The sequence below is a fragment of the Roseovarius sp. genome (assembly GCF_965228755.1).
Classification (GTDB): Bacteria; Pseudomonadota; Alphaproteobacteria; order Rhodobacterales; family Rhodobacteraceae; genus Roseovarius.
The window spans coordinates 170,872-283,811 of record NZ_CBDDIG010000009.1; the positions used below are offsets into that span (position 1 = coordinate 170,872).

A 112,940-nucleotide genomic window follows, 5' to 3' on the forward strand; every position below is an offset into this window, starting at 1 on the left:
AGGATCGGCGTGCTTTCGATCAGCGACGCGCGGCCCGACGCGCGAAGCGTCAGGCGCAGGCCCTCCTGGCCGTGCCGTTCGAGCGGGGCGTCGGGCAGCCCTTCGAACCGGCCCACGTAACCGCCCGGCTGGTCATCCCACAGGCCTTCGATGTAGACGCCCGAAAGCACGGTGTTCAGCCCGGTCACCCCTTGCGTCGTAACCTGCGGCCGCACCACCCAGAAGCGCGCCTCGTCATCAATGAAAGGCGCCACGTCCTTGTCGATACGGACCGATACCAGCACCCGGTCCAGTCCTTGGGTAAAGCCCACCTCCTCGACCAGGCCGATGGCGACGTCGCGATATCGCAGCTCGGTCGACCCTTCCTTCACCCCGGCGGCGTCCTCGAAACTGATCTGAATGACCGGCCCCCGGTCGGCATAGCCACGCCATGCGATGAAAAGCACCACCAGTAGCGCGGCCAGTGGCACGATCCAGACGATCGAGATCCGGTCCATCAACCCGCGGCGCGCCGATGTGACAGGGGCCTCCGGGGGGGTGTCGGCGTCAGTTGCCACGTGCGAGTATCCTCCTTCGGCGGGGGATGCGCCCCGGCCGCCTTCGGGCCATTCCGTCCGAGTTTGTATCCCATATCAAGCGGCTATCGAAACTTTGCGCGGATAGCATCGTAAAAATCACAGACAGGGCGAAGAACAGGCTGGCGCGGCCCGGCGTGATGGAGGCAATCGTCTGAAGCTGGACGAGCGATGACAGGATGGCCACGACGAAGACGTCGATCATCGACCATCGTCCGATGTATTCCACGATCTCGTACAGAATATGGCGCCGGCCCTGCGTGGCACGCGGCCCATACCACACCCCGACGGCGAGACCGGCCAGCACGACGAACTTGGCGACGGGAATCAGAACGCTGGCAATCAGGATGATGGTCGCAACGCCCCAGTTTCCGTCATGGGCCAGCTCGACGGCACCACCGACGATCGTGTCGCTTTGCGAGCTGACCAGCGTCTTGGTCTCGAGCATGGGATACAGATTCGCCGGGATGTAACAGCCCAGCCCCATCAGCCACCAGGCCCAGACCTTCTGAAGCGAATAGGGATCACGCGACCTGAGCGTATGGCCGCACCTGGGACATCTCGCCGTGCCACGGGGCGAGACGCGCATGCACTCGGTGCATGTGACAAGGCCCATCTCGCGGGCGGTCTTCAGCTCTCCAATGATTTCCATATCGAATACCTGCACATAAGCCGGTCGGTTGCCACGACAAGGACGACGAGAATGGCGAACAGCCACGCCGCCGGTCCGTAGACCACGTCCGCCATGTCGCTCAGCTTGACCAGCGCCACGGCACAGCCGATCGCGAATATCTCGGCCATCGACCAGGGCACCAGCGCCTCGGAGATCGCGAAGGCCTTACGCGCCAGCGGCGCCGGCGGTTTGTCGCGGATGATGGGGAATAGAACATAGATCAACAGGCACAGCCGTATGGCGGGAACGACGACGATGAAGAAAAGCACCGCCAGCGACAGAAGCGTCAGGTTGCCCGAGAACGTGAGCGCCGTCTGAAGAATCGAGGCATCGTGGTGCAGACCGGCGGCCCCGATCGACAGGAACGGGAATGTGCAGGCCGCGACAATCAGGATCAGCACGGTGAGGGCGAGCGCGATCAACTGCTTGCCCGCCTTGCGCCTCGGCGAGATCAGCACGGTATGACACCGGGCACAGACCGCGCGCTCATGCGAAGCCACCCGCGGCACGCGATAGACGAGATCGCAGTTCGGACAGCCGATCAGTTCCGCGCCATGCGGGCCATGCGGATCGAGGGAACCGGTGCTGTGCAAGTCGTTTCCTTCCGCCCCTGCTGCGGGGTCGTTATGCCGTTCCCGCAATCGAACCTCCATATCCCGATGACAAACAATCCTGCCGGCCATTTACCTAGTGCTGGCGCGACAAGAATCACATTGGCCCGGTTACTTATAAGTGATGTTCCGCGGTCGGGGGGTGTTTGCGGTGCAGATTTCCGAGGCGGCTGGCTTGGGCCGGTCAATCATGACAAGATGAATCCCCATGATACCGTTCGTTCGTCTTGTCCTTTTTTGCCTGTTGTGCGGGCTCGGCATCGCAGCCGGCGCGCAGGAAGGCGATCAGCCGTGGTACGAGATGGACGGCCTCAACGAGGGCCTCGGAGCGGCGCCGCAACGGCTCGACCGTTCGACCCCCCGGGCCGCAATGCGCAGCTTCATCGACCTCACGAGGTCCGAGCGGTTCGACTGGGCGGCCCATACGCTCAACCTGTCGAACATTTCCGCGGGGCAGCAGGCCGACGAGGGGCCGAGACTTGCGGCGATGCTCGCCTCGGTCATCGAGCGGCGGATCTGGATCGACTGGAGCGGGCTTTCGGCCCGGCCGGACGCCATGATCGAAAGCGAAACCGGCAACAACCCCCGGGCCGGCGAAACCCGCAGGAACATTCGTATCGAGATGGTCGAGGTCGACGGCCGGGCCTACGAGGTGCGCCTCGCCCGCTACAAGGATGGCGATGAAGAACCGGTCTGGCTTTTCACTCCCCAAACCATCGACGACATCCCGGGGCTCTATGCGGAATTCGGGCCACGGCGGTTCGAGCAGTACCTGCCCGACAGCCTCAAGTCCCGTGCCGGCCCCCTCCGCGCCTGGGAATGGATCGCCCTGCCGCTTTACCTCGGGCTTCTCGGCCTGTTGCTCTGGGGCACGAACCGCTTTGTCGTGATGCTGTCGCGAAAGACGCCCCGCGCTTCCCTGCGGCAGGCCGTCGACCGGGCCGCAATGCCGCTGGCGCTCATGATCACGGCCTTCGTTGCCCAGCTTTTCCTTAATCTCGCTGTGTCCTTCTCGGGGCCTGTCACCAACGTGGTGCGGCCGGCCCTGGTCATCATCATGGTCTCGGGTTTGGGGATCGCCGCGCTGCGCGCGGTCGATGCCATCCTCGACCGGATCACGCTGCGGGTGGTGGGCGATATCGACGACACGAGAAGCCTCGACAAGCGAGAACTCTACACGTCGATCTTCGCCCTGCGGCGGATCATCGTGCTGTTCATGGTCGGCTTTGCCATCGTCTACGTCCTGCTGCGCCTGAACCTTTTCGAATCCATCGGCATGACCCTTCTGGCCTCGGCCGGCGTGCTTACCGTACTTCTGGGGATCGCGGGGCAGGCCGTTCTCGGCAACATCCTCGCCTCGCTCCAGATCGCGCTGGCCAAGCCGGTGCGCATCGGCGACAGCATTCTGTTCGAGGGCAACTGGGCCTATGTCGAAAGCATCTACTACACGTTCATCCGGCTGCGCACCTGGGACGAGCGGCGCATCGTGGTGCCGGTCCGTTACTTCGTCTCGAAACCGTTCGAGAACTGGTCGGTCCGGGATGCGCGGATCTACAGCACCATCCGGCTGGTTCTCGATCATTCGGCGGATATCGAAGAGCTGCGCGACAAGTTCATCGAGTTCGCCAAGGCACGGGACGGCGTGATCGACCACGACAAGCTCTGTGCCTATGTCTCGGGCCAGAGCTCGGAAGGGCAGGAAATGAGCTTCTACGTGATGTCGCCCGATCCGACGGCGGGCTGGGAGACCGAGATGCAGCTGCGCGAAGACATGCTGGCCTATATCCGCGAGCATCATCCCGACTGGTGGCCGCGCGAGCGGGTGGCCGGCGAAGGCGGCGCGGCGCGCCTGTCGTTCGACGCATCCTGACAAGGCAGCCGTCGCGGCACGGAGGTTTTTCCATCGCAGCCTGCCCGGCCGGGAACATTCCCGCCAAACCTGCGTTGCAACCTTCATGGCTGGTCTAAAATCCCCGGCTGATCCGGTTCTTCGGCTCGCCGTCATCGTCATCGCAGTGCTCATGTGCTTCGGCGTTCTCAAGCTCGCCGGGGACATATTCGCGCCCATGGTCCTGGGCATCGTGGCCGGCGTCATTCTCGCCCCGGTCACCGACTTTCTCGAACGCTGGAAGATACCGCCGGGCGTGGCCTCGGCCATCGTGCTGGCGATGGGCATCTCGGCGGTCGCCGTGATCGTCGTCCTGCTCGAACCGCTGGTCTGGCGGGTCGTGGACGAACTGCCGAGCATCAAGTGGGAGATCCGCTCGATCATCGAACAGTTCCGCGGTGTCATCCGCGGCCTCGACGCGATGAACGAAGAGGTGGGCCAGGCCCTCGGAACCGAGACGAACCAGGATGGCGAGGGAAAAGGCAAGGGCCCGATCCCCGATCCAACGGCCACGCTACTGCTGGCGCCCCTGGTCCTTGCACAGGTGCTGATCTTCGCCGGGACGCTGTTCTTCTTCCTGCTCACGCGCCGCGGCATCTACGTGTGGGTTTCGACCTGGATCGGCGACCGCCGCGACACGGTGATCATCAAGAAACGCTTCACGACGGCCGAGCGGCTGGTGGCACGCTACTTCCTTACCATTTCCATCATTAATGCCGGGCTCGGGGCGAGCCTTGCCGCGCTGATGATGGTGATCGGCCTGCCCGGTCCGCTGATCTGGGGCGTGGTTGCGGCGATGCTCAACTTCATCCTTTATCTCGGGCCGATCATGGTCATCGGCGGTCTTCTGTTGGCGGGCCTGATCGCCTTCGAAGGGCTGATGGTCTTTGCCCCCGCGGCGATCTTCCTGTGCCTCAACATGATCGAGTCGCAGTTCGTGACCCCGGCGATGGTCGGCAAGCACATCTCGGTCAACCCGCTGCTGATCTTTGCCTCGCTCGTGGTGTGGCTCTGGATGTGGGGGCCGATCGGCGGGATCGTGGCCATTCCGGTGCTGGTCATCGTGCTGGTGATGCTCGACATCTTCGACAGCGAAGGCCGTGCCCGCAAACGTCCGCCCCCGTCGGAACCGGAGCCCCCGGTCGCCTGAGCGTTCAGACGATTTCCTCGGGCATGCCGGGGACAGGCAGGGCGATCTCTCGCGCCGCGTCGGAATCGTAATGCACGAGGAACCCGCGCCGCTTTTCCGGTGGCAGGTCGGTATTCTCGTCGACCAGGCGTTTCCAGTGATCGAAGGCCGTCGAGGGGTCGAGAAACTCATCCCCCGCACCGGAGGACGGAAGCCAGTTTCCCATCACCCGCCTGCGCACCAGCTCGATGTGATCCGGCCGGTCGAACCACAGCCCGGTCTCGGTATCCCACCTCAGGCTGCGCCCGTTGAGGTTGGCCGACGACACGATCGCGCCGAATTCGTCAAAGATCGACACCTTGGAATGCACGTAGATCAGCGGCGCGTCTTCCAGCACGTCGCGCTCGTCGCTTTCCTGGCGGCGCGGCTGAACCGGCGCGGTGACAAGCAGCCGGTCCTCCCCGAAGGCCTGGCGGAGCCGGGTCAGGCACTTGATCTGCTGGTCCTCTCCGAACCGGGCGTCGAGGCCCCTGTTGCTGTCGAAGGCGATGTCTTCGGGCGCGGCGGGCAGGACTAGGAACAGCTTGAGCTCGGGGCACTGACGCGCCCGCCTGGCCAGTGCCCGCGCCAGCGGCTGGTGACGCAGAAACTGCGTTTCAAGGTAGATGAACTGGTTGGACCGGCCGACCGCCTCGAGGTGACGTTCTTCGATCTCGCGCAGCACGGTCTTGGGCGATACCCGGAAGGAGGCACGGTGACGCCGGCGCGACAGCGTGCGCAGAAAGCCGGGTGCGGCGGGCGGTGGCGACGCCTTCGCGGCAACGGTGTCGAGGAACGTGTCGAGATGCTTCTGCGCCGCTTCGACGACCGAGCCGGTCGCCATGACCTGAACGTCGTGCCAGGTCCGTTCAGGCGCGCGGCGGTGGCGCTTGTTGTCGTACCGGCGGTCGTTCAGATCGAGCCCGCCGATATAGAGCAGGCGGCGATCGAACACGGCCATTTTCTGATGATGGGTCGCCGGATAAAGATCGACGAGTTGAACGGGGAAACATAGGCTGCCATTGTCGTCTTCATAACAGATGCGGCGCAGTCGCGGCGTTTCCGACCGAAACCGGGCGCGTTCGTCCCCGTTCATGCCAAGCCAGGTCGTGTTCAGCTCCCGCAATTTCTGCCGCACGAAGGGAAAAAACACCATCTTCGGGACCAGCCCGGCCTTGGCATCATGCAACGCAATGACGAATTCGAGCTTCGCGCCATCATTCGCAAGTTCCTGTACGGCGACCATCTGGCGCTTGGTCTGCCATGCGAGCTGATGCAGTTCAGGGGCGGCGACCGGATCGAAATCCGTTACCACGATACGGATGGCGACACCCCGGTTCAGCGTCGCGATCATCAGGTCGAACCAGGTATCCCCCAGTTCGCGGGCCTCGTCTGAATGCAGCTTGGTCGTGAGGTCGAAAAGCCGGAAGCTGCCGGATATTTCGCGTTCGGCGTTCAAGAAGGCGCGTTCGAAGGCCGGATAGGCCTCCGCGGCCGTCACCATCACCTCGAGATCGCCGATCGTCCCGTCGCTTTCGCGCACATGAGCCACGGCCTCGTTCACCTCGCCTGATGCGTCCATCTCGATGCCAATCTTCGCTGCGCCAGCCTCAACTGTCGAGCCGCAAGCCATGCCCCTGGCCCGAAAAATCGCCCCCGCCATGTTTCAGGCGGGGGCTGTCACCCGCGGGACAACGGGTTGGCCAGGTCCATCGGCTTGGGGACGGGAGAGACCTGGTCAGAGGGGCGCGGTAGCGCCATGACTGGATTGAGAACGTCTCATCGAGGCGAAGGTTCCATGGAAACGAAGATTTTTTGCACTGACAGGATGTTCAACTTCAGGTTGCTCCGCTTGCCAACTGGCATCGGACCGACGCCGGTGAAACCCGTGCCCGGTGCCTGGGTCAGACCTTGGCCGACCGTGGCCCGAACAGAAGCCAGATGATGAAGCCGAGCAGTGGCAGGATCACGACAAGCAGCACCCACAAGACCTTGCGCCCAGTCGTGGCCGATGATCCGACGATCGACACAATGGCCCAAATGTCCAGGACCAATAGGATAAAGCCGCCAATTCCGGAAATTTCCAACATCATGCCTCCTGAGGATGTCTGCGGGCGCGACGCGTCTGTACCCGGTCAACGCTGGAATCCTGCGCGTACGCACTCCGTTATCAACTTTCCCGCCGGCCGAAATGTTCCATAAATTTTTCGGGTAAATTTTGCGCCCGAATGGAAACTAAAACGGCGCAAAGGGTGTTGGGTGGTTGCAAGCCGGGAATTCGCCCGGCCAAGCCATACTCAACTGGAAGGAGCGAAGATAATGAAACGTATTCTCATGACCACCGCGATTGCGGCCCTTGCTGCATCGCCGGTACTTGCAGCTTCGGAAACAGCCGACGACACCAGCGCCCAGGTGTCGGAATCGACGGACATGTCGCAAGAGGCGTCCAGCAGCAACGCCGAGAACGACGTGGTCGCCGATATGGAAGGAATGCAGGTTCGCGCTTCCGAGCTGATCGGCAAATCGGTTTACATTCTCGGCGAGGACGCCGAAGCCGAGGTTGCCGAAGAAGCGAGCGAACCGTCGGATGACTGGGAACGCATTGGCGAGATCGGTGATGTGATCATCTCCGGCGACGGCAAGATCGAGTCCGTCACGCTGGACGCAGGCGGCTTCCTTGGCATCAACGAGAAGCATGTCAGCGCTTCCCTGGACGAGCTGAAATTCGTAAGCGATTCGAGCGACGAAGCCGAAGCCGACGAGGAACGCGACTACTTCGTGGTCTTCACCGGCGACAAGACCGCTCTCGAGGATCGCGACCAGCTTGATCAGGCCGCTGTGCGTGATTCCGGCAGCAGCTTCTTCCGCGGTGAAGAGGCGCAAGACACCGCCAGCGCCGATATGGAAGAACCCGCCAGCGAAGAGACGGCCGACGCCGGCAACACCGACCTGAGCGAGCAGGCAGCCAACAACGAAGCGGCCGAAACCGAAGAAACCGACATGGCCGAAAGCGACAGCACGGACATGACCGCCGAGCAGGACAGCGAGCAGATGGCTGAGAATGACGCGGCCGAAAGCGAAGAGACTGACCTGACCTCGGAACAGATGGCCGAGAACGACGCCAATGCCGACATGGGTGACGAAACCGCCCAGCTCGACACCGAAGAGCGTGGCCAGTTGACGGCCGAAGAGCTTGAAGGCGTCTCCGTCTACGGCACCGAAGACGACCGTCTCGGCGAAATCTCCGATCTCGTCCTGAGCGACGACGGCAAGATTTCCCAAGTCATCGTCGATGTCGGTGGCTTCCTCGGGATTGGCGAAAAGCCGGTCGCACTTCCGTTCGAAGATCTGGAACTGCGCCGTTCCGATGACGAAGGCATGACCGGCGGCCTGCGCGCCACCACCGGTTACACCAGCGAAGAGCTGGAAGGCATGGAAAGCTGGGAAGGCTGAACCTGCCTTGACCGACTGACAATGAAGGCCGGGTCCGCATGGGCCCGGCCTTTTTCACATGTTCAGCGCGGTCTCAGGCCTGGATCATCTCCAGATACGTCTTGTAGAAGCCACGAATCCCCCATTCCATCTCGGCCAGCGGGCCGGGGCGGAAGTGGTAGGAGTTCACCCCTTCCTGATTGTGGCGGATGATGCGCTCGTCATCGAGCGAGGTCACATGCCAGAGCCACGTCAGATCCTGCGTGGCATAGTCTTTCGGCTCCTCCGCATCCCCACGCACGAACCAGATCACCTCGATATCCGTTTCCTGCAGGCCACGCGGCAGGAAGCGGTAGCCGACCACGTGATCGGCATAGACGAGGAGGTTGTTGAGCGGTCCGAGCTGAATGTCCGTCGCCCCGCCATCGAACCCGGTCAGGCTGCCCAACAGGGGCGCCAGCGGCGTGCCATCGCGGCTTCCGGTCTGGTAGCCTTCGTAAAGCGGATACCGGCGGTAATAGACATCCGCCCCCAGCCCCGCCGCATTGGCCCCGGTTTCGTTCAGGATGGCCGTCGGCAGGCCGATCCCCTCGGACCGCTTCTTGAGCGGCTCGACCAGTTTTTCCATGTCCTGCGGCGCCTTGAGCGTGTGAGACTTGGCATATTCCTGGTGCGAGGGGGCGCAGTGATAGCACTCCATGTAATTCTCCAGCGCCAGCTTCCAGTTGGCCGGCACGGGATAGACCGCCTTGTGCGCGATCTTCATGTTCTCCAACCCGAACGGTTCGCTCAGCGGCGCCAGCCGGTCGAGCCCGTCCTGAATGGGCGGCGGATCGTCGGCCGTGCAGACGAGGATCAGGCCCTGGAACACGATGACATGCGCCGGGAAGAGGCCATAGTCGGCCGGGTCGAACTCCTGCCCCATCGCCCGGCCCGAGCGCAACTTGCCGGACAGCTCGAACGTCCAGGCGTGGTAGGGACAGACGAACAGCCGCGCCTTCCCCTCCCGCTCGACACAGACGCGGGAGCCGCGATGCCGGCAGACGTTGAGATGTGCGCGCACCTCTCCATCGCGGTCGCGGACAACGATGATCGATTCCGGGCCATAGTCGAACAGGAAATAGTCGCCCGGCTCGGGAATCTGGCTGACATGGCCGACCCAGAGCCAGCTTCGATTCCAATAGGCTTCGATGTCGCGTTCGTAGATCTCGCGCGAGGTGTAGAATTCGCGCGGCAGCGCGAAGCCTTCCACGGGTGACTGGATCAGGCGGGCGAATTCGTCGGTATGCTGCAACATGGTGCTGACCTCATCCTTCTATGGCGGTGATTTCACGACGGAAGTATTCCTGCTCGACCTCCTCGGCCGGTCGTTCGAAATTGCGGGCCGCGCGGTGGCCGGAATAGACGGCATCGGCGATCAGACCCGGCGCGGCGGCGTCGCCGATCAATTCGACATGGGACAGGTCCGGATGCCCGCGCAGCTCGTCGTAGAGGCTCGTCACCCTGTCCCGGCGCGTCACCAGAAGGGCCGTGCCACAGTCGATCTCCGACGTCTGCCCGGTATAGACACAAGCCAGACGGCAAACGGAAGTTTCGACACCGGCAACGGCCTGCGCCGTCAGGATCGTTACCCCCCGTTCCAGCAGGCTTTTCTGCACCCGCCCCTGTTCAAGCGTCAGCTCGGTGAAGGGCGAAACCATATTGGCGGTCGTGACGAACGTCACCTCGCACCCCTGGTCCGCCAGTTGCGTGGCCAGCACACCGGCAAGATACCCATGGTCGTCGTCGTAGATCACCAGCGGCCCAGGCCCGGGCCTGATGCCGTCCATCACGTCATCCGGCGTCATCACCATGGTCTCGTCGGCGATCTCTATCCCGAACCGTGCCGTGCGCCCCTGCCCGTCCCGCCGCCAGCGCGCACCGGTGGCGAGAAACACGTTCGGCACGCCCAGTTCGAGCACCTCGTCGCGGCCCAGCGGGCTGTCGGTGAAGATATCGACATTGCCACGCTGCTGCAGGTCGCCGAGACGGTAATCCATCACCCGCCCCCATGCGGCCAGCCCGTTCAGCCCGGCCTCGCGCCGCACCCGGCCGCCTAGCTCCTTGCCGGCCTCGGCCAGCGTCACGTGATAGCCGCGTCGCGCAAGCTGCATGGCGCATTCCAGCCCGGCCGGGCCCGACCCCACCACCAGCGCCGCCTCTTCCCTGCCCTTCGCGCCGATTGTCTCGGGATGCCAGCCGCGGCGCCACTCCTCGCCCATCGTCGGGTTCTGGGTGCAGCGGATCGGCACACCCTGCGAATCCGCCGAGACGCAGATATTGCAGCCGATGCATTCCCTGATCTGGTCGATCCGCCCCTCCTCGATCTTCTTCGGCAGGAACGGGTCGGAAATCGACGGGCGCGCCGCACCGATCATGTCTAGCACGCCCTTGCGCACCAGCGACGCCATCATGTCGGGCGAGGTGAAGCGGCCGACCCCCACAACCGGCTTGCTGGTGATCTGCTTCACGGCCTCGAGGTATTTCGTCTGATAGCCATCTTCCGGCTGGAACCGCGTGGTCTGCGAATCGTTGGGCCAGTCGGCGACGTTGACGTCCCACAGGTCCGGCAGTTCGGCCAGCAGTTCGACCACGCCACGCCCCTCTTCCTCGGCCTGCATCCCGTCGGTGCCCTGCATCTCGTCGATGGCAAACCGGAACGCCACGCCGCACTTGCCCTCTGCAATCTCCAGCGTGTCCTCGAGCAATTCCCGCGTCAGGCGCACGCGGTTCTCGAGGCTGCCGCCATATTCATCCATCCGGTCGTTATGCTGGGGCAGCAGGAAGTGATGCGGGATGGTCATGTGGTGGCCGGCATAGACATAGATGATGTCGAACCCCGCCTTCATCGCTCGGCGCGCCGCATCGCGGTGCCAGCGGCGCAGGTTGCGGATATCCTCCTTGTCCATCGCCCGCGCCTGTGGCGCGAAGCCCGCGTCGACGATGGAATCGCTCGGCGCCAGCGCCGGCGCCCGGCTCAGCAGGTTGGGCGCATGGCTGCCGTTATGGGCCAGTTCGATTCCGGCCAGCGATCCGTGCGCGTGGATCGCATCGGTCATCAGCCGCAGGCCAGGAATATCGCGGTCATCCCACAGCCGCCCCTCGGCAAAGGGCGACAGATCCGAGGTCGGATGGATTTCCGTTTCCTGGTTGCACACCACGGCCCAGCCACCCTCGGCCTTCATGCCGCGCATCGCCGCCTCGGCCCGGGGCCGCTGATAGCCCATGCCGTTGCAATGCGGCACCTGGTAGAACCGGTTGCGCGCGGTCACCGGCCCGATGCGGACCGGCTCGAACAGGATGTCATAAGGGGTCGCGCGGGTGGTCATGGGCGCCGTCATTCCTTGCCAGGGGTGTCTATAGGGGGCGACCTCGCCGCCCCCGTCTTTCTACGCGATCAGAAGCCCGATTTGATACGCTCGAATTCCTGAAGCATCTTGGCTTCAAGCTCGGGCTCCACCGCGTCGAAGAACAGGCTGTTGTCGAACAGCGCCTGCGGATCGTCGAAGCCGTAGGTCTTGATCAGCTCCTGGTCCGAGATCTCGAAGGCTTCCGAGTTGGAATGCGGATAGCCCCAGCTTTCGATGATGTACTTGCCGCTGTCCGGCTGGGTCAGCGCGTTGAGCATGTCATAGACCTGCTCTTCCGGCGCGTCGGCATTCGACAGATGCACGTATCCGCAGACCCACGTGGCGATGCCCTTCCCCTCGCCGCGCATCATCTGGGCCGGCACCTCGTTCCAGATCAGGTTCAGCTCGGTCTGGTTCCACGCCCAGCCCGCCACCACCTCGCCCGAGGCCAGCGCCTGGTCAAGCTGGCCGGCATCGGACCAGTAGAACCGCACGTTGGGATGCACGGCGCGCAGGAAGTCCGAGGCCTTCTTGAACTCCTCGTCGCTCATGTTGGTGTAGTTGTCGGCCACTCCGGCGCCCAGCGCGGCCATCGCATAGGCCGAGGAGGCCGCATCGGGGATCGCCACCTTGCCCTGGAACTCGGGCTTGGTCAGCGCCTGCAACGAAATCTCGTCCTCCGGCACCTCGTCGGTACGATAGATCAGGCCGGTATTGCCCCATTCGAACGGCACCATCCACGTCTCGCCGTCGAAGGTGATCCCGTCGACCTCCTTGATCGTGGGCAGCATGGCGTCCCAGTTGTCCAGCTTCGAAGTGTCGATCGGCTGGATCAGGCCGGCCGCCGCCCACTTGCGCGTGGCGTCGGTGCAGGGGTGGGCGAGATCGGCCTCGAACCCCGATTGCAGCTTGGTGAACGCCTCTTCTTGGCTGCCGAAATAGGAATAGGTCGGCGCGCTGCCATGCTTCTCGACATAGGCGCCGAAGAAGCCGGGGTCTTCGTAGCCCGACCAGTCAAACACCGTCAGGTCCGAGCCTTCGGCGTTCGCGATACCTGCCACGAGGCAGGCGGCGGCAGTTAGGGTAAGTGCCTTGTAGGTCATTTTGAATTCTCCCTGGATCATTATCTTTCTGGGGTCTTGTCACTGCCAAGGTCGATGACCGAGGCGTTTTGCACACCGATGAAAACCGCGTCCCCGCGGGCGAAATCGACGGTGTGGAAATGGTTGGGCACGGCCACGGCGAGCGTCTTCTCCACGCCCGGCGCACGCACGTGGTAATGCACGCTTTCGCCGTAAAAGGCGACGTTCTCGACCTCGGCCCTGAGCGTGGCGTCATAGCCCGACGGCACCTCGCGGGCGATCTCGAGCTGCTCGGGCCGGATGCCCAGCATCAGGTCGCGCCCCCGGGCGGTGACGTTGGGGTTGCGCTCGACCGTCAGCTTGCCGAAGCCCGGCACATCGGCGCGGATCGCATCGCCGGATTGATCCGCACTCTTCGCGGGCAGGAAGTTCATCCCCCCGATGAAGGCCGCCACCTCACGGTTGGCGGGCCTTGCATACAGCGTCGCCGGCGCGTCCACCTGTTCCAGCCGGCCGTTGAACATCACCCCAATCCGGTCGGACATGGTCATCGCCTCGTACTGGTCATGGGTGACCATGACGAAGGTGATGCCGATGGATTGCTGCAGGCGCCGCAGCTCCAGTTGCATCGCCTCGCGCAGGTTCTTGTCGAGCGCCGACAGCGGCTCGTCCAGCAGCAGCACCTTGGGCCGCATCACCAGCGCCCTTGCCAGTGCCACCCGCTGCCGCTGGCCGCCCGACAGCTCGTCGGCCTTGCGGCCCTGCAGCCCGCCCAGTTCGACCATCTCCAGCGCCTCGGCGATCCGTGCCTTGCGGTCGGCGCGCGAAAGGCCCTGCTTGACCAGCCCGAACCCCACGTTGTCGCCCACGTTGAGGTGCGGGAAGATGGCGTAGCTCTGGAACACCATGTTGGTCGGGCGCTTGTTGGCGGGAATATCCGCCATGTCCTGCCCGTCGATGCGCACGGTGCCCGCCGTCGGCTCCTGAAACCCCGCGATCATCCGCAAGGCGGTGGTCTTGCCACAACCCGACGGCCCCAGCAGCGAAAAGAACTCCCCCTGCTTCAGGCTGAGGTCGAGGTCGGTCACCGCCTTGAAGCTGCCAAAGGTCTTTTCGACACCGGAAAGTTCGATAATCGGTTGGTCGGTCATGAATGATCTCCCCTCATGTCCGCTTGGCCGACCGGCGGCGGAAATATTCGGCGGTAACGAGCAGCAGGACGGAAAAGGCCAGCAGGCAGGAGCCCAGCGCCAGCGTGTTGGGCAGCTTCGCCGGGAAGCGGATCTGGCTCCAGATATAGACGGGCAGCGTGGGCTGATCCCCGGCCAGGAAGAAGGCAAGGATGAACTCGTCGAAGGAAACCGTGAAGGTCACCAGCAGGCTCGACACAATCCCCGGCGCCACGATCGGCAGGGTCACCCGGCGGAACGTGCCGATCACGGTCTCGCCCAGGTCATAGGCCGCTTCTTCCAGCGAGGGGTCGAACTCGTCGAAGGCCGACTTCATGATCGCCACGGCGAAGGGCACGGTCAGGAAGGTATGACCGAGGATCACCGCGGTCAGCGACGGCTTCAGCCCGACGGACAGGAACAGCACGAGGAAGGACGACGCCACGATGATCCCCGGCACCACCAGCGGTAACATCACCAGCGCCTCGGACATCTCTCTCCCGGTGAACCGATACCGCACGTAGGCCCGCGCCGCGAACAGCCCCAGCGAGGTGGCCAGAACCGCGCTGACCCCGCCCACGATCACGCTGTTCAGCAGTGAGCGCAGAAGCGCCTCCTGCCCCGCCAGCTCGGCATACCATTTGAGCGTGAACCCCTTGATCGGGAAGGCGACGATGGTGCCCTCGTTGAACGAGAAGAGCGGCAGAAGCAGCACCGGCGTGTAGAGGAACACGAGGTACAAGACCGCATAGGCCGACAGCCCGGGAAAGGATCGCAGCAAACGGCTCATCTGATCCTCCGAGCCATCAGGTTCGACAGCAGCACGAACCCGCCCGCCACCAGCCCCACCGCCAGCATCGCCATCAGCGACAGGGTGGCGCCCAGCGGCCAGTTGTTCGCCGCCCCGAACTGTACCTGGATCAGGTTGGCGATCATTTTGCCGTCCGACCCGCCGACCAGCGCGGGCGTCACGTAATCGCCTACGGTCGGGATGAAGATGATCAGGCAGGACGCAATGATGCCCGGCACCGTCAGCGGCAGGGTCACCCGCACGAACCGCTCCAGCTTGGAACAGCCGAGGTCGGTCGCCGCTTCCAGCAGGCTCCGGTCGATCTTCTGCAGCGAGACATAGATCGGCATGATGGCAAACGGCGCCCAGGCATGGGCCAGCGTCAGCACCACGGCGACCTCGTTATAAAGCAGGAAGGTCAGCGGCTCGTCGATCAGACCGACGGTCATCAGCGCGCTGTTCAGCACCCCGTTGAAGCCAAGGATCAGCTTCCACGAAAACACCCGCAGCAGGTAGCTCGTCCAGAACGGGATGGTGATCAGAAGCAGCCACAGCGTCTTGTGCCGGGTGCGGAAGGCGATGAAATACGCGATCGGATAAGCCAGCGCCACGGTCGCCGCCGTCACCAGCCCGGCAATCCAGACCGAGCGGACCAACAGGTGCCGCACCAACGGGTCTTCCAGCGCGAGGCGATAATTCTCCCACGTGAAGGTGCGGTCGATGCTGACATAGGTCTGCGTCCAGAAGCTGTAGACAACGAGGATACCCAGAGGCGCAGCCACCAGCAGGCCGACATACAGCGTCGCCGGCGCGCTGAGCGCCATTCCCTGCGAAGCCTCTGACCTGAGCCTGATCATGTGTTCCCCGAATACCGGCTTGTAAAATGGACGATCGTCCATTTAAATTGCTGGTATTATGTCATCCTGTCAATAGACTCGGTTGAAGGCGCTTGACCCAGGCGCGCGTTGACCGGAAAAAGGTAAAGAGAAACGGGGGTTTGGTTTGCCCGACAGTTCGGACAGCACCACAGATGACTCAACCGGCCGGCGGGCGCAGCTGCGTGAAAGGAATCGGTTCGCGCTGATCGAGGCGACGCTGGATTGCGTGGCCGAGATCGGCTACGCACGCACCTCGGTCAGCACCATCATCGACAAGGCCGGCTTGTCGCGCGGGATGATCCACCTGCATTTCAACGGCAAGGACGGGCTGATGGACGCGGCCGTTCAGCATGCCAGCGACCTCTACTACCAGAACCTCTACAAGCTGCTCGACAAGGTCCGCCCCTCGGCCTGGCCGCAGGAGCGCATCGAGGCGGTGATCCGCTCGGACCTGAGCGAGACGATCCTGAACCAGTACAACGTCCGTATCTGGTACGGCTTCCGCGGCGAGGCGCGCGAGCGCAAGTCGATCCGGACCTTCAGCGACACCCGCGACGTCCGCCTGCGCGGGCTGATGTTCGAGGCCTTCACGACAATTGCCGAGGCCTCCGGCGTGGATGACCCGGAACAGACGGCGCGCGACGCCACCCATGGCACGCTGGCCTTTCTCGAGGGAATGTGGGCCGACTACCTCATTCACCCGGATGCCTTCGACCGGGGCGAGGCCTGCCGCATCATCTTCCGCTTCCTGTCGGCCCTCTTCCCCGACCATTTCGACCTGACCGGCGCCAGGCCGAACGGGGCCTGAGCGTCAGAAACGCGAGCCTTCGGTGTTGCCGAACCATGCGTCGGGATAGGGATACCACCAGTCCTGCACCTTCGGCTTCCAGTCGATCACGCCCATCTTGGTCTGCCGGAACGCATCCAGCCCCAGCCGCGACAGCTCCCGCCCCAGCCCGGAGTTCTTCCACCCGCCGAAGGGCAGCGCGTCGTTGTCGATAAGCGGGTTGTTGACCCAGACCATCCCGGCCTCGAGCCGTTCATAGGCCTCCATCGCCTCCTCGAGGCTGGTGGTAAAGAGGCTCGCGCCAAGGCCGAACTCGCTGTCATTGGCGTGGCTCAACGCCTCCTCGAAGCTCTTCACCCGGCAGATGGCGGCCACCGGGCCGAACAGCTCTTCCCGCATGATATCCATGTCCGGCGTGACCTCCGTCAGCACCGTGGGCTCATAGAACCAGCCGGTATTGCGCCCCGGCGGCACCCGACCGCCGCAGACCAGCGTCGCCCCGTCGGCCACCGCCCCGTCGACCAGCCGCACGACCTTGTCGCGCGCCGCCTCTGTCACCAGCGGGCCGATCTCCGACACCTCCATGCCATTGCCAACCCGCAGCTTGCGCGCCATGTCGGCCAAACCCTCGACGAATTGGTCATGAACCGCATCATGGACATAGAACCGCTCGGTCGAAGTGCAGATCTGCCCCGACAGGTGGAACGCCGCCGTCGTCGCCCCCGACACTGCCACGTCAAGCGGCGCGTGGGACGACACGATCATCGGGTCGCTGCCGCCCGCCTCGATGATGCAGGGCTTGAGCTGTTCGGCACAGGCCACGTTGACCTTCTTCGCCGTCGCCACGCTGCCCGTAAATGCCACCACGTCGCTCTGCTTCGAGCGGATCAGCGCCTGCGCCGTCTCGCCCCCGCCGGTGATGCAGGACACGAGGCCGGCGGGCAGGTGGCGAAAATTCTCCATGAATTTCATCGTGGAAAGCGAGGTCAGCTCCGACGGCTTGACCACGCAGGCATTGCCCGAGGCGAGCGAGGCCGCCACCGTCCAGCACATCAGCAGGATGGGGAAGTTGTAAGGCACAATGTGGACGCTGACGCCATACGGAAAATACCGCGCGAACTGGAACGAGCCCGCCTGCGTGGTGCCGGGCAGCATGCCTCCCGAATCCCGCGCCATCTCGGCGAAGTAGCGGAAACAGCCGCCTACATTGGCAATCTCGCCCGTGGCTTCCGGGTAGGGCTTGCCCTGCTCCAGCACCATCAGCCGCGCCGCCTCTTCATGGTTGGCGGCGATGCTGTCGGCGACCTTGTGCAGGTAGCCTGCGCGGGTCAACTCGTCCATCGCGCCCCACGCCTTCTGCGCCTCACGCGCCCGGCGCAGGATATCCTCGGCTTCCTCCGGCGTGCCCATGGCAATGGCGCCTTCGCGGGCCAGCGTGGCGGGGTTGATCACGTCATGCGTGCCGCCCCCCTGCCCTGCCGGATGATAGGCGTTGCCATGAAAGAACTGGCGCCCGAACGGGTCGAAATCGGTCATCGTCATCCTTTCGGAATGTCGGGTCAGCGGATCATGTAGACCTTGCGCACCGTCTCGTGCACGCGGCAGGTGCCCTTCCAGTCCTGCTCGAAGAAGGCCACCGTGCCGGGGGTGATCTCGATCACCTCGCCATCGTCGCGGGTATAGGTCGCGCGGCCCTGCAGGAAGTGGCAGAACTCGTCACGCGTCACGTGGCAATCCCAGTAGCCCGGCGTACAGATCCAGATGCCGCATTCGCTTTGCCCCTCGGGGCCCTTGTGCAGCAGTACGCCCGAGGTGTGGGAATGCCCCTCGATCATCGTCGGGATCTCGCCCCAGTCGACGGTATCGGTGATCTTTTCGGGGTTCTGAAGTGTCGGTGTGGTCAAACTCGTCGCTCCTTGATGGGCGCCGGGCGCGACATGGCGCGCCCGGTCCAGCCCGTTTCAGCCGTAGGTTTTCTCAAGCAGATCGTTGAGGTACTTGGCCGCCACTTTCGGCCCGCCATTGCCCTGCATGTGCTTGCTGGTCGCCGCGCACCGCGCCTTCACCTCGGCATCGTTGAGGCACTTCTCGATGTTCGCGGCGAACTCCTCGTCGGTCCAGTTCATCCGGTGCATCTTGAAGCCGTGGCCGGTCTCCTGCACCCGCGTCGCGTTGTCGTGCCCGTCCCAGACATAGGGCATGATGATCGCCGGCTTGCCGAAATAGAGGCACTCGGTGAAGCTGTTGTTGCCGCCGTGATGGACAACCGCATCGACCAGCGGGATGACCGAGGGCTGGGGATACCAGCTTGCCACATGCACGTTCTTCGGCATCGTGGCCTTGTCGTACTCGGCCTCGTAGTCACCCACGTTGACCAGCGCGCGATAGGGCTGCTTGCCGAGGAAATCGATGATCTTCTTGATCTGGTCGGTATCCCCCGCGCCAAGGCTGCCGAACGAGACGTAGAGCAGCGGCTTGTCGTTGTAGTCGCCGAAATCCGGCACGTCATAGGGCTTTTCGGTCCGCACGCAGCCTTCGAGATACTTGAAACGGTCGGGGTCGAGCGGCTTTTCGCGGTTGAACTTCACCGGCGCGGGATAAAGCAGCAGGTTGAGGTAAGGGCTTTCCTCGAAGAACTCGCCGGTCGGGTACGGGTCTTCGCCGCATGTCTTGAGGAATGCGTTGAAGTCGTCATGCACCGGCTTGATGACCTCGTTGAACTTCTTGTTGAACGCCTCGTGACAGGCGGTGTCGTTCTCGCCGCAGCCGGAAAGGTGCGGCGGGATCGCCGGATCCGGGATCTCGTTCTCCGAGCAGGAGATGATGCGCACCCACGGCACGCCGTATTGCTTGGTGGCGGGGTAGAGCACCACGTTGTCGATGCAGATCAGGTCGGGCTTGATCTCCTTCAGGATGCCCGGAAGCTCTTTCTCGGCCCATTTCGAGGTGTCGACGATCGCCTCCCAGCATTCCTTCACGTAGTTATCGATCTGCTCATAGGGCGTGAGGTTGAAGTTGGGGATGTGGCCGTTGATGAAATCCGACCAGTATTTCGCCATCTGCTCGGGTGGCATGGGTTCGGACATGTTCACGTGGTGCTCTTCGAAGCCATAGTCGGCAAAGACGCCGGTAAAGCCCGGATCGGTGATGAAGACGCAGCGATGGCCCATGTCGCGGCAGGCCTGCGCGATGCCCACCGAGTTGAGCGCCGGGCCGAAGGCGGCCTCGGGGAAGAAGGCGATGGTTTTCTGGTCTGTCATGGAATGACCTCCTCTGTCGTGTTGGTTTTATGTCTTTTTGTCGTCGGGCAGGATCAGGGCGTTCTGCGCCTGCCAGCCGACCTGGACGGTGTCGCCCACCTTGAAATCCGCGGCGCCCTCGGCCGCCGCCGAAAGCCGGGCGATGAGAACCTGGCCATTATCGCCCACCGCGATATGCAGGCCGATATCCTGCCCGTGATAGGCGATGTCGGTGAGGGTGCCGTCGAGCACGTTGTCGTAAGTCAGCCGTTCCGCCGATGCCGGTGCCACGGTCAGGCGCTCGGGGCGCACCGCAAGGCAGGCGCGGTCACCCGTGCGCGTGTCGCCCTTCGATCGGCCAGTCAGCACGCCCAGCCCCTGCACGGCCACGCCCTCGACGCTCACTTCGCCGTCGAGGAAGTTCATCACGCCGATGAAATCCGCCACGAACCGGCTGTTGGGGTGCTCGTACAACTCGGCGGGGCTCGCGCATTGCTTCACCTCCCCGTCACGCATCAGGGCGATGCGATCGGCCATCACCAGCGCCTCTTCCTGGTCGTGAGTGACGACGACGAAGGTGATGCCCACCTCGTGCTGAAGCCGCTTCAGCTCCAGCTGCATGTGCTCGCGCAGCTTCTTGTCGAGCGCCGCCAGCGGTTCATCGAGCAACAGGACGCGCGGCTCTTTCACCAGCGCCCGGGCCAGTGCCACGCGCTGCCTTTGCCCGCCCGACAGCTGGTCCGGCTTGCGGCTGGCATACTCGGTCAGTTGAGTCGTCTCGAGAATACGGTCGACGCGCGACTTCAGCTCGCTGCCACGCACCCCTTCCATCTCCAGCCCGTAGGACACGTTCGCCCGCACGCTCATATGAGGAAACAGCGCGAAGGACTGGAACATCAGGTTGATCGGCCGCCGGTTGGGGCGCAGCGGGGCGATATCCTTGCCGTCGAGCAGGATACGCCCCTCGTTCAGCGACTCGAACCCGGCGATCATCCGCAGAAGCGTAGTCTTTCCACAGCCCGAAGGACCGAGAAGCGCGAAGAACTCGTTCTCCTTCAGGTCCAGCGAGATATCGTTCACGGCGGTGATCGCGCCGAAACGCTTGGTGATGTTCTCCAGCCGGATCACCGTCGCGGCCGCTTCGCCGGTCTCGGTCAGCATGGTGGCGCCATCCGTGCTCATTGACTGATCGCCTTCCTGTCGATGCGCTGCGAGATGAAGACAAGCGTGAAGCTGACCAGCATCACGATGGTCGCCATCGCGTTGATTTCGGGGGTCACGCCGAAGCGGATCATCGAATAGATCTGCATCGGCAAGGTGGTCGAGCCCTGCCCGGCCCCGGCGGTGAAATAGGCGATGATGAACTCGTCCACCGACAGGGTGAAGGCCAGCAGCCCGCCGGCCAGCACGCCCGGGAAGATCGCCGGCAGGGTCACACGGCGGAAGGTTGTCACCTCGCCCGCGCCGAGGTCGATGCTGGCCTCGACGATCGAGAAGTCGAAATTCCGCAGCCTTGTCCGCACCACGGCGCAGACGAAGGCGATGTTGAAGACCACGTGGCTCATGATGATCGAATGCAGGCCGAGGGTGAAGTTGAGCGCCGTGAAGAAGGACAAAAGCGCGATGGCCAGCACGATGTCGGGGATGATCATCGGCGCGAACAGCAGCGCCTCCATCGTGTTGTTGCGCCGTTGCCGCCGTTCGACACCGAAGGCCAGCAGCGTGCCCAGAAGCGTGGCAAGGATCGTCGAGACCACCGCCACGATCACCGTGTTGAGCGCCGCCCGCAACACCGCGTCGTTCTGCGCCAGCTCGCCGTACCACTTGAGCGAGAAGCCGCCCCAGGCCGTCGGCAGGCCGAGATCGTTGAACGACAGCGCCATCAGCACGAGGATCGGCACGTAGAGGAAGGTGTAGACCAGCCACAGGTGCCCGCCGAGAAACAGCTTGGCCGGGTCACGGCGGCGGGGGATGCGCGCGCTCATCGCGTGCCCTCCGCCGAGCGGTTGACCGCGACGGCCTGTGCGAACAGCAGGCACATCATCACGCCGATCAGGATCAGCGAAAGGGCCGAGCCGAAGGGCCAGTCGCGCGCCTCGAGGAACTGGTCATAGATCAGGTTGCCCACCATCTGCACCCGGCCGCCGCCCAGCAGGTCGGGCGTGATGAAATTGCCGATGGAGAGGACGAAGACGAACACCGCCCCCGCCGCGATGCCCGGCAGGGTCAGCGGCAGGATCACCCGCAGGAAAGTCTTGTAGGACGGCGCGCCAAGGTCTTCCGACGCCTCGGCAATCTCGGGGTTCAGGCGGCTGATCGAGGAATAGATCGCCAGGATCACGAAGGGCACGTAATTGTAGACCAGCCCGGTCACCACCGACGCCTCGTTGTAAAGGAGCGGCAGCGCCTCGCCCACCAGCCCGAAATCCAGAAGCGCCCGGTTGATCAGCCCCTCGCGGTTCAGCATCACGATCCACGCGTAGGTGCGGATCAGGTAGTTGCTCCAGAACGGCAGCATCACGAGGAACAGGTAGACCGGCTGCCGCTGCGCCGGGGCGCGGGCGATGGCATAGGCGGCCGGATAGGCAATCAGCAGCGCGATCAGCGTGGCCACGCCCGCGATCTTGGCCGATTTCAAAAGGATGGCAAGGTAGAGCGGGTCGAAGGCCCGGTCGAAATTCTCGAAGGTGAAGTCATAGACGATCCCGCCATACACGCCCCGCTCGAAGAACGAGTAGAGAAAGACCAGCAGGCAGGGCACGACCATGAAGAAGGTCAGCCATGCCAGCCCCGGCCCCACGAACAGGAAGGTTCGCAATCTCTGGTACACGTGCGCTTGGCCTTTCTCGGGCGGTCGGCTTCGATGACGCCGCCCCGACAGGCGGGGCGGCGCGGCAGGCGACCCCTTGGAGATGCACGGGTCGCCTCGCGTTACACCGGCTTACTGGGCCGACATAACCTCGGTTTTCAGCCGGCTGTAATCCTTCTGGGCATTGCCCACGTCACGCAGCATCTCGTATTCGAGCATGTCGGCAGGCGCCATGTCGAGGTTCGGAAAGCTCTCGATCAGCGAGGGATCGAGCGCGTCCATCGAAGCCTTGTTCGGCACCTTGTAGAGGATATTCTCGACCACCCATTTATGGGTGTCCGCCTCGAGGATGTAGTTGATGAACTGGTGCGCCGCTTCCTTGTTCTCGGAACTGGCCATCACCACCATCGTGTCGACCCACAGGTCGGTGCCCTCCGAGGGGATGGAATACATGATGTCGGGATTCTCGGCGATGCCGTAGTTGCACCAGCCATCCCACGCATGCACGAGGCTCGCCTCGCCCGAAACCAGCTTGGAATAGAAGGTGGTGTCGTCATAGGCCAGCAGGTCCTGCTTGGCCGAGATCAGAAGGTCCTTCACCTCGGCCAGCTTGTCCTCCTCGGTGACGTTGACGGAATAGCCCTTGGCCAGCGCCGCCGCGCCGATCATCCAGCGGTCGGTCGACAGCATCGTCACCTTGCCCGCCAGGTCGTCGGAGGGATCGAGCAGGTCCATCCAGCTGTCCGGCTCGTCCGAAAGAAGATCGGAGCGGTAGCAGAGGCCCGTCGTGCCCCAGGCGTAAGGCATCGAGAAGGTGAGCCCCTCGTCATAGGAAAGCTCGCGCGCCTCGGGGTAGAGGTTCTCCATGTTGGGCAGCATCGAATGGTCGAGCTTGGCCGCGATGCCCAGCTTGTCGAGCGCTTCGGCGAAGGGCGAGGAAACGAAGATCACGTCATAGCCCTTCCCGCCCGAGGCGGTGACCTTGCCCATGATCTCCTCGTTGGTGGCATGGTTGGCCACGTCGATCGAGATGCCGGTCTCGGCCTCGAACTTTTCCGCCATGTCGGCGGGCATGTAGCCGTCCCAGTTGGAAATCACGAGCGATTGCGCCGCCGCCGGGCCAAGGCCCAGCGCCAGCACCGCGGCGGGCGCGCCGGCCAGCAGTTTCTTGGCGATTGCCGTCTTTTTCATTGGTCCAATTCTCCCTGTGGTCGTTTCTTGTCGTCCCGGACCCGGCCCGCGCAGATGGCGCGAAACGGCCCTTCCCGCCTGTTGTTTCGTTCCGGAGATGGGCTCCGAATCCGCGGGTATAGACAAAATTGTATTTTTTTCTAAATTAGTACGTCAACGAAAATCGACTCGGCAGGCCCGTGGCGGGGCCGATCCGGGGCGAAACATGGTGAAAATCTCGGCGGACTGAGGATGGAACGGCGACGCAAAAGCCATACCGAGCTGGCCCGGCGCATCGTCGAGCTGCTGCGCGTCGAAGGCGCGGAGCCCGGCACCAAGGTGGCCGAACAGCGCCTCGCCGACAGTTTCGGCGTCTCGCGCACGCCGATCCGGGCAGCTTTGCGATTGCTGACCGGGACGGGGATTCTGAGCTATGCACCGCGACAGGGCTATTCGCTGGCCCGCCCGCTCGATACTGCCAGCGCCGACGCACCCGGGCTGCCCGCCTCGGAAGAGGATCGGCTGTTCCAGGCCATCCTGCGCGACCGTTTCTCCAACCGGCTGGGCGATACGCTGTCGGTCAATGACCTGATGCAGCGTTACGGCACCGCGCGCACCACTGCGATGCACGTGGTGGCCCGGATGAGCGAGGACGGGCTGCTCGAACGCGGACACGGGCAGCACTGGCGCTTCGGCCCCGCGCCGGATTCGCTGTCGGCAATGGAGGAAAGCGCGCGGTTCCGCGAGTTGATCGAGCCCGCCGCCCTGCGCGAGCCGGGGTTCGTGCCCGACGCCGCGCTTTTCTCCGATATCCGCCGCCGCCACCAGGCCTTGCTGACCGATGACATCCTGCAGACCGAGATGCGCGCCTGGATCGACACCGGGGCGGATTTCCACGATGCGCTTGCCGCCTGCTGCGCCAACCGCTTCCTCGCCCGCGCCATCCGCCAGCAGACGCGACTGCGGCGGCTTTCCAGCTACCACACCGGCGCCAACCGCCGCCGGATGCGCGATGCGTTCCACGAACACCTCGCCATTCTCGACGCGGTGGAGGCGGGCGATACCGACCGCGCCGCCGACCTCATGCTGGCCCATGTCCGCGCCGCCCAGAACCAGCGGCCGCGCGTGTCGAACCGGGGCGTGCCGCCCATTGCCCGGCCGATCCGGCGCTAATGCAATTGACCTCGCCTTCGCGGGTCTGACAGATGGGGCCGGTGACCAACCCCGCCGATAACAGGACCGCCCGCCCGTGACGCGCAAGACCATCGCCTTCTTTCCCGAAGCCTCGTTCGGGGCCGCGCTCAACTGCGTGGGCATCGCGCAGGCGCTGCGGGAACGCGGGCACGAGGCGGTGTTCCTGTGCGATCCGGGCTTTGCCGGCGTGTTCGAGAATTACGGCTTCGCCGAACACCCGGTGCCGATGGCGCCCGACATGTCGGACGAGGAGCTGGAAAAGTTCTGGTCGGGATTCATCACCCGCCACCTGCCGCATTTCCGGCTGAGCCCCGAGGACCAGCTGCCCACCTACGTGCGCGATTGCTGGGAGGCGATCGTCGACAGCGCCGAGATTGCCGAGGCGCCGTTACAGGCCGCACTGGGGCGGATCGACCCGGATGCCATCGTGGTCGACAACGTGATCGGCTTCCCGGCGCTGATGCAGGCCGGGGTGCCCTGGGTGCGCATGGTGTCCTGCGCCGAGACCGAGATCGGCGATGCGCAGGTGCCGCCTGTCATGTCCGGGCTGGCAGCAGAGGATGCCGAGGCGTTCCCCGCCTTCCGGGCGCGGTACGAAGAGGCGCTCGGGCCGGTGCACGACCGCTACAATGCCTTCCGCGAGACCCGTGGCTTGCCCGCCCTGCCGCCGGGCGAGTTCATGGAAAACTCGCCCGATCTCAACCTGCTGCTCTATGCCGCGCCACTCCGCTTCGACCGCGCCGAGCCCCTCACCCCGCCGCGCTTCCACTACCTCGAAGGCTGCGTGCGCGAGGAGGACCCGTTCGAGATGCCCGACATCCCGGCGGCCTCGACCACACCCGTCGTTTATGTCTCCTTCGGCAGCCTCGGCGCCGCCGACGTGGCCCTCTTCGAACGGATGATCCGCCTCTTCGCCGGGCTGCCCTATCGCTTCCTGATCAACGTGGGCGGCTACAAGGATTCCTTCCGCGACGTGCCCGACAACGTGCATCTCGATTACTGGTATCCCCAGCCCAGCGTGATCGAGAAGGCCGACCTCGTCATCCACCACGGCGGCAACAACTCGGTCCACGAGGCGCTTTATTTCGGCAAGCCGTCGATCGTCATGCCCTACTGCTGGGACGGACACGACAACGCGCGGCGGCTGCATGATACCGGGCTGGGCGTGCATCTCGACCGCTATACGTGGCGCGATCAGGAGATGATCGACGCTCTGGCCGGGCTGACCTCGGACAAGGGCATGAAGAAACGGCTAAGCGGCATTTCCGCCGACATGATCGCGGCCGACGGGCGGCGGCAGGCGGCAGATTTGATCCTGAACGTGGCCCGCTAGCGGATCAGAGACCCAGCACCAGCTTTCCGCCCTTCGCCCGCGAACAGCAGGTCATGATCCGTTCGCCCTTCGCCCGCTCCGCCTTGGACAGCACCCGGTCGCGGTGGTCGATCTCGCCCTCGATAACCCTTGCCTCGCAGGTGCCGCAGAGCCCCTCGCCGCATTCCATCGGGATGTCGATGCCGGTGGATTTGAGGACATCGTAAAGGGTTCGGTCTGCCGGCACCTCGACGGTCAGGTCGGAGTCGCGCAGCTCCACCGTGAAGGCATGTTCCTTCGTGGGATCGAGGCCGGAGGCGCCGGTGCTGAAATACTCGAAATGGAGCGCGCCCTCGGGCCAGCCCTCGGCCATATCCTGCAACGCATCCAGCATCCGCTCCGGCCCGCAACAATAGACCTGCGTGTCGGGGCCGACATCCGCCACGGCCGCGCCAAGGTCGAGCCTCGTGCCCTCGTCGGCCACGTGCAACTGCACCGCCGCGCCGTGATCACGCAGTACACGACTCACCAATGCCATCGCCCCCCGCGACCGCCCGCAGTAGTGCAGCACGTAAGGCAACCCCAGCGCCTTCAGCCGGTCGGCCATGGCAAGGATCGGGGTGATGCCGATGCCCCCGGCGATCAGCACATAGCGCTCCGCCGTCTCGTCGAGGCGGAAGTGGTTCTTGGGCCCGGCGATGGAGAGCGTGTCACCGGGTTTCAGCGTGTCGTGCAGGTGTTTGGAGCCGCCCTGCCCGCCCTCCTCGCGCAGGATAGACACCTCCAGCGTGCCGGGCGTCTCCGCCGGGCCGCACAGCGAGTACTTCCGCCGCACGTCGCCCGCCACCACGTCGATATGCGCCCCCGGCGACCAGCGCGGCAGGTCGCGGCCCGACAGGTCGGCCAGCACGAAGCGCTTCACGCCCTCCGCCTCCTCGACGATCTCCTGCACCCGGACCCGCCGCAGGATATCGTCGCGCACCGGGGCGCCGATGGGAAAGACCACCCCGCCCTCGCGCACCGCCGGATCCCGCCGTTCCGGATTCCGCTCCGGATCCCATTCCACGTGGATATGGCGCGGCCCGCGGAAGGAAATGTTCGGCAGGTTCTCGAACCGCTGCCCCCCGGCCATCCGCATATGCGGCAGACGCCGGGTGAACTCCTCCAGGAAAACCCGCATCTCCATCCGCGCAATATTCTTGCCCATGCACTGATGCGCGCCATAGCCGAAAGACATATGCTCGGCCGCATTGTCGCGGTAGATGTCGACCTCGTCGGGGTTCTCCCAATGGGCCGCATCCTGGTTGGCACTGGCCTGCACGATGAAAAGCTTGCCGCCCTTGGGGATGGTCACACCGCCCACCTGCGCCTCCCCCGTCGCCACCCGCCGCCACGCCACGATCGAGCCGCCCATGCGCAAACATTCCTCGACCGCGCTGGGGATGAGCGCCGGGTTCTCGCAGATCTCGTCCCACGCCGCGCGGTTGTGAAGCAGGATCCAGAAGGCATTCGCCGTGGCGTTCGAGGTGGTCTCGTGCGCCGCCGCCAGAATCGCCATCATCATCGACCGCATGTAGCTTTCGGTGACGATATCGGGGTGCTTCATATGCTCGCGCACCGTGTCGTACATCCAGCCCTCGCCGGTCGGGTCGGCGATCATCCTGTCGAGTATCTCGTTCGCGGTCTGCCAGAACTGGCCCACGTTCTCGACGATCTGAAGCTGCTCCTCGGGCGTGGGCCGGCCCCAGGTGTTGAGCGTATGCGCCACGGCGAAGCGGCGCAGCTTCTCCACGCCCTCTTCCGGCACGCCGAGGAAATGCAACGCCACGATCAGGGGGATTTCGTAGAAGACGTCCCGTACCAGGTCGGACTGCCCCCGGTCGACGATCCGGTCGACATACTCCCGCGTCAACGCCCGCACCATCGGCTCGTGCTTTTCCAATGCCTCGGGGATGAACGCATCCATCAGCAGGCGCCGCCGCTCCATGTGCTGGGGCTCGTCCTCGTTCACCATGGTGCGCTCGAGCTTGTAGTTGTAACGCTTTAGCACCTTCGCGGCCTCGGGCGTCAGCGGCGTGACCTTCTCCAACGCATTGGCGGGGGAAAACAGGATGTTGTCGCGGAAGACGGCCTTCACGTCCTCGTAACGCGTCACCACCCAGTAGCCCAGTTGCGGGCTGTAGAAGACCGGCTCCTGCGCCCGGGCCCAACGCAGCGCCTCGGCGGGGTCGAGCTGAAAGTCGCCCTCGAACGGGGTGAAGGCGGCCGCGCGTTCCGAGACCGGGCAGCCGGTGGGCGAGACCATGCCGCTCGGCGCACCGGACATGGCCGGGCAACCTGTTTCGGGGGCGGGGCGCGTCTTCGCGGTCGTCATCGGGGGCCAACCTTTCAGATGCGCTCGGGCCATGTGCCCTCGCGCGTCCGAATTGGTACTGCGCCCGAAATGTAACCGTCAAGAACGGCAGGCGCTCACCTGCCCCCTGTGCATCCGCATTGCGGCGCCCGCCGCTTTGCCCGAGTATGCGCGGGCCAGCCGCGGTCACGTGGCCAAGATCGATACAGGTGGACGATGTGGGAACCTGAACGCGAGCCGAACCCCGACCTGACGGTCGGCGCGGACAACAAGCAGCGGTGGAACCAGCCGGCGCATCGCCGGCACGGGTTCCACAATGCGCACCGGCTGTTCCGCCGGGCCATGATGGCGCGGGCGCGGCAACCCGTGGTGCTGCACCCGGCCGAGGATGCCCGGATCGCCGCGATGCCGGAAGTGGCCACGCTGACCGGGCGGCCGGCGTTCTCCGGGCTGGTCTGTGCCCGGCACGGCGAGGTGCTGCTCAGCCGTCACGCGGCCGATTTCCCCGAGGATCAGCCGCATTCGATCCAGTCGCTGACCAAGCTGATGATGCACCTTGTGGCGGGCCGAATGGTGGCCGAGGGGCTGCTCGACCCCGCCCGGCCGGTCGAGCATTACCTGCCCGAAATCGGCAGCGGCTATCGCGGCGCGACGGTGCAGGACGTGCTCGACATGAATGTCATGAACGACTTCTCCGAGGATTACGACGACCCACAGGCCGAGTGCTACACCGAGGAGATCGCCTTTGGCTGGCGCCTGCCCGATGGCGACGCGCCGGAGGTGTCCATGCGCGACGTGGTCCTCGGCATCACCAGTGCCGACGTGCGCAACCACGCGGAAACGGTGAACTACTGTTCGGCCAATACCGACCTGCTGACCCTGATCTGTGACGGCTGCCGGCCCGGGATGTTGCCCAGGCTGGTGGAAGAGATCGCCGACGATGCGGGCGTGGCGGGGGCGCTGCACATGAGCCTCAGCCCCGAGGGGCTGCCCGCCTTTGCCGGGGGCGGCTGCCTGAGCGCGGCCGACCTGGCGCGGTTCGGGCTGCTGCTGGCGCGGGTCACGGCGGGGGCGCCGGGGATGGCGTGGAACGCCGCGTTCACCCAGGCGGTGATCGGCGGGGCGGGCAAGCCGCTGCCGGCGCCGCGGGGCTTCGTGCGCTACGCCCACCAGATGATGAGCAACGGCCGGTGGATCGGTCACGCCGGCTATGGCGGGCAGTTCCTGCTGGTCGACCCGGAAAGCGGCCTCTCCTGCGCCTACCTGAGCGTGCTGGAGAACGAGTCGGGCTATGACGAGGATTACATGGCCGAGACGATCCTGTGCCTCCAGGCCATCGCCGAGGCCGTGGCGAAACCGTAAGCGGCGAAGCCCGGTGCGTCAGCGCCGCCAGTCGGCGAAGGTCACACCCCCGGCCGCGCAGGCCTCGATCAGCGCGCCGGGCCGCCACGCCACCGGATCTTCGGCCGAGAGTTCCCGCAACCCGTCCAGCACCTTCGTCGGCCCCAGCGTCTCGGCGTAATGCATCAGCCCGCCGCGCCAGCGCGGAAAGCCAAGGCCGAACACGCTGACCAGGTCGATATCCGTGGCCGAGGCGGCAAGGCCCTCGTGCAGGATCTCCGCCGCCTCGTTGATCAGCGCCAGCAACAGGCGGTGGCGGATCTCCACCGCCGTGTAGTCACAGCGCTCGACCCCGGCATAGCGCGCCTCTTCCAGCGCGAGGTCTGCAACGATCGGATCGTCGACCTTGCCACCGCCGCCGGGGTAGCGGTACCACCCTGCCCCGGTCTTGCGGCCCAGCTTGCCAAGGTCGACCATGCGGTCGGCGATGGGGATGTAGCGGCGGTTCGGGTCGCGGGTGGCATCCTGCCGCCGGCGCTCGGCATGGGCGAGGTCGAGGCCCGTGATGTCCTCCGCCTCGAACGGGCCCATGGCAAAGCCGAACGCGACCATGGCCTCGTCCACCTCCCACGGGGTCGAGCCGTCCATCAGCACGGTCTCGGCGGCCTCGGCATAGCGTGCCAGCAGTCGCTGGCCGATGGACCCGCGCGACGCACCGGCCAGAACCGGAACCCGGCCCACTTTCTGCGCAAGATCGAAGGCCCGGGCGATGGCCGCGTCGGACGTGGCAGCGCCAGGAAGAAGCTCCGCCAACCCCCTCTCCCCCGCCACGTCGGGAAGGTGCAGGCCGATCAGGCAGGACGGCTCCGGCAGGGCAAGCGCGAGACGGTCGATCTCGGAGAGGGCAGTGGTGGTCGCAAGCACCGCGTCGGCGGACAGCCCGCCCTGCAGCGCGGCGAGCGCGCTCGCCTTTTCCTCGGTCGACCCGTGACTGGTATCGAGGACAAGCCCGGCGGGCGCGACCCCCGCCACGTCCTCGGCGAAGGTCAGCGCCGCGCGCCGGGCATCGGCAGTGTCGGGGGTCAGCAGGCCGCGTTCCAGGGCATGGCCGAAATGTCGGTCAAGCCCCGTCCGGCCACTGCACGGCATGTCGGCCCCGGTGCTGACCAGCGTCACCGGCAGGCCCGCCATCAGCAGCGCGAAGGCCATCCCCGTGCCGACCGGTCCGGTGCCGATGACGGTAACCCGTTCCAGCGCCGGGCGCGGCGTTTCGGCCAGCCGTTCCGGCATCCTGGCGGCGCGCTCGGCGAAGAAGACGTGGCGCAGGGCCCTGGACTGGGCCGACTGGCTGAGGTCGAGAAAGGCCGCACGTTCCTGGATCAGCCCGTCGTCGAACGGCATGTGCTGGGAAGCCTCGATCAGGTCGATGGCGCGCTGCGGGGCGGTCTGGCCCGGCATGGCCTGGCCCGTCGCGCGGCGGGCGGCCTCGAACACCTCGGGCGACAGCTCGCCGGAATTCAGCTCGCTCACCGGCACCTTCATGCCCAGCCACTCGGCATTGGTCAGTTCGGCAAAGGCCACCGGATCGCCGTCGACCTCATCGATCAGCCCGATCGCCTGCGCCGCCTCGGCGGTGACGGACCGGCCCGCCGGGATCAGGTCGAGCGCCTTGTTCAGCCCGATCAGCCGTGGCAGCCGCTGCGTGCCCCCGGCGCCGGAAATCACCCCGATGGCCACCTCTGGCAGGCCCAGCCGGGTGCCGGGTGCGGCGATACGGTAACGGCAGGCCAGCATAAGCTCCAGCCCGCCCCCCAGCGCCGCGCCATGCGCGGCGGCGATCCACGGCACCGTGCTGCGCTCGATCCGGTTCAGTACGTCGGGCAGGTAGGGCTCGGTCATCGGCGCGCCGAAAGCGCGGATATCGGCCCCGGCGGAAAACATCCGTCCCCGGCCCGACAGGATCACACGGTCAAGCCCTTCGGCCTCGGCCCAGTCCACGGCCGCCAGCAGACCCTTGCGGATATCACCCCCGATCGCGTTGACGGGCGGGGCGTCGAGCTCGACAAATCCGGTCGTCCCCTCCCGGCGCGTGTGGACTGCCATGCGCTTGCCTTTCTGCCCCCTCCAGTCGGCTTGAGAGGTAAATAATGCGTTCTTATCCGGGGGCAAATCGCCCGCCATCGGGGCTTAGCCGGGGGGTTCGTCGAGGAAGCCGCGGGCTCGGATCAGATCGACCAGTTCCTCGGCCGACGCCTGCAGCGGCTTGCCGGTGGTGTCGAGCTGGGCCTCGGCCTGCTCGTAAAGCGCCTCGCGGCTCTTGAGGATACTGCGAAGCTGTTCCATCGCTTCCGGGTTACCCGCCATGGGGCGGGTGTCACCCTGGTTGCGGACGCGGCTCATGTGTTCCTCGGGGCGGGCCTGGATCCAGATGGTGTGGAAATGGGCCAGCAGGGTCTTGAACGTCTCGGGCTCGGCGACGATGCCGCCGGCGGCGGCCAGGACCACCGTGTCATGGGTGGCGATGATGCGGCTGAGCGCCTGCGCCTCCAGCTCGCGGTAACCTTCCTGCCCGTAAAGCGCCACCACCTCGGCCACGGGCATGCCGGCATGTTCCTCGATCTCGATATTGAGCTCGAGGAAGGGCACGTGCAGCACCTGCCCCGCCATCGCACCAAGCGTCGACTTGCCCGCCCCGCGCAGCCCGATCAGGCAGATGCGGCGGCCACGCAGCTGGTCGGGGCTGTGGGTGCTGAGCGCCTCCATCGCGGCCTGCCGCTTCTCGGCGGTGGCGGCACGGTAGAGGTCGGCAATGCGCAGCGCGTCCGAGGTCCAGGGATCGTCCTGGCCCACGAACCACTCGATCCGGTGATCGAGGGCCGAGGCCACCCGCTGCAAAAGGCCGATGGAGATATTCCCCTCCCCCGCCTCGAGCTGGGCGAGGTAGCGTGGCGAGACGCCCGAGCGTTCCGAGATCACCCGGCGCGGCACACCCTTCAGCTCGCGCGCCTTGCGCACGCGCATCCCGACGCGCTGCATCAGGTCTTCCACCTCGAGGTCGAGGCTGTCCTTCGGCGCGTTCGCCGTGACTTCGCCCCGGAAGTTGGTGATTTCGGCCATGCTGCCCGCCTTGAGAAATATAGTGCAGAATTCTAAAGGAAATCAGGGCGAACACAACCCTGAAGGATGGCAATATGGTGCAGGTTTCCCCCTGCGCCACCGACCTCCCGGAGGTGATCAAATCCTGTCAGGCGCGGTCAGGCGGGCACGAGGTGCCGCTCGACAAGCGCGCGGATCTCCTGCGGCGGCGGCGCCTTCCGGAACTCCGACGCGGTAATGAAGACACTGACGAAATCGCCCGAGAAACACAGCGTGCCGTCCTGGTAGCCGTCGACGTGGAACCCGATCGAGGTCTCGCCCAGCCGGTTGGGCCAGACCCGGCAGATCAGCCGGTGCCGGGGCGTGATCGGCGAGGTGAACTGAAGCGCCATCGACACGAAGGGCGTGCCCATGTTCCGGTCGATCTCCATCTGGAACCAGCCGCCGCCCAGGTGATGCTCCCACCAGCCGTTGATCGCGTCGAGCGCGAAGCACGGGATGCGGCCGGTATAGGCGATGCGCGCGGGGTCGCAATCGGCCCAGGTGACGCGGATCTCGTGCTCGTAGATACCGGCGTCCCCCGGCGCGCGCTGATCGTCCATCGGGCTAGTAGGTCTCCACGTGATAGCGACCCTCGTCGCGCATCGTGTCGCGCAGATCGTGCCAGGGCTGGCCGATGCTTTCGGCGATATTGGCGAATGCGTGTTCCACCCCTTCCTCCATCCCGCGCAGGCCGCAGATATAGATATGGGTCTTGGGGTCCTGCAACAGCTCGGCGACGATCTCCTCTTCCTTGGCCATCCGGTCCTGCACGTATTCGCGCGGCTTGTCGGGCAGGCGGCTGAAGACCAGGTGCTTTTGCAGCAGGGTGTCGGGCACTTTCCGCAACGGCCCGAAATACGGCAGGCTTTCCGGCGTCCGCGCGCCGAAGAACATGGTCATGCCGCCCGATTTCTCGCCCACCGCACGCTGGCGGCGCATGGTGAAGGCCCGCATCGGGGCCGAGCCGGTGCCGGTGCAGACCAGCAGCAACCGCGCCTCGGGGTCGTCGGGAAGCAGGAAGGTCGCGCCGAAGGGGCCGGTGACCTTGACCTTGTCGCCCTTCTTCAGGTCGCAGACATAGTTGGAGCACACGCCATGCTCTTCCCGCTTCACGGTAAGCGAGACGTTGTTGTAGTTCGGCCGCTCGCCGTCGCGCGGGCTCGACACCGAGTAAAGCCGCGGCAGGTGGGGCTTGCCCTCGGCGTCCTCACCGGGGGCAATGATGCCGATCGACTGCCCTTCCAGCACGGGGAAGGGCTTGCCCTCGAAATTCAGGATGATGTGGCGGACGTCCGAGCCGCTCTCGTCATGGGTCAGGCCGTAATTGCCCTGCACCGTGGCCTCTACCGGGTTGGCGAGGTTGTAAAGGTTGATGGTGGGCTTGGCGGCCGAGGCCGGTGCCTTCGACTTGCCGCCGGCGCCCTTGTGCGCCTCGGCCAGCAGCGCGGCCATCGCGTCGTCCAGCGCCTCGATCCCGCCATCGGCGCCGGGGCCCGGCGCCTCGATATCCTCCTGCTCGGGCAACTCCTCCCACGAGAATTGCTCGTCCAGCGAATAGGGCTGTTCCACCACGCGCCACTCGTCGATGCTGCCGGTGGGGCAGACCGGGATGCAGGCCATGCAATAGTCGCACTTGTCCGGGTCGACGACGACATTGTTGTCGTCATGGGTGATTGCCTCGATCGGGCAGGTCATCTCGCAGGTGTAGCAGCGGATGCAGATTTCCGGGTCGATCAGGTGTTGCTTGATCGGCTGGTTCATGCCTCGCCCCCTTTCAGAACATGGCCCGGCAGGGCCAGCGCCTCGATCAGCGCCGCGCAGGCGCCCTTGCAGCCCGCGCAGCCGATGCACCTGCCGCGCAGGGCGGCCAGTTCGTCCACCAGTGCGCTCATGTTGGGCTTGTGTGCGATGTGGCGGTCGATCTGCATGGTCTCCTCCCTGGGGGTTGCGGCGGCCGGCCCCGCGACAGGCGGGGCCGGTTGGCAGTGGCGGGTTACGCCATGTGCAGTTTGACGTATTCGAAATCGCCCGGCTTGTTGTCGATCCCGACCTTCGGCGGGGCGATCCAGCCGGCAAACTTGCCGGGCTCGGTGACCTGCTCCATCAGCGACTGGATGAAATCGCCATCGGCCTTGGTCGGCAGCCAATCGGCCATGCCCTTCTCGTACTCGGCCTCCGACACGATCTCGCCCTCGGGGTTGAACTTGTGCCCGGCAAAGACGCCGATCTGACGATTGAAACTTTCATGCGGCAGCTTCAGCTTGAAATCGACACCGGCCTTCTCGATGATCTTGTTCCACCGGCCGATCCCGCCCGAGGCGTCGCGGGTATAGTCGTCGCGCAGGCGCATGTTGATGGCGGTCAGCGCCGGCACCTGTTTCTGCACGGCCTTGCCATCCTCGAAATCCCACACCGTATAGGTGTCGCCCTCGAGCTTGTGGTCGTCGTCGATCCTGTGCTCGTGATAGCGGCCCTTGATCCCGGCGTTGAACGCGTTGGCGGCGTTGGTCGACACCTCCTGCCCGAACAGGTCGAGCGACAGGGTATAGTGCAGGTTCAGCTTCTTCTGCACCGTCGGCAGGTCGATCACGCCCAGCGCGCGGATCTTGTCGGTATCGTAGGGGTCGTCGATGCCGTTTTCCTTCATCACCTGGCAGGTCCGCTCGATGGTGCGGCCGACGCCGGTTTCGCCCACGAACATGTGGTGCGCTTCCTCGGTCAGCATGAAGCGGCAGGTGCGCGACAGCGGGTCGAAGCCCGACTGCGCCAGGCTTTCAAGCTGCATCTTGCCATCACGGTCGGTGAAGTAGGTGAACATGAAGAAGGACAGCCAGTCGGGCGTCTCCTCGTTGAACGCGCCCAGCATCCGGGGCGCTTCCTCCGAACCGGACGACCGGCGCAGCAGGTCATCGGCCTCTTCCCGGCCATCGGCGCCGAAATACTTGTGCAGCAGGTAGACCATCGCCCACAGGTGCCGGCCCTCTTCCACGTTCACCTGGAAAAGGTTGCGCATGTCGTAGAGCGACGGCGCGGTCAACGCCAGGAAGCGCTGCTGCTCGACCGAGGCCGGCTCGGTGTCGCCCTGGATGACGATCAGCCGCTTCATCATGTTGCGGTATTCGCCCGGCACTTCCTGCCAGGCCGGTTCGCCCACATGCTCGCCACAGGGGATCTTGCGGTCTTCCACCTGCGGCGCCAGCAGCACGCCCCAGCGGTACTCGGGCATCTTGACATAGTCGAACTTGGCCCAGCCCTTGGGGTCGACGCTGACGGCGGTGCGCAGGTAGACCAGCGATTGCTGGAAATTGTCGGGGATCAGGTCGTTCCACCAGTTGATGTAACCGGGGTGCCACTTTTCCAGCGCCTTCAGAACGCGCTTGTCCGAGGACAGGTTCACGTTGTTGGGAATCTGCGTGTCGTAGCTGACATTGATGAGATCGAGCATGTGTTGGGTCTCCCAGTTGCGCCGGTCAGACGCGTTCCATGTTGTACTTGCCGCGCAGGCCGCTGCCGTAGCGTTGCAGCGCGCCCTCCTCGCCGACGGCGTTCGGCCGGTTGAAAATCCAGTTCTGCCAGGCGGTCAGCCGCCCGAAGATCCGCGTTTCCATCGTTTCGGGGCCGGCAAAGCGCAGGTTCGCCTCCATCCCCGTCATCGCGTCCGGGCTGAACGAGGCGCGCTCTTCCATGAAGATGCGGATCTCGTCCTCCCAGTCGATATCGTCATAGGCGAAGGTGACGAGGCCCGCCTCCTTGGCGGCCTCGGCCTCCAGCGGCTCGCCGGTCTTGGCCTTCAGCTCCGCCACGTGGCCGGGCTGGCCAAGGAAGCGGGTCTCGAGCCGGGTCAGATCGTTGCCCATCGGGTATTGCCCGAAATTGCCATCGCTCAGGGTGACGGTGGCTGTGGGCCGGTTGTCGCCCTCGAATTCGTCCTCCATCATGTAGGAGCGGTCGACGGCCCAGAGCAGCTCGGCCAGCACGCCGGCGAAGCACGAACCATGCTCGACCAGCGCCACAAGGCTGCGCGAGGTCACGTCGATCCGTTTCAGGACGCGCTTCCAGTAAAGCAGGATCTCGTTTGCGAGCCAGTTGTCCTTGTTGTCGAGCAGCAGTTTTTCATGCGCCAGCACCGCCTCGGGGTCGCCCTGGGTGCGGAAGGTCAGCAGGCCCAGCTCGGCCTCGTTGAGGCGCAGGTGCAGGATGGCGTCATCCAGCTCGCGGGCGAGCTTCAGCAGGTAGGATTGATCCCCCTGCCCCTCCAGCGCGGCAGCATCGGCCGGCGCGTCACCCTCGGGGCCCTTCAGCGTGATCGTCGCCCGGCGGCGGTCGCGGTCGAGTTCCACCTCGACCAGCGAATAGGTGAGCGAGCCGTCGTCGCCGATGGTGCGGTCGATGGGGCCCAGCGTGATCCCCTTGCCGGTCTCCTTCTTCGAGGCGGCGGCGAATTCCTTCGCGCGCTCTTGCACCGTGGCGTCGAATTTCGAGTTTGGGATCACCTCGTCGACGAGGTCCCAGTCCTTCGCCCGCTTGCCGCGCACGCCCTCCTCGATCGAACAGAACACGTCGGCCAGGTCACGGCGCACCTTGCGCTTGTCGGTCACCCGGGTCAGCCCGCCGGTGCCCGGCAGCACCGCCAGAAGCGGCACCTCGGGCAGCGCGACCGAGGACGTGCTGTCATCGGTCAGCATGATGTGATTGCAGGCGATCGCCAACTCGTACCCGCCCCCCGCGCAGGAGCCCTTCACGGCGGCGATGTATTTCTGGCCCGAGTCCGCCTCGGCGGCCTCATAGGTGTTGCGCGTCTCGTTGGTGAACTTGCAGAAATTGACCTTGTGGCTGTGCGCCGCGCCGCCCAGCATCCGGATATTGGCACCGGCGCAGAACACCTTCTCCTTGCCCGATTGCATGACGACCACCTTCACCTCCGGATGCTCGAACCGCATCCGCTGGACGATATCCGCCAGCTCGATATCGACCCCGAGGTCATAGGAGTTCAGCTTGAGCTGGTAGCCGTCGAACAACCCGCCATCCTCGTCGACATCCATGAAGAGGTTGGCAACGTCGCCGTCATACTCGACACGCCAGTGGCGGTATTTCGACGGGTCTGTTCGGAAATCTATCATCTTGGTCACCGCGGCGTCCTCCCGGTTCGAGCCAATCCTGCTTGTGCGTTAAGTTGCATCATAGTGCTTACGGGTGGGCATGTAAACCGCAAAGCCCGTGTTTTATGCACGATGTAACCCCTTATTTCTTTGAGTTTCGGCATATGAGTGCCGACACGAGCGTATCTAGCATTATTTTGCACACACCCTCAACCAGCATATCTCAGCGCCTGATTCCTCATCTCCTGCACCTCCGCACGGCCCAGCCCCATCAGCCTCTCCTGCCCCTGCAGGAAGGCCTCGCGCAGGGCCGTGTCGGCCAGTGCGGCGATCCGGCGGGCGGCATTCTCGCGGCCCATCCGCGCCTTCAGCCCGCCATTGGCCAGCTGGATCAGCCCCTGCAGCAGGTGCCGCTCGGCGCTGGCAGGCGGCAGGACCATCCATACGGCCTCCCACAGCTCATGGGCCTCCCAGAAATAGCCCTGTGCAAACGCCTCCCGGCCGCCGAGGAACGCCGCGCTCTGCGCCATTTCCTGCGGTGTCATCGCAGGCGCAAGCCCCTCCTTCAGCGGCTCGAAAATCGCCTCGTCGGGCCGCTCGGTCTGACCCGGAAGATAGGGCCGGGGCGGCAGGGTCAATGCCGGTGAGCGGTTCACGGCGCGCCGCTCACGCGACCTCGACCTCCGCCGCCTCGATCCGGGTCAGGCGCGCGGTGAACTCGGCCACCGCCTCGAGCGTCCTTTCGGGCTGGTCCATGTGCGGAGAGTGCCGGCACGCGTCGATCACGGCCGTATCGACCGGTGCATAGCTGCGGGTCTCGACCTCCTCGACCTGCGCCAGCGTACCATACTGGTCCTCGCGCCCCTGGATCACCAGCGACGGGATGCGCAGGTAGTCGATCACCTCGGCCACGTTCCAAACCTTGAACCCGGGATCGAGCCAGGCGTCGTTCCAGCCCCGGAAGGTCGCCTCGGGATCACGGTGATACTTGGCCATTCGGTCCTTCAGATCATCCGTCGCGAACGCCTCCCGCGCCTTGGCGATCTCGGCCAGCCCCATCTCCTCGGTAAAGAAATGCGGCGCCATCAGGATCAGCCCGCGCACCCGGTAATCCTCGACCCGTCCGGCATACTCGGCGGCAATCGTCGCCCCGTCGGAATGCCCGAACAGGATCACCGGCCCCTCGCCCAGCGCATCCAGCACGTCGGGCAGCACATCGACCGCCTCGCGCGTCATGTAATCCAGCGGCCGGGGCAGATCGGCCGGGTCCGACTGGCCATAGCCCGCCCGCGAAAAGGCGAAGACGGGGCAGCCAGTGGCCTGCGCCACCCGCTCGGGGAAGTCGCGCCAGAGGGCGAGACACCCCAACCCCTCATGCAGCATGACGATCACGGGGTTCTCGCCCGGCGCCGCGCCAAACGCGGCCCATTCCAGCGATTTGCCACCCGCCGTCAGCGTGCCCTTGCCGGCGTTCCAGTCGATGACCATCACGCGCTCTCCCTCAGTTTGAAACGCTGGATCTTGCCGGTGGCCGTTTTCGGCAACTCGTCGACCACCTCGATCCAGCGGGGGTATTTCCACATGCCGATCTTGTCTTTCACGAAGCCCTTCAGCGTCTCGGCATCCACCTTCTCGGCCCCCTCCTTCAGCACGACGTAGGCGGCGGGCTTGATCAGGTCCTGCTCGTCGGCCCGGCCGATCACCGCCGCCTCGAGGATCGAGGGATGCTCCACCAACGTCTGCTCCACCTCGAAAGGGCTGACCCAGATGCCCGAGACCTTGAACATGTCGTCGGTCCGCCCGCAATAGACGTACCGCCCCTCCGGCGTGCGCTCGTACTTGTCGCCCGTGCGGGTCCAGTGCCCGGCAAAGGTCGACATGGATTTGTGCCGGCGGTTCCAGTAGCCCTCGGCGCTCGACGGGCCACGCACCAGCAGCTCGCCCACCTCGCCCTCGGCCACCTCCTCGTCGTGCTCATCCACCAGCCGCACCTCGTAACCGGGCACCGCCGTGCCAGAGGTGCCATAGACGATGTCGTCGGGACGGTTCGACAGGAAGATATGCAGCATCTCGGTCGAGCCCACGCCATCGACGATATGCGCGCCCCAGAGGCGGTGCCACCGCTCGCCCACCTCACGCGGCAGCGCCTCGCCCGCCGAGGTGCAGAGGCGGATGCGATGATCGGGCTTCGTGCCCGCCTTCTCCTGCTCGGCCACCAGCGCGGCATAAAGCGTCGGCACCCCGCAGAAGATCGTCGGCTTCTCCTCCTTCATGATCCGGAAGACCAGATCGGGCGTCGGCCGCCCGGCGGCGATCACCGTGGTCGCCCCCACCGACATCGGAAAGGACATGGCATTGCCCAACCCGTAGGCAAAGAACATCTTGGCGACGGAATAGACCGTATCATCCTCGGTGATCCCCAGCACATCGCGCGAGAAGCACTCGGCGGTGGCCTGCAGGCTGGAATGGACATGCCGCACACCCTTGGGCGCCCCGGTGGAACCGGAAGAGTAGAGCCAGAAGGCCAGCTCGTCCGCGCTGGCCTCGACCGTTTCGATCTCGGGCGCGCCCTTGCAGAAGGCCTGGTAATTCTCGGACCCCTCGGGCGCATCGCCGATCACCACCACGGCGCGCAGGTAGCGGTTGTCCTGCACCGCCGGGGCCACCGTCTCCCACAGCGATTGCGACACCACGAGGATCGAGGCGCGGCTGTCGCTGAGGATGCTGTCATAGACCTGCGTCGACAAAAGCGTGTTGAGCGGCACCGGGATGGCCCCGGCCTTGAGCGCGCCCCAGAAGATCACCGGGAACTCGATCTGGTCCTGCACGATCATCGCGACCCGCTCCTCCCGCCGCACGCCGTGCCGCTCCAGCGCCCCGCCGAAACGGGCGGCCTCCTTGGCGAGTTGCCCGTAGGTCAGGCTGCGCTTCGCACCGTCGGCCTCGCGGAAGGCCACCTTGTCGGCGCGGCCCTCCTCGATGTGGCGGTCCACGAAATAGACTGCGGCATTATCGTTCATCTTCGGTCCTCCTCCCGTCCGCCGGGCGCGGGGCCCGGCGTGCCCGGCCTACTTGCCGGTAAACTCGATCGCGCCCTGCGGCAGCAGGTAGAGCACGTAGGCATCGCCGCCGGTCACCGTGGGGTGATGGTCGGTGCCGGGCTCGTAGACATACCAGCCCTCGGCGAACCCGTCGAAATGCGGCTGGCCGTCAAGGCCCATCACCGCGCCGATCTCGCCCGTGGGGTGGATGTGATGCGGCCCGCGCACGTCCTTCATGCGCACCACGTCGACGCTGAAATCCCCCGCCGCGCCGCCGGGCTTCACCGCCCGGCCAAAGCGGATGCCGCCTGCCTCGCGCGACATCAGCCAGCCCTCCCGCTCGCCCTCGGCGCAAAGCTCGCGCAGCTCGGCGAATTCGGGCCCGTCCTTGGGCCATGTCCTGTTAAGATACCCGGCCAGACCGGCATCGAGCGGCCTGCCCTCGATGGCCTCCGCCACCTCGCCGACCAGGGCCTCGAAACGTTCCTGCGACATGCGCGCCTCCTCCCGAATTGGCCACGACAGAATCGAATAGAGCGGTTTGGACGTATAATGCACTTGTTGCGCAATATTGCAACATTCACCTTTACAATCTGCACTTTTTTGCATAGACAGGAATCGATACCTGCCCGTAGTCTCGGGAAGGATATCGTTAGGGAGGATACCAATGAAGAAACTGTTTCTGGCCGCTGCGGCGGCATCACTGCTCGCCGTGACAGGCGCCAGCGCACAGACCAAGGTCGGCGTGCTTCTGCCCTATTCCGGCACCTACGCGGCGCTCGGCAACGAGATCACCCTCGGCTTCAACATGGCGCTGGAAGAGGCCGGTCGCACCGGCGAATTCGAAATCGTCAAGGAAGACACCGAGGCCAAGCCGCCGGTCGGCCTGGCCAAGGCCCGCAAGCTGGTTCTGGAAGACGAGGTCGACGTGATCATGGGGCTCGTCTCCTCGGGCGTGCTGGGCGCCGTGCGCGATTTCGTCGATGGCGCCGAGGTGCCGCTGATCGTCGCCAACGCCGGCAATGACGAGGCGACGGGCGAGAACTGTTCGCCCTACATTTCGCGGGTCTCCTTCTCGAACCGTCAGGTTTCGGGTCCGATGGGCGAATGGCTGGCCGAACAGGGCGTCAAGACGGCCTACACCCTCGCCCCCGACTATGCCGCCGGCCACCAGATGGTAGAGGCCTTCACCCAGAAATTCACCGAGGGCGGTGGCGAGGTCGTCGGCGGCGAATTCACGCCCTTCGGCCAGACCAGCGATTTCGGCCCCTACCTCACCAACGCCAAGTCGTCGGGCGCCGAGGCGCTCTTCGTGTTCTACGCGGGCGGCGAAGCCATCAGCTTCGTCAAGCAATACGGCTCGTTCGACCTCAAGGAAGACCTGCCGCTCTACGGCTCGGGCTTCGTGACCTCGCCGCTCTACGTGGCCGCCGAAGGCGATGCAGCCGTGGGCGTGATCGCGGCATTGCACTATGTCCCGACGGTCGACAACGAGATCAACAACGCCTTCGTCGAAACCTACAAGGCCGCCCATGACAAGGCTCCGTCGGAATTCACCATCCAGGGTTACGACGCCGCCAAGGCGCTGATGGCCGCCATCGACTCGGGCGCCAGCGACCGCGAATCCATCGCCAAGGCGCTGCGCGGCCTGAAATTCGACAGCCCCCGCGGCCCGGTCGAGATCGACGCCGCCACCAACAACATCGTCCACGACGTCTATATCTACGAGACGGTGAAGGAAGGCGACGGCCTGACCCAGAAGATCCTGGGCACGATCGAGGCCGTCCGCGACGAACCGCACGGCTGCCAGCTCGACTGACGGCCACGCACGATTTCGCCCCCGGCCATTGCGGGTTCGGGGGCGAGGTTTCTGCAGATCAACCCGGGGTGAAAAGGGGCCGGTCATGGATGCGGGTTTCTGGGTTCTACAGTTCCTGAACGCACTGCAATACTCGATGCTGCTGTTCCTGCTCTCGATCGGGCTGACGGTGATCTTCGGGCTCTTGCATTTCGTCAACCTCGCCCACGGGGCGCTCTACATGATGGGCGCCTACCTGGGCATCTCGGCAGCGGCCCTGACCGGCAGCTACTGGGGCGCGTTCATCCTCGCCCCGCTGGGGGTGACGGCGATCGGCGCGCTGCTCTACTTCACCCTGATCGACCGGCTGCGCGGGGCGGGCCCGATGAACCAGGTGCTGGTCACCTTCGGGCTGATCTTCGTCTTCCTCGACATCGCCCGGCTGGGCTGGGGCGACGTGGCGCTGGGGCTCAGCGCGCCGGCAGGGCTGTCGGGCACCTCGAACCTGCTGGGCGTCTCCTACCCGACCTACCGGCTCTTCATCATCGGCCTCGGCGCGGTGGTCATGGCCGTGCTGTGGCTCGTGCTGGCCCGCACCCAGATCGGCGCGATGATCCGCGCCAGCGTGGAGAACGGCGACATGGCCGCCGCGATGGGCATCAACGTGGGCCGCCTCTTCTTCGCGGTGTTCTGCGTCGGCTGCGCGCTGGCGGGGCTCGCGGGCGTGGTCGCCGCGCCGGTCTTCTCTGCCACCACGGGCATGGGCATCTCGATCCTGATCCCGACGCTGATCGTCGTCGTCATCGGCGGGCTGGGCAGCCTTCAGGGCGCCATCGCGGGCTCGCTCATCGTCGGCCTGATCGAAACCGTCGGCGCGGCCTTCCTGCCAAGCTTCGCGGCGGTGGCAAGCTACCTGCTGCTGGCCGCCATCCTTGTCCTGCGCCCGCAAGGGCTGATCCCGGCGCGAGGGACCTGAGGCCATGTTCCACCAGACCCCGACCCGCTCCATCGTCCTCGTCTTCGCACTCGTGGCCCTGGCCCTCTACGCCATCTACGGCGGCTATTTCGCCCGCGAGATCGTGGTCGAAATCGCCATCCTCGCCATCCTCGCCATCAGCATCGACGTGGTGGCGGGCTTCGGCGGCATGGTCTCGCTCTGCCACGGCGCCATCATGGGCGTCTCGGCCTACACCTACGGCATCCTGACGGCCAAGCTGGGCTTTCCCGCCCTGCCCTCCGCCGTGGCGGCGCTGGCGGCGGCGGCGGTGTTCGGCACCGTCGTCGGCTGGATCACCGCCCGCACCACCGGCATATATTTCATCATGGCCACCCTCGCCTTCGGGCAGATGGCCTATACCGTGATCTTCAAATCCCGCTGGCTGGGCGGCGATGACGGGATGGGCGGCCTGCCACGGTTCGATTTCGACTGGGCCGGCATCGCCATGAACAAGTCGCTGCCCTTCGCGCTCTACGCCCTGTTGCTGGTGCTGCTCTGCTACGTGGCCGCCGCCTGGGTCATGCGCTCGGCCTTCGGCCGCACCCTCTGCGGCATCCACTCCAACGAGCCGCGGATGCGCGCCATCGGCGTCAGCACCATCATCCACCGCGCCCGCGCCATGGGCTTCTCCGGCCTGCTGGCGGGCGTCGCCGGCATCATCGCGGGCCAGCATATCCAGTACATCTCGCCCGAACTGCTGTTCTGGACCGTGTCGGGCGAGGCGCTGATCGTGGTGATCCTCGGCGGGCTCGGCACGCTGATCGGGCCGATGATCGGCGCCATCGCCTTCGTCCTGCTCAAGCACGAGCTGAGCGGCCATACCGACCACTGGCACATCGTCGTGGGCCTCGTCCTGATCGCCACGGTGCTGGCGGGCGGGCGCGGCCTTTACGGCCAGATCGAGCACTGGATGGCCCGGCGCAAGGCCAGGGGGGCGGCGCAGAATGCTTGACGTCCTGAACCTCTCCAAGGCCTTCGGCGGGCTGCAGGTCACGCGCAACGTCTCGTTCAAGCTGGAGAAGGGCGAACGCCGTGTCATCCTCGGGCCCAACGGCGCGGGCAAGACCACGCTTTTCAACCTGCTGGTGGGCGAGCTGAAGCCCACGGCGGGCGACATCCTCGTGGGCGGCACCTCGATCTCCGGCATGAGCGTCAGCCAGCGCTCGCGCATGGGCCTCTCGCGCAGCTACCAGAAGAACAACCTCTTCGAGGACCTCACCGTACGCGAGAACCTGACGCTGGCCGCCGCCGCCGCACAGGGCAAGATCGCCTGGCTGGTCAAGGACAGCTTCCGCGACCGGGGCGTGAAGGAGGCGGTCGAGGAAGCCGCCGAGCTGGTCTCGCTCACCGACCTGCTCGACACGCCGGTCAAGGCCGCCTCCTACGGCAACCGGCGGCAGCTCGAGGTGGGCATCGCGCTGGCGACAAGGCCGAAACTCCTGCTCATGGACGAGCCCACCTCGGGCGTCGGCCCCTCCATGATCGAGGGCTTCCACCGGCTGCTGAAATCGCTGCCCGAAGACCTCACCGTGCTGATCATCGAACATGACATGGACCTCGCCTTCGACGTGGCCGACCGGATCACCGTGCTGAATTTCGGCGAGGTGGTGTTCGAGGGCACACCGGACGAGACGCGCGGCAACCCGGTCGTGCGCGACATCTACCTGGGGGACTGGCAGCAGGATGCTTGAGCTGGAAGGGATCGAGACCGGTTATGGCGAGACCCGCGTGGTGCACGGGCTCGATCTGAAGGTGCGCGAGGGCACGGTCCACGCGCTGCTGGGCCGGAACGGGGTGGGCAAGTCGACCACGCTGAAATCGGTGATCGGTCAACTGCCGGTGACGGCAGGCCGGGTCACGCTGGCCGGCCAGCAGATCTCGGGCAAGCTGCCCTATGACATCGCCCGCATGGGCGTGGCCTACGTGCCCGAGACGCGGGACATCTTCGGCGCCCTGACGGTGCGCGAGAACCTCGAACTCGCCGGCCGGCTGGCCGGGCCGGGGTCGGACTGGACGGTCGAGAAGGTCGTGGCCTTCTTCCCCAACCTCGCCGACCGGCTGAACAATGGCGGGCACGAGCTATCGGGCGGCGAGCAGCAGATGCTGGCGGTGGGCCGCGCCCTGATGGCCGCACCCCGCATCCTGATGCTCGACGAACCGACCGAGGGGCTGGCGCCGATCATCATCCAGCAGATCTTCGGCAAGCTGAAGGAGCTGAAGGCGTCGGGTCTGACCATCCTGCTGGTCGAGCAGAACCTGAACTTCGCCCTCGGGCTCGCCGACGACATCAGCCTGATGGGCCGCGGCCAGATCGTCTGGCGCGGCGATGCGGCTGCGCTGGCCAGGGATGACGAGGCGCATACGCGCTGGCTCGGGGTCTGAGGCGCCGCGCATCGCCGGGCCGCCCCGACGGCACGGCGATTTGGCAGACGCAAGCACCACGCTCGAGTGACGGATGTACTTGGCAGGCATAAACTGCCCATCACCAACGTCGGATCGCCGCGCCAAGGGCGCGCCGATGCGCGGCGCCTGCCCCCAGTCAAGCCGCCTTCCGCGGCCCCTTCAGCTTGTAAAGGCTCGCCGGCCGATGCCGCCCGCCGGTGGTCTTCTTCTCCAGATCTTCCAGATCCCAATGCGAATTGATCCACTTGCGGAAATTCCGCTTCTCCAGCGGCTCGCCCTTGATCGTCTCGAAGGCCACCTGCGCCTGTGACAGGGTGAACTCCTCGGGCAGGAACGAAAACACCACCGAGGCATCCTCGCCCAGGTCGGTCGACACCAGCTTTGCCAGCGCGCGCCGCGCATCCTCGAGGATCTTCGCATGATCAAAGGCCAGCTCCGGCAGCGCATCGAAGGAAAACCACTCCGCCCGCGCCGCGTCGGTCGAGGCCACCAGCTTCAGCCGGTCCATCGGCACCAGCGTCAGGAACACAACCGTAATCACCCGCTCGCGCGGATCGCGGTCGGGCCGGCCATAGGCACCCAGCTGCAGGAACGGCAGCCCTTCCAGCTGCGCGGGCGTCACCCCGGCCTCCTCGGCCAGCTCGCGCCGCGCGCCGGTCTCGAGGTCCTCGTCCATCTGGACGAACCCGCCCGGCAGGGCCCAATGCCCCTTGTAGGGCTCCCCGCCCCGCTCGATCAGGGCCACGTTGAGCCGCCCCTCGATAATGGAAAACACCGCCGTGTCGGTTGTGACAGCGGGATGCGGATACTCGTATTGATAGGTCATGCTCACCTCTATGTGTATTGCCGACACTATATAGGGGCGCTGGCGGTGTAAACACGCTTTTCGCGGCAATTCCTTGCGAAATGGAGCGGGAAACGCGGGGGAATCGGCCGCTTCCGAGCGATCCGGTGAGGCGAGTCGCGGCAGTCAATGGGCCCGAAACTGCGCGTTGGCTCGAAAAATCACGAAAATGAATCCTTGATTTTCAATAACTTACGTCAGCATCACCCCGCAAGCCCATTAAGTGTCTTTACAACACTTATTGTTGGTGTCATAACTACACCATCGAAACACGGCAATCACGCCACAAACACAACACCACACCGAAAGGACCAACACAATGTTCAAGAAACTCATCACCGCCGCCCTCTTCGCCACCGTCGCAGCCACCGCAAACGCCTCCATCTCCGACAGCTTCGACATCGACACCTCATCCCTCGCCGCCCCGGCCGCCTCGCAAACCGTCACCGAGACCGAAAGCTTCGACACCGCCTATTACTGCGAATGGGTCACCGTCTACGACTACTACGGCAACTGGGTCACCCTGTGGCAGTGCTACTGATCCATCCCTGAACCTCCCTCCCCTCCCTGAGCAACTGGCCCGCCAAATGGCGGGCCTTTTTTCCGTCCGACGGAAATTCTCCCCGCCCACGTTAGACTTGAAACCAAGCCGCGGCTGTGGCTGTCTTGGAAAAAGAGGGGGGTCGCGCGCGCCATGGCGACTGTGTTCCTGAGCCACGCAACCAAGGACGACGCCCTGACCGGCGACCTGTTGCGGTGGCTGCACGAGAACGGCTTCCGCGACACCTTCGTCGACCATCTCGACATCCTCGGCGGCGACAACTGGACAGACCGCCTCCGCGACCAGGCCGCCGCCTGCCGGGTGGTGATCTGCGTGCTGACGGAAAACTGGCTCACCTCCTCGGACTGTTTCAACGAGTTCCAGGCGGCGTGGTACATGGGCAAGAGCATCCTGCCGCTGTTCTTCGTCGACATCGACGCGCCCGGCACCGGCGAACCGGCAAGGCGGCTGGGCCGGGTGCTGGCGGAAACGCAAGGGATCGACCTGCGCGGCGCGCTGGCCCCCGACGGCACGATCGACCTCTCCCGCGATCCGGGCACCGCCGACCTGCTGGCCCGCAGCCTGCGGGCCTTCGGCGCACAGTCCGAGATCGGCCTCGACCCGACGGCGTTTTCGATCGACCCCGCCGCTCGGCCCACGCCCTTCCCCGGCCTCGTCTCCTTCGGCGATCGCGATGCCGACGCCGCGATCTTCTACGGCCGCTCGCGCGAGATTGCCGAGGCGATCGAGGAGCTGCGCTCGATGCGCGCCAATGCCGACCGGCGGCCGCTGGCCATCCTTGGCGTGTCGGGGGCGGGCAAATCCTCGTTCCTCAAGGCCGGTATCCTCCCGCGGCTCAGGCGCGAGCCGCGATCCTGGCTGCCGCTGCGCGTCTTCCACCCCGGCATCGACCCGCTCGACGGCTTCGCGCGGGCGATCTCGCAAACGCTGGCCGATCACGGCGCGGCCGAGGCACCGGGCGAGATCCGCGCCACGCTGGAAGGCGCGCTGGCCGCCGGCACCGGGGACGACGCCCTCGGCAACACCCTCGACCGCCTCTCCGAGAAACTCCGCACCGCCGCCGGTTCCCCCGGCGCGACCATCCTCATCAGCGTTGATCAGGTCGAGGAGCTGCTGCGCGACGACAGCCCCGCGGCCGCAAGGCTCATCGCCTGCCTCGCCGCCGCCGGCGAGGGCCGTCGCGGCTGGATGACCGCCATGACCATCCGCGCCGACCGCCTGCCCGACCTGCAGGCCCATCCCGGCTTCGGCCAACTCAAGACCCGCGGCTACGACCTGCGCCAGATGCCGCCCTTCCGGTTCAGCGACGTGATGGAACAACCCGCCGCCCGCTACGGCGTCCACCTCGCGCCCGAGCTGGTCGACGCGCTGATGGACGACTCCCCCGAGCGCGACGCGCTGCCGCTTCTGGCCTTCGCGCTGCAGCGCCTGTGGGACCAGTTCAGCGCCGACAAGGAATTGCTGCTGGAAGATTACCAGCGCCTTGGCCGCCTTTCGGGCCTGCTACGCGACGCCGCCGAACGTGCCCTGGCGGGCGTTGCGCCGGGCGACGACACCGGCCCGCCGCCCGGCCAACAGAAGGACCGCGCGGCCCTTGCCGAAACCTGCTTCATCCCGGCCCTCGTCGATGTCGATGCCGACGGCAAGGCCACACGGCGCACCGCGCTCTGGGCCGGGTTTTCCCCCGAGGAGCAGGCGCTTCTGCGCCAGTTCGAGGCCTGGCGCCTCATCGTCCGCCGCGGCGTGGGCGAGGAGGCGACGGTCGAGGTCGCGCACGAGGCGCTCTTCCGCGAGTGGGACCGGATGCAGGCCTGGCTGGAGCCCGAGATCGCCCGCATCGCCACCCTGCGCGGGATCGGCGATGCCACCCGCGCTTGGGAGCAGTCGGGCCGCAACGCCAGCCTCCTGACCCATCGCGGCCAGCGCCTCGCCGAAGCGCGCGCCCTGCTGGCCAACCCCCGCTACCGCGACCGGCTGGACAGCACCGACCGGGCCTATCTCGCCGCCTGCACCCGGCTGCGGCGCCGGGGCATCCTGACCACCTCCATCGCCGCGGGCGTGGCCGTGGCGGCGGTCGGGCTCGGCGTCTGGTCATGGCAGCAATCCGAACGCCGCATGGTGGCCGAGCGCGAGGCCGGATTCGACGAACGCGTCGCCGCCGCCATGCAGGCGCAGGACATCAGCACGCTGGAAAGCTTCACCTATTACATCCTGCAGGATCCCTACGCCCGCACCCGCGAGGACCGCTTCGCCATCCTCCGCCGGGTGCTGAGTTCCGCGCAAACGACGGTCGACCCCGAATACGCCATCGCCGATTTCGCGCTCGAGGCGCTGGATGCGCCGGAAAGCAGCGTGTTCGAGCTGGAATACTCCTCCGAACGAGGCGTCGATGCAGAGCTCTTCCCGATCCTCTGGCGCCCGCGCGCCGACCGGATCGCCGGGGAATGGGGCCTGCCGGTGCCGGGCTTCCTGCAACTGGTCGAGAACCCGGCCTTCCCGCCCCGCCGCGTGGTGATACGCCGCGCGGGCGAGGTGGTGTTCGACGCCATGCTGCCCGAGACCGACGGGCGCCATATCCTCGACGCCTCCAAGCTCGACAGCGACGACCTGAAGACCTTCTTCGAGGCCAACCGCGCCAGCTTCGCCCCCGCCGAGGCGGTGACCGGCTCGCCCGACCACTATTACGTGCCCGACTGGAGCGTGCCGATCTGGAATGCCGGGCGCGACCGAGAGGCGGGCAGCCGCGTGCTGCCGCCCGGCGCCGATTTCACCCTGCTCCTCGGCAACCTCATCGTCGACGACCCGCAAATCGTGCTCGACACGGCGGCGGTCGACTATTTCTTCCGCCGCTTCCCCGAGGCCTATGACGTCACCGTCAACGAATACCTCGCCATCCGCGGGCCGCATGTGCGCGAGGACATGCTGGCCTGGCTCGACGCGGGGCATTCGCTCGACGACATGCTCTTCAGCCTCGGCCTGATCGCCAGCCACGGCCCCGGCGCACGCGAGATCGACATGGCCGCCGCGCATGAGGGGGCGGGCTGGCAGGCGGGGCTCTACATGCACGGGCCCATCCGCCGCACGCGCGAGGTGGCGGCGCTGAGCGAGGAGAACGACCCCTTCGCCGCGGGCAGTTTCGGGCAATCCGCCTACAGCCGCCCCTCGGCCCCCGCCTCGATCGCGCCGGACCGGGCCGAGCGTGTCACGCTCCGCGCCGCCGACTCGGAGGAGAGCGTCTCAGGTACCAGCCGCGAGACAACCGATCCGCTGACCGCCCCCGTCCGCCTTCTGCTGCCCACGCCCGAGGCCGGCCAGCCCTTCGAGGCCTGGCACCCCGTGGCCCAGGCCATCTACCGCGACCGCACGCTACAACTCTCCGACGCCTTCCTCGACACCCGCGACGCCACGCTCGACCGGCTCCGGCGGAAAACCGGGCTGGTCACGCTCGACATCGCCGTCCGCTCCGACGCGCGGCTGGGGCCGGGGGACGTGGCGGTCGAGATCCTCGACAGCGACTGGACAGAGCCCCTCACCCCCGACACCGACGACCCCGCCGCCACCATCGAGGCCGTCTTCCGGGCGCTGGAAACCCGCGTGCTGTCCGACCCGGCCCGCTTCGTTTTTCCGCATGACATGGCCGGCTATCTCGACAGCGCCGCGCCGGGCCGCAAGCGCTGGGCGCTGGAGACCTTCGCCCATACCGACCTGATGCAGCTCGTGGCCGGGCTCGTCCGGCACGAAACCTCCGGCGCGCGCCCCGACGGGGCCGATGCGGCCCACCTGCCCCGGTTCGACTGGCTGCTGGGCGCGCTGGTCTTCTCCGTCGCGGCGCATGGTGTATCGGATGGCGAGGCCCACCTCGCCCTCTGGCGCGACCTTTCCGACCGGGCGGCAGGGCCCGGCGCGTCCACCGCACAGGAATCGGCCACCACCGCGGCCGTCGCCGATGGCGTGGCGCATCTGCTGGCCGACGACATCCCGGCCGCCAAGGCAGCCTTCGAACGCGCCATCACGCAGGACCCCGAAGCCGCCCGCGACAGCTTCCTCACCGCCTATGCCAACGCCGCCCCCGCCATGCTGGCCGACCGCCTGCGCGACGACTGCCGCGCCCCCACCCGGCCCGATCTCGGCCAGCTCGGCATCCAACAGCTCGACCTCGTCCTGGCCACGAACCCAGCCCCCGACGACAGCACCCTCTTCGGCCTCTGCCGCCTCGCCGCACAGGACAAGGCCGGCACGCGCGACTGGCTCGACGCGGCGATTGCCTACGCCGCCACCCTCCGCGCCGAGGACGATCTCGACCCGGAAGAGGCCCTCTGGCTCGGCCGCACCATCTGGCAGCGGCACGATCCCCTCTCGGAAACCCCCGGCGCGCTGGCGGTGGGCCAACGCTTCCTGCAAGGCGGCACCTCCCGCATCGACGACCCCGCTCGCACGGACGCGCTCGGACAGGCGCTGGCCACCGACTGCTATGACCGGATCGACACCCGCCCCTGCATGCGCCGGGTGATGGCGCTGGCCGAACAGGCCGGCAAACCCGAAATCGGCCTCTTCGCCGCCGAGGCGCTCGCCACCTCCAATGCCCCCGCCGACCGCGAGCGCGTCACCGCCATGCTCGACCTCTTCCAGGCGGCGCGAGGCCTGGCACCCGACTACGCCGGGCCGAAGGCCGACTGGTACGCCGCCTATGTCAGCTTCCTGCGCGGCCTCGTGGCCCAGGCGGCGGGCGACGGCGACGCCAAAGCCCACCTCAACCGCGCCATGGGCCACCCCGCCTTCCGCTTCGCCGTCCTGCCGGCCTTGACACAGGTCACCGCGGCACAGGACGGCCCCGACGCCGCCCGCGCGCTCATTGAAGACGCCCTCTCGGCCGCCGACGTGGCCTCGGTCGACCCCGCCAACCTCGCCAACCTGCACGCCCTGCACCTGGCGCAGGCCATCGAGGCGGGCACCGGCGAAGCCCTCCTGCCCGCCATGGTCGCCCTGCCCCGCGACACCGACTGCCTCCAGGACTATACCGGCTCCTGCGCCGCCCCCTGGCTCTGGCGCGCCGCAGCCCAGGTGCTCTACCGCCACCAGGACTGGCAGACCGTCGCCCGCACCGTCACCGACCGCGTCGATCACCCCTATGCCCGGCTTGTGTCCCTGATGCTCTACGCGCAGGGCGGTGACCTCGCCGGCGCGCCGGCCCTCCTGCGGCGCAACTGGCAGCGGGTCGATCCCACCACGTGGGACAGGCGCCTCGCCCTCGAGGACGCCGACGTCTGGCGCGAGGTCCTGCTGGCCGCCGCACTGGGGAAAGAGGTGGAAGGCTACCGGCTGGCTCACCTGATAGGCGTCCTGCAGGACCCCGCGCAATTCGACGGCCACGCCCTGTCGAAGATCGGCCTCCCCCGCGAGGAACTGCTGACCGAGGCGCTGTTCTACGCCGCCATGCGCGACATCGCGCAGGGCCGTACCGAGGATGGCCTGACCCTCCTCCGCCAGACGCGCGAGACAGGCTATACCCCGGCGCTGGAACACGCCTACGCAAAGCGCTTCCTGGCCCAGCTCGAACAGGCCGAACGCTGAAGCCTCTCAGCCGACGGGCACCAGGTGATTGTCCCACGCGCAATCATGCCGGGCCAACTCGCGCGGCCCGCCGCTATCGGCCAGCACCCACCCCTCACCGGTGGTGAACACGAACCCGCCCGCCCCCGGCGCCGCGCCGCAGATGTCGCGCTGGTCCAGCCGCCGCGCCACCCGGCCCTCGGCATCGGTGACCACCGCCATCCCTCCGCGCGGGCCGGTAACGGCGATCTCCTCGCCGCTGCCGGAAAACGCGACGCTGCCAAGATAGCCTTGCAGGTCACTTTCCACCCCCGGCCCGAACCCGTGAAACGCCAACGCCCCGCCCCTCCGATGCGTCGCCAGAAGCGGCGGCACCTCCCCCATCGCCCCTTGCCACTGGCAGGCGATGGCCACCAGCCCGTCGCCCCGCACCGCGATATGGCGGATGGAATTCTTGTGCCACGCCTCGGGCGGCTCCACCTGGTCCAGCAACGTCCCATCGAAGGCCAGGTAACTCAGGTTCGGCCGCATCGTCGGAATGTTCAGCTTCTGCCGCCCGGCTTCCGGATGCGTCTCGATCCCGCCGTTCGCCACAACCAGCGTCTCGCCAGGCGGCATCAACCGCAGCTCATGCGGCCCGAGCCCGCCCGACGGCATGGCCCCCAACCGCGCGAACTCGCCCGCGGCATCCCAGATCCCGATCATCCCGCGACCGGTCTCGTAGTCGTTCTCGGTGGTGAAAAGGGTCGCACCATCCGCCGAGAACGCCCCGTGCCCGTAAAAGTGAAACCCCTCCGGCGTATCCAGCCGCCGCACCGTCTCGCCGCTCGCACAGTCAATCACCAAGGCAAACTGCCCGGGCCGCCGGGCGAAGGCCACCGCCAGAGGCCGGCTGGGATGCGCCACCGCCGCATGGCCGCGCCCCGGCAGCGGGATCTCGAACAGCCGCTCTCCGGCCGCGCCAAGCCCGACCAGCGCGAACACCCCCGAAGGCAGCCTCGCCGCCGCAAGGTAGGCGGGGTTGCCCGCATCGGCCCAGCTTGCACGGGGAACCAGCCCGGAGGCCAGCAACCCGGCAAGGAACCCGCGCCGCGTGGCCCCGGCCATCAATCCCCGTCCATCGCGTTGAACCCCGCCGACACGCCCAGCGCCGGGCCAAGCGCCCCCTGCACGATCTCCCGCACCTCCTGCAGGTCGGCCTGCAGCGATTCCACCCGGAACCGGCCCGCCGGCTCGGCCACCGAGGCAAAAACCGGATCGTCCAGCGCATCGGCACTGTCGTGAAAATCCTCGAGCTCCGCCGTCAGCCGCGCCTGCAACGCCGCATCCCCCTCGGCCAGCCGCACCGCCAAGCCGCCCGCGCCGCGCACCGCCGCCTGCAACAGCGCCAGGCTCAGCCCTGATCGATACGCCTCGGCCCAGTTCGGGCGGGGCCGCTCGAACGTGCCCAAGGGCCGCCCGAGCCGCATGTCCACGGCGAATTCCAGGCCGGTGCCGGCCGACTTGTAGAGCACCTGCAACACCTCCTCCTCGGTCCGGTAGGGGCTGTCACCGCCCGGCTCGGTCAGCATCGGCGCAAAACCCTCCCACGCCTCGGCCAGCTCGCCCGTCGTGCCGTGGATATCCGCCACGACCGTCCGTACCAGCGCGCAGCGGTAGTCCGGCGTGCCGATCTCCGCCAGCTCCTCCTCGTGCAACAGATAATCCAGCGCATAGAACCCACGCGCCGCGATCGACATGTCGGCATAGGCCTCCGGCGAAAGCACATCCTCGTTGCCATCCGCCAGCATCTTGCGGATCGCACTCGCCGTCCGCCCGCGCGGATCGGGCCAGAAGGCCAGCGCGAAGGCCCGGTTCTCCTCCTCCGACGGGCCGAAGCGCAGATGGCTGACCCTGGCCCAGGCCAGGAACGCGGCGGCATAACTGTCGTGCAGGCCCGGGTGGGTACAGTCCTGCCCCGCCGCCTCCACCATCCGCCTGGCCGCTCGGTCCAGCTCGGCAAACCCGCCGACGATCTCCTCCTCGACGATCCCGCGGATCTTGCCGGCCCGGTCCTGCGCCGGCGCGGCCAGCGGCAGGGCGATCAGCAGGGCAGCCATCAAACGCTTCATCAAAGGCTCTCCAGAAACGCGATCAGCGCCGCCCGGTCCTCCGGCGCCATCTCCACCACCGCATCCCGCTGCGCCTGCGCCTCGCCGCCATGCCACAGAACCGCTTCGAGCAACGACCGCGCCCGCCCGTCATGCAGGAAATACGTATGCCCCGACACGCGCTCGGTCATCCCCACGCCCCAAAGCGGCGCCGTGCGCCATTCCCGGCCCGTCGCCCGCGCCTCGGGGCGGTGGTCGGCCAGCCCCTCGCCCATGTCATGCAGCAACATGTCGGTATAGGGCCAGATCAACTGAAAGCTCTGCTCCGGCTGATCTTCCAGCCGGTGCGTGACATAGGCCGGCGTGTGGCAAGAGGTGCACCCGGTCTCGTAGAACACCTCCTTGCCGCGCAGCACCGCCGGATCGGCCACGTCCCGCCGCGCCGGCACGGCAAGGTTCCGGCTGTAGAAGGTCACCAGCTCCAGCCCCTCGCCGTCGATCTCGTGCAGCCGGTCATCCCCGTCGCCATGCGGCCCCGCGCGGCAATCGGCCTGCGCCTCGGTGCACTCCCCCCACGGGTCGGGGAACAGCGGGTTGGATATCCCGATATCCCCGGCAAAGGCCGAGGCCGTCTGGTGCCGCACCGTCGGCGCGCCGGCCTTGTGCCCGAACCGGCCCAGCATCGGCATGTCGAATTCCAGCGACCAGATGATATTCGGCCGCCCCGATATCCCGTCGCCATCCGCATCCTCCGGATCGGCCTTGGCCATGATATCCGCCGCCGGGATCGCCTCGAGCAACCCCAACCCGATCATCTGCGGCGCCACCCGCGGGCTCAGCATCGCGTCGGGGTGCAGCGGTCCATACCCCAGGTCAGCCGCCTCGTAAGTGGGCACCCGCAGGCGGGCCGTCTCGCCACCCGACAAGGCCACCTCGCGCTCCTCGTAGGTCACCTTCAGCCGATACTCGGCCTTCTGCCCCGGCAGGCTGAAATCCTGCAACTGCGCGCCATAGGTCGGCTCCGGCCTGGTCGAGATGTAATCCTCGATCTCCGCCATCGCCTGTGCCTCGCCCCCGGGGATCGACACCCGCAGGAACATCGACACCGCCGAATCCTCCGGCCCCTCCGGCGGATGGCCGCGCCCGTCCTTCAGGTGGCACCGCTGACAGGACCGCGCGTTGAACAGCGGTCCCAGCCCGTCCGAGGCCAGCGTCGAGGACGGCGACGAGACCCACAGCTTGCGGAAAAGCCCGTTGCCCACCTTGAAATCAAGCTCGTCGGCAAAGGGCATGTTGCCGGAAGGCTGGGAAAACGCATCCGGGTTGTCGCGCGGGCGCACCGTGGCCGCCCCGGCCGACATTTCCTCGAACGGCTGCGGCTTCGAGAAATCCTCCGGCGCCGCAAGCGCCTTGTCGATCCGCTCCTGCTCGGCCCCGGTCCGGGGCACGATCCGCAAATGCGGCTCGTCCAGAACACCCGCCCGCCCGGCAGACCCGACCGCCAGGCCCGCCAGCAGCGTCCCGGCAATCACCCTCCAACCGAGCTTCGCGAAATCTCTCATCGGCATCCGTTCCGGGCCCGCGTCACGACCGCATGACATCTGGTCCAGATCAATATGAGTTTTTTTGTCGGGTATCAAATCCCGAAGCGGTTTCAAAATGCCGCAGCCCCGGAGAACGGCCCGGGGCTGCGCTTTCGCCAACCGGACGGGCAATCAGAATTCGAACACCAGCAAGGTGCCGATGGTCTGGTTCTTGTCGCCACCCTCGTCGCCCCAGCGATAGCCGATCGCGCCGGTCAGCCCCTCGGCCAGCTCCATCTCGGCAGTGACCGTCGCCAGCCGGTCGGTCGGCAGCGTGTCGATGGCCCGGCGCGAGACACTGCCCGACAGGGTCACCGGCCCCACCGGCACCGCCACGCCCGCCGTCAGGTAGAAGGCCGAACTGGTCGTACCACCGAACCCCTCGAAATAGGCCATCTCCGCCATCAGCTCCGCCGGGGTTTCGCCATAGCCGACCTGCTGGACGATCCCGGCCACGTACCCGGTCTGGTCCTTGGCGTCGCCCAACCCCTTCGCCAGCCGCTGCACCCCGAGATTGTAGCCGGTCCGCCCCATCTCGCCGCTCAGCGCCACGGCCACCGATTCCGTCCCGCTGGTATTGGTCGGCCCGCCCATGAACCGCGCGGTCTGGCCCCGCTCCTCGCCCAGCGAGTTGCTCAGGATCGTCCGGTCGGCCTGGAACAGCGCGAAAGACAACACATGCTCGCCGCCCGCCGCCGCGAAGGGGATGTTCACCGCACCGCCCAGCATCTCGGACAGCTCGTAATCCTCGGCGAAATCGGCGCCATAGATCCCCGGCGCGGCGTCCCAGGCCATGCCAAAGGCCGGGCTGAACTTGCCCAGCACCACCTCGGCATTGCCAAAATCATGGGCCAGGAACAGGTCCGAGAGATAGACGCCGTGATCCTCGAAAAAGCTGTCGCCGGTCGGGCCGGTGATCTGCTCGAAGGTGAACCCGGCATTGACCGAGGTCCGCTCCGTCAGGGCAAAGGACAGGGCGCCCTCGAACGTGGCATGGGTGTTGTTCAACTCGTTCAGCGGGTTGGTCGAGTCGTAGGTGAAATCGTTCTGCAACTCGATCACGAACTCGGTCGAAAGGCGGCTGTCGCCATCTTGCGCACCGGCTTGCACCGCCGTCACGCAAAGCGCCGCGCCCAGCGCGGCAGGTAGGTATCTGGTCAAATCCGACCCTCACAGCTTGTCATTGTGGAATAAGAGCTGGCTAGCGTCAGATCGCTTGGCTGGGAAAGGCGAAGCGCCGCGCGAAACGTCGCTTCGCCTGTCCCTTTATTGGAAGACGGCGCCGGGATTGTCCAGACTGTCCGACCCCTCGAACGCGATGCCGTCAAGCCCCAGCGCGGAAACCACCCGCTCGATCGAGCGGGTCTGGTCGATCAGCGCCTCGACCCCGCCCATCACCAGCGCCTCACCCTTGTCGTTGCCGGCCTCCAGCATCTGGTCATAGGCAAACCCGGCCTCCGCCGCGGTCTTGATCTGGCCCAGCTCGCGCATCGTCGCCGACAGCTTGGCCCGCATCTCGGCATCGAGCGCCGCGTCGGCCTCGGCCACCATGTCCGACAGCGACGCCCCCTCGACCACGGTGCCATCGGTGCGCACGTACTCGCCCAGGTACACGTTCTGCACGCCCAGCCCGTCATAATAATGGCTGTTATGGGTGTTGTCCGAGAAACAGTCGTGCTCCTCCTCGGGATCGTTCAGCATCAGGCCAAGCCGCATCCGCTCCCCCGCCTGCTCGCCGTAGGAGAGCGAGCCCATGCCGGTCAGGATCGCCGAGAGCCCGGCATTCTCGTCCTCCATCAGCGCCGCCCGGGCCTCGCCACCCTCCTGCCATTGCCCGGTGATCCATTCCAGGTCCGAGACCAGCAGATCGGTCGCCGCCGTCAGGTACGCGCCCCGGCGGTCGCAATTGCCGTTGGTGCAGTCGTCACCCGTTGCGTAATCCGTCCATGGCCGGTTGCCCGCGCCCGGTTCATGCCCGTTCAGGTCCTGCCCCCAAAGCAGGAACTCGATCGCGTGATAGCCGGTGGCCACGTTCGCCTCGATCCCGTCCGCCTCGTGCAGGGAACCTTCCAGAAGCTCCGGCGTGATCTCCGTGGCGTCGATCTCCTCGCCCGACAGGGTGAAGCTCGCGTTCGCCACCACGTTCAGCGCCGCCAGCTCGTTGGCATCCGACGGCCCGCCATAGCTGGCATCGACATAGTCGATCAGCCCCTCGTCGAGCGGCCAGGCATTCACCTTGCCCTCCCAGTCATCGACGATCGCGTTGCCGAACCGGTAGATCTCGGTCTGCTGGTAGGGCACCCGCGCCGCCAGCCACGCGGCCTTCGCCGTGCTCAACGCATCGGCGGACGGGTCGGAAACCAGCGCGTTCACCGCCTCCTGCAGCCGCTTGGCGGTAGTCAGGCTGTCCTCGTACTTGGCCGCCGCGATGTCGGCATAGGTGGTCAGAACGTCCGCCTTGGCGGTCTCGGCCGCGGCCAGGCCGGCCTGGCCGACCGCAAGGGCCAGGGCAAGGGCGCTGGTGCTGAGCTTGGGGTGGGGCATGAAAATCGTCTCCTTCTCGAGGGATCACTTGGTCAGGATCAGTTTGCCCGCACGGGTGATCCGCAGGGTATAGACCTGGTCCTGGTGGCAGATGAACGCGAGCTTTCCGTCGCGGGTCAGGTCGTTGGCGAAATAGGCTGGCGTTTCCGTTTCGGGCGCATTGCCCGATGTCTCGCCTGTCCCTTGCAGGACCGCCCGCGCGTCCCTGGGAAGGCCGGGAAAGAATACTGACATGGGCCGCTCCGGCTGATCGTTCCTGATTTCGGACACGCAACCGCAACCCCGGCAAACCGGCGTCAGATCGCGTGGAACATGGCTGGTCCGGAATCACCGGATTGGCTGATGCGAAGAACTTGAGTTGTTTTGTCAGATTTGTCAAACCACCCCCGCCGCCCCGGATCATTGTTATAAAACCTTCATTTGAGAGTTCCGAAGCCGCGTGCTTGTTTACCGCCACACCAGGCCGGGCCGTCGCCCGCCCCCCGTATTTTGACTTCTTCGGAGATCGACGATGAAATCCCATACTTCCATCGCCGCGCTTGCAGCGTCGCTGGCCTTTGCCGCTTCGCCCGTGCTGGCGCAGACCGAAATCAATTTCTGGCACGCCATGGGCGGCGCCCTCGGCGAGAAAGTCGAAGAGATCGCCACCGATTTCAACGAGATGCAGGACGAGTACAAAATCGTCCCCACCTACAAGGGCAACTACACCGAGAACATGACCGCCGCCATCGCCGCCTTCCGCGCGGGCGAGCAGCCGCATGTCGTGCAGGTCTTCGAGGTCGGCACCGCCACCATGATGGCGGCGCAAGGCGCCGTGAAACCGGTCTACGAGGTGATGGGCAACGCCGATATCGACTGGGATGCCGACGCCTACCTGCCGGCCGTGAAATCCTACTACACCACGCCCGAGGGCGACCTGCTCTCGCTGCCCTTCAACTCCTCGACCCCGGTGATGTGGTACAACAAGGACATGCTCGACGCCGCCGGTGTCGAAGAGGTGCCCCAGACCTGGGACGCGATGTTCGAAGCCGCCGAGAAGCTCAAGGCCAACGGCGCCGACTGTGCCTTCTCCTTCGGCTGGCAGTCGTGGGTGATGGTCGAAAACTACCTCGCCTGGCATGACCAGCCGATCGGCACCCAGCAGAACGGCTTCGCCGGCACCGACACCGAGTTCGTCTTCAACGAAAGCACCGACCTGACCGAGCTGCTGCAGCGCATCGCCGACAGCCAGGCCGACGGCATGTTCAAATACGGCGGCCGCCGCGGCGACTCCCTCCCGCTCTTCACCACCGGCGAATGCGCCATGTGGATGAACTCCTCGGCCTATTACGCCGGCATCTCCGAACAGGCCGAGTTCGAATTCGGCCAGGCCATGCTGCCCGTGAACACCGCCGCCCGCGACGAGGCCCAGAACTCGATCATCGGCGGCGCCACCCTCTGGGTGCTCGAAGGCCATGACGACGCCGAATACCAGGGCGTCGCCGAGTTCTTCAACTACATGTCCACGCCCGAAGTGCAGGCCGACTGGCACCAGTCCTCGGGCTACGTGCCGATCACCACGGCGGCCTATGAACTCTCGCAGGAACAGGGCTTCTACGACGAATTCCCGGGCACCGACACGGCGATCAAGCAGCTTTCGCTGAACGAGCCGACCGAGAATTCCCGCGGCATCCGCTTCGGCAACTTCGTCCAGATCCGCGACATCATCAACGAAGAGCTCGAAGCCCTCTGGGCCGGCGACCAGACCGCGAACGAGGCGCTCGACAAGGCCGCCGACCGCGGCAACCAGTTGCTGCGCGAGTTCCAGGACACCAACAGCTGATCCCACCCGATCGGCCACATGAAAGCGGCCCGGCATACCCGGGCCGCTTTTCCGCACGATCAAACGACCGGAGCCCCGCATTGCGCGCCAAGAGAGTCACCTTCCGGCACCGCTGGCTGCCCTACGCGCTGATCGCGCCGCAGATCATCATCACCCTGGTCTTCTTCCTCTGGCCCGCCAGCCAGGCGATCTACCAGTCGCTGCTGCGACAGGACGCCTTCGGCCTGCGCACCGAGTTCGTCGGGCTGAAGAACTTCGCCCGCCTCTTCGCCGACCCGCTCTACCTCGACAGTTTCATCACCACGATCGTCTTCAGCACGCTGGTCACCGCCCTGTCCATGCTGATCGCGCTGGTGCTGGCCGTGATGGCCGACCGCGTCCTGCGCGGCGCGCTCACCTACCGGACGCTGCTGATCTGGCCCTACGCCGTGGCCCCCGCCGTCGCGGGTGTGCTTTGGTGGTTCCTCTTCAACCCCACCATCGGCCTCATCGCCTACGCGCTCGACGGGCTGGGCTATGACTGGAACCATTACGTCAGCGGCACCGACGCCATGGCCCTCATCGTCATCGCCGCGGCCTGGCGGCAGGTCAGCTACAATTTCCTCTTCTTCCTCGCCGGGCTGCAGGCCATCCCCCGCTCCCTCACCGAGGCCGCCGCCATCGACGGCGCAGGCCCGGTCAAACGCTTCCTCACCATCCAGCTTCCGCTCCTGTCGCCCACCGTCTTCTTCCTGCTGGTCGTGAACCTCGTCTACGCCTTCTTCGAGACCTTCGGCGTCGTCCACGCCACCACCAGCGGCGGGCCCGGCAACGCCACCAACATCCTTGTCTACAAGGTCTGGCGAGACGCCTTCGAGGGGCTCAACCTCGGCTCCTCCGCCGCGCAATCCGTGGTGCTGATGGTCATCGTCATCGCCCTGACGGCGATCCAGTTCCGCTACATCGAACGCCGGGTGGAATACTGAGATGGTCGAGAACCGCCCCCTCCTCAACATCGTCCAGCACGGCCTGCTGATCCTCGGCGCTGCGCTCTTCGTCTTCCCGATCTACGTGGCCTTCATCGCCTCCACCCACACGGCGCGCGAGGTCGGCAGCGGCATCCCCCTCCTGCCGGGCGGCGAGCTCTTCACCAACTACGCGCAGGTGCTGGGCGAAGGCCTCTCCTCCGTCGGCGCCCCGCCCATCGGCCTGATGCTCTTCAACTCGGCCATCATGGCCATCGCCATCACGGCGGGCAAGATCGCCATATCGCTGCTCTCCGCCTTCGCCATCGTCTATTTCCGCTTCCCCTTCCGCGTGCTGGCCTTCTGGACGATCTTCATCACCCTGATGCTGCCGGTCGAGGTGCGCATCCTGCCCACCTACGAGGTCGTGGCCCAGCTCGGCATGCTCAACTCCTATGCCGGCCTCTCCATCCCGCTGATCGCCTCGGCCACCGCCACCTTCCTCTTCCGGCAGTTCTTCATGACCGTCCCGGACGAGCTGACCGAGGCCGCCCGCGTCGACGGCGCCGGCCCGCTGAAATTCTTCCGCGACATCCTGATCCCGCTCAGCCGCACCAACCTCGCCGCCCTGTCGGTGATCCTCTTCATCTACGGCTGGAACCAGTATCTCTGGCCGCTCCTCGTGACCACGGATGAAAGCTATTACACCGTCGTCATGGGCATCCAGCGCATGGCCAACGCGGGCGAGGAACAGCCGCTCTGGAACCTGATCATGGCCACCGCCATCCTCGCCATGCTGCCGCCCGTCATGGTCATCATCGGGATGCAGCGCCTCTTCGTGCGCGGCCTCGTCGAAACCGAGAAGTAAGAATAATGTCAGACATCGCCATCGAACACGTCCGCAAGGTCTATCCCGGTGGGGTCGAGGTCATCCCCGACCTCTCCCTTTCCATCGACGCGGGCGAGCTTTGCGTACTGGTCGGCCCCTCGGGCTGCGGCAAGTCCACCCTCCTGCGCATGGTCGCCGGCCTCGAAACCGTCACTGGCGGCGAAATCCGCATCGGCGGCCACCGCGTCAACGATCTCGAGCCGGTCGAGCGCGACATCTCCATGGTCTTCCAGAACTACGCGCTCTATCCGCACATGACGGTCTACGACAACATGGCCTACGGCCTGCGCAACCGGGGAGAGCCGAAAGACCGGATCGACGCGGCGGTCCGCGACGCGGCGAAAACCCTCGGCCTGTCGGATTTCCTCGACCGAAAGCCCCGCCAGCTCTCCGGCGGCCAGCGCCAGCGCGTCGCCATGGGCCGCGCCATCGTCCGCGACCCCACCGCCTTTCTCTTCGACGAACCGCTTTCTAACCTCGACGCCAAGCTGCGGGTCAAGACGCGCGTGGAAATCCGCGCCCTGCAACAACGCCTCGGCACCACCTCGATCTACGTCACCCACGATCAGCTCGAGGCGATGACACTCGCCGACAAGCTGGTCATCATGAACGCCGGAAAGATCGAACAGGCCGGCCCGCCCCTCGAAATCTACGAGAAACCCGCCACCACCTTCGTCGCGGGCTTCATCGGCTCGCCGCCGATGAACGTCCTCCCCGGCACCGCCACCGGCGAGGGCGTCACGCTCGAGACCGGCCAGCAACTCACCCCCGACCGCCCCGCCATCGGCCCGGTCACCATCGGCATCCGCCCCGAGCACCTGTCGCCCAGCGCCAATGGCCCCCTGCCGCTGAAGGTGCAGGTCGTCGAGCGCCTCGGTGCCACGGCCAATGTCCACGGCGTCCTGAAGGGCACGAAAACCGAACTGGTCGCCAGTGTCAGCGGCCCCGACATTCCCCGGCCCGGCGACACCCTGCCACTCACGCCGCATCCCGGCGCGCTGCATTTCTTCTCGCCCGAGACAGGCCAGCGGCTGGGATAGGCCCCGCTCACATATCGACGATCGCGTAGTACTTCCGCAGCGGCACGTCGCATTTCCAGCTGCAGACCGTGCCCTTCGGGATGAACAGGAACTCCCCCGGCCCGAACCTATGCTCCGTGCCGTCCTCCTCGGTGATAATCGCCTCCCCTTCGAGGATCTGGCACATCTCGTGCACCGAGAACGGTGCCATCTCCGTCTCGAAAGGGGTCGTCTCCCATATACCGACATACATCGTGCCGTCATCGTTGGTGAAGGCCAGCGCATCGCGCTGCTCGCCACCGCCGATATGCTCCGCTTCCGGCTCCAGCTTGTCTTCCAGCGCCATCGGGCCCATCACCACGACGCCGCCCTTGGCGCTGTCGATCTCCGGCACGGGCTTCTTCTCGTCATGCAGCAACAGGAAGAACTTGCGCAGGAACGGCGCCTCCTGTGTCCAGCTCACCGGGATGCCGTTGCGCACGGCAAAGGATTGCCCGGTCTCGACCGGCACGGTCTCGGCATCGCTCACCATGTCCAGCCGCCCGTCCAGCAGGTACATGAACTCGTCGCCCGGATAGGGGCCGGGCTTTTCCTGCATTCCCGTCGTCGTCCAGACGCCCACGGTCAGCCCGATGCTCTCGTCAGAAAAATACGCATGGATCGTCTGCTCCGGCACGGCCGAACCGGGGGCGAACCCGGCCGGGTCCACCTCCATCGGCTGAAGCCCCTCGCCCACCGGGCCGTCCGGTTCCAACCGTATCACACCTGTCTTCGCCATCTCTCAACCTCTCCTTGTTGCCGCCGGAACCGTCATCCGGCCCGGCGTTTCCTTTCCCATTCGGCCCTCGTGATCGAGAACCCGGAACACTCGCAGTCATAGGCGCGGCGCATCCCCTCATGCCGCAGCCCGCATTTCGTCAGCACATGCTGCGAGGCCGCGTTCTCCGGGTGGGTCGTCGCCTTGATCTCGTCAAGGGTGGTGCTCTCGAAGGCGAATTCCAGCAGGCGCGAGCAGGCCTCCGTCGCAAACCCCTGCCCCCACGCATCGCGCACCAGCATGTAACCCACCTCGATCTCGGCCTCCGGATACCGCTCCGGCACCACCAGCGACCAGTCGGTGTCATCGACCTCGACCGGCAGCGGCAACAGGATGGACGTGCCGATCGCCTCTCCGGTGTCCTTGCGTGTCACGACCCAGATGCCCAGCCGCCCGCCGGCGCCCCGCCGGGTGATCACCGGCATTTCCTCGGCCAGCTCCGCCTCCGAGGAAAGACTACAGACATAACGCACCACCTCCGGGTCGGTGAAAAGCCGCACCCCCAGCGCCAGGTCCCGCCCGTCCCCGGCCAGCGGCCGCAACACCAGGCGCGGCGTCTCCAGCACCAGATCGGCATCCGAAAGCGGCACGACATTGCGCGCGACCGCGCCGGTTTCAGCCATCCCGCCGCCCTCCGCGCCCGCCGGCACACACGGCTGTGACGCCCGCGAAACGATCTTGCGCACCCGACATCGAACCATCTAAACCCTTGCCACAGAATACATTTTCACACCTTCCCGCACCTGATGATTCCTTGGGCACTCGCCCCGCGCACCGGGCCGATTGCCGAATATTGTATTGACTCGCGCCCCAAAGCAACTCATCCATTGAATGAGTATTCAATTGGTTTTGGCCCGAAAAGGCCTGTGCCAAGGGGGTGCCACGACAACGAAAAAGCCCGAATGCGCCGCAAGATGCGTCAAGGGACAGAGAAGAAAAACCGAAGACGGCCGCCAACAGGCCAACATAACAGGGAAAACACAACATGGATGTCTTGGACCAACTGGGTTCGATGCGCGAAGGCAAGATGAGCCGCCGCGCCTTCACGAAATCACTGCTCGCCGCCGGCGTCGCGGTCACCTCGGTGCCGCTGTCCGGCCGCAGCGCGATGGCCGCGCCGGACGATCAGGCGACCTATTTCACCTGGGGCGGCTACGACATTCCCGACCTTTTCGGCGAATACCAGGAAAAGCACGGCGAACTGCCCAACTTCTCGATCTTCGGCGGCTCGGAAGAGGCGCTGACCAAGATGCGCGGCGGTTTCGTCGTCGACGTCTCGCACCCCTGCAACCAGGCCCTGCCGCGCTGGGTCTCCAGCGAGCTGTTCCAGCCGGTCGATACTTCCAAGCTCGATCACTGGGGCGACGTGATGCCCGCACTCGTCGACCTGCCCGGCAACGATGCCGAGAACGGCAATGTCTGGATGGTGCCGTTCGACTGGGGCCAGACCTCGATCACCTACCGCACCGACCTCGTCGACGTGGAAGAAGAAAGCTGGGATATCCTGTGGAACGAGGAATACAAGGGCAAGCTGGGCAGCCTCGCCGCCGGGGCCGACGCTTGGTGGGTCGGCGCGATCAAGGCCGGCATCCCGTTCGAGGAGCTGGACACGCCCGAAGCCTTCGAGAAGATCGCCGCCGTCATGCGCGAACAGCGCCCGCTGATCCGCACCTATACCGACGACACCACCACGCTGGAACAGGCGCTCGCCTCGGGCGAACTGGTCGCGGCAATGACCTGGAACAGCTCCGCCGCCCTGCTGAAATCCGAGGGCGTGGACGTGAAATTCGCCGACCCCAAGGAAGGCGCGCTGACATGGGTCTGCGGCCTGATGGTGCACAAGGACGCGCCGAAACTCGACCGCGCCTATGACGTGATCGACTCCCTGCTCAGCGTCGAAACCGGCAAGTTCATGATCGGCGATTACGGCTATGGCCACTCGAACGCCAAGTCGTTCGAGTCGTTCAGCGAAGAAGAACTGTCCGAGCTGGGCCTTTCCAAGACCCCGGCCGACATCCTGCAGGCGGGCCATTTCCAGATCCCGCAATCGCAGGAATGGGAAACCAAGATGAACGCCATGTTCGAAGAGATCAAGGCCGGCTTCTGAGCCGTCCCGATCGGGGCCCGCGCCGCATGACCCGTGGCGCGGGCCGGTTTCGACAGCTGCGCCGGCCGGCCACCGGGGCCAGACCGGGCCAAGGGGCCCGAACGGCGCGCCAACAAGGCGGATCCCTTCCCAATGAGCGACCACTCCCTTAGCGCCACCCCATCCGATCCGGCAAGACCCGCGCCGCGCGCCGGCTGGTTCGAGCGCCTGATCTACCGGTCCGAGGCGGCCCGAGGCTTCGGCCTGCTGGCGCCAACCCTGATCTTCATGCTGACGGTCATCCTGGTGCCCTTCGCCATCCTGATCGTCATGAGCCTCTGGACCGCGGCCGGCTTCGACTTCGACACCTCGCCGACCCTGAACAACTACCAGCAGGCCTTCGAACGGCCGATCTACATGGCGCTGCTCGGGCGCTCGCTCTACATCTCGGCCATCGCCACGATCGCCACGGTCGTCCTGTGCTACCCGATGGCCTATTACGTCGCCTTCCACGTCCATCGCAACAAGATGCTCTGGATCGTGCTGATGACCCTGCCCTTCTGGACAAGCTACCTTCTCCGGGTCTTCGCCTGGAAGGTGGTGCTGGGTTACGAAGGCGTCATCAACTCGGCGCTCATGAGCGTCGGGCTGATCAACGAACCCCTGCAATTCCTGCTCTACAGCAAGGAGGCGGTGATCATCACGCTGGCCCATGCCTGGGCGGCCTTCGCCATCCTCCCGATCTACGTCTCGCTGGAAAAGATCGACCGTTCGCTCCTCGAGGCGGCGACCGACCTGGGCGACGGCCCGGCGATGCGCTTCCTCCGCATCACCCTGCCGCTCTCGCTGCCCGGCGTGATCGCGGCCAGCCTGCTGATCTTCATCCCGACCACGGGCGATTACATCACCCCGGCGCTGCTCGGCGGGCCCGACGGGGCGATGATCGGCAACCTCATCCAGAAGATGTTCGGCCCGATCAACAACTGGCCCATGGGCGCGACGCTTTCGATCGTGCTGATGGTCGTCATCACGCTGATCTGCCTGCTCTACGTCTTCATCCTGCTTCTCGTGCGGAGGAAGATCTCATGAGCGAGTCCTATATCCGCAAGCGCAGCCGGCCGCTTCAGATCTACGCGGTCATCTTCATCATCGTGCTCTACGTGCCGGTGCTGTTCATCCCGCTCTTCAGCTTCAACGACTCGATCTACGTGCGCTTCCCGCTCGAGGGGTTCACGCTGAAATGGTATGTCGAGCTGTTCCACCGCGAACCGGTGTGGAATTCGCTGATGAACAGCGTCAAGGTCGGGCTGGCCGTCTCGGTCATCTCCACCGCCTTCGGCATCTTCGCAGCCAAGGCCATCGCCCGCTACCGCTTCCCCGGGCGCGGGCCGCTCGTCGGCTTCATCATGCTGCCGCTCGTCGTGCCGCTGATCATCTTCGGCGTGGCCCTCCTCGTGCTGCTCAGCCGGCTGGGCATCCCGCTGTCGCTCTGGACGGTGGGCCTCGGCCACCTGATCGTCTGCATGCCCTTCTCGATCGCCACCCTCCTGCCCCGGTTCGAAGGCTTCGACCCGGCGCTCGAGGAAGCCTCGGCCGACCTGGGCGAAAACGCGCTCTGGACCTTCTGGCGCGTCACCCTGCCGATGATCTTCCCGGGCGTGATCGCCAGCCTGATGCTGACCTTCACCGTCTCCTTCGACGAGTTCATCATGGCCTTCTTCCTCAACGGCACGCAGCCCACCCTGCCCCTCTACATCTGGGGCCAGCTGCGCTTCCCGCAGGAATTCCCATCGGTGCTGGCGCTCTCGTCCTTCGTGATCGCCGCCTCCTTCGTGATCGTCTTCATCGGTCTCTGGATCAACCGCAGCGCCCATGCCGGCGCCATCAAGGTAGAGTAACCCACCATGACGGATGCCTTCATCTCGATACAGAATGTCGACAAGTATTTCGGCAAGTTCCAGGCGATCGACAACGTCTCGATCGACATCGGCCATGGCGAGTTCTTCTCGCTGCTGGGCTCATCCGGCTGCGGCAAGACCACGCTCCTGCGGATGCTGGCGGGGTTCGAAAACCCCTCCTCGGGCGAGATCTACATCGACGGCCAGCCCATGTCGGAAGTGCCGCCGCATTACCGGCCCGTGAACATGGTGTTCCAGAACTACGCCATCTTCCCCCACCTCAACGTGCGCGACAACATCGCCTACGGGCTGCGCCGGCAGAAGCTTTCCAAGGCCAATCGGAACGAGATGGTCGACGAGATGCTCGCCCTCATCAAGCTGCCCGAATACGGCGACCGCAAGGCCAACGAGCTCTCGGGCGGCCAGCGCCAGCGCATCGCGCTGGCCCGCGCGCTCATCCTGCGGCCCAAGGTGCTCCTGCTCGACGAACCGCTGGGCGCCCTCGACAAGCAGCTGCGCGAGCAGATGCAGCTCGAACTGCGCCAGTTGCAGCGCACCGTCGGCATCACCTTCGTCTTCGTCACCCACGACCAGGAAGAGGCGCTGACGCTCTCCGACCGGATCGCCGTGATGTCCCGCGGCCGCGTCCTGCAGCTCGACACGCCCACCGGCCTCTACGAACGCCCCGGCTCGCGCGACGTCGCCTCCTTCATCGGCACGATGAACTTCTTCGAGGGCAGGGTCTCGAAGGTGGAGGGCACGAAAATCTCGGTCGATGCCGAGGGGCTCGGCGCGGTCCAGGGCGACCGCGGTGAACGCGCCTTCGCCGAGGGCGACCGCATCCAGGTCGCCATCCGCCCCGAAAAGCTGGAACTGACCGAGGAGAAACCCAACGGCGGCACCACCACCGTCCAGGGCATGTTGAAGGATTCCGCCTACCTGGGCGAGCGCAGCCACTTCTACGTCAAGCTCGACGGTCTCGAAAAGCCGGTCGCCGTCTCGACCCAGAACCGGGTCGATGCGATTTCGGCCAATGGCGAGGCCCGGCCGATCTGGCTCAGCTGGGATCCCGAGGCCGTCGTTCTTCTGGGGGCCGACTGATCCGATGCAGGCAACGTTCGGCATAACGATACGGGGCGGCCCATGGCGGATGTGAACGGGCGCACCACCAAGCCTGCGAAACCCACCGGCCGCACCGCCTCACGAGAGGTGCGGCGCCAGCAGCTGATCGAGGCGACGATCGAGTCGATCGCCAAGCACGGCATTACCGGAACCACCATGACCACGGTTACCGGCTTCGCCGGCCTGTCCCTCGGCATCGTCAACTTCCACTTCCAGAACAAGCAGAACCTCTACGAGGAAACCCTGCGCCACCTCGCCCACGAACACCGTGACCAGTGGCTGAAATCGGTGCAGACGGCCGAGCTGACCCCGGTCGCCAAGCTCCTCGCCATCGTCGACGCCAACTTTCACCCGCGCATCTGCAACCGCAAGAACCTCTCCGTCTGGTACAGCTTCTTCGGCGAGGCGCCCTATCGCCACGTCTACCGCAAGATCATGGACGAGATCGACGCCGAGCGCCTGGCTTCCATGCGCACGCTGTTCGAACAGATCATCGAAGACGGCCAGTACGACGACATCGACGCCGCCGACGTGGCCAACACGATGGAGGCGCTCTACGACGGCTATTCCATCAACATCCTGATCTACCCCGAGAAATTCTCCGGCGCCGACGCCCGTGTCCGGATCCGCGAATTCCTCGCCAACACCTTCCCCCGGCATTTCGATCCGCCCGCCGCACAGACCCGCAGCAACTGAAATCATGACCCGAGATCCCCGCTACGACATCCTTTTCGAGCCGGTGAAGATCGGCCCCGTGACCGCACGGAACCGCTTCTACCAGGTCCCGCATTGCAACGGCATGGGCCGCACCTTCCCCTCCTCCATGACCGAAATGCGCCGCGTCAAGGCCGAGGGCGGCTGGGCCGTCGTCTGTACCGAGGAGGTGGAAATCCACCCCTCCGCCGATCACACCCCCTGGGCCGGCGGCCGCCTCTGGGAAGACCGCGACATTCCCCTTTTCGCCCGCATGTGCGAGGGCATCCACGAATTCGGCAGCCTTGCCGGGATCGAGCTGAACCACGCCGGCGTCATGACCGCCAACCGCTACAGCCGGATGGCGCCGATGGGCCCCTCGCACCACCCCGTGGCACTGGCCGACCCGGTGCAGGCCCGCGCGATGGACCTCTCCGATATCCGCGAGTTGCGCCGCTGGCACCGCGACGCGGCCCTGCGCGCCCGCACCGCCGGGGCCGATATCGTCTATGTCTACGCGGGTCACCAGCTCTCGACCATTTCCCACTTCCTCTCGCCCTACCGCAACCGCCGCTCCGACCAGTACGGCGGCTCGCTCGAAAACCGCGCCCGCCTGCTGCGCGAGATCCTCGCAGACACCAAGGATGCCGTCGGCGACACCTGCGCCGTGGCCCTCCGCTTCGCGGTCGACGAGTTGATGGGCGAGGAGGGCATGACCTGCGACGGCGAAGGCCGCGACCTTGTCGAGATGCTCGCCGAAGAGCCCGACCTGTGGGACGTCAACATTTCCGGCTGGGAGCATGACAGCGCCCCCTCCCGCTTCAAGCAGCAGGGCTTTCAGGACGACTACGTTGCCTTCGTCAAGGGCGTCACGTCGAAACCCGTCGTCGGCGTCGGCCGCTACACCTCGCCCGACGCGATGGTCTCGCTCGTCAAGGGCGGCAAGCTCGATTTCATCGGCGCCGCCCGCCCCTCGATCGCCGACCCCTTCCTGCCGAAGAAGATCGAGGAAGGCCGCATCGAGGACATCCGCGAATGCATCGGCTGCAATATCTGCATCTCGGGCGACATGGGCTTCGCCCCCATGCGCTGCACCCAGAACCCCACCATGGGCGAGGAATGGCGCAAGGGCTGGCACCCCGACCGCATCCCGCCGAAACGCACCGAGGACTCGATCCTCATCATCGGCGCCGGCCCCGCCGGGCTTGAAGCCGCCCGCGCCCTCGGCCAGCGCGGCCACGAGGTCACCCTCGCCGACGCCCGCTCCGAGGCCGGCGGCCGCCTTGTCGGCGAGCGCCGCCTGCCGGGCCTCTCCGAATGGGGCCGCGTGGTCGATTACCGCACCTACCAGATCAGCCAGATGGCCAACGTCCACCTCTACCTCGAAAGCGAGCTCACCGCCGAAACCGCCACCGAGTTCGGCGCCGACCGCATCGTTCTGGCCACCGGCTCGCGCTGGACAGCCGAGGGCATCGGCCGCACCAACCCCCGCGGCATCGCCATCGACGAGGGCGCCACCGTGCTCACCCCGAACGACATCATGGACGGAACCGAACCCACCGGCCCCGTCGTGATCTTCGATGATGACAATTTCTACATGGGCGGCCTCATGGCCGAGAAGCTCCGCGCCGACGGTCACGAGGTCACCTTCGTCACCGCCGCGCCCGAGGTGGCGGGCTGGTCCCACAACACGCTCGAACAGCACGTGGTCCAGAAACGCCTGCTGGAAATGGGCGTAGACCTCATCCTCACCCACAACCTCACCGCCCTGCGAAAGGGCGAGGCCGATCTCGCCTGCACCTACACCGGCACCCCCCGCACCATCCCCTGCGGCACCGCTGTCCTCGTCACCATGCGCCTGCCCGTCGACACCCTATACCACGACCTCACCGCACAGAAGGCCCCCAACGTCACCCGCATCGGCGATGCCTTCGCCCCCGGCATCATCGCCGCCGCCGTCTACGCCGGCCACCAATACGCCCGCGAACTGGGCGAGCAGGACAACCGCGCCATCTCCTTCCGCCGCGAACTCACCGAACTCTCCCCGGCCCCCGAACCCCGAAAGGCAGCGGAATGACCCGCGACCCACGCTACGACATCCTCTTCGAGCCGGTGAAGATCGGCCCCGTCACCGCGAAGAACCGCTTCTACCAGGTCCCCCACTGCACCGGCATGGGCTACATGCGCCCCCGGATGCTGGCCGCCATGCGCGGGGTCAAGGCCGAGGGCGGCTGGGCCGTGGTCTGCACCGAGTACAACTCCATCCACCCCACCTCCGACGACCTGCCCCACCCCTCCGCCGCGCTCTGGGACGACAGCGATATCCGCGCCCACAGCCTGATGACCGACGCGGTCCACGAACACGGCGCCCTGGCCGGGGCCGAGCTCTGGTATGGCGGCGCCCGCACCGCCAACCTGATGACCCGCGAAGTACCGATGGACATCGCTTCCATGCCCAACCTCGCCGGCCACCCCTACCAGACCCGCGCGATGGACAAGCAGGATATCCGCAACCTCCGCCTCTGGCATCGCAACGCCGCGCTCCGCGCCCGCGACGCGGGCTTCGATATCGTCTATGTCTACGCCACCCACACCTACCTCCTGTCCAACTTCCTCCACCCCCGCATCAACACCCGCACCGACGAATACGGCGGCTCGCTGGAAAACCGCGTGCGGCTCGTGCGCGAACTGATCGAGGAAACCAAGGAAGCCGTGGGCGACCGCTGCGCCGTCGCCGTCCGCTTTTCGGCCGACGAGGAAATCGGCGAAGACGGCGTGCCCATCCACGGCGAACGCCGCGACATGCTGGCCATGCTCGCCGACCTGCCCGACCTGTGGGACATCAACATCGCCAATTACTTCGTGGAAATGGGCGTCTCCCGCTACACGCAGGAAGCGGCGCTCGAGCCCTACATGTCCTTCGTCAAGGGCATCACTTCCAAGCCCGTCGTCACCGTCGGCCGCTTCACCTCGCCCGACACGATGGTCTCCCAGGTCAAGCGCGGCATCACCGATTTCATCGGCGCCGCCCGCCCCTCCATCGCCGACCCGTTCCTGCCGTCCAAGATCGAGTCCGGCGCGCTGGACACCATCCGCGAATGCATCGGCTGCAACATCTGCTATTCCGGCGACAGCCTCAGCGTGCCCATCCGCTGCACCCAGAACCCCGCCATGGGCGAGGAATGGCGCAAAGGCTGGCACCCCGAAAGGATAGCCCCCAAGGGCTCCGACGCCTCGATCCTCGTGGTCGGCGCCGGGCCCGCCGGCCTTGAAGCCGCCCGCGCCCTCGGCCAGCGCGGCTACAACGTCATGCTGGCCGAGGCCACCCGCACCCTCGGCGGCCGCGCCACGCTCGAATCCGCCCTGCCGGGCATGAGCCCCTATGCCCGCGTCCGCGACTACCGCGAACAGGCCCTGCAAGACATGCCCAATGTCGAGATCTTCCGCGAAAGCGCCATGACCGCCGACACCGTGCGCGAGGTCGGCGCCGATCACGTCGTGCTGGCCACCGGCGCCACGTGGCGCCGCGACCGCTTCGATGGAGAGGTCTTCAAACCCGTCGCCGATCCCGACATCCCGCTCCTCACCCCCGACGACATCATGGCCGGCAACATCCCCGAGGGCCCCGTCCTCGTCTACGACGAAGACCGCTATTACATGGGCGGCCTGATCGCCGAACTGCTGCGGTCCAAGGGCCTCGACGTCACACTCGCCACCCCGTCCGAGGTCGTCTCCGAATGGGCCGGCAAGACCACCGAACGCTGGTCCGTCCGCACCCGCCTCATGCAGCAGGGCGTCGCCATCGACGTCGCGCAGAACCTCGAACGCTACGACGGCACCGAGGCCACCCTCTCCTGCATCTTCACCGGAACGGAGAAACGCCTGCCCGCCACCTCCGTCGTCATGGTCACCCAGCGCGCGCCCAACGACACGCTCTACCATGACCTCCTCGCCTCCGCCGGCGGCGACGCCTCGACCCTCCCCTTCACCCTGAAACGCATCGGCGATTGCGAGGCCCCCGCCATCATCGCAGCCGCCGTCTATGCCGGGCACCGCTACGCCCGCGACCTCGACAGCGTCGCCGACACCCGCCACGTGGGCCGTCACGACCGGGTCGATGTCGGCGCCACCGGCCCCGCCACCTCCGCCTATCTCGACACGCTGCTGAAATACTACGAGGAGGAGATCGAGGGCGAAGCCTATTTCCACCGCATCGCCGACCGCCTCTCCACCCCCGACCACGCCGACAAGATGCGCCTGATGGGCGACGTGGAAACCTTCGCCGCCGCCGCCGTCCGCCCGTTGCTGCACAAGTACGGCCTCACCCCGCGCGCCACCGCCAACCTGCACGCCTCCGGCCAGCAACAGGCCGACCGCGAACCGACAGACTGGCCCACCCTGATCGGAGCCATGCGCGAAAGCTTCCCCGCCTATATCGACGATTTCGAAGGGCTCGAGGCCATGGCCCCGCCCGAGGACCTGCCCGCGCTGCGCATCCTCACCGCCCATGAATTCGCCGCCATCGACTTCCTCGAAAGCGAAGCCGCGCACCGGGCCGACAGCGCTGCCCACCTCCGCCGCTACCTCGAAACGGGAACCGCATGAGATACGCCCTTCTCGCCCTCCTCCTCGCCTCGCCGGCCCTCGCCAACGGCACCAACGCCGAGACGGAGACACCCAACATCTACGGCGAACCCCAGACGCAGACCGAGGGCACCCCCCGCGAATGCGACGTCTGCACCGCCCGCCACAAGAGCCTGCAACGCCTGCAGGAAAAACGCCTCTCCCTCCCCGACCCCGAGGAAGAGCCCGGCGATGACAGCTGACCACCCTTTCCCGACGCTTTTCTCCCCCCTCCGCGTCGGCCCTACGCTCCTCAAGAACCGCATCTTCTCCACCGGCCACATGACCGTGATGCTCGAAGACGGCGTGCCCTCGGCCCGCATGGCCGCCTATCACGGCGCCCGCGCCCGGGGCGGCGCCGGGCTGATCATCGTCGAGGCCGCCCGCGCCCACCCCTCCGGCACCTCCGGCCGCGCGGCGATCACCGCCTATGACGACGCCTGCATCCCCGGCTACGAGCGCATCATCGCCGCCTGCCGACCCCACGGCTGCAAGGTCTTCGGCCAACTCACCCACCCGGGCCGCGAGATGGGCGCGCTGGCCGACGGCACCCAGCCCGTCGCCTACGCCCCCTCCGCCGTGCCGAACGAACGCTTCCACGTCATGCCCCGCGCCATGCCGCAGGCCCTCATCGCCGAGATCGTCGAGGGGTTCGAGGCCGCCGCCGCCCGCCTGAAACGCGCCGGCCTCGACGGCATCGAGGTGCTCGCCTCCCACGGCTATCTCCTCGGCCAGTTCCTCAACCCCCGCACCAACATCCGGCAAGACGCCTATGGCGGCTCCCCCGAGAACCGCCTCCGCTTCGTCCGCGAGGTCCTCGCCGCCACCCGCCGCGGTGCCGGCCCCGGCCTCGCCATCGGCCTGCGCCTCTCGGGCGAGGAAAAGGACCATGACGGCCTCGAGCAGCCCGAAGTCCTCGCCATCGCCGAGGCCCTTGGCCAGGACGGAACCCTCGACTACCTCAACGTCACCGCCGGCACCTCCGCCGGCCTCGCCGGCTCCACCCACATCGTCCCGCCGATGCATTACGAGACGGCCTACACCGCCCCCCTCGCCGCCACCATCCGCGCCCGCGTCACCCTCCCGATCTTCGTCGCCGGCCGCATCAACCAGCCCCAGATCGCCGAGGAAGTGCTCTCCTCCGGCCAGGCCGACATGTGCGGCATGACCCGCGCCATGATCGCCGACCCGCAAATGCCCCTGAAGGCACAGGCAAACCGCCTAGACGACATCCGCGCCTGCATCGCCTGCAACCAGGCCTGCATCGGCCACATGCTGAACGGCCAGCCCATCTCCTGCATCCAGCACCCCGAAACCGGCCGCGAACTCGAATACGGCACCCTCTCCAAAGCGACCAATCCCAAACGCGTCCTCGTCATCGGCGGCGGCCCCGCCGGCCTCAAGGCCGCGGCCATCGCCGCCGCCCGCGGCCATCACGTCACCTTGCACGAGGCCACCGCCACCCTCGGCGGCCAGGTCAACCTCGCCCAATCCCTCCCCGGCCGTGCCGAATTCGGCGGCGCCGCCACCAACCTCGCCCACGAGGCCAAATCCGCCGGCGTCGACATCCGCCTCAACAGCCCCGCCGACCTCTCGCTGATCGAGCAAACCGCCCCCGACGCGGTGATCTGCGCCACCGGCGCCACGCCCTACACCCCCGACATCCCCGGCGCCGACGAGGCCCATATCCTCACCGCCTGGGAGGTCCTGCAGGACAAGGCCAATATCGGCGGCCGCGTCGTCATCGCCGACTGGAAGGGCGACTGGATCGGCCTCGGCCTCGCCGAACGCCTCGCCCGCAACGGCTGCCACGTCCGCCTCGCCGTCAACGGCACCATGGCGGGGCAGTCGATCCCCCAATACGCCCGCGACGCCTGGCTCGGCACGCTCTACCGCCTGGGCGTCGAGATCCTTCCCTACCTCCGCCTCTACGGCGCCGATGCCGAGGATGCCTATTTCCAGCACGTCCTCAGCGGCGAGCCGGTGATGCTCGAAGGCGTCGACACCCTCGTCACCTCCCTCGGCCACCAGCCGGTCACCACGCTCGCCGACCAGCTTTCCCAATGGCCGGGCGAGCTGCACCTGATCGGCGATTGCCTCACCCCGCGCACCGTCGAGGAAGCCGTGTTCGAAGGGCTCAAGGCCGGTACGGCGCTCTGACGCGCTATCCCGACAATTTCGATTAGGTATTGCGCCACACGGGGATTTGTGGTGAATCCCATTGATAAACGCCAAGCTGGGACATACCCAAGCCAGGCACGAATCCGTTCAGGTCCTTGTCCCGGAGCCCAGCATGACGCGCCACGCCTTCCGCCTTTTCCCCCTCGCCGCCCTCGCCGCCGCCTGCCTCACCGCGCCCGCCGCGATGGCCCAGGACACGCCCATCGGCAAGAATGTCATGGTCGAGCTGAACACGGTCAAACCCGGCGAGGGCGCCTGCGCGCTGACCTTCCTGGTCATCAACGGCCACGACAAGCCGATCGAGAAGGCGGTCTACGAAACCGTCCTCTTCAACGCCGACGGGCAGGTCGACCGCCTGACGCTCTTCGATTTCGGCGAACTGCCGCCGGGCCGGCCCCGCGTACGGCAATTCTCCGTGCCGGGCCTGACCTGCGACAATATCGGCCGCGTGCTGATCAACGGCGCCCATGCCTGCAACGCGCCCGAGCTTGACGAAAGCGCCTGCTCCACCGGCCTGCAGGTCAACAGCCGCACCGAGGTGGAGGTGGTCGGATGACCGAGATGCTCGAAGCCCTCCGCCAGGTCGCCGATCTCGGCGGTCCCGTCGTCATGGTCCTGCTCGGCGTCTCGGTGCTGACGCTGGCGGTGATCCTCTACAAGCTCTGGCAATTCAAGGCGGCCCATGCCGGCCGTCACCGCGAACTGTCCGAGGCCGTCGCGGCCTGGGATCGCGGCGACCGCGCCGGCGCGCAGGCCGCGCTGTCGCGCTCGCGCAGCTACCTCGCCCCGGTGATCGAGATGGCCTTCACCTCCGGCCCCGCCGACGCCGCAAGGCTCGAGGCCGAGGCCGAAACCCGCTTCGCCCGGCTCGAAAGCGGCTTCCGCCTGCTCGATTCCGTGGCCCAGCTGGCGCCGCTGCTCGGCCTCTTCGGCACCGTGCTCGGCATGATCGAGGCGTTCCAGTCGCTCCAGCAGGCCGGCGCACAGGTCGATCCCTCGCTTCTGGCGGGCGGCATCTGGGTGGCGCTGCTGACCACCGCCGTGGGCCTTGCCGTGGCCATGCCCACCGCGCTGGTGCTCAGCTGGTTCGAGGCCCGCATGGACGCCGAACGCGTCACCGCCGGGCGTGCCATCTCGACCATCCTCTTCCCGCAAGGGGCCGCGCCGGCCGCCGCGCCCGCCCGCGGCGCGGTGCCCGCCGGTGCGTAGATCACGCGCCCGCAAGCGCCTGTCGATGACGTCGCTGATCGACGTCATCTTCCTGCTGCTGCTTTTCTTCATGCTGTCCTCGACCTTCTCGCGCTTCGCCGAGGTCGAGATCAGCGCGGCAGCCGGCGGCGCGGCGGCCCAATCCGACACGCCCCCCGCCTTCCTGCGGCTCAGCCCCGACACGCTCAGCCTCAACGGAGAGGACGTGGAACTCACCGGCCTGAAACCCGCCCTCGACGCGCTGCGCGAAACCGAGGAGACGGAAACCCCCGTCCTCGTCAGCCTGCGTGACGGCGTCAACGCCCAGCGCCTGACCGACCTGCTGGTCGCCCTGCGCTCGGTCGGGCCCGTCCGCGTCACCGTGCTGGGAACCGCTTCATGAGACGCGCGCGCGCCACCCAGAAACGCGAACCCACCATCGCGCTCATCAACATCGTCTTCCTGATGCTGGTGTTCTTCATGGTGGCCGGCACCCTGGCCCAGCCGCTCGACGGCGATCTCGACCTCGTGCGCACCGCCGATCTCGAGGGGCGCGCGCCGCCCGACACGCTGGTCGTCCACGCCGACGGCCGGCTCAGCTACCGCGGCGAAACCCAGGCCTCCGCCACCGCCTATGTCGCCACCCTCTCCGAGGAGGAGCGCAAGACCATCCGCCTCGTGCCCGACCGCGAACTGCCGGCCCAGACCCTCGTCGACCTGACCCGCGAGCTGCGCAGTCAAGGCGCCGAGCGCGTACTCGTCGTCACCGAACGGGGCCTGCAATGACCGCCTCCTCCCGCCTCGCCAAGACCCTCGCCGCGGCCACGGCCCTCACCGTCCACGGGCTGGCGCTCTGGGCCATCACCCCCGATATCGAGATCGAGATGGAAGGCTCCGGCGGCGCGATGCAGGCCAGCCTCGGCAATGCCTTCTCCGACATGGTCGAGGGCACCGTCTCCCCCGCCAGGACCGAGGAACTGACCGAACCCGACGAGCCCGAGGCGCAGGCCGAACCGACCGAGGCCGAGACGACCGAGGCCGACCAGACCGAAGAGCTGACCGAGGAAACACCCACCGGGGAAACCGCGCAGGACCAGCCGGAGGAAGCGCGCGAGGCCGAGACGCCCGAGCAGCAGACCGCCGAAACCACGCCCGAGGAAACCCGCCCCGACGCGCCCCGGCCGGTAGCACAGGACACCCCCGACCAGCCGCAGGAAGCCGACCGGGCCGACACCGCCACCGCGCCGGAAGTCCCCGACGTCGCCGCCGACGTGGCCGTCGCGCAGGACGCCGAAACCCCCGAACCCGAAACCCTGCGGCAAACCGCCCCGGACGAGGTCCAGCCGTCCGAGCCGCGGGAAACACCCCTCGCCGCGCTCGAACCGACACGTCCGGAACTGACCCTCGCCGAACCGGTCACCCCCTCCACCCTCGCCGACAGCGCCGAAACCATCGAGGCCGACCCCGAAACCTCCCCCGCCGTCTCCCGCTCCCTGCGCCCGCAGACCCGGCCCAGGGCCATCGAGGAGGAACAGGAGCGCCTCGCCCGCCAGCGCGAACAGGAACGGCAGGAGCGGCAGGCCGAACAGCGCCGCCAGCAGCAGCAACAGCAGCAACAGGCCGCCCGCCAACAGCCGCAGGGCAACGCCAGCCAGAACGCCACCACCGGCGCGGCCACCGGCGCCGAGACCACCCGCCAGCAGGCCAACACCGGCACCGGCCGCTCGGCCCAGTCCGGCAACGCGGCGGCCAGCAACTACCCCGGCCAGGTCATGCGCCAGATCTCACGCGTCCGCCGCCCGCAGGTGGGCTCGCGCGGCACCGCCGTCGTGGCCTTCACCATCTCCCCCAGCGGCGGCCTCTCGGGCCTGTCGCTCGCCCGCAGCTCGGGCAACGGCCGGCTCGACCAGGCGGCGCTCGGCGTCGTCCGCCGCGCCGCCCCCTTCCCGGCCCCGCCGCCCGGCGCCCGCCGCAGCTTCTCGATCAACATCAAGGGCGGCTGACCCCCGGCACCGGCATCGCCGGACGGACCCGGGCCCACCGGCGCTATGCCGGGTCCGGCGCCCGCCCATAATCCGCGTCGCTCACCTGCTCCAGCCAGTCGGCCACCCGGCCCTCCTCCGCCTCCTGCATGGCAAGGTGGCACATCATCGACCCCGTCGCCGCCCCGTGCCAGTGCTCCTCTCCCGGTGCGAACCACACCGTGTCGCCCGGCCGGATCACCCGAGGCGCCTGCCCGCGCAGGCCCACCAGCCCCACGCCCGACAGCACGTGAATCGTCTGGCCCAGCGGATGGGTGTGCCACGCGGTCCGCGCGCCGGGCTCGAAGGTCACCTTCAGCGCCCGCACCCGCGCGGGCTCCGGCGCCTCGATCACCGGGTCCTGCCAGACCCGGCCGGTGAAATACTCGGCACTCGCCAAGCGGCTTTCCCGCTCCGCGGCTCTCATGATATCCATCTGCGTCTCCCTTCCGATGCGCTCCGCCCCTCACCCTAGGCGCCCGGGCGGCACATTCAACTCCCCGCCGTGCACCGGCGAATTTCCCCGCCCGAATCCCTTGACGCCCCCCCTCTTTGGCCGTAAAGACCGCAGACGGATTTCGGGGCGCCGCCATTGGTGGTGCCCGTTTGTATTGAACGGGGCCGCAACGCGCCCTGACCCAAGACGAGGATGACCCCATGTCGCGCGTGTGCGAACTGACCGGAAAGAAGCCGATGGTTGGCATGAACTCCAGCCACGCCAACAACAAGACCAAGCGCCGGTACCTGCCGAACCTGAACGATGTGACGCTGCAGTCCGAAACGCTGGGCCGCGGCATCAAGCTGCGGATCACGGCCTCGGCCCTGCGCAGCGTCGACCATCGCGGCGGTCTCGACGCGTTTCTTGCCAAGGCCAAGGACGACACGCTGTCGGCCACCGCGCTGAAGGTGAAGAAAGAGATCGCGAAGGCCCAGGCGGCCAACGCCTGAGGGGCATTCCCCCTCACGACGGCTCAAGCACGGCCCCGCCTGACCCGGCGGGGCTTTTCTTTTTGCCTGAGTTTTATCCGTTTATTTTCCGAACGTTGACTTCAAGGGTCGTATATCAAAACAACAATGGGATCCCTGTGGTACAAATCCTAACTACACACCTTGATATTGATCGTTCAGTTGGCGGGAGGGAAATACATTGAAACTCGGCGAAGTGGGGGAGGGTCGGCCAAGACCCGAATACGAAACGCTTATGAAAATTGTAATGGCATACCGTGAGTTCGTCGGGACGAAGGCCGCCTTTCACGTCGAGCACGAATGGTGGCCAGGGCAGTTTTCGTCCAAGAACGAGGAAATGGAGTTTTATCTAGATGAGTTTGCTCGTCCCGACGATTATCAGGTTATCGAGCAATGGCATGATCAAGCCGTGGAAGAACTCGCAACCTGTGAGGTTGATCTCATGGAAGTCCGGAGAGCGCGAAACCTTTGGCGTTTCACAGCTCTGGTCCTGCTGATCCCTTATTTGATCCTGTGGTACTTTTGGCGTTCAAACACCTAACCGTTGTGAACTCTCTTCGCCTTATCCCTCACCCCCGCAACACCTCCTCCACCCAAGCCGGCACCACCTGGCTCGCCGGCCCGTGCCGCAGCTCGCTGAAATCCTCCGACGCCGCCGACCGCTCCAGGTTCAGCTCCACCGTCCGCGCCCCATAGGCCCCCGCCAGCTGCCCGAAAGCCGCCGCCGGATAGACCTGCCCCGACGTGCCGATTGCGGCAAAGATATCCGCCTCCGCCAGCTCCCGGTCGATCCGGTCCATGTGATAGGGCATCTCCCCGAACCACACCACGTCCGGCCGAACGCCCCTTGCCCCGCACGCCTGGCACGCATCCTCCACCGCCATCGCCGGCGGCGCCTCCCACCGGTGCCCGCACCCTCCGCACAGCGCCCGGTCCAGCTGCCCGTGCATGTGCAGCACGTTGCGGCACCCGGCCCTCTCGTGCAGCCCGTCCACGTTCTGCGTCACGATCAGCACCTCGCCCTTGTGCTCCGCCTCCAACAGCGCCAGCGCCTTGTGCGCCGGGTTCGGCTCCGCCTCCGCCGCCTGCGCCCGCCGCGCGTTGTAGAACTCATGCACCAGCACCGGATCGCGGGCGAAGCCCTCGGGCGTCGCCACGTCCTCCAGCGCGTATTGCGTCCAGATCCCGCCCTCGTCGCGGAACGTGCCCAGCCCGCTTTCGGCGGAAATGCCGGCCCCCGTCAGGATCACGATCTTTTCCATGCCCCCTGCTTGCCCTATCACTGACCCCATGACCACCCGGATTCTCTTCGTCTGCCTTGGCAATATCTGCCGCTCGCCCACCGCCGAAGGCGTGTTCCGCGCCCTCGCCCCCGAGGTCGAGACCGACAGCTGCGGCACCAGCGACTGGCACGTGGGCGAGCCGCCCTACGGCGAGATGCAGCGCGCCGCCCTCGCCCGCGGCTATGACCTCTCCGACCTCCGCGCGCGGCAACTCTCGCCCGAGGATTTCACCCGCTTCGACCTGCTCGTCGCGATGGACACCTCCAACATCGAAAACATCGAGGCCCGCCGCCCCGCCGGCAACACCACGCCCCTCCGCCTCTTCACCGATTACGCCCCCGAGGCCGGGATGGACCACGTGCCAGACCCTTACTACACCCGCGATTTCGACGGCACGCTCGACCTGATCGAAAAAGCGGCACGCGGGCTCAAGGCCAGCCTCTGAACCCGGTTTCGCGCCGCTCTTTTCAGGAAACCCGAAATCCCGTTTCAGCCGCCGAAAAAACACCCCCTCCGAACGGCCAAGCCCCTTGCCCCGGCGCCATCCGCCACGCAACTGATGGCGGGAAGGAGACGCGCATGGCCGAAACCCCCCTCAAATCCGCCCCCGGCGAACAGCCGCAGGCGACGCAAGCCATCTCCGACACCGTGCGCGAGATGCTGGCCACCCTCCGCACCGGCGGCGCACAGGCCGCGCAGGATTACGCACGCCGCCTCGACGGCTGGGAGGGAGAGATCGTCGTCTCGCCCGAGCGCATCGAACAGGCCATCGCCGAGACCCCGCAATCCCTCAAGGACAGCATCGGCTGGGCGCATGACAACATCTCCCGCTTCGCCGCCGCCCAGCGCGCCACGGCGAAGGATATGCAGGTCGAACTGCGCCCCGGCCTCGTCGCCGGCCAGAAACAGATCCCCGTCCGCTCCGCCGGCTGCTACGTGCCCGGCGGGCGCTACAGCCACATCGCCTCGGCGCTGATGACCATCGCCACCGCGCGCGAGGCCGGCGTTCCCGACATCACCGCCTGCACGCCGCCCAACGCGGCCGCCGACGGCATCCCGTCCCCCATGCTCTACGCCATGCAGCTCGCCGGCGCCTCGCGCATCCTCACCCTCGGCGGGGTGCAGGGCGTGGCGGCGCTGGCCTTCGGCCTCTTCGGCGGGCGCCCGGCCGATATCCTCGTCGGCCCCGGCAACGCCTACGTGGCCGAGGCCAAGCGCCAGCTCTTCGGCCACGTCGGCATCGACATGTTCGCCGGCCCCACCGATATCCTCGTCCTCGCCGACGCCACCGCCGACCCGGAAACCGTCGCCAACGACCTCGTGGGCCAGGCCGAGCACGGGCCGACCTCCCCCGCCTGGCTCGCCACCACCGACCGGGCCTTGGCCGACACCGTCCTGTCGCGCGTGCCCCAACTCATCGCCACCCTGCCCCCGGCCAACCGCGAGGCCGCCACCGCCGCCTGGCGCGACTTCGGCGAGGTCGTCCTCTGCGCCGACGCCGAGGAGATGGCCGCATACGCCGACCGCAAGGCGCCCGAACACCTCCACGTGCAGGCGGCCGACCTGCCCTGGTGGCGCGACCGCCTGCGCGCCTATGGCTCGCTCTTCCTCGGGGCGTCCACCACCGTGGCCTTCGGCGACAAGGCCGCCGGGCCCAACCACGTCCTGCCCACCTCCGGCGCCGCGCGCTATACCGGCGGGCTCTCGGTCCACAAGTTCCTGAAAACCGTCACCTGGCAGGAAGTCGGCGATGACGCCCTCCCCGACCTCGCCACCGCCACCGCCGCCATCAGCCGCGCCGAAGGCATGGAGGCCCACGCCCGCACCGCCGACATCCGGCTCGACCGGGCCGCCACCCCCGCGAAACAGGCGGTGGGCGAAACCGGGTAACCGGGCCCGGCGCATGTCACGCGGCACAAAACGCGCCCTCGCCCCGCAAAGCCCTGTCCGACAAAACCCTTGCCCCGCCGCCAGTCCCCCCTATTCTCCCCTGTCATCACGACGGTTGAAATCGACGTATATACATAGTATCGCCAAAAGCTATACCAACCAAGGTAAGGCAATCAACATGACAGACTCAAAAGACGTAAAGGGCGTAGGCCCCGCCATGGCCCGCGAACTCGCCTCGCGCGGCATCACCACGGCCAAGGATCTCGCCGAAACCCCGGCGGCCAAGCTCACCGACGTGCCCGGCATCGGCGCCGCCACGGCGCCCCGGCTGATCGAGAACGCCCGCCTCGCCATGGCGGCGGCCCGCGTCTCGCCCGCCAAGCCCGGCCCCGCCAAAGCCAGCCCCACCAAACCCGCCACCCGGTCGCGCACCAAACCCGCACCGGGCAAGGCCGCCACCAAAACCGCCGGCGCCAGGTCGAAGGCCCCCACCGCGCCGCGCAGCCCGGCCAAGACCCGGACCAAGCCCGCCGCTACCCCGGTCGACACCGCCCACAGCGCCGAAACCGCCGAGGCCGCGAAGCCCGCGCCCAAACCGGCCGCGAAGAAACCGACCAAGGCGAAGAAACCCGCCGCCAAACCCAAGGCAGCGAAACCGGCCAAGCCCGCTGACAAGACCGAGGTTAAAGCCAAGGACGCGAAGAAGGCCGAGAAGAAGGCCCAGCAAAAGGCGAAAGACGCCCGCAAGGCCGAGAAGAAGGCCAAGGAGGCCCGCAAGAAGGCAGAAAGCAAGGTTGCCAAGGCCGCCGAAAAGGCCAGGAAGGCCGCGGCCAAGGCAAAGAAGGCCGCAGAAAAGGCCGCCGCGAAAGTCAAACCCAAGAAGAAAAAGAAGTAACGCGCCCTATCCGGCGCGCCGCTCCAGCTCGGCCCGCAGGCTTTCCGCCTCGTGCCGGGCCTCGCGCAGCCCGTCCATCGTCGCCGACAGCTCGGCCTCGGTCTGGCTCAGCTGGTTGGTCAGCTCCGCCTCGCGCTGCTGCAGGTAGGTGATCGCCTGGTCGCGGGTCTCCTCGGCCTCGTGCAGCTCCTGCGCCAGCCGCTCCAGCTCGCCCACGTCCGATTGCGACACCCGGATGAACTTGTGGACCAGCCAGTTGGCGAACCAGCCCAGCGCGAAGGCGACGAACAGAATGATGGCCGTCGCGATTATGAATTCAATCCTGTTCATCCGCCGTGTCTTCCTGCGTGTCGCCGTCCCCGGTATCGGCAGCGTCCGCAGCCCCCTCTTCCGCCTCGCCGGCGGCATCGTCAGTTTCGCCCCCGGCACCGTCACTGGCACCATCACTATCCGACTGTTCTTCTGACGTTCCTTCCAGAGTTTCAAGCGTTGTTTGCTCTTCGACGATCTCGACGGGCAGGATCACCTTGAATTCGATCCGCCGGTTCGCCTCGCGGCCCTCTTCCGTGCCGTTGTCGGCGATGGGCTGGCTCTCGCCATAGCCCACGGCGGAAATCGACGCGGTCAGCACCCGGCGCATCCGCAGCTCGTTCAGAACCGTCTGCGCCCGCTCCTGGCTAAGCTGCTGGTTCATCACCTCGCGGCCCTGGCTGTCGGTATGGCCGCCGATCTCCATGGTGATCTCGCCACAGGTCTTCAGGATCTCGGCGATGTCGTCCATGATGTCCGAGCCATCGGCGTCGATATTGGCCGACCCCGGCTCGAAGCTGATCTTCCGTGCCTCCTGGATCGTGGCGATGCGCGCCTCGCATTCCTCGGGCGTCGGCAGGCTCGCCACCGGGTCCAGCTCCTCGCGGTAATCCACGTCGATCGTGTATTGCGCCCCCTCGCCCAGCTTTTCCGAGAACATGCCCGAAATCGCCGAACCGGCCTCGGCCTGCCCGGTCAGGCCGCTGATATGCATCTCGTCGGGCGACACCCGCACCACGCCGTTGGTCAGGTAGGACAGCGCATCAAGCGCGGTCAGCACCCGGAACGTCCACCCCTCGGGCAAGCCCTCGGCCACCCGCGCGCTCATATGCACCCCGTCCGAGGTGAACCGCGCCCGGGCGAAACTGTCGACCAGCTTGCGCTCGGCGGCGGTGGCGATCCGGCCGCGCAGCTGCACCATGCCCTCGGGCGACAGCGTGGCGGTGAATTCCGGCGTCTCGGGCGTCGTCTCCTCCGGCGGCTCGGGCAGCACGGCATGCAGCGCGAACACCTCCGGCAGCGAGCTCTCCAGCGCCCCCACCACGTTGTCGAACTGCCCCTGCGGCGTGCCTTCCAGCGCCACCAGCGAGATATCGGCATCCGAGAAGGTCACCACACCGCCGCCAAGCTCCTTGACCGCGCCGATCGCCTGTTCGGCGGCCTTGGCCCAGTTGGGGGTGGGCACGCCCATCCCGACAAGACAGTTGGCCTTGCCGGTCAGCCCCGCCTCGCGCGCCGCCGCGACGATCCGGTCCCGCGCCTCGTCGGTATCGGCGGAACAGGCGTCGAACCGCGTGCCGCCCTCCTCGCTCACGAAGCGCAGGGTGAAGGGCGTGATCACCGGCCGCGGCGCCGAGATGTTCAGCGCCAGCTTCAGCCCCTCGGGCACCCGCCGGGCAAGCTTGTTCTCCATGTCCGCCTTGACCGCCGCGCTCTCGGTCATCGCCGTGACCGAGATCTGCGCGGCATCCACCGAGATCTTGGTCCGCTTCAGGTCCTTCAGCGAGCGCAGCGCGTAATCCGTCGCCGCCTCCCACGTCTCCGGCGCGGGATAGTCGGCGGATTCGAGGAAGTTCGCCACCGGCTCGCCCGCCACCGCCTCCTCGACGGCGCCCACGAACGCCTCCCGGTCCATCGCCGCGGGCACCAGCCCGATCAGCGACACGCCGCTGTCGTTGCGCAGGATCTCCATGGAAAAGCGCGGCGGGGCGATCTGGCCGGTATCCTGCACCAGCATCTGGTCGATCACCCGCGCGGCATCCACCACCGATCCCGCGATCGACAGCGCCTTGAACCGCCGCGCCTCGGTCGGCGCGGTTCCGGCCAGGAAGACATGCAGCCCGTTGGCGTCCACCTCGGTCCAGGTCATGCCGTTTTCGTCAAGCGTGTTGCGGACCGAGTTGCGCGAGGTCTCCTCGACGACCGAGACGGCGAATCGCGCACAGACAAGGCACAGGATGGCCGCTGTCAGGAACACGCCGCCGATAGCGAATACCGATGAAAGACGCATGGGCCTATACTGTTAATCCAACTCGTCGTGCGTGTTTAAGGCCAGAGGCGGGCAATATCAATCAAAGGAACAGCGCAACGGCAAAAAACGGCAGGGGCAACAGGCCCGCATCCCGGTTCGACCGGAACAGCGTCAACTGCCGTTCCCCGTCATCCAGGTCGAAGCGGCTGAGTTGCCAGTGCATGTGCCAGCCGAACGCCCACGTCCCCAGCAACGCCACCAGCAGCGCGAAGGGCGCCGCTCCGACCGCCGCGCCGATCACCGCAAGCCCCTGCAGGATCACCGCCAGCACGAGGAACCGCCGCAGCCACCGGGGGCTTTCGCGCCCGAACAGCCGCGCGGTCGATTTCACCCCGATCAGGGCGTCGTCCTCGGCATCCTGGTGGGCATAGATCGTGTCGTAGAACAGCGTCCAGCAGATCCCCGCGAGGTACAGCACCACCGCCGGCCACTCCAGCCGCCCGCTATGCGCCACCCATGCCAGCAGCGCGCCCCAGTTGAACGCCAGCCCCAGGAATATCTGCGGCCACCACGTGAACCTTTTCGCAAACGGGTAGATGCACACCGGCACCAGCGAGATCACCCCCATCAGGATCGCCGCCCAGTTGAAGGTCAGCAGGATGCACAGCGCCACCAGCGCCTGCGCCACCAGCCACGCCAGCGCCTGTGTCACGCTGACCGCCCCCGACGGGATCGGCCGCGATGCCGTCCGGGCGACCGAGCCGTCGATATGCCGGTCGGTGATGTCGTTCCACGTACACCCCGCCCCCCGCATCAGGAACGCGCCGATCCCGCAGCCCGCGAAGATCCACAGGTCGTGCCACCCGGCCCGCCCGTCATGCAGCATCGCCAGCAGCAGGCCCCACCAGCACGGCAGCAACAACAGCCACGTCCCGATCGGCCGGTCCGCCCGGGAAAGCCGCAGGTAGGGCCGTGTCCCCTCCGGCGCCAGCCGGTCCACCCAGTTGCCTTTCACCGCGTCGGCCACCGTGCCCAGTGACTCGCGGTCCGGCTCTGGCGTCTCGTTCGTCGGGGTCATATATCTGCCCTCATGGCAATTGCGAAGATCAGGCTGTTTGTAGAGCACCCCCTGGGGGAAGGGCAAACCATTCCCCTCACCCGCGACCAGGCGCATTACCTCTTCGGCGTCATGCGGCTGGGGCCGGGCGACCCGGTCCTGCTCTTCAACGGCCATGACGGCGAATGGCGCGCCACCGTCGCCGAGGCGGGCAAGCGCGGCGGCACGCTCACGACCGACGCACAGACCGCCCCCCAGCGCAACCCGCCCGACCTCTGGCTCCTCTTCGCCCCCATCAAGAAGGCCCGCACCGACTTCATCGTCGAAAAGGCCGCCGAGATGGGCGCCGCCCGCATCCTGCCCGTCCAGACCGATTTCACCAATGCCGAGCGCATCCGCCAGGACCGCCTCCAGGCCCACGCCCTTGAGGCGGCCGAGCAATGCGGCGGCACCTACGTGCCGCAGGTCACCGCCCTCCACAAGCTCTCCGACCTCCTCGCCGACTGGCCCGCCGACCGCCATCTGATGTTCTGCGACGAGGCGCTCGCCGGCGGCGCCGCCACCCTGCCCCGCGACCTCGCAGGCCACCCCTGGGCCATCCTCATCGGCCCCGAGGGCGGCTTCTCCGACCCCGAGCGCACCCGCCTTGCGGCGCACCCCTCATCCCACCCCATCGCCCTCGGCCCCCGCATCCTGCGCGCCGACACCGCCGCCGTCGCGGCCCTCACCGTCTGGCAACAGGCGCTCGGTGACTGGTCATGAGCTTCATCCGCCCCGAGGCCCGCGCCACCCTCCACCGCTTCCGCGAGGCCATCGCCGGCACCGCCATCCTGCTCCTCGGCCTCTGGTGGCTCCTCGCCACCACCGGCCTCCTGCCCTACATCGGCGGCGCCCTCACCATCGCCGGCGCCGCCCTCACCCTCGCCGGCCTGCAACGCGCCCGCTTCCGCGGCGGCGCGGGCGGCCCCGGCGTGGTCCGCATCGACGAGGGCCAGATCGCCTATTTCGGCCCCCTCACCGGCGGCGCCGTGGCGCTCTCCGAAATCACCGCCCTCTCCCTCGACCCAACCGCCAAACCGCCCCACTGGGTGCTCTCCCAGCCCGGCCAGCCCGACCTCTTCATCCCGCTCACCGCCGAGGGCGCCGACACCCTCTTCGACGTCTTCGCCAGCCTCCCCGGCATCCGCACCGAGCGCATGCTCGCCCAGATGCGCGCCCCCGCCACCGCCCCGGTCACCGTCTGGCAGCGTCCGGATAACACCCGCGCGAGGCTCGCCCGCCTGCATTGACACTCCCGCCGTTTGGCGCCACTTCTCTGGTCTCAACACCGCACGCCGAAGCAGGAGCCAGCCCACCATGTCCATTCCCCAGTCCGGCGGCGGGCCGATCACATCCGAAGACCAACTGGCCGCCTACCTCGAATCCGGGTGCAAACCGCGCGAAGACTGGCGCATCGGCACCGAGCACGAGAAATTCGGCTACTGCAAGGACAGCCTCAAACCCCTCCCCTATGCCGGCGAACGCTCGATCCTCGCCGTGCTCGAAGGGCTGCGCGACCTGCACGGCTGGGCCCCCGTCGAGGAAAACGGCAAGCTCATCGGCCTGGAAAAGGACGGCGCCAATGTCAGCCTCGAGCCGGGCGGACAGCTCGAGCTTTCCGGCGCCCCGCTCGAGTCGATCCATGAAACCTGCGACGAGGTGAACGCCCACCTCGCCGACGTCAAATCCATCGCCGACAAGGTCGGCGTCGGCTTCATCGGCCTCGGCGCCGCGCCGGAATGGTCTTACGAGCAGATGCCGATGATGCCCAAGGGCCGCTACAAGCTGATGACCGAGTACATGGATCGCGTCGGCTCGATGGGCAAGTCGATGATGTACCGCACCTGCACCGTTCAGGTGAATCTCGACTTCTCGTCCGAGGCCGACATGGTCCAGAAGCTCCGCGTGGCCCTCGCCCTGCAACCCGTCGCCACCGCGCTCTTCGCCAACTCTCCCTTCTTCGAGGGCAAGCCCAACGGCCACAAGTCCTGGCGCTCCCGCGTCTGGCGCGACCTCGACCCCGACCGCACCGGCATGCTCCCCTTCGTCTTCGACGAGGGCTTCGGGTTCGAGGCCTGGGTGCAATACGCCCTCGATGTGCCGATGTATTTCGTCTACCGCGACGGCAAGTATATCGACGCCCTGGGCCAGTCCTTCCGCGACTTCCTCAAGGGCAAGCTGCCCGCCCTGCCGGGCGAGACGCCCACGCTCAGCGACTGGGCCGACCACCTCACCACCATCTTCCCCGAGGCGCGGATCAAGAAATTCATGGAAATGCGCGGCGCCGATGGCGGCCCGTGGCGCCGGCTCTGCGCGCTGCCCGCCTTCTGGGTGGGGCTGATGTATGACCAAAGCTCGCTCGACGCGGCCTGGGACATGGTCAAGGGCTGGGATGCCGAAACCCGCGACGCGCTCCGCGTCGCCGCCAGCGAACAGGCCCTGCAAGCGGAAGTGAACGGCCTCAAGATGCACGACCTCGCCCGCGAGGCCGTCGCCATCTCCGAGGCCGGCCTCAAGGCCCGCGCCCGCCCCGGCGCCGGCGGCATGATCGCCGACGAGACCCATTTCCTCAACGCGCTCAAGGAAAGCATCGAAACCGGCCAGGTTCCGGCCGACGAGCTGCTGGCGAAATACAACGGCGAGTGGAACGAGACCCTCACGCCCATCTACGGCGAATACAGCTACTAGGCGAGGGGGAAACCCCTCGCCATCCCGAACGACGCCTTGTGTAAGGGCAATACTTTAGTTATCAAGAACCAATACTTTTGATAATAAAGCCGTTCCGGAATTCTCGATGACAACCACGATCCATCCGCCCCTGGACGGCCGACCCGTTTCGATCAACGCCGCCCGCGCGGATGTCTCGGCCTATCACAAGGCGGGGCCCGACCTGATCCTCGTCTTCAACGACGGCCGGTCGATCATCATCACCGATTATTACCTGCGTCCCCTGGAGGATGGCAGCCAGTCTCTCGCGTTCTCCGACGGCGCCTACCCGGTTGCCGGAACACATGCCAGCGACGACAGCTTCGTCAACATGCTGGCCCTCACCGCCACCGGCCTCGTCGCCACGGGCGCCCTGACCGCGATCGTCTCGGAAGGGCGCTCGACACCGGACAGGCTGCCAAACCGCCCGCCCGAGGCAAGGGACGATTACGCCGAGGCCGAATTCAACGAGACGATCTACATCGACGTGCTGGCCAACGATTCCGATCCCGACGGTGACGAACTGACGATCACGTCCCTCTCGCTGCCTCCGGAAAGAGCCACGATCGTGACCACGGAAGACGGCCAGCAACTCATCAAGTACATGGCCCGCGACGGCATCCGTGATGACCTGTTTGATATCATTCTCTTTCAATACACGGTCTCTGACGGGAACGGCGGTACGTCGACGGCCACGGTCTCCGTCGCGATCGATCCGTGGCAGCCGGGCGATCCCCCGGTCTATCCCTTCGGCCCGCCCCCCGGGGCCGAGGACCAGCCGCAGGCGACCGGCACGACCATCTCCGCAAGCGCCATGTCCGCCGCCGACATGCCCTCCCCGGGAATTGAGCTGCACGACATGTTTCCGGCCGATGATGGGCCGGGCGAGACCATCGGACAAGGCGGCCTCTTCGCCTCCGCGGATGCCGGGCCGTCGGGGATGACGGGCAACGATCTGGCTTTGGCATTCGACCCGGGGCCGGGCGTCAACCCGCTCGGCGACCCCGACCTGTTCGCCGCCGATCCCGTCCTCTGACCCCAACGATCTGCCGCCCCAGAGCGGCCGATCCTCCTCGCAGGGCGGGCACCACCCCACCACCCCCGACATCAGACCTTGGTAAATTCCATCCGGTAGACCACCGACTCCCCCGTCGCCGGGTCCACCCCCGGCGCGCCGCTGATCACCAGCCGATCACCCTCCAGCGTGAACGGCCGGGACAGGTCTCCGCCCCAGGCCGGGTTCCATGAGCCGTCGACATGATGCACCACCCGGTCCTCCTCCAGGTGGTACGAGGCGACATAGGCCAGCATGTCATCGAAAAGCGCCGCCTTTTCGGCCTGCGTCCAGCCGCCGGGCTTCGGCGCGGGCCGGTCCCGCCGCAGCACCGTCGCCATCATCCGCCCGTCGGCGTGATAGGCGATATACCCGATCGGCGCGGGGCCCAGCGCATCCGTCACCTCCCCCGTCTCGACAGAGGTGCGGGTCCACGCCTCCATCCGCCACGACCCGATCAGCGCGCTTGCATTCGCCATCTCCGTCTCCCTCGAACCGAATCCGTCTGCCGGTTTTGCCAGCCCACCATACCCCGCCCGGCGCCCCGTTGCGCCCGGTCCCACATTTCGTACCGCCCCGCATCGCGCGCCACATTAACGCCCGCCCTCACGGACCCGAACACCGACGCGATACCGACGTAATACCGACGTGATACCGACGTCCCGACCCCTTCAAAGCAAGGCCGTTAACCATCGAATCACGCCGCACCGCGGACTCACCGGGAATTTTTCAGGGTTTCTGCCCGATCTTCGGCTCCGTCCCGGCCTTCAAACGCCAGATATTCTCCCGGTGCCGCACGAAAACGAGGATCGTCAGAACCACCCCCAGCAGGAACATCCGCGGATGCCCCAGCGCAAAGACCCACAACGTCGACAGCGCCGCCGCCATCAGCGCGCCCATCGAAGAAATCCTTGTGACAGCGACAGTTACGGCCCATGTCAGGCAAGCGGCAAGCCCCACGGGAAACGCCAGCGCCAGCAAGATGCCAAGGAATGTCGCCACCCCCTTGCCCCCCCGGAACCCCAGCCAGACCGGGAAGCAATGCCCCAGGAACGCCGCCAGCCCGGCAAGCTGTGCCGCGTCCTCCCCGGTGATCCACCGCGCCAGCAACACCGCCACCGCGCCCTTCGCACCATCGAGCAACAACGTCGCCGCCGCCGCCCGCTTGTCACCGGTCCGCAGAACATTGGTCGCCCCGATGTTCCCCGACCCGATCTCGCGCAGATTTCCCAAGCCCAACCAACGGGTTAGCAAGATCCCGAACGGGATCGACCCCAGCAGGTAGCCGATCACGGCCCACAGCAGGAGAAGCATGATCGGTGTGTCCATCAAGGGCATGTGAAAGCGCCTCTTCCGTATTCAGTGATATCACTCGTCAGGCAGTAGATACGCCGCGCCGTTCTCCGGGACAACCATGACCGGCGAAACCACGTCACGCCCCCGGACAACCTCGAAAACTAGACGCGATTGCGGATGGCTCTCGGTGATGAAAAGCCGCACCACTTCGGCCATCATGTCCTCGGCATGAACCAGCCGCGGATCGGTGAAAAAGACCCTCTCCCGACACAGATGCGCGACCCAGCAGCGCTCCATGCCGTTTCCGGCCATCATGTCCTGGAACAGCTTGTCATGTGCCAGAAGGGTGGGCGTCATCCACTCGTCGGACCCTTCGTAATAGAAGGCTGCCAGCCCCGCCTCGTTGACATCCTCCATACAGATCTCGCGCGCGATGCCTCGCTCGTTTTCCATTGCCCGTTCAAGGGCTTGCGGCCCAGTCAGCCCAAGGGCCCCGAGGTGCTTTCCCGTCACCGGGTGCACGGTGCCCGGCGTTTCCAGCGCGGCCATCCAGACAAGGTCGCCGGCAAAGGGCGCGGCCCAGACCCCGGGGTGATCGGCCGGAAGATCTTCCCCGTTCTCGAAAAGCGGCCGCGCGATTTCCGCGTCCCGCCCCATGTAGCCGATGTGGCGGATCAGGGGCCGCAACATGCCGGCCTCCACGGTGATGTTATCCGGGTCCTCCGCCATTGCGGCGGTGAACTCGCGCAACAGGTCGTCCGTCTCCAGGCCATCTCCGAGCATGGCCCTGTATGTCTTCCACATGTTCGTCATGTCGACGGTCGTGGGGGCTTCCTGTTGCTCGGAATGCCATACATGCAGCCCGGCCTCCCCCTCGCTCGCGACCCTGGCTACACTGGCAGAGTCCTGTAACCGCGAGCTTATCTCGTCCCGGAACGCCTCCAGGGACATTCCCCGTCTTCTGCCAAACCACTTCCTGAGCATGAATTTTCCAAATAGATCTTCAGTTTCGCTATTCGGCGAAGACGCATTCGCCGCCCACGTAAGTGGCCAGCACGCGCCCCTGCATGCGCTGGCCGTCAAAGGGCGTATTCTTGGATTTCGACCGCAGGGTTTCGCGGTCCATGATAAAGGGCTTGTCGGGGTCGAACAGCACCAGGTCGGCCGGCGCCCCCTTGCCCAGACGCCCGCTTTCCAGCCCCAGCCGCTTGGCGGGGTTGAGCGCCAAGGCCTTGAAAAGCTGGGGCAAACTCAGGTCGCCGGAATGGTAAAGCCGCATCGCCGCGGGCAGCAGCGTCTCCAGCGCCACCGCCCCGCTCGCCGCCTCCTCGAAGGGCAGGCGCTTGCTTTCCTCGTCCTGCGGCGTGTGCATCGAAGAGATCGTGTCGATCAACCCCTCGCGCACCGCCTCGACCACCGCCATCCGGTCCTCCTCCGACCGAAGCGGCGGCTTGACCTTGAAGAAGGTCCGGTAATCGGCCACGTCCAGTTCGTTCAGCGTCAGGTGATGGATCGAGGTGCCCGCCGTCACGTCAAACCCGTTGTTCTTGGCCCTCTCCAGCGCCGGCAGCGCCCGCGACGCGGTGATCTGGTCGGCATGGTACCGCGCCTTCGTCATCTCGATCAGCGCGATGTCCCGGTCCAGCCCCATCCGTTCCGCCATCGGTGACACGGCCGGCAACCCCTTGAGAGAAGAGAACTTTCCGCTTGTGGCCGAGGCCCCGGCCGACAGCACCGGCTCCTGCGGATGGGCGATCACCAGCGCGCCCAGGCTGCGCGCATAGCTCAGCGCGCGGGTCAGCACCTTGGTGTCGGTCACCACGTGATCGCAATCGGTAAAGGCCACGGCGCCGGCATCCATCAGGAAGCTGATCTCGGTCATCTCCCGGCCCTCGCGACCCTTGGTCAGCGCGGCCATGGCCAGCACGGTCACATCCGCCGCCTCCTGCGCCCGCCGGGCCACGAATTCCAGCGTTTCCGGGCTGTCGATCGCCGGCATCGTATCGGGCCGCGTCACCATCGTCGTGACCCCGCCCGCCGCCGCCGCCAGCCCGGCCGAGCGATAGCTCTCCTTGTGCCGCTCGCCGGGCTCGCAGACCTTCACGCCGATATCGACGATCCCCGGCGCCAGGCACTTGCCCCCGCAATCGACGGCCTTCTCGGCCTTCGGCGCCTCGCCGCTGCCCCGGTCCAGCACCTTGCCACCGCCGGCCAGAAGCCAGCCCGGCGCGTCCGTGCCAGCCTCCGGATCGATCAGCCGGGCGTTGTAAAAAAGGGTCTTCAAACCGCCTGCCCCTTCTGAATGTCTCGCATCATCCGATACACCTCCGCCCCGTTCTCGATCCGTTCAAAGCCCACGTCAACGCGGTAATGCCCGTTCTTCTTCCGCCGCATTTCGTGGTTGAACATGATCGAGGCCGGTTCGCCCCCATCATAGTCGATCACCGTCGATTTCGTGATCGGATAGCTCTTGAGGCTGCGGCCCCGGAACGGCAGGTCGGTCGCGATGAAGGCCCGCCGGTCGGTCAGCGTGTACCACGTATGCCGCCGCCGCCACGCGCTCCAGAAGGTCGAGCCGAAGGCGATCCCGACCCCGACGAAGAAATGCAACAGCCCGAACATCCAGAAGAACCCGCCCGCCTGCGAGGCCAGCACCATCCACACCAGCGCGAAGCCCGCAAAGAACAGACCGAACAGGAAGCCCATGATATTCCCGGCTTTCAGCGTCATGCCCCCATCCGGCCGCCCCTGCCAGAGCACGGTTTCGTCGTCGTCGAGGATGCCCTTCCAGCTGTCTGCCCCGGTCATGCGCCCCTCCCCGCCCCGGCGCGGCGCAGCCGGGCCAGCGTGGCGTCCCGGTCGGCCTGGTACTTCAGCAGGTGCTTGTCGCCGGTCGCCGTCACCACCTGCACCGCCGAACCGAGGCCGCGCAGGCGCTCGATTTCCCCGATCCTGATCTGGCGTCCGTTCGGGCCCAGCAACCGCTGGTCGGTCAGCACCCAGCGTACCGCCATTTCCTCGGACAACAGGTACCACGACCGCAGGCCCACCGCCGCCAGCCCGCCGACGGCGCCCGTCCAGACGTGCGGGTTGCCGATGGCCCACAGAACCGCCATGCCGCCGGCCATGCCAAGCGCGGCCATCCACGCCTGATCACGCCAGTACGTCGCCCGGTCGGGCGCGAATTCCGCCAAGATGTCCTCGCCCTCGGCCGGCACCGGCCGGGACAGGGCGGCGTCGCTCACCGGGCCACCAGGACGAGGGTCAGGATGATCGCCAGCGCGACCACCCCCGCCACCGCCCAGAGCCAGTTGCGCTGGCGCGGCGCCTCCGCTTGCCCGGAACCACCCGACACCGTGCCCTGCGCCGATCCCGAGGGCAGCGTGTCGAACGAGACCGGCGGACGGTTTTCCGAGAAGCTCCCGATCAGCCGCAGCGGCGCGCGCGGCGTCAGCGTCTGCGCCTTGCCACCAAGGGCTTTCGACGTCACCACCATCACCCAGCCCTGCTGTGCATCGAGGCGGGCGCGCATGTCCTGAAGCTGATCGCGGGGGATGCCCATCCCCTCTTCGAGATAGCCGGCAAGGCCCACCCCTTCGAGGTCGCTCGCCTGGAACACCTCCACATGGTCGGGGTCCAGCGTTTCGGCGCCCAGCGCCTTCTGGACCGGCCATTCGCCGTTGCGCCGGTTGAAGCTGGCCGCCTCCTCGCCTTCGAGGTCGACCGCGAACACCCACACAAGGCCGCGTTCGCTTGCCTTCACGTTGATCTTGTCGCTCATACCATCACCTCTCTGGTTCGGCTGGCGCGAAGGTTCCGCGCCAGAAGGTCCATCGCCGCCATACGCACGGCGACCCCCATCTCCACCTGGTCCTGGATGACGCTGCGGTTGATGTCGTCGGCGATTTCGCCGTCGATCTCGACCCCCCGGTTCATCGGGCCCGGGTGCATTACGATGGCGTCGTCCTTCGCGTAGGCCAGCTTCTCTGCATCCAGCCCGTAGCGGAAGTAGTATTCCCGCTCCGACGGGATGAAGCCGCCGTCCATGCGTTCCTTCTGAAGCCGCAGCATCATCACCACGTCGACGTCGCGCAGCCCTTCCTTCATGTCCTCGAACACCTCGACCCCGAAGTCGGAAATGCCCGACGGCATCAGCGTCGGCGGCCCGATCAGCCGAACGCGGTTCTCCATCTTGTGAAGCAGAAGTATGTTCGACCGCGCCACCCGCGAATGGGCGATATCGCCGCAGATCGCGATGCTGAGGCGATGCAGCCGGCCCTTGGCGCGGCGGATGGTCAGCGCATCCAGCAGCGCCTGCGTCGGGTGCTCGTGCCGCCCGTCGCCCGCGTTCAGCACGGCACAGTTCACCTTCTGCGCAAGCAGGTCCACCGCCCCGGAATGCGGGTGCCGCACCACCAGCAGGTCGGGATGCATCGCGTTCAGCGTCAGCGCCGTGTCGATCAGCGTCTCGCCCTTTTTGATCGAGCTGGCCTGCATTCCCATGTTCATCACGTCCGCGCCCAGCCGCTTGCCCGCCAGTTCGAAACTCGCCTGCGTGCGGGTGGAATTCTCGAAGAACATGTTGATCTGGGTCAGCCCGGCCAGCGCATCGCCGTGCTTCATGTTGGACCGGTTGAGGTCCACATACCGCTCGGACAGGTCGAGAATGGTGCTGATTTCCGGGGCCGCGAGGGGCTCGATCCCCAGGAGATGGGTTTGTGAAAAGCTCATCCGCCGCTCTCTCTTGTCTGGGCCGGGTTATAGGAACGCCACGGTGCGGAGTCTAGCGGATCACGAAGTCGTTGGCTTGCGGGGGCCAAGACGAGAACATATAGTGAACATCATGGCTGCGATGACCCTCGATCAGAAACTGGCGATTCTTTCCGATGCCGCGAAATACGATGCCTCCTGCGCGTCGAGCGGCGGCGCGAAGCGTGACAGCCGCGATGGCAAGGGGCTGGGGTCGGTCACCGGGTCGGGTATCTGCCACGCCTATGCGCCCGATGGCCGCTGCATCAGCCTGCTCAAGATCCTGATGACGAATTTCTGCATCTACGACTGCGCCTATTGTATCAACCGGGTCAGCTCGAACGTCAAACGCGCGCGCTTTTCCCCCGAGGAGGTGGTGCACCTCACCCTCGAATTCTACCGCCGCAACTATATCGAGGGGCTGTTCCTCAGTTCCGGCATCATCCGCTCGCCCGATGACACGATGGCCGACATGGTGCGCATCGCCCGCACCCTGCGAACCGAGCACCGCTTTCGCGGCTATATCCACCTCAAGACCATCCCCGACGCCGACCCGAAATTGATCGAGGAGGCCGGGCTTTACGCCGACCGGCTGTCGATTAACGTCGAGCTGCCCACCGACACCGCCGTGAAATCCTACGCGCCCGAGAAATCGCCCGACCAGATCCGAAAGGCGATGGCCGATGTGCGCATCCTCAAGGAAGAGCGGAAGGAGAAGAGCTTCACCGGCAAGCGCCCGCCGCGGTTTGCGCCGGCCGGGCAGTCGACCCAGATGATCGTGGGGGCAGACGGGGCCAATGATGCCACGATCCTGAAAACCTCCACCCGGCTTTACAGCAGTTATCGGCTGAAACGCGTCTATTACTCGGCCTTCTCGCCCATCCCCGACGCCTCGGCCACCTTGCCGCTGATCAAGCCGCCTCTGATGCGGGAGCACAGGCTCTACCAAGCCGACTGGCTATTGCGGTTCTACGGGTTCGACCTGGGCGAGATCACGGGGGCGACACAGGGCGGTAACCTCGATCTCGAGGTCGATCCGAAACTCGCCTGGGCACTGGCCAATCGGCATGTCTTCCCGGTCGACGTGAACCGGGCCGACCGGGAAACGCTGCTCCGCGTGCCGGGGTTCGGGACGCGCACGGTGACCCGCATCCTCGCCACCCGCCGCCATCGCGGCCTGCGCTACGAGGACCTGCAGCGCATGGGCGCCAACCTCAAGAACGCCCGCCCCTTCATCACCCTCCCCGGCTGGAGCCCGCGCAACACGCTCGACGCCGCCGACCTGCGCGCGCGCTTCGCGCCGCCGCCCGAACAGCTGGCACTGTTCTGATGCACCGGGTCGACCTGCCCACCGTCGGTACCTTCGAGGCGTGGCGCGATGCGGCGCGGGGGCTTCTGTCGGCGGGCGTCCCGCCGGAGCGGGTGCTGTGGCAGCATGGCGAGGGGGCGGGCGACCTGTTCGTTGACACCAGCCCCCTGCCGAAGGCCGAAACCACCCGCCAGATCACCGTGCCCAAAGGGTTCCTGACCGTCACTCACCTCGCCCTCTGGCACCGTGACCCCGAGCGGTTCGCCCGCGCCTATTCCCTGCTCTGCGCGTTGCAAGACATTCCCCGACTGATCCACGACCGGGGCGACCCGCGTGTCGCCAAGCTCAACGCCATGGCCAAGGAGGTGGGCCGCGACAAGCACAAGATGACCGCCTTCGTCCGCTTCCGCGAGATCGGCGAGCCTGACGCCCCGCGCCGCCGCTTCGCCGCCTGGTTCGAGCCGTCGCATTTCATCACCGAGCCCACCGCACCCTTCTTCGCCAAGCGCTTCGGCGACATGGACTGGACGATCTTCACCCCCGACCTGACCGCGCACTTCGAGGACGGCAACCTGCGCTTCGCCCCCGGCGCGCCCAAGCCCCCGCTGGCCGAGGACGACACCGAAACGCTCTGGCGCACCTATTTCAGGCCGCGCCGACGCTGGCGCCGGCCCGCGCGGGCCGCATCCTGCACCGCCTGCACAGCGACCGGGAGGACGTGCCGGCCATCGACAGCGAAGCCGAGTTCCGCGCCGCGCTTCAGGGCTGCCGCCGCTGTCCGCTCTGGGAAAACGCCACCCAGCCGGTACCGGGCGAAGGGCCGCTCGATGCCAAGCTGATGTTCGTGGGCGAACAGCCGGGCGATCAGGAGGACCTGACCGGTCGGCCTTTCGTCGGCCCCGCCGGGCGGCTGTTCGACGAAGTGCTGGGCGAGGCCGGGATCGACCGGGCCGAGGCTTACGTCACCAACGCCGTCAAGCACTTCAAGTTCAAGCCCCGTGGCAAGCGGCGCCTGCACGAACCGCCCAATGCGCACGAGATCCAGCATTGCCGCTGGTGGCTGGATATCGAGCGCAAGCGGGTGCAGCCCGGCCTGATCGTGGCGCTGGGGGCGACGGCACTGGAAAGCCTGACCGGCAACCGCAAGGGCTTGCTCAAGCGTCGCGGCACGGTCGAAGCCGTAGACGACGGCACGCCAGTCTTCGTCACTGTCCACCCCAGCTTCCTCCTGCGCCTGCCCGACCGGGCGCAACAGGCCGAGGAACGTGCCCGGTTCCGCGACGACCTGCGCGCCGCCGCCGCGATGGTGGCCTGACCCGCTTTTCCGGGTTCAGACCTGCCCGGCCTTGCGATACGCTGCGACCGTGGAATCGGAGCTTTCATATCACGCCGCCCGCGCCCTGCTGGAATGGCATATCGAACTCGGCGCGACCGAGGCGATCGGCGACCTGCCGGTCAACCGCTATGAAATCCCGGCCGCCGCGCTTGCGCCCAAGCCCGCGCCGGACCCCCAGCCCACAAGGGCGACGCCCCCCCTGCCGCCACAGGCGCCCGAGGTCGACCCGGTCGACGTGGCCCGCGCAGCGGCCGCCGATGCGGGCGACCTGAGGGCGCTGGAGGCGGCGATGGCCGACTACCCCCATTGCGAACTGAAGATGGGCGCCCGGAACCTCGTCTTCTTCGATGGCAACCCCGCCGCCCGCGTGATGATCATCGGCGAGGCCCCGGGGCGCGACGAGGACATGCAGGGCAAGCCCTTCGTCGGCCGCGCCGGGCAGTTGCTCGACCGGATGCTGGCCGCAATCGGCATGGCCCGCCATGCCGAGGATCCGGCCCGCGCGGTCTACATCACCAACGTCCTGCCATGGCGCCCGCCGCAGAACCGCGACCCGACGCCCGAGGAGATCGCCATGCTGCTGCCCTTCGTGCAGCGGCATGTGGAGCTGGTTGACCCCGAACTGGTCGTGCTGATGGGCAACACGAGCTGTCAGGCCGGGCTGGGCCGGCGCGGCATCACCCGGCTGCGCGGCACCTGGACCCAGGCCTATGGGCGGCCCGCCCTGCCGATGTTCCATCCGGCGGGCCTTTTGCGCAATCCGCATAACAAGCGGCACGCCTGGGCCGACCTGCTGGAGTTGCAGGCGCGGCTCGAGGGGGAAACATGAAGGTACTGGCCTTTTCCGACCTGCACCTCGCCTGGCCCCGTGCCGCCGCGCTGGTCGAGGCCAGCCACGACGCCGACCTCGTGATCGGCGCGGGCGATTTCTGCAACATGCGGCAGGGGCTGGCCGAGGCGATGGACCTGCTGGACGGCATCACCGCCCCCTTCGTCGTGGTGCCCGGCAATGCCGAGAGCTTCGAGGAGTTGCAGGCGGCGGCCAACCCGGGGATGCGCGTGCTGCACGGCACCGGGGTCGACGTAAACGGGATGCACGTGTTCGGGCTGGGCTACGGCGTGCCGGTGACGCCCTTCGGCGACTGGAGTTGCGACCTGTCCGAGGAACAGGCGACGGAGATGCTTGGCGCATGCGAGACAGCCGACATCCTCGTCCTGCACTCGCCGCCCAGGGGCGTGGCGGACGTGACCTCGGGCGGGCAATCGGTCGGCTCGACGGCAATCTACGAGGCCATCGAGCGCATCCAGCCCAGGCTCGCCTTCTGCGGCCACATCCACGACAGCTGGGGGCAATCGGGCAGGATCGGCGATACGCAGGTTGTCAATCTCGGCCCGCGCCCCAACTGGTTTGACGTGTGATGGTCGATCTGCTGACCCTTCTCGCCTTCATTCCCGCCGCGCTGGCGCTGAACCTGACGCCGGGGGCGGACATGATGTTCTGCCTCGGGCAGGGCCTGCGCGCCGGGCCGGGGCCGGCCATTGCCGCCAGCGCGGGCATCGCGCTGGGGGGCATGGTGCATGTGACGCTGGCAGGGCTCGGCCTCGGGGCCGCGGTCGCCACCCTGCCGTGGCTTTTCGACGTGATCCGCTGGGCCGGGGTCGCCTACCTGCTCTGGCTCGCCTGGCAGGCCCTGCGCCACCCGCCACAGGCCGGCGATGCGCCAAAGGTCCGCCCCGCCCGCGCCTTTCGCGACGGGATGGTGGTGAACCTCACCAACCCCAAGGTGATCCTGTTCGTGCTGGCCTTCCTGCCGCAGTTCATCGACCCGGCCAAGGGCAGCGTCCTGTTGCAGTTCCTGATCCTCGGCTCGGTGATCGGGGTGGGCGGTTTCATCGTCAATTCCGCCGTCGGCATTTTCGCGGGCGGCCTCGGGCGCCGGATGACGCAATCGCCCGCCTTCTCGCGCGGCATCGGCTATGTCTGCGCCGCCATCTTCACGGGCCTCGCCCTGCGCCTTGCCCTGATCGAAAGGACCTGACCCGCCATGAGCCGCATCGACGAGAACCGGGAGTTCATCCCCGTCCGCATTGCCGTTCTGACCGTCAGCGACACGCGCGACGCTTCCGACGACCGCTCCGGCAACACGCTGGCCGACCGGATCGAGGCGGCGGGCCATGTCCTGGCCGACCGGATGATCGTACGCGACGAACGCGACCAGATCGTCGAGCAGCTGCGCGAATGGGTCAATGACGACCGGATCGACGTGGTCATCTCCACCGGCGGCACCGGGCTGACCGGGCGCGACGTGACGGTCGAGGCACATCGGGATGTCTACGAGAAGGAGATCGACGCCTTCGGCACCGTCTTCACCATCGTCTCGATGAAGAAGATCGGCACCAGCGCGGTACAGTCGCGCGCCACCGGCGGCGTGGCGAACGGCACCTACCTCTTCGCCCTCCCCGGCAGCCCCGGCGCCTGCAAGGATGCGTGGGACGAAATCCTGCAGCCTCAGTTCGATTATCGCCACCGTCCCTGCAATTTCGTGGAAATCATGCCCCGGCTTGACGAAAATCTGCGACGGAAATAGCGGCCTCGGCCGTAGAACCCCCGTGCACTTGGCTTTCACGCCATTCCGACTACTATCACCGGACGCCCCGAGGGGCCCGTTTCAGGGGTTCTACGAAGCCGTATGAGATTCCTCCGCCAAAGCCTGACCGGCCTGCTTTTGCTGTCGCTGACGCTGGGTCTGCTGGTCTATGCCGGCCAGATCGTGTTCTCCGCCGTGCAGGAGCGGATGGCGGACGAGCCGCGCGTGCCCGAGCGGCGTGAACGGGTCTTCGCCGTCAACGTGGTCGAGGCGCGCGAACAGACGATCACGCCGGAACTGACCGCCTACGGCGAGATCCAGAGCCGCCGGACGCTGGAAATCCGCGCCAAGACGACCGGTACGCTGGTGACGCTGGCGGACAATTTCGAGGAGGGCGGCGTCGTCGAGGCAGGCCAGCTTCTGGCACAGGTCGACCCGGCCGATGCGGAGTTTGCCCTGAACCGCGCCGAGAGCGAGCTGACCGACGCGCAGGCCGAGAAGAAGGAGGCCGTTCGCGGGTTGGAACTGGCGCAGGACGAGCTCGACGCGGCCGAGGAACAGGCCACGCTGCAGGAAAAGGCCTATCAGCGGCAGGTCGACCTGGAAGATCGCGGCGTCGGCACTTCGGCGGCGGTGGAAACCGCCGAGCTTGCAGCAGCGCAGGCGCGTCAGGCCGTCATCGCGCGCAGACAGGCGCTGGCCGTGGCCGAGGCCCGCATCGACCAGGCCGATACCAGCCTGGCCCGCGCGCGCATCGCCTTCGACGAGGCCGAGCGGCAGCTGGCCGACACCCGCATCGTCGCCGGGTTCTCGGGCACGCTGAGCGATGTTTCCGTGGTCGAGGGCGGGCTCGTGTCGGCCAACGAACAGCTTGGCACGCTGGTCGACGGCAACGCTCTCGAGGTCTCCTTCCGCGTCTCCACCCCGCAATACGGCCGGCTTCTCGACGAGACGGGCAGCCTGATCAAGGCGCCGGTCTCGGCCTATCTCAGCGCCTACGGGCTCGATCTGGAAGCCAGGGGCGTTATCAGCCGCGAAAGCGCTGCGGTGGGCGAAGGCACCACCGGGCGGCTGCTGTTCGCGCGGCTTTACGAGGCCCCGGCGATGAAGCCCGGCGATTTCGTCACCGTCCGGATCGAGGAGCCGTCGCTCGAACGGCTGGTGCGGCTGCCCGCCTCCTCGCTGGGGCCGAGCGGTACGGTGCTGGTGCTCGACGAGGAGAACCGCCTGAGGACGCTTCAGGTCGAACTGCTGCGGCGGCAGGGCGACGATATCCTTGTGCGCGGCGAAGGGCTGCCCGGCGCCCGCGTGGTGGTCGAGCGCACGCCGCTTCTGGGCGAAGGCATCCGGGTACGTCCGCTCACCCCCGGCGTTCAGGAGGAGCCGGAGGCAGACCCAAGCACGCTGGAGCTGTCCGCCGCGCGCCGCGAGCGGCTGATGGAGTTCGTCGAGGCCAGCGCCGACATGAGCGAGGAGGTCAAGCGCCGCCTGCTGGGCCAGCTTGAACAGGAGCGCGTGCCGGCTCGGGTCGTCGAACGGCTTGAACGCCGGATGGGGGGCTGAGCCCTTGGCCCGCGCCCCCTCTCCGCGTGTTGCCGGTGTGCTGTCCTATTTCACGCGCCACCGCACCGCCGCCAACCTCCTGCTCGTCGTGCTGGTGGTCCTTGGCCTTGCCGCCCTTCCGAAGATGCGGGCGCAGTTCTTTCCTGACGTGGTGATCGACAGCATCAGCGTTTCGGTCACCTGGGAGGGGGCCAGCGCCGAAGACGTTGACAACGCCATCGTGCAGGTGCTCGAACCCGTGCTGCTGGCGGTCGAGGGCGTCGAGAGCAGCGAGGCCGACAGCCGCGAGAACGCGGCCTCCATCGCGCTGGAATTCGAACCCGGCTGGGACATGAGCCGCGCCGCCGACGAGGTGCAGGGCGCGGTCGACACCGTGACCACCCTGCCCGACGATGCCGACGAGCCAGAGGTCCGCCGCGGGGCGTGGCGCGACCGGGTAACCGACGTGGTGATCACCGGCCCGGTGGGCCCCGAACAGCTTGGCCTCTTCGCCGACGAGCTTGTCCGGCGCCTGTTCGAGGCGGGCGTCACCCGCACCACGATCCGGGGCATCGCCGCGCCTGAAACCATCGTCGAGGTGCCGTCGACCAACCTCATCGCCTATGACATCACCATGGCCGAGATCGCCGCCGCCGTCGGCGCCGAGGTCGATGCCAACCCGGCCGGTGACGTCGAAGGCTCGAACACCCGCGTACGCACCGGCACCGAGAAGCGCAACGCCGACCAGATCACCGATATCGTCCTGCGCTCGAACCGCGACGGCACCAAGCTGACGGTGGGCGACGTGGCCACCGTGCGGGTCGAGGGGGTCGACCGGAACCGGCAGTATTTCGTGGGCGAGAACCCGGCCATGTCGGTGCGCGTCGACCGCTCGGCCCAGGGCGACGCCATCGCCATACAGGAAACAGTCGAGGAGGTATCGGCGAGGCTCCAGAACACCCTGCCGGAAGGGGTGGAACTGTCGCTTATCCGCACCCGGGCCGAGGCAATTTCCGGCCGCCTGAGCCTGCTGCTCGATAACGGGCTGACCGGGCTGGCGCTGGTGGTGCTGCTGCTCTTCCTGTTCCTCAACGCGCGCACCGCCTTCTGGGTGGCGGCGGGTATTCCCGTGGCCCTGCTGGCGGCGGTGGCGATGATGTACCTGGGCGGGCTGACCTTCAACATGATCTCGCTGTTCGCGCTGATCATCACGCTGGGCATCGTGGTCGACGACGCCATCGTGGTGGGCGAACATGCCGACGCGCGGGTGCGCAAGCTGGGCGAAACCCCCGTCGAGGCCGCCGAGCGCGCGGCGCATCGCATGGCGCTTCCGGTTTTCTCGGCCACGCTGACCACGCTGATCGCCTTTTTCGGGCTGGTCGCAATCGGCGGGCGGTTCGGTGACCTGATCATCGACATCCCCTTCACGGTGATCGTGGTGCTGATGGCCTCGCTGGTGGAATGCTTCCTGATCCTGCCCAACCACATGTCGCATGCGCTGGCCCATTCGGCCAAGGCGCACTGGTATGACATGCCCAGTCGGGTGGTGAACCGCGGCTTCGTTTGGGTCCGGGAAACCCTGTTCCGGCCGTTCATCGGGCTGGTGATCCGGGCGCGCTACGTGGTCTGCGCGGCGATCATCGTCGTCCTTGCCACGCAGGCGGCGCTGTTCATCAAGGGCGACGTGACGTGGCGGTTCTTCAACTCGCCCGAACAAAGCAGCGTCACCGGTAACTTCATGATGGCGCCGGGCGCCACGCGCGAGGACTCGGTCGAGATGATGCGCGAGATGCAGCGCGCAACCGAGGCGCTGGGGGCCGAGTACGAGGAACGCTATGGCCGCAACCCGCTGGCCTTCGTGCTGGCCGAGATCGGCGGCAACAGCGGGCGCGGCCTGTCGGGGTCGGACACCAAGGACGAGGACCAGCTTGGCGGCATTTCCATCGAGCTGATCGACGCCGACCTGCGCCCCTATTCCAGCTTCGCCTTCGTGGGTGAACTGCAGGAGCGGGTGGAGATGCACCCGATGGCCGAAACCGTCAGCTTCCGCGGCTGGCGCTCGGGCCCGGGTGGCGATGCGCTCGATGTCGAGTTCTTCGGGGCCACGGCAGAGACGCTCAAGGCGGCCTCCGAAGCTTTGAAGGCCGCGCTGGCGCAGTTTCCCGAGGTGTCGGCGGTGGAGGACAACCTCGCCTATGACAAGGAAGAGTTGATCCTCGACCTGCCCCCGCAGGGGCAGGCGCTTGGGTTCACCATCGACGAGCTGGGCCGCGTGCTGCGCAACCGACTGACGGGCATAGAGGCCGCCACCTATCCCGACGGCCCGCGCAGCGCCGAGGTGCGTGTCGAGCTGCCCGAGGGTGAGCTGACAGCCGATTTCCTCGAACGGATGCAGATGCGCACCCCGTCGGGCACCTACGTGCCACTGGCCGATATCGTCAGCGTCGACCGGCGCACCGGCTTTTCCACCGTCCGGCGCGAAAACGGGCTGCGGCTGATCAACGTGACCGGCGACATCTCGGAAGACGATGCCGCCCGCGCCTCGGAGATCATGGAAGCGCTGGAGGAAGAGATCCTGCCCGAGATTGCCGCCACGCACCAGGTTGAATGGAGCCTTTCGGGATTGTCCGAGCAGGAGAACGAGTTTCTGAACGATGCAAGGCTGGGCCTGATCCTGACGCTGACCGGCATCTACCTCGTGTTGGCCTGGGTGTTTGCAAGCTGGACCCGGCCGATGGTGGTGATGGCGGTCATCCCCTTCGGCCTGATCGGCGCGGTCTACGGGCACTGGGTGTGGGACGTGCCGCTGTCGATGTTCACCGTGGTGGGCCTTCTGGGCATGACAGGCATCATCATCAACGACTCGATCGTGCTGGTCACGACGATCAACGAATACGCCAGCGAACGGGGTGTGATCCCGTCGATCATCGACGGCGCGGCCGACCGGCTCAGGCCGGTGATGCTGACCACGATGACGACGGTGCTGGGGCTGGCGCCACTGCTGTTCGAACGTTCGCAACAGGCGCAGTTCCTGAAACCCACGGTGATCACGCTGGTCTACGGGCTGGGCTTCGGGATGGTGCTTGTCCTGCTGCTGGTGCCCTCGCTGATCGCCATCCAGCACGACATCAAGCGCCGCACCGGTTCGCTGCGGCGGGCGCTGGCCGCGCCGGTGGCGTCGGTCCGGCTGACCGTGACCGCGGCGCTGGCCGTGGTGGTGGCATGGCTGGTGGCGACCATGGGTCTGACATGGGCGACCGGCCATCTGCCGCAGCCCTTCACCGAGGCGCTGCCGATGCTGGCCGGCGCCTCGCCGATGATGGCGGCGCTCGGCCTCTATCTTGCCGGCGCGCTGCTGATCGTGTTGCTGGTGCTGACCGGCGTCGGGATCGCCTACCTCGTCCGCCGGCGTCAGCCGGCCGGACAGCCCTGAATATCCACCGCCCGCGACTGGCCCACCACGGTGATCCGGATGCCCGAGCGGTTCAGGGCAAAGGAGCGCCCCTCGACATGGTAGAGCTTCGTCTCGGCCACCAGCCGGCTGCCCTTCCGAGCCGTGCGGGCGGGCGCGACCCAGATGCGCGGGTCGTCCACCTCGACGATCGCCGTCTCGGCGCCGCCGGTGCGAGGCATGTCGATCTCGGCCCTGAGGCCGATGCCGTCCTCTATGGGCGAGATGCGGCACGAGACGCGGGCCACCTTCGCCTCCTTCGCGGTATAGGGCCGGCTGGCCAGCGCCGCGGCGATGCGCGGGTCGGGCTGGCGGCTGTCGCCGGGCAGCAGACCCGAGACCTGCAGCTCGACCGGCACGCAGACATCCTTGCAGACGCCCATCTCGACCCGGCCGTTCAGGGCCACGTCGCGCCCCGCCTGGCCCGGCGCCACGCGGATCGGCAGGATCACCGAATCCTTGTAGCCGATGGTCCGCAACCCGTCCTCGACGGTCACGCTGGGGGTGGGCCAGACGATCTCGACCCCCGACAGGTTGCCGGAGCGGCGCCAGTCGAACTGTGGCGGAATGCCCGAGTCGCCCGGCGCGCGCCAGTAGGTCTTCCACCCCGGCCGCATCCGCACCTCGAGCCCTGCCATATGGACCCCGCTCGCCGTGCGCCAGCCCGGCAGCACGCGCATCTCGACAAGGTCCGACCCCTGTTGCGCCTGCGCGGGGCCCAGCGACAGCGCCACGCAGACAGCCGCGGCAAAAAGGCGAAAAGCTTTACACATCATGAACCTGAAATGAGTGATAAGCGTTGAAATGCCAAGTCACTTTCCGGCGAGACGCGTGCGGTATTGCCGCCGCGCGCCGGATCACATGCTTGCACTGGCGAAGGCCAGCCCCCATCATTGGGATAACGAAAACGTGCGGAGATACGGTTTGAGCGAGATCGACCTGAACGGAAAGCTGCTGATTGCCATGCCGGAAATGGGCGATCCGCGTTTTGCCTATTCGGTCATATTCCTGTGTGCCTATTCCGAGGAAGGCGCGATGGGGCTTGTGATCAACAAGCCGACGGACGATCTGCGCCTGACCAATCTTCTCGAACAACTTGAAATCACGCAAAGCGACGACGCGCGCGATATCGCCGTGCATTTCGGCGGGCCGGTGGAACACGGGCGCGGCTTCGTGCTGCACGATTACGGCTATCACTCGTCGATCTCGACGCTGGACGTGTCGGAAGATTTCGCCATGACGGCGACGCTCGACATTCTCGAGGACCTCGCCCAGGGCCGCGGGCCGGGCCACGCGATCATCACGCTGGGCTATGCCGGCTGGGGCCCCGGGCAGCTCGAGGGCGAGATTGCCCAGAACGCATGGCTGACCTGCGAGGCCGATCCGGAACTGGTGTTCGAAACGCCCGACCCGATGAAGTGGGAAGCGGCGCTGAAGAAGCTCGGCATCAGCGCCCTGACCCTGTCGGCGGAGGCGGGGCGCGCGTAACGCCCCGCACATTGGCTCAGTTCGCGTAGGTCGAGCCTTCCTCGTCGAGGATGGCCATCAGTTCGGCAAGGTGACGTTCGGCCTGGCCGGGATAGTCCTCGATTTCCTGCGCGGTCTTCTCGGCGATCTCGTCGGACAGAACGCGCAGCGGCCGACCGGTCTGAAGCGCGCGGATATAGGTCTCGGCGGCGCGTTCGAAATAATACATCCGGTTGAACGTCTCGGCCACGGTCGACCCCATCACCATGATGCCGTGGTTGCCCATGATCATCACGGTCTTCTTGGGGTCCTGCAATTGCGCGGCACAGCGGTCGCCCTCCTCCTCGAAGGCCAGCCCGCCATAGCCGTCGTCGATCACGTAGCGGTTGAAGAAGGCGGCGCAGTTCTGGTCGATCGGCGGCAGGCTGCTGTCGGCGAGGCTGGCCAGGACGGTGGCGTGGATGGAATGCACGTGCATGACGCAGCGGTGATGCGGGCATTGCCGGTGGATCGCACCATGCAGGCCCCAGGCCGTGGGATCGGGCGCGCCGGGAAGTTTCAGCGTTTCGGGATCGTTGGCATCGAGCAACAGCAGGTCAGAGGCCTTGATACGGCTGAAATGCACCTGGTTGGGGTTCATCAGGAACTGCGTGCCATCCTCGTTCACGGCGAGGGAAAAGTGGTTGGCCACGGCCTCGTGCATATTGAGCCGTTCGGTCCAGCGGAAGGCGGCGGTCAGCTCGACGCGCTCCTGCCAGTACGAGATGTTGGGGGTGTGGGCGGTCTGTGCAGCACTTGTCATATCGGGCTCCTGTTCAGCTTTGCCACAGGGTGACAGTGCGCGCGGTGCTTTACAAACGATGGATTCAGCGGCATGCCATTAGGAAAACTAATGGATTTGTCGTGCGTTTTTCATGAGCGGAAATGCCTTCCCTCCCCTGTCCTGGCTGCGCGCCTTCGAGGCCGCGGCACGGCACCTGTCCTTCACCCTCGCGGCGCAGGATCTCAACCTGACCCAGTCGGCGGTCAGTCAGCATGTCCGCAGCCTCGAGGATTATCTCGGGCGGGAACTCTTCATCCGCCGCACCCGCGCGCTGCAACTGACCGAGGCGGGGGCGAACTACCTGCCCACGGTGCGCGAGGCCTTCGAGGTGCTGGCGCGGGGCACGCGCCGGTTCACCGGTGGCGATCAGAGCAACGCGCTGATCCTGCAATGCAACATGGCCTTCTCGGTCTTCTGGCTGGCGCCGCGCCTGCACCGGCTTTACGCCGCGCATCCGTGGCTGGTGCTGAACATCGTCACCGCGCTTTGGGATCCGGAAACCCGGGCGCGCGAGGCGGCGGTCGAGGTGCGCTTTGGCCGTCCGAGCGACATGTCGGGCATCGCCACCCGGCTGACGACCGATGTCTGCCGTCCGGTCTGTCATCCCGATTACATGGGCGGCGCGCCCGACCTGGCGAAGGCGCGGCTTTTCGACTGTTCGGGGATCATGGGCAACTGGGAATCCTGGGTGGGCCATACCGGGCGGCGCTTCGGCGAGGAGCGGGCCGTCAACCTGGCCTCGACCTATGTGGTCGCGATCCAGGCCGCGCTCAACGGGGCGGGGATGGCCATGGGGCACGACACGCTGACTCATGACCTCGTGCAATCCGGGCGGCTGATCGAGCCGTTTGGCGACACGGCACCGCTGCCCGAGGGATATTTCCTCCTCCTGCCCGCCCAGCACGAGCAGACCCCGGCCACCCGCGCCTTCACCGACTGGCTGACCGGGGAAATCGCCGCCTGCCCCTATGCCTTCACCGGCTGAGCCGCCGCCGATCTGATGCCCGGCGCTAGGCCGTCAGTCAGGCCCTTCCCCCCTGGCTCCGGCACAGTTTCGGGGAGGTGCCTCACTCCTTCACTCGGCGCTTCGAGACGTAGGGCTCCACGAACATGTAAAGCCCCGTCAGCAACAGCAGGAACAGCGGCACCAGCGCCAGCATGTAGACCCACACCGGCGGCTCCTCTCCGCCGAAGGTGGCGGCGAAATTGTAGATCACGGCCAGCGTGAAGACGATGCAGATCCAGCGATGGCTCTGCCGGACCCATTTGTTCAGTTTCATCTCGGGTTCCTTTCCTGAGGTCAGTCGAGGCGTTCCAGAACCAGCTCGAGCCGGTCGAAGAATTGCGGCCACCCGGCCCGTGCACCGCCGTAGTAACGCGGCTGGTCGCTCTTGAA

The 112,940-nt window shown here is 66.6% G+C and carries 107 protein-coding genes and 1 pseudogene (2 of these 108 only partly in view); 52 read left to right on the forward strand and 56 right to left on the reverse strand.

The window, feature by feature from the left end; translation table 11 throughout:
• The 3 genes in view from ACO07J_RS17165 to ACO07J_RS17175 are tightly spaced (at most 14 nt apart) and all read right to left on the reverse strand, a layout consistent with a single transcriptional unit that may run on beyond the window.
• A protein-coding gene (locus tag ACO07J_RS17165; protein WP_422031178.1) for an MlaD family protein crosses the window boundary here: on the reverse strand, positions 1–557 show its 5' portion. It extends 1,537 nt beyond the left edge of the window; only the first 557 of its 2,094 coding nucleotides appear in the window; its start codon is at positions 555–557; the stop codon falls past the left edge of the window.
• Positions 547–1,191 (reverse strand): paraquat-inducible protein A, encoded by a 645-nt coding sequence (locus ACO07J_RS17170; RefSeq protein WP_422031418.1) that lies wholly within the window; start codon positions 1,189–1,191, stop codon positions 547–549. Before ACO07J_RS17170 ends, ACO07J_RS17165 begins: the two co-directional genes overlap by 11 nt.
• Positions 1,192–1,205: 14 nt before the next feature.
• Positions 1,206–1,841 carry a paraquat-inducible protein A gene (locus tag ACO07J_RS17175; RefSeq protein WP_422031180.1) on the reverse strand — a complete coding sequence of 212 codons (636 nt, stop codon included), beginning with the start codon at positions 1,839–1,841 and terminating at the stop codon, positions 1,206–1,208.
• Positions 1,842–2,067: 226 nt separating this feature from the next.
• Between ACO07J_RS17175 and ACO07J_RS17180 the strand changes: the two genes are divergently transcribed.
• Positions 2,068–3,729: a mechanosensitive ion channel family protein gene (locus ACO07J_RS17180; protein ID WP_422031182.1), complete on the forward strand. Its 1,662-nt coding sequence runs from the start codon at positions 2,068–2,070 to the stop codon at positions 3,727–3,729.
• An 85-nt stretch (positions 3,730–3,814) separates the two neighbouring features.
• Positions 3,815–4,897 carry an AI-2E family transporter gene (locus tag ACO07J_RS17185; protein ID WP_422031184.1) on the forward strand — a complete coding sequence of 361 codons (1,083 nt, stop codon included), beginning with the start codon at positions 3,815–3,817 and terminating at the stop codon, positions 4,895–4,897.
• A gap of 4 nt (positions 4,898–4,901) precedes the next feature.
• On the opposite strand, the gene ACO07J_RS17190 is transcribed toward ACO07J_RS17185, so the two are convergent.
• Both ACO07J_RS17190 and ACO07J_RS17195 read right to left on the reverse strand, forming a co-directional pair.
• Positions 4,902–6,497 (reverse strand): phospholipase D family protein, encoded by a 1,596-nt coding sequence (locus ACO07J_RS17190; protein ID WP_422031186.1) that lies wholly within the window; start codon positions 6,495–6,497, stop codon positions 4,902–4,904.
• A gap of 322 nt (positions 6,498–6,819) precedes the next feature.
• The gene (locus ACO07J_RS17195; protein ID WP_422031188.1) at positions 6,820–7,005 is read right to left on the reverse strand and encodes a PLDc N-terminal domain-containing protein; all 186 of its coding nucleotides are present in this window, start codon (positions 7,003–7,005) and stop codon (positions 6,820–6,822) included.
• A 229-nt stretch (positions 7,006–7,234) separates the two neighbouring features.
• Between ACO07J_RS17195 and ACO07J_RS17200 the strand changes: the two genes are divergently transcribed.
• A complete protein-coding gene (locus ACO07J_RS17200; RefSeq protein ID WP_422031190.1) occupies positions 7,235–8,368 on the forward strand; it encodes a PRC-barrel domain-containing protein in 1,134 nt (377 codons plus the stop codon).
• Between the two features lie 73 nt (positions 8,369–8,441).
• On the opposite strand, the gene ACO07J_RS17205 is transcribed toward ACO07J_RS17200, so the two are convergent.
• The 6 genes from ACO07J_RS17205 to ACO07J_RS17230 form a co-directional block, all read right to left on the reverse strand.
• The gene (locus tag ACO07J_RS17205; RefSeq protein WP_422031192.1) at positions 8,442–9,644 is read right to left on the reverse strand and encodes an aromatic ring-hydroxylating oxygenase subunit alpha; all 1,203 of its coding nucleotides are present in this window, start codon (positions 9,642–9,644) and stop codon (positions 8,442–8,444) included.
• A 10-nt stretch (positions 9,645–9,654) separates the two neighbouring features.
• Positions 9,655–11,715, reverse strand: coding sequence for an FAD-dependent oxidoreductase (locus tag ACO07J_RS17210; protein WP_422031194.1), 2,061 nt, complete (start codon positions 11,713–11,715; stop codon positions 9,655–9,657).
• A 68-nt stretch (positions 11,716–11,783) separates the two neighbouring features.
• Positions 11,784–12,839, reverse strand: coding sequence for an ABC transporter substrate-binding protein (locus ACO07J_RS17215; protein WP_422031196.1), 1,056 nt, complete (start codon positions 12,837–12,839; stop codon positions 11,784–11,786).
• A 20-nt stretch (positions 12,840–12,859) separates the two neighbouring features.
• Positions 12,860–13,969 (reverse strand): ABC transporter ATP-binding protein, encoded by a 1,110-nt coding sequence (locus ACO07J_RS17220; protein WP_422031198.1) that lies wholly within the window; start codon positions 13,967–13,969, stop codon positions 12,860–12,862.
• Positions 13,970–13,982: 13 nt separating this feature from the next.
• Positions 13,983–14,777, reverse strand: a complete 795-nt coding sequence (locus tag ACO07J_RS17225; protein WP_422031200.1) for an ABC transporter permease — start codon at positions 14,775–14,777, stop codon at positions 13,983–13,985.
• Entirely contained in the window at positions 14,774–15,634 is an 861-nt protein-coding gene (locus tag ACO07J_RS17230; RefSeq protein ID WP_422031202.1) for an ABC transporter permease, read from the reverse strand. The genes ACO07J_RS17225 and ACO07J_RS17230 overlap by 4 nt, the downstream gene beginning before the upstream one ends.
• Before the next feature lie 145 nt (positions 15,635–15,779).
• Between ACO07J_RS17230 and ACO07J_RS17235 the strand changes: the two genes are divergently transcribed.
• Positions 15,780–16,463 carry a TetR/AcrR family transcriptional regulator gene (locus ACO07J_RS17235; RefSeq protein WP_422031204.1) on the forward strand — a complete coding sequence of 228 codons (684 nt, stop codon included), beginning with the start codon at positions 15,780–15,782 and terminating at the stop codon, positions 16,461–16,463.
• Positions 16,464–16,466: 3 nt separating this feature from the next.
• Here the strand turns inward: ACO07J_RS17235 and ACO07J_RS17240 are convergent, their stop codons facing one another.
• The 7 genes from ACO07J_RS17240 to ACO07J_RS17270 form a co-directional block, all read right to left on the reverse strand.
• Positions 16,467–17,978 (reverse strand): aldehyde dehydrogenase family protein, encoded by a 1,512-nt coding sequence (locus tag ACO07J_RS17240; RefSeq protein ID WP_422031206.1) that lies wholly within the window; start codon positions 17,976–17,978, stop codon positions 16,467–16,469.
• Between the two features lie 23 nt (positions 17,979–18,001).
• Positions 18,002–18,346, reverse strand: a complete 345-nt coding sequence (locus tag ACO07J_RS17245) for a cupin domain-containing protein (protein ID WP_422031208.1) — start codon at positions 18,344–18,346, stop codon at positions 18,002–18,004.
• A 57-nt stretch (positions 18,347–18,403) separates the two neighbouring features.
• Positions 18,404–19,702 carry a glycosyltransferase gene (locus ACO07J_RS17250; RefSeq protein WP_422031210.1) on the reverse strand — a complete coding sequence of 433 codons (1,299 nt, stop codon included), beginning with the start codon at positions 19,700–19,702 and terminating at the stop codon, positions 18,404–18,406.
• A 27-nt stretch (positions 19,703–19,729) separates the two neighbouring features.
• The gene (locus tag ACO07J_RS17255; protein WP_422031212.1) at positions 19,730–20,863 is read right to left on the reverse strand and encodes an ABC transporter ATP-binding protein; all 1,134 of its coding nucleotides are present in this window, start codon (positions 20,861–20,863) and stop codon (positions 19,730–19,732) included.
• Positions 20,860–21,666: an ABC transporter permease gene (locus ACO07J_RS17260; protein WP_422031214.1), complete on the reverse strand. Its 807-nt coding sequence runs from the start codon at positions 21,664–21,666 to the stop codon at positions 20,860–20,862. The genes ACO07J_RS17255 and ACO07J_RS17260 overlap by 4 nt, the downstream gene beginning before the upstream one ends.
• A complete protein-coding gene (locus ACO07J_RS17265) occupies positions 21,663–22,511 on the reverse strand; it encodes an ABC transporter permease (RefSeq protein WP_422031216.1) in 849 nt (282 codons plus the stop codon). The genes ACO07J_RS17260 and ACO07J_RS17265 overlap by 4 nt, the downstream gene beginning before the upstream one ends.
• A 111-nt stretch (positions 22,512–22,622) precedes the next feature.
• Positions 22,623–23,681, reverse strand: a complete 1,059-nt coding sequence (locus ACO07J_RS17270) for a polyamine ABC transporter substrate-binding protein (RefSeq protein ID WP_422031217.1) — start codon at positions 23,679–23,681, stop codon at positions 22,623–22,625.
• A gap of 231 nt (positions 23,682–23,912) precedes the next feature.
• Between ACO07J_RS17270 and ACO07J_RS17275 the strand changes: the two genes are divergently transcribed.
• Together ACO07J_RS17275 and ACO07J_RS17280 are read left to right on the forward strand one after the other, a co-directional pair.
• The gene (locus ACO07J_RS17275) at positions 23,913–24,833 is read left to right on the forward strand and encodes a GntR family transcriptional regulator (protein WP_422031218.1); all 921 of its coding nucleotides are present in this window, start codon (positions 23,913–23,915) and stop codon (positions 24,831–24,833) included.
• 76 nt (positions 24,834–24,909) lie between these two features.
• Positions 24,910–26,187: a glycosyltransferase gene (locus ACO07J_RS17280; RefSeq protein WP_422031220.1), complete on the forward strand. Its 1,278-nt coding sequence runs from the start codon at positions 24,910–24,912 to the stop codon at positions 26,185–26,187.
• A 4-nt stretch (positions 26,188–26,191) separates the two neighbouring features.
• Here the strand turns inward: ACO07J_RS17280 and ACO07J_RS17285 are convergent, their stop codons facing one another.
• Positions 26,192–28,540, reverse strand: coding sequence for a cytochrome P450/oxidoreductase (locus ACO07J_RS17285; RefSeq protein ID WP_422031222.1), 2,349 nt, complete (start codon positions 28,538–28,540; stop codon positions 26,192–26,194).
• A 195-nt stretch (positions 28,541–28,735) separates the two neighbouring features.
• On the opposite strand from ACO07J_RS17285, the gene ACO07J_RS17290 reads away from it, so the two are divergent.
• Positions 28,736–29,881: a serine hydrolase domain-containing protein gene (locus ACO07J_RS17290; RefSeq protein ID WP_422031224.1), complete on the forward strand. Its 1,146-nt coding sequence runs from the start codon at positions 28,736–28,738 to the stop codon at positions 29,879–29,881.
• Positions 29,882–29,899: 18 nt separating this feature from the next.
• Here the strand turns inward: ACO07J_RS17290 and ACO07J_RS17295 are convergent, their stop codons facing one another.
• The 11 genes from ACO07J_RS17295 to ACO07J_RS17345 all read right to left on the reverse strand — a co-directional run bounded on the left by ACO07J_RS17295 (position 29,900) and on the right by ACO07J_RS17345 (position 41,633).
• On the reverse strand, positions 29,900–31,963 hold the full coding sequence (locus ACO07J_RS17295) for an enoyl-CoA hydratase-related protein (RefSeq protein WP_422031226.1): 2,064 nt from the start codon (positions 31,961–31,963) through the stop codon (positions 29,900–29,902).
• 84 nt (positions 31,964–32,047) lie between these two features.
• Positions 32,048–32,977, reverse strand: coding sequence for a helix-turn-helix transcriptional regulator (locus ACO07J_RS17300; protein WP_422031228.1), 930 nt, complete (start codon positions 32,975–32,977; stop codon positions 32,048–32,050).
• A gap of 137 nt (positions 32,978–33,114) precedes the next feature.
• Positions 33,115–33,558 carry an acyl-CoA thioesterase gene (locus tag ACO07J_RS17305; protein ID WP_422031230.1) on the reverse strand — a complete coding sequence of 148 codons (444 nt, stop codon included), beginning with the start codon at positions 33,556–33,558 and terminating at the stop codon, positions 33,115–33,117.
• A 4-nt stretch (positions 33,559–33,562) separates the two neighbouring features.
• Positions 33,563–34,759 (reverse strand): benzoyl-CoA 2,3-epoxidase subunit BoxA, encoded by a 1,197-nt coding sequence (gene boxA, locus ACO07J_RS17310; protein ID WP_422031232.1) that lies wholly within the window; start codon positions 34,757–34,759, stop codon positions 33,563–33,565.
• Positions 34,756–34,926 (reverse strand): hypothetical protein, encoded by a 171-nt coding sequence (locus ACO07J_RS17315; RefSeq protein WP_422031234.1) that lies wholly within the window; start codon positions 34,924–34,926, stop codon positions 34,756–34,758. The genes boxA and ACO07J_RS17315 overlap by 4 nt, the downstream gene beginning before the upstream one ends.
• Before the next feature lie 65 nt (positions 34,927–34,991).
• The gene (gene boxB, locus ACO07J_RS17320) at positions 34,992–36,443 is read right to left on the reverse strand and encodes a benzoyl-CoA 2,3-epoxidase subunit BoxB (protein WP_422031236.1); all 1,452 of its coding nucleotides are present in this window, start codon (positions 36,441–36,443) and stop codon (positions 34,992–34,994) included.
• Between the two features lie 25 nt (positions 36,444–36,468).
• On the reverse strand, positions 36,469–38,127 hold the full coding sequence (boxC, locus tag ACO07J_RS17325; RefSeq protein ID WP_422031238.1) for a 2,3-epoxybenzoyl-CoA dihydrolase: 1,659 nt from the start codon (positions 38,125–38,127) through the stop codon (positions 36,469–36,471).
• 179 nt (positions 38,128–38,306) lie between these two features.
• Positions 38,307–38,753 (reverse strand): DUF309 domain-containing protein, encoded by a 447-nt coding sequence (locus ACO07J_RS17330; RefSeq protein WP_422031240.1) that lies wholly within the window; start codon positions 38,751–38,753, stop codon positions 38,307–38,309.
• A gap of 10 nt (positions 38,754–38,763) precedes the next feature.
• Complete coding sequence (locus tag ACO07J_RS17335) at positions 38,764–39,585, reverse strand: alpha/beta fold hydrolase (RefSeq protein ID WP_422031242.1); 822 nt, start codon at positions 39,583–39,585, stop codon at positions 38,764–38,766.
• Positions 39,585–41,117, reverse strand: a complete 1,533-nt coding sequence (locus tag ACO07J_RS17340) for a benzoate-CoA ligase family protein (protein ID WP_422031244.1) — start codon at positions 41,115–41,117, stop codon at positions 39,585–39,587. The genes ACO07J_RS17335 and ACO07J_RS17340 overlap by 1 nt, the downstream gene beginning before the upstream one ends.
• A gap of 48 nt (positions 41,118–41,165) precedes the next feature.
• The gene (locus ACO07J_RS17345; protein WP_422031246.1) at positions 41,166–41,633 is read right to left on the reverse strand and encodes a DUF4863 family protein; all 468 of its coding nucleotides are present in this window, start codon (positions 41,631–41,633) and stop codon (positions 41,166–41,168) included.
• Between the two features lie 172 nt (positions 41,634–41,805).
• On the opposite strand from ACO07J_RS17345, the gene ACO07J_RS17350 reads away from it, so the two are divergent.
• The 5 genes from ACO07J_RS17350 (at position 41,806) to ACO07J_RS17370 (ending at position 46,315) form a co-directional block, all read left to right on the forward strand.
• Positions 41,806–42,957: an ABC transporter substrate-binding protein gene (locus ACO07J_RS17350; RefSeq protein WP_422031248.1), complete on the forward strand. Its 1,152-nt coding sequence runs from the start codon at positions 41,806–41,808 to the stop codon at positions 42,955–42,957.
• A gap of 85 nt (positions 42,958–43,042) precedes the next feature.
• Complete coding sequence (locus ACO07J_RS17355) at positions 43,043–43,912, forward strand: branched-chain amino acid ABC transporter permease (RefSeq protein ID WP_422031250.1); 870 nt, start codon at positions 43,043–43,045, stop codon at positions 43,910–43,912.
• 4 nt (positions 43,913–43,916) lie between these two features.
• Entirely contained in the window at positions 43,917–44,885 is a 969-nt protein-coding gene (locus ACO07J_RS17360; RefSeq protein ID WP_422031252.1) for a branched-chain amino acid ABC transporter permease, read from the forward strand.
• Positions 44,878–45,624 (forward strand): ABC transporter ATP-binding protein, encoded by a 747-nt coding sequence (locus ACO07J_RS17365; protein ID WP_422031254.1) that lies wholly within the window; start codon positions 44,878–44,880, stop codon positions 45,622–45,624. Before ACO07J_RS17360 ends, ACO07J_RS17365 begins: the two co-directional genes overlap by 8 nt.
• Positions 45,617–46,315: an ABC transporter ATP-binding protein gene (locus tag ACO07J_RS17370; protein WP_422031256.1), complete on the forward strand. Its 699-nt coding sequence runs from the start codon at positions 45,617–45,619 to the stop codon at positions 46,313–46,315. Before ACO07J_RS17365 ends, ACO07J_RS17370 begins: the two co-directional genes overlap by 8 nt.
• Before the next feature lie 157 nt (positions 46,316–46,472).
• On the opposite strand, the gene ACO07J_RS17375 is transcribed toward ACO07J_RS17370, so the two are convergent.
• Positions 46,473–47,162 (reverse strand): NUDIX hydrolase, encoded by a 690-nt coding sequence (locus ACO07J_RS17375; RefSeq protein WP_350130774.1) that lies wholly within the window; start codon positions 47,160–47,162, stop codon positions 46,473–46,475.
• A 337-nt stretch (positions 47,163–47,499) separates the two neighbouring features.
• On the opposite strand from ACO07J_RS17375, the gene ACO07J_RS17380 reads away from it, so the two are divergent.
• Together ACO07J_RS17380 and ACO07J_RS17385 are read left to right on the forward strand one after the other, a co-directional pair.
• On the forward strand, positions 47,500–47,721 hold the full coding sequence (locus ACO07J_RS17380) for a hypothetical protein (RefSeq protein ID WP_422031258.1): 222 nt from the start codon (positions 47,500–47,502) through the stop codon (positions 47,719–47,721).
• A 153-nt stretch (positions 47,722–47,874) separates the two neighbouring features.
• On the forward strand, positions 47,875–53,313 hold the full coding sequence (locus tag ACO07J_RS17385) for a TIR domain-containing protein (protein ID WP_422031260.1): 5,439 nt from the start codon (positions 47,875–47,877) through the stop codon (positions 53,311–53,313).
• 6 nt (positions 53,314–53,319) lie between these two features.
• Here ACO07J_RS17385 and ACO07J_RS17390 read toward each other — a convergent pair whose 3' ends face one another.
• From ACO07J_RS17390 to hemP, 6 genes are all read right to left on the reverse strand, one after another.
• Positions 53,320–54,399, reverse strand: coding sequence for a DUF1513 domain-containing protein (locus tag ACO07J_RS17390; RefSeq protein WP_422031262.1), 1,080 nt, complete (start codon positions 54,397–54,399; stop codon positions 53,320–53,322).
• The gene (locus tag ACO07J_RS17395; protein WP_422031264.1) at positions 54,399–55,403 is read right to left on the reverse strand and encodes an imelysin family protein; all 1,005 of its coding nucleotides are present in this window, start codon (positions 55,401–55,403) and stop codon (positions 54,399–54,401) included. The genes ACO07J_RS17390 and ACO07J_RS17395 overlap by 1 nt, the downstream gene beginning before the upstream one ends.
• Positions 55,403–56,944 carry a di-heme oxidoredictase family protein gene (locus ACO07J_RS17400; RefSeq protein WP_422031266.1) on the reverse strand — a complete coding sequence of 514 codons (1,542 nt, stop codon included), beginning with the start codon at positions 56,942–56,944 and terminating at the stop codon, positions 55,403–55,405. Before ACO07J_RS17400 ends, ACO07J_RS17395 begins: the two co-directional genes overlap by 1 nt.
• 153 nt (positions 56,945–57,097) lie before the next feature.
• The gene (locus ACO07J_RS17405; RefSeq protein WP_422031268.1) at positions 57,098–58,126 is read right to left on the reverse strand and encodes a hypothetical protein; all 1,029 of its coding nucleotides are present in this window, start codon (positions 58,124–58,126) and stop codon (positions 57,098–57,100) included.
• A gap of 105 nt (positions 58,127–58,231) precedes the next feature.
• Complete coding sequence (locus tag ACO07J_RS17410; protein WP_422031270.1) at positions 58,232–59,509, reverse strand: imelysin family protein; 1,278 nt, start codon at positions 59,507–59,509, stop codon at positions 58,232–58,234.
• 24 nt (positions 59,510–59,533) lie between these two features.
• On the reverse strand, positions 59,534–59,743 hold the full coding sequence (gene hemP, locus ACO07J_RS17415) for a hemin uptake protein HemP (RefSeq protein ID WP_422031272.1): 210 nt from the start codon (positions 59,741–59,743) through the stop codon (positions 59,534–59,536).
• Positions 59,744–60,020: 277 nt separating this feature from the next.
• Here hemP and ugpB point away from each other — a divergent pair, with 277 nt between their 5' ends.
• From ugpB to ugpC, 4 genes are all read left to right on the forward strand, one after another.
• Complete coding sequence (gene ugpB, locus ACO07J_RS17420) at positions 60,021–61,331, forward strand: sn-glycerol-3-phosphate ABC transporter substrate-binding protein UgpB (protein WP_422031274.1); 1,311 nt, start codon at positions 60,021–60,023, stop codon at positions 61,329–61,331.
• Between the two features lie 80 nt (positions 61,332–61,411).
• Entirely contained in the window at positions 61,412–62,296 is an 885-nt protein-coding gene (ugpA, locus tag ACO07J_RS17425) for a sn-glycerol-3-phosphate ABC transporter permease UgpA (RefSeq protein WP_422031276.1), read from the forward strand.
• A gap of 1 nt (position 62,297) precedes the next feature.
• Positions 62,298–63,143: a sn-glycerol-3-phosphate ABC transporter permease UgpE gene (gene ugpE / locus ACO07J_RS17430; protein WP_422031278.1), complete on the forward strand. Its 846-nt coding sequence runs from the start codon at positions 62,298–62,300 to the stop codon at positions 63,141–63,143.
• Between the two features lie 5 nt (positions 63,144–63,148).
• The gene (gene ugpC / locus ACO07J_RS17435) at positions 63,149–64,204 is read left to right on the forward strand and encodes a sn-glycerol-3-phosphate ABC transporter ATP-binding protein UgpC (RefSeq protein ID WP_422031280.1); all 1,056 of its coding nucleotides are present in this window, start codon (positions 63,149–63,151) and stop codon (positions 64,202–64,204) included.
• A gap of 7 nt (positions 64,205–64,211) precedes the next feature.
• Here ugpC and ACO07J_RS17440 read toward each other — a convergent pair whose 3' ends face one another.
• Positions 64,212–64,961, reverse strand: coding sequence for a cupin domain-containing protein (locus ACO07J_RS17440; RefSeq protein ID WP_422031282.1), 750 nt, complete (start codon positions 64,959–64,961; stop codon positions 64,212–64,214).
• Positions 64,962–64,993: 32 nt separating this feature from the next.
• Positions 64,994–65,623, reverse strand: a complete 630-nt coding sequence (locus ACO07J_RS17445) for a GNAT family N-acetyltransferase (RefSeq protein ID WP_422031284.1) — start codon at positions 65,621–65,623, stop codon at positions 64,994–64,996.
• 362 nt (positions 65,624–65,985) lie between these two features.
• On the opposite strand from ACO07J_RS17445, the gene ACO07J_RS17450 reads away from it, so the two are divergent.
• The 14 genes from ACO07J_RS17450 to ACO07J_RS17515 all read left to right on the forward strand — a co-directional run bounded on the left by ACO07J_RS17450 (position 65,986) and on the right by ACO07J_RS17515 (position 80,794).
• On the forward strand, positions 65,986–67,107 hold the full coding sequence (locus ACO07J_RS17450; RefSeq protein ID WP_422031286.1) for an ABC transporter substrate-binding protein: 1,122 nt from the start codon (positions 65,986–65,988) through the stop codon (positions 67,105–67,107).
• 132 nt (positions 67,108–67,239) lie between these two features.
• Positions 67,240–68,175, forward strand: coding sequence for an ABC transporter permease (locus tag ACO07J_RS17455; RefSeq protein ID WP_422031288.1), 936 nt, complete (start codon positions 67,240–67,242; stop codon positions 68,173–68,175).
• Positions 68,172–68,984 carry an ABC transporter permease gene (locus ACO07J_RS17460; protein ID WP_422031290.1) on the forward strand — a complete coding sequence of 271 codons (813 nt, stop codon included), beginning with the start codon at positions 68,172–68,174 and terminating at the stop codon, positions 68,982–68,984. Before ACO07J_RS17455 ends, ACO07J_RS17460 begins: the two co-directional genes overlap by 4 nt.
• Before the next feature lie 6 nt (positions 68,985–68,990).
• Complete coding sequence (locus ACO07J_RS17465) at positions 68,991–70,085, forward strand: ABC transporter ATP-binding protein (RefSeq protein ID WP_422031292.1); 1,095 nt, start codon at positions 68,991–68,993, stop codon at positions 70,083–70,085.
• 42 nt (positions 70,086–70,127) lie between these two features.
• Positions 70,128–70,802: a TetR family transcriptional regulator C-terminal domain-containing protein gene (locus tag ACO07J_RS17470; protein ID WP_422031294.1), complete on the forward strand. Its 675-nt coding sequence runs from the start codon at positions 70,128–70,130 to the stop codon at positions 70,800–70,802.
• A 4-nt stretch (positions 70,803–70,806) separates the two neighbouring features.
• Positions 70,807–72,876 (forward strand): FAD-dependent oxidoreductase, encoded by a 2,070-nt coding sequence (locus tag ACO07J_RS17475; RefSeq protein ID WP_422031296.1) that lies wholly within the window; start codon positions 70,807–70,809, stop codon positions 72,874–72,876.
• Positions 72,873–75,404 carry an FAD-dependent oxidoreductase gene (locus tag ACO07J_RS17480; protein ID WP_422031298.1) on the forward strand — a complete coding sequence of 844 codons (2,532 nt, stop codon included), beginning with the start codon at positions 72,873–72,875 and terminating at the stop codon, positions 75,402–75,404. Before ACO07J_RS17475 ends, ACO07J_RS17480 begins: the two co-directional genes overlap by 4 nt.
• Positions 75,401–75,625 (forward strand): hypothetical protein, encoded by a 225-nt coding sequence (locus tag ACO07J_RS17485; protein WP_422031300.1) that lies wholly within the window; start codon positions 75,401–75,403, stop codon positions 75,623–75,625. Before ACO07J_RS17480 ends, ACO07J_RS17485 begins: the two co-directional genes overlap by 4 nt.
• Positions 75,615–77,582, forward strand: coding sequence for an FAD-dependent oxidoreductase (locus tag ACO07J_RS17490; RefSeq protein WP_422031302.1), 1,968 nt, complete (start codon positions 75,615–75,617; stop codon positions 77,580–77,582). Before ACO07J_RS17485 ends, ACO07J_RS17490 begins: the two co-directional genes overlap by 11 nt.
• 133 nt (positions 77,583–77,715) lie before the next feature.
• Positions 77,716–78,159, forward strand: a complete 444-nt coding sequence (locus tag ACO07J_RS17495; RefSeq protein WP_422031304.1) for a hypothetical protein — start codon at positions 77,716–77,718, stop codon at positions 78,157–78,159.
• Positions 78,156–78,812: a MotA/TolQ/ExbB proton channel family protein gene (locus ACO07J_RS17500; protein WP_422031306.1), complete on the forward strand. Its 657-nt coding sequence runs from the start codon at positions 78,156–78,158 to the stop codon at positions 78,810–78,812. The genes ACO07J_RS17495 and ACO07J_RS17500 overlap by 4 nt, the downstream gene beginning before the upstream one ends.
• A gap of 25 nt (positions 78,813–78,837) precedes the next feature.
• The gene (locus tag ACO07J_RS17505; protein WP_422031420.1) at positions 78,838–79,194 is read left to right on the forward strand and encodes a biopolymer transporter ExbD; all 357 of its coding nucleotides are present in this window, start codon (positions 78,838–78,840) and stop codon (positions 79,192–79,194) included.
• Positions 79,191–79,577, forward strand: a complete 387-nt coding sequence (locus ACO07J_RS17510; protein ID WP_300891187.1) for an ExbD/TolR family protein — start codon at positions 79,191–79,193, stop codon at positions 79,575–79,577. The genes ACO07J_RS17505 and ACO07J_RS17510 overlap by 4 nt, the downstream gene beginning before the upstream one ends.
• On the forward strand, positions 79,574–80,794 hold the full coding sequence (locus ACO07J_RS17515) for a TonB family protein (RefSeq protein WP_422031308.1): 1,221 nt from the start codon (positions 79,574–79,576) through the stop codon (positions 80,792–80,794). Before ACO07J_RS17510 ends, ACO07J_RS17515 begins: the two co-directional genes overlap by 4 nt.
• Before the next feature lie 43 nt (positions 80,795–80,837).
• Here the strand turns inward: ACO07J_RS17515 and ACO07J_RS17520 are convergent, their stop codons facing one another.
• Positions 80,838–81,248, reverse strand: coding sequence for a (R)-mandelonitrile lyase (locus ACO07J_RS17520; RefSeq protein WP_422031310.1), 411 nt, complete (start codon positions 81,246–81,248; stop codon positions 80,838–80,840).
• 221 nt (positions 81,249–81,469) lie between these two features.
• Between ACO07J_RS17520 and rpmB the strand changes: the two genes are divergently transcribed.
• Both rpmB and ACO07J_RS17530 read left to right on the forward strand, forming a co-directional pair.
• Complete coding sequence (gene rpmB, locus ACO07J_RS17525) at positions 81,470–81,760, forward strand: 50S ribosomal protein L28 (RefSeq protein ID WP_064258306.1); 291 nt, start codon at positions 81,470–81,472, stop codon at positions 81,758–81,760.
• Between the two features lie 199 nt (positions 81,761–81,959).
• On the forward strand, positions 81,960–82,319 hold the full coding sequence (locus ACO07J_RS17530; RefSeq protein ID WP_422031312.1) for a hypothetical protein: 360 nt from the start codon (positions 81,960–81,962) through the stop codon (positions 82,317–82,319).
• Positions 82,320–82,347: 28 nt separating this feature from the next.
• Here ACO07J_RS17530 and ACO07J_RS17535 read toward each other — a convergent pair whose 3' ends face one another.
• Positions 82,348–83,040, reverse strand: coding sequence for an NAD-dependent deacylase (locus tag ACO07J_RS17535; RefSeq protein WP_422031314.1), 693 nt, complete (start codon positions 83,038–83,040; stop codon positions 82,348–82,350).
• A gap of 28 nt (positions 83,041–83,068) precedes the next feature.
• On the opposite strand from ACO07J_RS17535, the gene ACO07J_RS17540 reads away from it, so the two are divergent.
• The 3 genes from ACO07J_RS17540 to ACO07J_RS17550 all read left to right on the forward strand — a co-directional run bounded on the left by ACO07J_RS17540 (position 83,069) and on the right by ACO07J_RS17550 (position 85,846).
• The gene (locus ACO07J_RS17540; protein ID WP_422031316.1) at positions 83,069–83,506 is read left to right on the forward strand and encodes a low molecular weight protein-tyrosine-phosphatase; all 438 of its coding nucleotides are present in this window, start codon (positions 83,069–83,071) and stop codon (positions 83,504–83,506) included.
• A gap of 134 nt (positions 83,507–83,640) precedes the next feature.
• Positions 83,641–84,951, forward strand: a complete 1,311-nt coding sequence (hisD, locus tag ACO07J_RS17545) for a histidinol dehydrogenase (protein ID WP_422031318.1) — start codon at positions 83,641–83,643, stop codon at positions 84,949–84,951.
• Between the two features lie 178 nt (positions 84,952–85,129).
• Positions 85,130–85,846: a helix-hairpin-helix domain-containing protein gene (locus ACO07J_RS17550; protein ID WP_422031320.1), complete on the forward strand. Its 717-nt coding sequence runs from the start codon at positions 85,130–85,132 to the stop codon at positions 85,844–85,846.
• Positions 85,847–85,852: 6 nt separating this feature from the next.
• On the opposite strand, the gene ACO07J_RS17555 is transcribed toward ACO07J_RS17550, so the two are convergent.
• The 3 genes from ACO07J_RS17555 to ubiA all read right to left on the reverse strand — a co-directional run bounded on the left by ACO07J_RS17555 (position 85,853) and on the right by ubiA (position 89,205).
• A complete protein-coding gene (locus ACO07J_RS17555) occupies positions 85,853–86,176 on the reverse strand; it encodes a hypothetical protein (protein WP_422031322.1) in 324 nt (107 codons plus the stop codon).
• A complete protein-coding gene (locus tag ACO07J_RS17560; protein WP_422031324.1) occupies positions 86,163–88,166 on the reverse strand; it encodes an OmpA family protein in 2,004 nt (667 codons plus the stop codon). The genes ACO07J_RS17555 and ACO07J_RS17560 overlap by 14 nt, the downstream gene beginning before the upstream one ends.
• Positions 88,167–88,227: 61 nt before the next feature.
• Entirely contained in the window at positions 88,228–89,205 is a 978-nt protein-coding gene (gene ubiA / locus ACO07J_RS17565; protein ID WP_422031326.1) for a 4-hydroxybenzoate octaprenyltransferase, read from the reverse strand.
• 12 nt (positions 89,206–89,217) lie between these two features.
• Between ubiA and ACO07J_RS17570 the strand changes: the two genes are divergently transcribed.
• The 4 genes from ACO07J_RS17570 (at position 89,218) to ACO07J_RS17585 (ending at position 92,965) form a co-directional block, all read left to right on the forward strand.
• Positions 89,218–89,946, forward strand: a complete 729-nt coding sequence (locus ACO07J_RS17570; protein ID WP_422031328.1) for a 16S rRNA (uracil(1498)-N(3))-methyltransferase — start codon at positions 89,218–89,220, stop codon at positions 89,944–89,946.
• Positions 89,943–90,473 carry a hypothetical protein gene (locus tag ACO07J_RS17575; RefSeq protein ID WP_422031330.1) on the forward strand — a complete coding sequence of 177 codons (531 nt, stop codon included), beginning with the start codon at positions 89,943–89,945 and terminating at the stop codon, positions 90,471–90,473. The genes ACO07J_RS17570 and ACO07J_RS17575 overlap by 4 nt, the downstream gene beginning before the upstream one ends.
• A gap of 67 nt (positions 90,474–90,540) precedes the next feature.
• Positions 90,541–91,911: a glutamate--cysteine ligase gene (locus ACO07J_RS17580; protein ID WP_422031332.1), complete on the forward strand. Its 1,371-nt coding sequence runs from the start codon at positions 90,541–90,543 to the stop codon at positions 91,909–91,911.
• Positions 91,912–92,017: 106 nt separating this feature from the next.
• A complete protein-coding gene (locus ACO07J_RS17585) occupies positions 92,018–92,965 on the forward strand; it encodes an Ig-like domain-containing protein (protein ID WP_422031334.1) in 948 nt (315 codons plus the stop codon).
• 71 nt (positions 92,966–93,036) lie between these two features.
• On the opposite strand, the gene ACO07J_RS17590 is transcribed toward ACO07J_RS17585, so the two are convergent.
• The 8 genes from ACO07J_RS17590 to ACO07J_RS17625 all read right to left on the reverse strand — a co-directional run bounded on the left by ACO07J_RS17590 (position 93,037) and on the right by ACO07J_RS17625 (position 99,010).
• Positions 93,037–93,462, reverse strand: coding sequence for a lipocalin-like domain-containing protein (locus ACO07J_RS17590; protein ID WP_422031336.1), 426 nt, complete (start codon positions 93,460–93,462; stop codon positions 93,037–93,039).
• 250 nt (positions 93,463–93,712) lie between these two features.
• The gene (plsY, locus tag ACO07J_RS17595) at positions 93,713–94,321 is read right to left on the reverse strand and encodes a glycerol-3-phosphate 1-O-acyltransferase PlsY (protein WP_422031338.1); all 609 of its coding nucleotides are present in this window, start codon (positions 94,319–94,321) and stop codon (positions 93,713–93,715) included.
• A gap of 30 nt (positions 94,322–94,351) precedes the next feature.
• Positions 94,352–95,062: a hypothetical protein gene (locus tag ACO07J_RS17600; protein WP_422031340.1), complete on the reverse strand. Its 711-nt coding sequence runs from the start codon at positions 95,060–95,062 to the stop codon at positions 94,352–94,354.
• 229 nt (positions 95,063–95,291) lie between these two features.
• Positions 95,292–96,563: a dihydroorotase gene (gene pyrC, locus ACO07J_RS17605; RefSeq protein WP_422031342.1), complete on the reverse strand. Its 1,272-nt coding sequence runs from the start codon at positions 96,561–96,563 to the stop codon at positions 95,292–95,294.
• Complete coding sequence (locus tag ACO07J_RS17610; RefSeq protein WP_422031344.1) at positions 96,560–97,087, reverse strand: aspartate carbamoyltransferase catalytic subunit; 528 nt, start codon at positions 97,085–97,087, stop codon at positions 96,560–96,562. The genes pyrC and ACO07J_RS17610 overlap by 4 nt, the downstream gene beginning before the upstream one ends.
• On the reverse strand, positions 97,084–97,524 hold the full coding sequence (locus tag ACO07J_RS17615; RefSeq protein ID WP_422031346.1) for a hypothetical protein: 441 nt from the start codon (positions 97,522–97,524) through the stop codon (positions 97,084–97,086). The genes ACO07J_RS17610 and ACO07J_RS17615 overlap by 4 nt, the downstream gene beginning before the upstream one ends.
• Positions 97,521–98,060 (reverse strand): hypothetical protein, encoded by a 540-nt coding sequence (locus ACO07J_RS17620; protein ID WP_422031348.1) that lies wholly within the window; start codon positions 98,058–98,060, stop codon positions 97,521–97,523. The genes ACO07J_RS17615 and ACO07J_RS17620 overlap by 4 nt, the downstream gene beginning before the upstream one ends.
• Positions 98,057–99,010 carry an aspartate carbamoyltransferase catalytic subunit gene (locus ACO07J_RS17625; RefSeq protein WP_422031350.1) on the reverse strand — a complete coding sequence of 318 codons (954 nt, stop codon included), beginning with the start codon at positions 99,008–99,010 and terminating at the stop codon, positions 98,057–98,059. The genes ACO07J_RS17620 and ACO07J_RS17625 overlap by 4 nt, the downstream gene beginning before the upstream one ends.
• 112 nt (positions 99,011–99,122) lie before the next feature.
• Between ACO07J_RS17625 and ACO07J_RS17630 the strand changes: the two genes are divergently transcribed.
• From ACO07J_RS17630 to ACO07J_RS17670, 9 genes and pseudogenes are all read left to right on the forward strand, one after another.
• On the forward strand, positions 99,123–100,358 hold the full coding sequence (locus tag ACO07J_RS17630) for a putative DNA modification/repair radical SAM protein (protein WP_422031352.1): 1,236 nt from the start codon (positions 99,123–99,125) through the stop codon (positions 100,356–100,358).
• Positions 100,358–100,927: pseudogene (locus tag ACO07J_RS17635) on the forward strand (TIGR03915 family putative DNA repair protein); the annotation flags it as partial. The gene ACO07J_RS17630 and the pseudogene ACO07J_RS17635, both read left to right, overlap by 1 nt.
• Positions 100,928–101,034: 107 nt before the next feature.
• Entirely contained in the window at positions 101,035–101,652 is a 618-nt protein-coding gene (locus ACO07J_RS17640) for a UdgX family uracil-DNA binding protein (protein WP_422031422.1), read from the forward strand.
• Between the two features lie 49 nt (positions 101,653–101,701).
• Positions 101,702–102,502 carry a uracil-DNA glycosylase gene (locus tag ACO07J_RS17645; RefSeq protein ID WP_422031424.1) on the forward strand — a complete coding sequence of 267 codons (801 nt, stop codon included), beginning with the start codon at positions 101,702–101,704 and terminating at the stop codon, positions 102,500–102,502.
• Positions 102,499–103,092: a metallophosphoesterase family protein gene (locus ACO07J_RS17650; RefSeq protein WP_422031354.1), complete on the forward strand. Its 594-nt coding sequence runs from the start codon at positions 102,499–102,501 to the stop codon at positions 103,090–103,092. Before ACO07J_RS17645 ends, ACO07J_RS17650 begins: the two co-directional genes overlap by 4 nt.
• Positions 103,092–103,712, forward strand: coding sequence for a LysE family translocator (locus ACO07J_RS17655; RefSeq protein ID WP_422031356.1), 621 nt, complete (start codon positions 103,092–103,094; stop codon positions 103,710–103,712). The genes ACO07J_RS17650 and ACO07J_RS17655 overlap by 1 nt, the downstream gene beginning before the upstream one ends.
• 6 nt (positions 103,713–103,718) lie before the next feature.
• Positions 103,719–104,261, forward strand: coding sequence for a molybdenum cofactor biosynthesis protein B (gene moaB, locus ACO07J_RS17660; protein ID WP_422031358.1), 543 nt, complete (start codon positions 103,719–103,721; stop codon positions 104,259–104,261).
• A 102-nt stretch (positions 104,262–104,363) separates the two neighbouring features.
• Positions 104,364–105,824 (forward strand): efflux RND transporter periplasmic adaptor subunit, encoded by a 1,461-nt coding sequence (locus ACO07J_RS17665; protein ID WP_422031360.1) that lies wholly within the window; start codon positions 104,364–104,366, stop codon positions 105,822–105,824.
• 4 nt (positions 105,825–105,828) lie between these two features.
• Positions 105,829–109,236 (forward strand): efflux RND transporter permease subunit, encoded by a 3,408-nt coding sequence (locus ACO07J_RS17670; protein ID WP_422031362.1) that lies wholly within the window; start codon positions 105,829–105,831, stop codon positions 109,234–109,236.
• On the opposite strand, the gene ACO07J_RS17675 is transcribed toward ACO07J_RS17670, so the two are convergent.
• A complete protein-coding gene (locus ACO07J_RS17675) occupies positions 109,215–109,988 on the reverse strand; it encodes a protein-disulfide reductase DsbD domain-containing protein (protein WP_422031364.1) in 774 nt (257 codons plus the stop codon). The two genes, ACO07J_RS17670 and ACO07J_RS17675, sit on opposite strands and share 22 nt — an antisense overlap.
• A gap of 199 nt (positions 109,989–110,187) precedes the next feature.
• Here ACO07J_RS17675 and ACO07J_RS17680 point away from each other — a divergent pair, with 199 nt between their 5' ends.
• Positions 110,188–110,742: a YqgE/AlgH family protein gene (locus ACO07J_RS17680; RefSeq protein WP_422031426.1), complete on the forward strand. Its 555-nt coding sequence runs from the start codon at positions 110,188–110,190 to the stop codon at positions 110,740–110,742.
• Between the two features lie 16 nt (positions 110,743–110,758).
• Here ACO07J_RS17680 and ACO07J_RS17685 read toward each other — a convergent pair whose 3' ends face one another.
• Positions 110,759–111,523 carry a class II aldolase and adducin N-terminal domain-containing protein gene (locus tag ACO07J_RS17685; RefSeq protein ID WP_422031366.1) on the reverse strand — a complete coding sequence of 255 codons (765 nt, stop codon included), beginning with the start codon at positions 111,521–111,523 and terminating at the stop codon, positions 110,759–110,761.
• A gap of 112 nt (positions 111,524–111,635) precedes the next feature.
• Here ACO07J_RS17685 and ACO07J_RS17690 point away from each other — a divergent pair, with 112 nt between their 5' ends.
• On the forward strand, positions 111,636–112,529 hold the full coding sequence (locus ACO07J_RS17690) for a LysR family transcriptional regulator (protein WP_422031368.1): 894 nt from the start codon (positions 111,636–111,638) through the stop codon (positions 112,527–112,529).
• Positions 112,530–112,611: 82 nt separating this feature from the next.
• Here the strand turns inward: ACO07J_RS17690 and ACO07J_RS17695 are convergent, their stop codons facing one another.
• Both ACO07J_RS17695 and ACO07J_RS17700 read right to left on the reverse strand, forming a co-directional pair.
• Complete coding sequence (locus ACO07J_RS17695) at positions 112,612–112,824, reverse strand: hypothetical protein (protein ID WP_422031370.1); 213 nt, start codon at positions 112,822–112,824, stop codon at positions 112,612–112,614.
• 20 nt (positions 112,825–112,844) lie between these two features.
• On the reverse strand, positions 112,845–112,940 hold the 3' portion of the coding sequence (locus tag ACO07J_RS17700; RefSeq protein WP_422031372.1) for an SRPBCC family protein. The gene runs 327 nt beyond the window's last position; only the last 96 of its 423 coding nucleotides appear in the window; its start codon lies beyond the right edge, outside the window; it ends in the stop codon at positions 112,845–112,847.

Coding starts and splice junctions, on each gene's coding strand:
- ACO07J_RS17170 (WP_422031418.1), bottom strand. CDS start 1,191: ATGGGCCTTGTCACATGCACCGAGTGCATGCGCGTCTCGCCCCGTGGC.
- ACO07J_RS17180 (WP_422031182.1), top strand. CDS start 2,068: ATGATACCGTTCGTTCGTCTTGTCCTTTTTTGCCTGTTGTGCGGGCTC.
- ACO07J_RS17185 (WP_422031184.1), top strand. CDS start 3,815: ATGGCTGGTCTAAAATCCCCGGCTGATCCGGTTCTTCGGCTCGCCGTC.
- ACO07J_RS17190 (WP_422031186.1), bottom strand. CDS start 6,497: ATGGACGCATCAGGCGAGGTGAACGAGGCCGTGGCTCATGTGCGCGAA.
- ACO07J_RS17195 (WP_422031188.1), bottom strand. CDS start 7,005: ATGTTGGAAATTTCCGGAATTGGCGGCTTTATCCTATTGGTCCTGGAC.
- ACO07J_RS17200 (WP_422031190.1), top strand. CDS start 7,235: ATGAAACGTATTCTCATGACCACCGCGATTGCGGCCCTTGCTGCATCG.
- ACO07J_RS17205 (WP_422031192.1), bottom strand. CDS start 9,644: ATGTTGCAGCATACCGACGAATTCGCCCGCCTGATCCAGTCACCCGTG.
- ACO07J_RS17210 (WP_422031194.1), bottom strand. CDS start 11,715: ATGACCACCCGCGCGACCCCTTATGACATCCTGTTCGAGCCGGTCCGC.
- ACO07J_RS17215 (WP_422031196.1), bottom strand. CDS start 12,839: ATGACCTACAAGGCACTTACCCTAACTGCCGCCGCCTGCCTCGTGGCA.
- ACO07J_RS17220 (WP_422031198.1), bottom strand. CDS start 13,969: ATGACCGACCAACCGATTATCGAACTTTCCGGTGTCGAAAAGACCTTT.
- ACO07J_RS17225 (WP_422031200.1), bottom strand. CDS start 14,777: ATGAGCCGTTTGCTGCGATCCTTTCCCGGGCTGTCGGCCTATGCGGTC.
- ACO07J_RS17230 (WP_422031202.1), bottom strand. CDS start 15,634: ATGATCAGGCTCAGGTCAGAGGCTTCGCAGGGAATGGCGCTCAGCGCG.
- ACO07J_RS17240 (WP_422031206.1), bottom strand. CDS start 17,978: ATGACCGATTTCGACCCGTTCGGGCGCCAGTTCTTTCATGGCAACGCC.
- ACO07J_RS17250 (WP_422031210.1), bottom strand. CDS start 19,702: ATGACAGACCAGAAAACCATCGCCTTCTTCCCCGAGGCCGCCTTCGGC.
- ACO07J_RS17255 (WP_422031212.1), bottom strand. CDS start 20,863: ATGAGCACGGATGGCGCCACCATGCTGACCGAGACCGGCGAAGCGGCC.
- ACO07J_RS17260 (WP_422031214.1), bottom strand. CDS start 21,666: ATGAGCGCGCGCATCCCCCGCCGCCGTGACCCGGCCAAGCTGTTTCTC.
- ACO07J_RS17270 (WP_422031217.1), bottom strand. CDS start 23,681: ATGAAAAAGACGGCAATCGCCAAGAAACTGCTGGCCGGCGCGCCCGCC.
- ACO07J_RS17275 (WP_422031218.1), top strand. CDS start 23,913: ATGGAACGGCGACGCAAAAGCCATACCGAGCTGGCCCGGCGCATCGTC.
- ACO07J_RS17285 (WP_422031222.1), bottom strand. CDS start 28,540: ATGACGACCGCGAAGACGCGCCCCGCCCCCGAAACAGGTTGCCCGGCC.
- ACO07J_RS17290 (WP_422031224.1), top strand. CDS start 28,736: ATGTGGGAACCTGAACGCGAGCCGAACCCCGACCTGACGGTCGGCGCG.
- ACO07J_RS17295 (WP_422031226.1), bottom strand. CDS start 31,963: ATGGCAGTCCACACGCGCCGGGAGGGGACGACCGGATTTGTCGAGCTC.
- ACO07J_RS17300 (WP_422031228.1), bottom strand. CDS start 32,977: ATGGCCGAAATCACCAACTTCCGGGGCGAAGTCACGGCGAACGCGCCG.
- ACO07J_RS17305 (WP_422031230.1), bottom strand. CDS start 33,558: ATGGACGATCAGCGCGCGCCGGGGGACGCCGGTATCTACGAGCACGAG.
- boxA (WP_422031232.1), bottom strand. CDS start 34,759: ATGAACCAGCCGATCAAGCAACACCTGATCGACCCGGAAATCTGCATC.
- ACO07J_RS17315 (WP_422031234.1), bottom strand. CDS start 34,926: ATGCAGATCGACCGCCACATCGCACACAAGCCCAACATGAGCGCACTG.
- boxB (WP_422031236.1), bottom strand. CDS start 36,443: ATGCTCGATCTCATCAATGTCAGCTACGACACGCAGATTCCCAACAAC.
- ACO07J_RS17335 (WP_422031242.1), bottom strand. CDS start 39,585: ATGGTCATCGACTGGAACGCCGGCAAGGGCACGCTGACGGCGGGTGGC.
- ACO07J_RS17340 (WP_422031244.1), bottom strand. CDS start 41,117: ATGAACGATAATGCCGCAGTCTATTTCGTGGACCGCCACATCGAGGAG.
- ACO07J_RS17345 (WP_422031246.1), bottom strand. CDS start 41,633: ATGTCGCAGGAACGTTTCGAGGCCCTGGTCGGCGAGGTGGCGGAGGCC.
- ACO07J_RS17350 (WP_422031248.1), top strand. CDS start 41,806: ATGAAGAAACTGTTTCTGGCCGCTGCGGCGGCATCACTGCTCGCCGTG.
- ACO07J_RS17355 (WP_422031250.1), top strand. CDS start 43,043: ATGGATGCGGGTTTCTGGGTTCTACAGTTCCTGAACGCACTGCAATAC.
- ACO07J_RS17360 (WP_422031252.1), top strand. CDS start 43,917: ATGTTCCACCAGACCCCGACCCGCTCCATCGTCCTCGTCTTCGCACTC.
- ACO07J_RS17365 (WP_422031254.1), top strand. CDS start 44,878: ATGCTTGACGTCCTGAACCTCTCCAAGGCCTTCGGCGGGCTGCAGGTC.
- ACO07J_RS17370 (WP_422031256.1), top strand. CDS start 45,617: ATGCTTGAGCTGGAAGGGATCGAGACCGGTTATGGCGAGACCCGCGTG.
- ACO07J_RS17375 (WP_350130774.1), bottom strand. CDS start 47,162: ATGACCTATCAATACGAGTATCCGCATCCCGCTGTCACAACCGACACG.
- ACO07J_RS17380 (WP_422031258.1), top strand. CDS start 47,500: ATGTTCAAGAAACTCATCACCGCCGCCCTCTTCGCCACCGTCGCAGCC.
- ACO07J_RS17385 (WP_422031260.1), top strand. CDS start 47,875: ATGGCGACTGTGTTCCTGAGCCACGCAACCAAGGACGACGCCCTGACC.
- ACO07J_RS17390 (WP_422031262.1), bottom strand. CDS start 54,399: ATGGCCGGGGCCACGCGGCGCGGGTTCCTTGCCGGGTTGCTGGCCTCC.
- ACO07J_RS17395 (WP_422031264.1), bottom strand. CDS start 55,403: ATGAAGCGTTTGATGGCTGCCCTGCTGATCGCCCTGCCGCTGGCCGCG.
- ACO07J_RS17400 (WP_422031266.1), bottom strand. CDS start 56,944: ATGAGAGATTTCGCGAAGCTCGGTTGGAGGGTGATTGCCGGGACGCTG.
- ACO07J_RS17410 (WP_422031270.1), bottom strand. CDS start 59,509: ATGCCCCACCCCAAGCTCAGCACCAGCGCCCTTGCCCTGGCCCTTGCG.
- hemP (WP_422031272.1), bottom strand. CDS start 59,743: ATGTCAGTATTCTTTCCCGGCCTTCCCAGGGACGCGCGGGCGGTCCTG.
- ugpB (WP_422031274.1), top strand. CDS start 60,021: ATGAAATCCCATACTTCCATCGCCGCGCTTGCAGCGTCGCTGGCCTTT.
- ugpE (WP_422031278.1), top strand. CDS start 62,298: ATGGTCGAGAACCGCCCCCTCCTCAACATCGTCCAGCACGGCCTGCTG.
- ugpC (WP_422031280.1), top strand. CDS start 63,149: ATGTCAGACATCGCCATCGAACACGTCCGCAAGGTCTATCCCGGTGGG.
- ACO07J_RS17440 (WP_422031282.1), bottom strand. CDS start 64,961: ATGGCGAAGACAGGTGTGATACGGTTGGAACCGGACGGCCCGGTGGGC.
- ACO07J_RS17445 (WP_422031284.1), bottom strand. CDS start 65,623: ATGGCTGAAACCGGCGCGGTCGCGCGCAATGTCGTGCCGCTTTCGGAT.
- ACO07J_RS17450 (WP_422031286.1), top strand. CDS start 65,986: ATGGATGTCTTGGACCAACTGGGTTCGATGCGCGAAGGCAAGATGAGC.
- ACO07J_RS17455 (WP_422031288.1), top strand. CDS start 67,240: ATGAGCGACCACTCCCTTAGCGCCACCCCATCCGATCCGGCAAGACCC.
- ACO07J_RS17460 (WP_422031290.1), top strand. CDS start 68,172: ATGAGCGAGTCCTATATCCGCAAGCGCAGCCGGCCGCTTCAGATCTAC.
- ACO07J_RS17465 (WP_422031292.1), top strand. CDS start 68,991: ATGACGGATGCCTTCATCTCGATACAGAATGTCGACAAGTATTTCGGC.
- ACO07J_RS17470 (WP_422031294.1), top strand. CDS start 70,128: ATGGCGGATGTGAACGGGCGCACCACCAAGCCTGCGAAACCCACCGGC.
- ACO07J_RS17475 (WP_422031296.1), top strand. CDS start 70,807: ATGACCCGAGATCCCCGCTACGACATCCTTTTCGAGCCGGTGAAGATC.
- ACO07J_RS17480 (WP_422031298.1), top strand. CDS start 72,873: ATGACCCGCGACCCACGCTACGACATCCTCTTCGAGCCGGTGAAGATC.
- ACO07J_RS17485 (WP_422031300.1), top strand. CDS start 75,401: ATGAGATACGCCCTTCTCGCCCTCCTCCTCGCCTCGCCGGCCCTCGCC.
- ACO07J_RS17490 (WP_422031302.1), top strand. CDS start 75,615: ATGACAGCTGACCACCCTTTCCCGACGCTTTTCTCCCCCCTCCGCGTC.
- ACO07J_RS17495 (WP_422031304.1), top strand. CDS start 77,716: ATGACGCGCCACGCCTTCCGCCTTTTCCCCCTCGCCGCCCTCGCCGCC.
- ACO07J_RS17500 (WP_422031306.1), top strand. CDS start 78,156: ATGACCGAGATGCTCGAAGCCCTCCGCCAGGTCGCCGATCTCGGCGGT.
- ACO07J_RS17505 (WP_422031420.1), top strand. CDS start 78,838: ATGACGTCGCTGATCGACGTCATCTTCCTGCTGCTGCTTTTCTTCATG.
- ACO07J_RS17510 (WP_300891187.1), top strand. CDS start 79,191: ATGAGACGCGCGCGCGCCACCCAGAAACGCGAACCCACCATCGCGCTC.
- ACO07J_RS17515 (WP_422031308.1), top strand. CDS start 79,574: ATGACCGCCTCCTCCCGCCTCGCCAAGACCCTCGCCGCGGCCACGGCC.
- ACO07J_RS17520 (WP_422031310.1), bottom strand. CDS start 81,248: ATGGATATCATGAGAGCCGCGGAGCGGGAAAGCCGCTTGGCGAGTGCC.
- rpmB (WP_064258306.1), top strand. CDS start 81,470: ATGTCGCGCGTGTGCGAACTGACCGGAAAGAAGCCGATGGTTGGCATG.
- ACO07J_RS17535 (WP_422031314.1), bottom strand. CDS start 83,040: ATGGAAAAGATCGTGATCCTGACGGGGGCCGGCATTTCCGCCGAAAGC.
- ACO07J_RS17540 (WP_422031316.1), top strand. CDS start 83,069: ATGACCACCCGGATTCTCTTCGTCTGCCTTGGCAATATCTGCCGCTCG.
- hisD (WP_422031318.1), top strand. CDS start 83,641: ATGGCCGAAACCCCCCTCAAATCCGCCCCCGGCGAACAGCCGCAGGCG.
- ACO07J_RS17550 (WP_422031320.1), top strand. CDS start 85,130: ATGACAGACTCAAAAGACGTAAAGGGCGTAGGCCCCGCCATGGCCCGC.
- ACO07J_RS17555 (WP_422031322.1), bottom strand. CDS start 86,176: ATGAACAGGATTGAATTCATAATCGCGACGGCCATCATTCTGTTCGTC.
- ACO07J_RS17560 (WP_422031324.1), bottom strand. CDS start 88,166: ATGCGTCTTTCATCGGTATTCGCTATCGGCGGCGTGTTCCTGACAGCG.
- ubiA (WP_422031326.1), bottom strand. CDS start 89,205: ATGACCCCGACGAACGAGACGCCAGAGCCGGACCGCGAGTCACTGGGC.
- ACO07J_RS17570 (WP_422031328.1), top strand. CDS start 89,218: ATGGCAATTGCGAAGATCAGGCTGTTTGTAGAGCACCCCCTGGGGGAA.
- ACO07J_RS17575 (WP_422031330.1), top strand. CDS start 89,943: ATGAGCTTCATCCGCCCCGAGGCCCGCGCCACCCTCCACCGCTTCCGC.
- ACO07J_RS17580 (WP_422031332.1), top strand. CDS start 90,541: ATGTCCATTCCCCAGTCCGGCGGCGGGCCGATCACATCCGAAGACCAA.
- ACO07J_RS17585 (WP_422031334.1), top strand. CDS start 92,018: ATGACAACCACGATCCATCCGCCCCTGGACGGCCGACCCGTTTCGATC.
- ACO07J_RS17590 (WP_422031336.1), bottom strand. CDS start 93,462: ATGGCGAATGCAAGCGCGCTGATCGGGTCGTGGCGGATGGAGGCGTGG.
- plsY (WP_422031338.1), bottom strand. CDS start 94,321: ATGCCCTTGATGGACACACCGATCATGCTTCTCCTGCTGTGGGCCGTG.
- ACO07J_RS17600 (WP_422031340.1), bottom strand. CDS start 95,062: ATGCTCGGAGATGGCCTGGAGACGGACGACCTGTTGCGCGAGTTCACC.
- ACO07J_RS17610 (WP_422031344.1), bottom strand. CDS start 97,087: ATGACCGGGGCAGACAGCTGGAAGGGCATCCTCGACGACGACGAAACC.
- ACO07J_RS17620 (WP_422031348.1), bottom strand. CDS start 98,060: ATGAGCGACAAGATCAACGTGAAGGCAAGCGAACGCGGCCTTGTGTGG.
- ACO07J_RS17625 (WP_422031350.1), bottom strand. CDS start 99,010: ATGAGCTTTTCACAAACCCATCTCCTGGGGATCGAGCCCCTCGCGGCC.
- ACO07J_RS17630 (WP_422031352.1), top strand. CDS start 99,123: ATGGCTGCGATGACCCTCGATCAGAAACTGGCGATTCTTTCCGATGCC.
- ACO07J_RS17650 (WP_422031354.1), top strand. CDS start 102,499: ATGAAGGTACTGGCCTTTTCCGACCTGCACCTCGCCTGGCCCCGTGCC.
- ACO07J_RS17655 (WP_422031356.1), top strand. CDS start 103,092: ATGGTCGATCTGCTGACCCTTCTCGCCTTCATTCCCGCCGCGCTGGCG.
- moaB (WP_422031358.1), top strand. CDS start 103,719: ATGAGCCGCATCGACGAGAACCGGGAGTTCATCCCCGTCCGCATTGCC.
- ACO07J_RS17665 (WP_422031360.1), top strand. CDS start 104,364: ATGAGATTCCTCCGCCAAAGCCTGACCGGCCTGCTTTTGCTGTCGCTG.
- ACO07J_RS17685 (WP_422031366.1), bottom strand. CDS start 111,523: ATGACAAGTGCTGCACAGACCGCCCACACCCCCAACATCTCGTACTGG.
- ACO07J_RS17690 (WP_422031368.1), top strand. CDS start 111,636: ATGAGCGGAAATGCCTTCCCTCCCCTGTCCTGGCTGCGCGCCTTCGAG.
- ACO07J_RS17695 (WP_422031370.1), bottom strand. CDS start 112,824: ATGAAACTGAACAAATGGGTCCGGCAGAGCCATCGCTGGATCTGCATC.